This window comes from Vreelandella zhaodongensis (assembly GCF_013415115.1).
Taxonomy (GTDB): domain Bacteria; phylum Pseudomonadota; class Gammaproteobacteria; order Pseudomonadales; family Halomonadaceae; genus Vreelandella; species Vreelandella zhaodongensis.
Genome location: NZ_JACCDD010000006.1, coordinates 230,687 through 318,138, shown reverse-complemented (window position 1 = coordinate 318,138; position 87,452 = coordinate 230,687). Strand labels below are relative to the sequence as shown.

Genomic DNA, 87,452 nt, shown 5'->3' with positions numbered 1-87,452 from the left:
AAGGTTCAAACGAATTCATTTCAATTTACATTGTCATGACCGCTTGCCTTGATATTTGGTGATTTATCACCCTCATCGGCAAGCGCCCACATGAATTACCTGATCAAATTGTTAAAGAGCTATCGATTGGCGTTGCCGTTCGATGTGGGGCGTATTTTACGCATTTAAATCAGTGCGTCAATAACTTTTTTCTCTTCTTCATCCAGGGGCCGTGGACGGAGAGATGAATGTGAAACCACTCCAACTTGACCTGGCGCAATCATCAGTAAATCTAAATTTTTTAGACTGGTTTTAGCAGCAGACCGTCAATACCAATAATTTAAAAATCAGTGATTCCAAAATACTGACCAGTCCAGTCATTCGGGAGAGGGCTCAATGAAAACAGCACGTAATACTCTATATGTAGCAGGAGCTTCACTACTACTGGCAACAAGCCCAGCAATGGCTGACGATGAGCTAGCAAGTTACCGTGATCGTTTTGAGCCGTTGCCACATTTACCACCTCTGCCTGCTGAAAATCCGCAGACAGATGAGAAGGTACACTTGGGCAACATGCTGTTTTTTGAACCAAGAATATCGGCAAGCGGTGTTATCAGTTGCGCAACTTGCCACAACCCTGCCCTGGGGTGGTCTGATCGTATTCCTCGGGCAGTTGGCCATAACGGCCAAGTGGGTGAGCGCAATACCCCTACTGTTCTCAACAGCGGTTTCTTGGAGTCTCAATTCTGGGATGGTCGAGAACCTGACCTAGAAGGCCAAGCACTAGGTCCCATTGAAGCGGATGTCGAGATGGCAATGCAGTTGGAACATGCCCTTGAACGCTTAGCTGAGTTTGAGCTTTATCAAGAAAAATTCTCTGACGCTTATCCTGGAGAAAGTGACCCAATAAGTGCCAAAAATCTCGCACAGGCACTGGCTGCATTTCAGCGAACACTGAATACGCCGGACTCACCTTTTGATCGCTACTTGCAAGGAGATCAAAATGCTATTAGCGATCAAGCAAAAGAAGGCATGGTCGCCTTCGTCGATAATGGGTGCATAGCTTGCCACCGGGGAGCAAACCTAACAGATAGCCAATTCCATGCTATTCAGGTTCCTGGCTCCACTGACTTAGGACGCTATGTAGTCACGGGTGAAGAAGCAGACAAATATCGCTTCCGTACCCCAACTCTGCGCAATGTCGGTGTTACCTACCCCTATATGAATAATGGCGCTACAGAGACACTGGAAGAAGCTGTCGCCATCATGGGGCAAGAAATGCTCGGCCGTGAGTTTGATGACAGCACAATTAATGATATCACTGCTTTTTTACACACGCTGACAGGAAAAATGCCTGACTTTGAAGTACCAGCACTACCATAAATAAAGGTAGCCACCTTGAGCCTACCAGCGTGATACTGGTGGGCTCAAGGTAGTCATTATGCCTTCTCGAGACGCTGTATAAGCTCTTTACGCCGCTCGTCACTTGTAAATGCTTCCTCAATAGCATTGAGGTTTAGTAAACGAAAGACATCTGCCCCCCAACCGAATGCTTCTGCACATGCAATGTGGTTAGTTAGCAACCCGCCGCCAAAGTAGGCTGGATCATCAGAGCTAATCGTCACCTTAAGCCCCTCCTCAAGCAACTTGGGGAGCGGGTGAAAACGCAGCTGATCAACGACTTTCAAACTTACATTTGAGAGAGGGCATACCGTTAATACGATTTGTTCATCACGTAGGCGCTGTACCACACGTTCACTTTCAAGACAGCGAACACCATGATCAATACGCTGCACATCAAGTACGTCAAGCGCTTGAACTATGTAGTCGGCGGGTCCCTCTTCTCCAGCATGAGCGACGCGGACTAAGCCAATCTCTTTTGCTCGCGCAAATACTGCCTGGAACTTAATAGGAGGATTATTATGCTCTGCGCTATCAAGTCCAATCGCATCTAGAGACTTCCAGTACGGTGCCGCCTGCTCAAGCACTTGAAGCGCTTCTTCTGCGGGACGATCACGCAAGAAGGCCATAATCATACCAACCGACAAATCAAGCGACGTCTCAGCATCATGCTTAGCGCTCAGCAACCCCGACATCACTACGTCTAGGGAAACGCCACGCTGAATATGGGCTTGCGGATCGAAGTGCATATCAATATGCACCACCCCCTCTTCTCTTGCGCGCTTGAAGTAGTCCATAGCCAAGTCATAAAAATCCTGCTCTGTACGCAGTACATTCATGCCTTGGTAGTAAAGGTTTAAAAACCCTTGTAAATCATCAAATTCATAGGCTGCTTTTGCTTCTTCTACCGTGGCATAAGGAAGCTCAATACAATTACGACTGGCAAGCTCAAACATTAGCTCCGGCTCAAGTGACCCTTCAATGTGTAAATGGAGCTCTACCTTGGGTAGCCGGCGAAGAAATTCAAGCATGGGAGACTCCTGACATTAAAGTTAGTTATTACCAATATAATCAAGAGTATCCGTAATTAATCCTCCCTCAGCAAGTCTCCAGCAGTATTCGACCTTCGGCAGCAGCGAGGCATCTTCCACTTGGTGGACAAAGTAAATAACGGTACGTCCGATCAGCCAGCTATCTAACGATCTAGCGATATGCTGAGCGGTAAATTGATCTACACCTGCAAAGGGCTCGTCTAACAGTACTACCGCGGGGTCACAAAGCATAAGGCGAGCCAAAGCGACTCGCCTAGCCTGCCCACCGGAAAGCTGCTGCCCTTTTTCACCAACTTGAGTAGTCAGCTTCCCAGGCTGGTGGCGCACCCAACGATCCAATCCCACTTGTGACAGCGCCTCCCAAAGCTGAGTATCGTTAGCATCAGGGTTAGCAACACGTAGGTTATCTGCCAATGTGCCATCAAAAAGGTCAACTTGCTGAGTGAGGTAGGCAAAATGTTCAGCACGATTTTCAGGCATCAGGTGACTTGGCGCGTTGCCTGCTATAGCGACACTGCCCTGGGTGGGTGAGATTCTACCCATTGTTAAACTTGCTAACGTTGACTTACCCGCTCCTGACACACCAGTGATTACCGCTCGCTCGCCAGCAGGCACGGTAAATGTAATGTCCGATAGAACTGAGTAAGCCGCGTCTGGGTAATGAAACGAAACGTGCTGAAACACTACTTGATGCCCGCACGAGGTATCAGGCAAATTCAGCATAACAACGTCTTTCGCCGCGGCTGATAAACCGTTAAGCCGCTGAGCGGCACCATAGCTAGCACCTGCTCTGAGGAAAGCAGCTGGTAATGTCGTAAACACTTCATTCATACCCAGTACCGCGATCACCGCCATCACCAAAATGGGACCCGCCACGTGTCCCGCTGCTAGCGTAAAGCTACCTAGCCATAAAACACCTACCACTAGCATTCCAGTAACGGCCGCTACAATTGCATTACCGATAGCTGACTTATGCGCCAGCTGACGCTGATTACTGAGCGCCCTCATTTCGTGCTGATCAACCCTTGCGCGATACCAGTCGTTGGTTTGGTAACTCATCAATTCAGCCGAGGCTTGTACTTGGTCAAGCACTAAACGACGCAGCTCATCTTGATCGTTAACCTGCTGATAACTGTTGGCAAAACCAAACCAGCCATAGCCTAATGTAACAACCAACCATAGAAGGCTAAGCACGAGCGCAGTGACAGCACCGATGACGGGCAACCAAATAGCGATAAACCCCGACACGACTAATATGCACAGCAGCCCGACAAACGGCGGAACCAGTAATCGTAGATAAAGATTATCAAGCGTATCGATGTCCGCCGTTAAGCGGCTCAGCCACTCACTGGCACGACGTCGCTTGAGTGCTGTTTCATCTAGTCGTGTCAAGTCACCAAACACGCGGTAGCGCAAATCAGCCAATAGCGTTAGCACGGTGTTATGGTTGTAAAGTCGCTCGGCATAGCGGGCGACCGTACGCAGTAGTGCGAAGAAGCGGATCCCACCGCCAGGGACATAGATATCCAGCATCGAAGGTAGCCCCGCCGCCAGCGCAATGCCAGCCAGGGCACAAGCAGCTATAAACCAACCCGATAGCCCCAGCAGCGACAAGCCTGCCAGAAGCGTTATCCAAACCAACAGCGCCCCTATGACAAAATGCTGACGTCGCCGCAGCAGTATCAGCAACCACGGCTTCATATCGTGATAAAGCTGCTTCATGAGACAACCTCAACGAGTTGACCTGAGTCACACATAAAATGGCGGTTAGCAACCGCTACCACAGCAGGGTGATGCGTCGCGATCACAAGCGTTCGTCCTTCTCTAGCCCACGCTAATAACGCTTGAATAACGGCCTGCTCAGTGGCGGCATCCAGGTTCGCCGTTGGTTCATCTAATAAGACCAGTGGAGCCTTGCTCAGATAGACCCGTGCTAGCGAAAGACGCTGCGACTGACCGCCGGAAAGGCCAACCCCACGCTCACCGACCTGCGTGTCTAATCCGGCAGGGAGTTGACGTAATAACTCACCAAGCCCCGCCCGCTGCAACGCGTTTATCATCGCATGCTCATCGGCGTACGGTGCCGCTAGGCGTAAGTTATCCGCCAAACTACCTTGAATGATGCAGGGGGTCTGATCAAGCCACGCAACCTGGGCGCCAGGTTGGTAGCAACACTTACCGCGACTGGGTGCCATAAAACCAGCCATGAGGGCTAAAAGAGATGATTTACCACTTCCAGACTCGCCCGTAATAACGACCACATCACCTGCGAAAATGGTGGCATCAACCGCCTCAATCACCGTCGCCCGCCCTACATATCCAATCGTAACGTCTCGCAGCTCAATCACGGCATTAGCCACTGTAGGCGCAGTAGCCACACGGGGCACCATGTCAGGCTCATTAAGAATCGCAACGATGTTCTCAGCAGCCCCTAGTGCGGCAGCACGGTCATGATAGTGCTGGGAAAGCGTGCGCAACGGGTGAAAAAACTCAGGAGCCAACAGCAGAACCGCCAATCCGGTAAATAGGGTTAAGGATGGAGATGGTCCGTAATCGATATAGCCCAACAAGCCAAAGCCCACATACATAGCAACAACGGCAATCGCGACTGACGCAAAGAACTCCAGTACTGCTGAGGATAGGAACGCTAGGCGCAGCGTACGCATACTCAGCCGTCGGTAATCATCGGTGGCATACCAGACATCTTGCTGTGCCACCTTGGTGTGACCAAAGAGCTGTAACGTTGCCATTCCTCTGACCCGATCCACAAAGTGGGCAGATAACCGAGAAACGGCTCTGAACTGATCTCGATTTAAGCGTTCAGCCCCCATGCCTACGAGTGCCATAAATAGTGGAATGAGCGGCGCAGACAGTAATAAAAATACGGCGACAAGGTAATCGAGCCACCCCACCACGCATAAGATCAGCAGCGGCAACGCGACCACAATACGCAGTTGGGGATGAAAGCGCGCGAAGTAGCCATCCAACGCGTCAATGTGCTCAACAGACTGTGTAGCTAAAGCACCACTTTGTTGGCGCGTTAACCAAACGGGTCCCAGGGCCGCCACTTTGTTGAGTAATTCCTCTCTTGCATATTGGCGAATACGCAGGCTTGCTTCCGCACCACTCGCTTCCTGCAGCGCTTGAAATAGCGAGCGAAGCGCCACGACGACCAAAAGTCCCAAAAAAATGGTGGTTAGCGACCCTGGTGGGCGACCCTGCACAACGAGCTGGTCAATCACCCACGCAAGCCCTACCACCAGTAATGCCGTATGCCCCCCTGCGAGCACTCCCCATACCACTGACAGCGAGAGCCTTTTTTTCTCCCGCTGAGCGAGCATTTGCAACCATGTGCGTGGGGTTAAAAGCATGTCCGAGTCTCGGTGAGAGGTGGTCATAAGATTAATGGTATCCCTCACCCACACGTACCTTGCCGCGAAAAACCCAATATGTCCAAGCGGTGTAGGTCAATATGATAGGAATGACGAACAGTACGCCAATTAATAAGAATAGTTGGGACTCAGGTGCTGACGCTGCATCCCACAGGGTAAAGTCAGGCGGCACAATGATGGGCCACTTACTCACAATAAGGCCCAGGTAAGTGAACACATAAATGCCAACAGTAGCGATAAAGGGAACCCCTTCGCCACGCCGCTTAACAGACCGATAAACGGTAAAGGCACACAGCAATGCTAACGCTGGAAAAATCCAGATAATCTGCAGGTGACCAAACCAACGCTCCCATACAAGCGGGTTCACAAACGGCGTCCACAGGCTAATAACAGCAAATACGCCCAGCACCAAAGCAAGCAGCAAAGGCGTGATTTTATAGGCCCACTCTTGAATGTACCCTTCTGACTTCATAATCAACCATGTGGCACCTAATAGCGCATACCCCGCCATCAACCCAAACCCCGTCACTATCGTGAACGGCGTAAGCCAGTCGAAAGCGCCACCGGCGAAGGCATAGCTCTCCACTCGAAAGCCCTGAATATAAGCACCAACCACCGCTCCTTGGGCGAAAGCAGCGATAGCCGACCCCCAACAAAAAGCACGATTCCACCAGCGTCGATTGCGTTTTGATTTAAAACGCAACTCAAAGGCAATGCCACGAAAGATCAGCCCTGCCAGCATCAGGAATACGCCGATATAAAGCGCTGGCAAAAAAACCGAATAGACCAGAGGGAAAGCGCCCAATAGACCAGCGCCCCCCAAAACAAGCCATGTTTCATTGCCATCCCACACGGGGGCCACCGAATTCATCATGACATCGCGGGCATCTTCATCTGGTGCAAACGGATACAGTATTCCTAACCCCAGATCAAAGCCGTCCATCAGCACGTACATCATGATGCCGAAGCCAATAATGCCAGCCCAAATCAATGTTAAATCAAACATTTCCATGTTCAGCTCCTTACTGGGTCAACATCATCATCAAATGGGGTATGCGCTGCGGAAAAAGGACGCATGGGACGCTTAAAATTCTCCCCAGTGGTTTCACGCTCCTCTTCAGGCAACATGCCGTTGCGAACCACCCGAGACAGATAGTAGATGCCAGCATAAAACACCACCGCATAGACCAGCACATAGCCAACTAAGGTGAACAGCGCCATGGGGCCGGTGAGAGAGGGAGTGATGCCTTCAGCATGGGTCATCATTCCGTACACCAGCCAGGGAGCACGGCCAGACTCTGTCACTATCCAACCGGCTAACACCGCCACAAACGGCATTGGAATCATCGCAACCAGCGCTTTCAGGTATCCAGGGTGTTGGTATACCTTGCCGTTGCGGCGCATGAGAAGGCCTACCAATGAAATAGCCATCATCAACAGTCCGATTCCAACCATCACGCGAAATGCCCAAAAAACGATTAATACTGGAGGCTGCTCTTCAAGGGCGGCCTCGCTGAGGCCAGGCACCTCGCCGCTGGGCGAGTGAGTGAGGATAATACTGGCCAAATTCGGAATACCGATTTCAAAGTGGTTGGTTTGCGCCTCTTGATCAGGAATGGCAAACAACAGCAGCGGCACATTTGTCGATGTCTCCCAGTTCCCCTCCATGGCGGCTACTTTTGTGGGCTGATACTCAAGCGTATTAAGGCCATGAAAATCACCGACAACCGCCTGAGCTGGAGCAAGGAATAACAACAGCCACAGGCACATGGAGAGTGCGCGGCGGTTAGCTTCTGGGTCACGGCCGCGTAACAGGAACCATGCGCTTACCCCCGCGACGACAAAACCGCCTGTCAAAAACGACGCCATTGCCATATGGGCAAAACGATATGGGAAGGATGGATTAAAAATAGCCTCCATCCATGAAGTCACATGGAAGCGGTTATCAATCAGCTCCACGCCTGCTGGTGTGTGCATCCAGCTGTTAGCTGACAATATCCAGAATGAGGAAATAAAGGTGCCTATTGCTACCATGACAGCGGCGAACAGATGAACACCTTGAGGTACTTTACCGCGACCAAAAAGCAATACCCCCAGGAAAGCCGCTTCCAAAAAGAAGGCCGTTACTACTTCGTAGCTCAGTATTGGGCCTAGGAAATTCGAGGCAGCCTGGGAAAAGTTGCTCCAGTTGGTTCCAAACTGGAACGACATAACAATGCCAGACACTACTCCCATGCCAAAGACAACAGCAAACACCTTTGTCCAGAACAATGCCAGACGATCCCACGCAGGATTGTTTGTCTTGAAGTAAAGGCCATGGAGTAACGCTATGTACGATGCTAGCCCAATGGTGAACACAGGGAAGATCGCATGAAATGATACTACAAATGCAAACTGCATCCGCGACAGTAGCAGGGGGTCGAGTTCCATCACACGCTCCTAAGACTTGGATAAGTATCCCGTCATGGGTCACACAAGCTTAGCTGAGCCTCTATGGCACTCTTTTTTTAGTTATAAGCACTAAGCTTATTTTTTACACGTGTTATATTTTAACGGTTCGACCACTGTTAGACAGCGATAGTTTAGCTCACAAGCTGTGTCTCATTGACGCACGTATCGCTGGCAAATCTTTATTTTTCTTAGTTAAATATCAAGCCAGCACCACCAAGCTCACCATATAGCCTGTGTAAGCGATAAACATTGAAAACAAAACACCGCCTTCAAGGCGATTTATGCGGCGAGGTCTGCCGCGCCATGAAAAAGCAAACAGCACCATCATCACTGTCATCCCGGTCATCACGCTCCAATCTCGCACTAACACTTCGCGCCCCACTTCAATCGGCGAGATAACGCCAGCAAGACCGACGACGGCAAGGCTATTGAATAAGTTAGAGCCAACGACATTCCCCAGCACCATATCATGCTCTTTCCGACGCAAAGCACTGATAGAAGACGCTAGCTCAGGCAGCGACGTTCCTATTGCCACAACCGTTAGTCCAATAATTAAATCACTCACACCGAAGCCGACGGCAATTTCCACAGCCCCCCATACCAGCAGCCGTGAACTGATGATCAAAAGCACCAACCCGACTAGCGTCCACATCAATGACTTCCCACGAGACATGGCTTTACTGTCGAGGCTCTCGGCTACCTCATCAACCAAGGGATCATCCTGTTGACCGCGAGAGCGCACAATGCTGACACCAATAAAGAGCGCCAATGCCACAAGCAAGAGAACGGATTCCCAACGGGACACCCAGCCGTCATGAAGCATCAACCCCGTCAATAACATAACACCGACTAATAGCGGCATCTCTTTGCGAATCACGCCTGAATGAACTGCCAAAGGGGCCATTAGCGCAACAAAACCCAGCACCAAACCGATATTGGCGATGTTAGAGCCATACGCGTTTCCCACCGCCAAACCAGGGTTTCCTTGCATGGCCGCTAACACCGACACCATCATTTCCGGTGCGGAGGTACCAAAGCCAATCACCAGCATACCGATAAGCAGTGGAGAGAGCCCCAACCAGCGAGAGGTAGCTGCAGCGCCGTCAATAAATTTTTCCGCACTCCAGATAAGCAGCGCTAACCCAGCTACCACAGCGAGAAAGGCAAGCAACATTTCAGTTCCTTAATATCGTAATGTTAGGCACTATCATTAGGCACTATGTCGGCTGCATCCTTGTCTAAGCTGCCGGTAAGGTCAAGCAATGTTTTAGAGACCAGCGTTTACCCCCAGGGTGGCTGTTATACCACCCAATTTGGTAATTTTACTTAACCAATCCATAGAGTGTTAGCTGTTGCCTCAATATAAATTTGTTAAGCGACCCTCTTTTAAGATGAACACGCCCCAGACTGATTGCTTTCCTCCCGAAAAGCGCAGTCAGCGCAGGCGTCTGCGCGCATGCCACGAATGTGATTGGGTATCTGCGCTACCTCCTCTTAGCTCTGGGGAAAAGGCAACTTGCCCACGATGCTCTCACGTACTAGTGAAGCGGCACCGCTACCCTGCTCAGCGCAGCATGGCACTAGCACTTGCCTCCTTAGTCGCTCTTGTTATCGCAATATCGTTTCCTTTTATCAGCTTTAGCGTCGGCGGTATTGGCAACCGAATTGAACTATCACAGACCGCCACCACACTCATTGCCTTTCACCAGCCTGTTGTGGCCATTGCTGTCATCATGACCATTGTGATCCTTCCTATGGTTTATTTGCTGGGTGTTATATGGCTGCAATATGGTCTTTTGCGGGGTCGCCCCATGGCATTTAGTCGTGATATTGCCCGTTCACTAGCACATTTAACCCCGTGGATGATGGCGGATGTATTCATCATTGGCGCGCTAGTCAGTCTGATAAAAATAGCGGGCATGGCGCAGATCGAACTCGGTATTTCATTTTGGGCGTTTTGTGTTTTTGCAGTGCTATTATTAATGACCACTCAATCCCTGGACGCCGACTGGATGTGGTTCTCGTTGGAGGGAGAACCACGCGCCCCTGAAGGCACACAAACAGGCACCACTGCTTCTAGTCAAGGCATTACAGGCTGCCCTACATGCGGATTAATCAATCGGCTTTCTCCACAAGGAGAAAGCCGATGTGTGCGCTGCAATGAAAAGCTGCACCAGCGCGTACCCTATAGTTTACAGCGCACATGGGCATTACTATTCGCTGCCACTGTTATGTACATCCCAGCTAATGTCTATCCCATTATGACAACGACCAGCCTTGGCCATACCACAACGTCCACCATTATTGGTGGCGTCGTTCAATTACTGCAAATGGGCTCTTGGCCTGTTGCGGTGGTAATCTTTGTTGCCAGCGTTATCGTGCCCGTAGGTAAACTGGTCGCCTTGGCATGGCTATGTTTGATGATACAACACACCAACGAGCTCAATGCTCAAAGCCGTACCCGACTTTATCGATTAACTGAATTTATCGGGCGCTGGTCGATGGTTGACGTTTTCGTCGTTGCCATTTTAGTTGCCTTAATCCGCGCCGGATCATTAATGTCGATTACGCCTGGGCCTGCAGCACTGGCCTTTGGATCAGTCGTGGTATTGACAATGCTGGCGGCGATGACTTTTGATCCACGTTTGATTTGGGACACACCACTGCCCCGCCCTACTCGCCGTAAAACGGCCACCAAGGAACCTGTTGATGGCTAATGATTTAACTCCCCAAGATCCACGCGCCTCTGACAACAACGATATTCATCGTGCAAAAACGTCACCGCAAACGCGGCTTTCACCGATTTGGATTGTGCCGATCGTTGCCGTCGTTATTGGTCTCTGGTTGGTTTACGACAACTATACTAGCCGTGGCACATTGATCACGTTGACCATGGAGAGCGCTGAAGGGATTGAAGCAGGCAGTACGCTAATACGCAGCCGCAATGTCGAAATCGGCCGAGTGCAGAGCGTTCGCTTATCCGACGACCTCTCTCACGCGGTGATGACTGCACGTATACAACCCGATGCGGAAGCCATGCTGCGTGAAGACAGTCGTTTCTGGGTAGTTAAACCTCGCATCGGTCGAGAAGGTATTAGCGGGCTAGGAACGGTATTATCAGGCGCCTATATACAGCTAGAGCCAGGCCAGTCGGAAACGTTGCAGCGAGAATTTGCCGTTAGTGATACACCACCGGTAGCTCACTCAGGACAGGCTGGCTTGCAAGTCAGCCTAGTGAGCCAGCTAGGCAACTCACTACGTGTTGGAGATCCTGTGTCCTATCAAGGCTATACCGTCGGCCGAGTTGAAGAAACACGCTTTGATCCAGACTCTCGCAATATGCATCACCAAGTATTTATAGAAGAGCCCTATGGCCAACTGGTGACCGACAGCACCCGCTTTTGGACATCAAGCGGTATTGACTTTCAGCTAGACGCCAATGGTGTAAGCGTCAAGGTAGAGTCTCTGGAAGCGCTACTAGGGGGAGGCGTCACCTTTGGTGCACCAGAAGACTTACCCATGGGACAACCTGTAGAGCCAAATGCACGCTTCAACCTCTATCCGGATGAAAATGCTGCACGAGAAGGAACCTTCAATCGCTATTTAGAATACGTATTATTGGTTGACGATACGGTACGCGGGCTATCTCGAGGCGCTGCCGTTGAGTTTCGTGGCGTTCGCATTGGTACGGTTGCTGCCGTCCCCTGGAATTTCACTGCACCACAGCCCGACTCGCGAGCACGCTTCGCTATTCCAGTGCTTATCCGCATAGAACCACAGCGATTGGGCATTGAAAACTCGGGTATTGATTTAGAGGAGTGGGATAATCGCTTTACGCGTTTATTTGACCTTGGCTTACGTGCCTCGCTAAAGAATGGCAGCTTATTAACGGGAGCACTCTTTGTGGACCTTAATTTCCAGCGTGAGCTGGCTGATGAGTATGTTGCCGAAACGTTCTCGGGCCGCACCGTTTTCCCAACCGTAGCAGGTGGATTTGCTCAAATCCAAGCCCAAGTAACTCAGCTGCTTGATAAATTAAATGCACTTGAAGTTGAGCCCCTGCTTGCTGGGATGGACCGCAACTTACAAGCATCTGAAGGTGTACTGCATGAGGTACGCGAGGTTAGCGCCTCTATCAACCAACTGCTTAACGACCCCAGCACCCAAGCAATTGGCGGTAACCTGAACGCTACGCTGGAAGAGCTACGCAGCACACTGCAAGGAGTTTCCCCCACTTCGCCTGCCTATCAAGAGCTCACTACAGCCATCGAACGCCTTGATCGCCTGATGCGCGACCTGCAGCCGCTTACCCGAACATTAAACGAGAACCCAAGAGCACTGCTGTTTGACAACTTGGACGCCCAGGACCCCGTTCCTAGAGCACCACATTGAGAGGGACCTTACGATGCGTTATGTGACTATCCAATACTTATCACTAGCGAGCTTGTGCTTGTTGCTTACTGCCTGCGCTAGCAGCGTAACCCCGCCTGAGCGGTACATGCTGCCTACTACACCTGCTGTGAGTGCGCCTAGCCAGCCACTGGGAACACTGCAGTTGCGCTCACCGCGTCTAGCGCACTATTTAGACGTTGACGGCATTATCATGCAGCTCGATGACATCACACTAAACGAAGCGCGGCAGCATCAATGGGCGGAAAGCATCGGCCGGCAGCTCGAACGCTCGCTACGCACTCAACTTGCGACTGCGATGCCTACCCTTCAAGTTGTCCGTGATGATGGCAGTGCTAAGCAAGCTCTCACGCTAATGATTGAAGTTGACCAATTCCAAGGACGATATGACGGATATGCTGTCACGAGTGGTCAATGGCAGTTAAGAAGCCCTGACAATGAATTGCTGGCACTCAATAGCTTCTCAGCTGAAACTGTACTTGATCAAGATGGTTATCCAGCGTTGGTGCGCGCATTAGGCGAGAGTTGGAGTAGCGTTGCGACACAAATTGCTAACGACATTCGCATTAACAGCTACTTTGAGTAAATAGTATGACGTAGACACTTAAGCAGGGAGCTAGTGACAGATGAATGACAACAACCTTACGGTAAATGAAGACAAGCTGCGCGGAAGCTTGTCCAGCGTAACGCAATCGCTTGATGAATTGATTGGAGGCAATGTCACACTCTCTGTGCTTGAGTCAGCACTCCAAGGACATGACGACTTGTTAGAGCAGCTGTCGTTGCTTAATGCTTCAGACTCATCTTTGGAAGCCCTATCACATATTGAACGCTTTATCATTGATCAAGCACTGGACATCTACTCCAGTGCTAATTCAGACTCGCAGAAAGATCAAATTATAGAACGCTTCGCTCACCATTTACTCGCCGTAGAAGGCATTGGGCCAGCCACTGCCAAGCACCTTTTTGAAGCGGGCATTGCTTATCCCGATGACTTATTTGATCTCACCACCACAGATATCGAGAACTTATCACTCCCTACGGCCAGTAAAGCACGGATTCTGGCGCTGCATGAGCATCACCACAGCCAGGGCGACTAGGGAAAAGCGCCGTCACACCGCAACCGTGGTATAATCACCGAATGTAATTACGTCATCTCTGTATTTACCCGTCACCACCGAATTCGGCCAACGCATTTTTAATGGCACTGTTCGGCTAAAAATGACCATCGCGGCATCGTGCTTTATCTGGCAAACTTCGCTGCCGCGACGGTGAACCACCCTCGCTTTTTGAACATTACGCTTAGTAACGACGATATCAAACGGAGTTGCTTACTAAGCGATTGCGGAGAACGCATGAGCTTTTCTGAACTTGGTCTGCACGACGATTTACTACGCGCGGTTACCGCGCAGGGCTACACACAGCCTACCCCTATTCAACAAAAGGCGATTCCCGTCGTCCTTGAAGGCCGCGACATGCTTGCGAGTGCACAAACCGGCACTGGCAAAACCGCGGGGTTTACACTACCAATGCTGCAGCGGTTAGCGGATGGCAAACGGCCCGGCAAACGCCAAGTGCGGGCGCTAGTTCTCACCCCTACCCGTGAACTTGCAGCCCAGGTAGGTGAAAGCGTTACCATTTACGGAAAACACCTATCTCTGCGCTCACATATTATTTTTGGCGGCGTTGGTCAACAGCCGCAAGTAGATGCTCTGAAAGCAGGCCTTGACGTGTTAGTAGCAACGCCCGGCAGGCTACTCGACTTGCATCAGCAAGGCCATGTAGACCTTTCTGCCGTCGAAATCCTGGTACTTGATGAAGCTGATCGCATGCTCGACATGGGGTTTATCCATGACATCAAGCGGTTACTGCGTCTCGTTCCTAAGCAGCGTCAGAACCTGTTATTTTCTGCAACGTTCTCTAACGAGATTCAGGTACTGGCTCAGCAGCTACTCAACAACCCAGCATTGATAGAAGTAGCGCCTCGCAACACCACTGCCGAAAAAATCGAACAAACTATTTACCGCGTTGATCGCGATAAGAAGCGTGAACTGCTGGCTCATTTGATTCAGCAACACGGCTGGTTTCAGGTGCTCGTTTTTACCCGTACTAAACATGGTGCCAACCGCCTGGCAGAACAGCTGTCCAAGCAAGACATACCTGCCATGGCGATTCACGGTAATAAAAGCCAAGGTGCCAGAACACGCGCATTAGGCGCTTTTAAAAGTGGTGACTTACAAGTCCTCGTTGCCACGGATATTGCTGCTCGCGGGCTAGATATTAACGAACTCCCCCATGTCGTTAACTTTGACTTGCCTAATGTCGCCGAAGACTACGTACACCGTATCGGGCGGACAGGACGTGCAGGTAGCAATGGAGAAGCGGTTTCTCTGGTTTGTGTCGATGAACATGGCTTATTAAGCGGCATAGAACGGTTGATCAAGCAAAATCTTCCTAAACGCATTGAACCTGGGTTTGAGCCTGACCCCAACGCCAAGCCCGAGCCTATTGAAAACGGTCGCCGCGGCCAACGACAACCACGCGCTAATCGCAAACCAGATGGGCAACCAGCAAACACTGGTGGAGAGCGACGTCGTCGCGCCCGCCGCTAGCGCCGCGCCAAGGAATATGCGAAGGTTAATGATACGTACATTCTGGCGTTAACAGCTGACTTTATTCATGGAGTGATTATGGCGTCATCTCAACTTATTAATGATTACCGCCAGTGGCTTACCTTTCAGCGACAAGAACAGCTTAGCCGCGAGCATCAAGGCATTTCACAACGTTTACACGATGCCAGGGCATCAGCTGGGCAAGTGCTCCAGGCATATCGCAGCATGGCAGAAAAAGCGTCTACCGAAGGTGCCTGTTATCGCACCCTATTTTTGCGTGAGCACAACCAAAACGAAGCGCTACCCTGCGAGGGATGGCTTTTCGTGCGTCGCGTACTCAGTGAAGAGAGCAGTGCACGTGTGCGCGTGACGCTGCTAGAAACATTTACCCTTGAAGATGGCACCATAACGCCAGGTGATAAGCCTCCACGAAAATTGACTCTCGAAATCTACGATAAGCTCGATATCAATAAAGGTATGCGTACCGAGGTACGTGTAGATTGCCTGGATACGCAGCAGGACTATCACTTTATTACGCTGCTTGATGTAGTACGCGGGGACCTTAGACCACACCTTAAGTAAGCCCAATCATGGCTTCTCGTCGCGCACTGACATTCATTGTTCTAATGTTCGTAGTAGGGCTTAACTTACGCCCTGCTATGTCGTCAGTGGCGCCGTTGCTCACACGATTACAAGAAATGGCTGGGTTAAGCCCCGCTGCGGCTGGCATTTTGACCACGCTGCCCGTTCTTTTTCTTGGTTTGTCTGCCCCGCTCGCCCCCCTTCTGGCTAAACAGATAGGTAGCGAGCGCGCTTTGAGCACTGCACTACTATTGCTAACTTGCGGGTTAATCATCAGAGGGCTACCGCTTCCCGGCGTGCTTTTTATTGGCTCAGCCATGGCTGGAAGCGCAATTGGCATCGGTGGCACACTCCTCCCTGCGTTGGTCAAAAGAGAGCTCCCAGAAAGTGCCGATGTGTTAACGGGACTATATACCATGGCGCTATGCTTCGGGGGCGCGCTGGGTGCAGGCCTTAGCGTACCGCTCATGCATTGGCTAGGCAGTTGGCAACTGAGCTTAATGAGCTGGTCGCTACTGGCACTTTTTGCGCTAGCGCTATGGCTCACCAATGCCCCTGGCACCCAAAGCACGCCACAACACCCGCCAATATCCTCGTCACTTTCACAGCTATTGCGAAAACCGCTCACTTGGCATGTCATGTTGTTTATGGGTATTCAGTCATCTATGGCATACATTGTCTTTGGGTGGCTTCCCACGTTACTGGTCTATCGAGGCTATGATGAGGCATCGGCAGGATGGACCATGGCGGTTTCAATCATGTGTCAATTGGGGTCGGCATTAAGCGCACCTTGGCTTGCACGATTAAGCAGTGATCAGCGTCCGGCATTATTATTAGCAATGCTGAGTACCGCACTGGGGCTCTGGATGCTTCTAACTGCCTCTCTCACGTGGAAATGGCCGGGAGCCGTCCTACTTGGCATTGGCCAGGGAGGCAGCTTTAGCCTCGCGTTGAGCTTGCTAGTATTAAGAACGGCTAACTCACGACTTGCGGGGCAGCTTTCAGGCTTAGTTCAAGGGGGTGGCTACACCCTAGCGGCTCTGGGGCCTTTTGGGGTTGGTTTAATGCTTCAAGCGGGTGCGGAAATTGTTCATATAACCTGGCTGCTTATCTTAATGATTGCATTCTGTTGCGGGTTTGCATTGTTAGCGGGTCGTAACCGATGGCTTGATGATCAAAGCGGAGAATTATTAGTACACCGCCTCTGACCACCCACGACCCATGCATACCTATTTAGACACGCTCAATTCAGGAAATAACTATGAGCTCGACTTCATCTCCCTTGGTAAACACCGCCCCCACCCAAGAACGCATTTTAGTGATCTATACGGGCGGCACCATCGGCATGCAACAGCACGTAGAAGGCCTGACACCTGGGGGGAATTTTAGCGAGCGCATGGCAACGGCATTAAGCCAACTGCCTTTGGCGCATCAACATGCCATCCCTGCCTATGATGTCGTTAGCTACACGTCGTTGATTGATTCCAGTGCTGCAACTCCGCTTACCTGGCAACAGTTAGCCAAGGATATTGCCAACCAGCTCACTCTCTACCGGGGGTTCATTGTCGTACATGGCACAGACACATTAAGCTGGACGGCTGCAAGCCTTGCATACCAGTTACAGGGGCTGGATCGCCCAGTCGTATTAACCGGGGCGATGCATCCGCTTGAGACTGCCAACGGTGATGCTCTCGATAACCTGTATGGCGCATTGCGGTTTGCTGCCAGTGCTGAACTACGAGAGGTGGCGATCTTTTTTGCAAATCGCCTGCTGCGTGGGTCACGGGCAATTAAACAGCACAGCGAAGCGCTTGATGCCTTTACCTCGCCAAGCTACCCGCTGATTGGCGAACGCGTGGGTGATGACTTTATCTATTACCCAAGCAGAGGTCTCGCTTATCAACAGCGAGGAGCACCGCGTTTCGAGCTCTCTGACTATCAGTGCGTCGCGAATGGGGAAATTATTAGAATCGTGCTGTGGCCAGGAATATCACTTTGGCAAGTCGCATCACTACTCAACGACTCTCGGGTAAAAGGTGCTCTTTTTCAGCTTTGGGGGTCAGGCAACATACCCAACACCCCAGGTTTGTTGGATATCATCGCTAACGCGAGTGGCGAAGGAAAGCTGCTGGCTGCTATCAGCCAGTGCCCTCAAGGAAGCATCCACTTAGGCGCTTATGCAGCTGGCCATGGCTTAGCTGAGGCGGGATTACTATCAGGAGAGAATATGACGCCTGAGGCTGCATTCACTAAATTGGTCCACCTGCTTGCTCAGCCTCTGTCCATCGACAAGCAACGCGAACGCTTTTTAACACCGTTGGTCGGTGAGCGTTAAGGATAGGTAATAGCCGCTGGCATAGTCGCTCATACACGCTATGTTTAAACATAAGTAAACTAACGCAAAGGAGCATGCCGCATGCAACAGCCTGTACACCATTTTAGTGAACTATTTGAACAGCTTGGTCTGCGTTCAGACGCCGAATCTATAGAACGCTTTATTCAGCGGAACTCTCCGTTACCGACAGAGATGCCGCTTGCAGACGCCCCCTGCTGGAATGAAGGACAAGCTGAATTTCTACGCGAGGCCGTAGAAGAGGATGCAGACTGGGCAGAAGTCGTTGACCACTTAGACGCCTCAATGCATAAAGACGCCTAATCACTCGCCCTCTATTACTGGCGCGCCGCCTCAACGCGGCGCCTATACCAACCACCCACTAACAATAAAATGGTCAACGCTACCAATGGCAAAATCACCTCAACTTGCAAGGCGTTTTCTTCCTCAATCGCTTCGAGTGCGCCGTAGATAGCGCTACTGTACACAGCCCACTTTATCGATAGCCCTATTGCCGCCGCCAATAAATAGCGTTTAAGAGAGATGCGCCCCAACCCTGCTGCAAAGTTAATTACCGAATGGGGGAAACCTGGTAATACACGAAGTGCACACTGCGTTAGAAGATCACTTCTCGCTTTCAGCATATCCATTACCTTCAGCGTTAACCCTTTTGGCTGCCAGCGCCCTCCAGCTCGGGCTGCTAACAGATAAGCACCCCACGCTCCTGCCACACTGCTCAGCGTCAACATTAACGTTGCAATTAAAGGGGGGTAAAAAGGCGCAATCAGCCATAAGCCGATACTGCCCGGCAAACCAATCGCCAGCGTAATGGCCATCGTCACCATCACACCGATTACAACAACGGGATGATGCGACATAGTTGCCGCCCAACGTTTTACGGCCATCAAGTCGGGTGAGTACCATAACCATACATAAGCTAGCATTGCCACTACCGCAAAACCTGCCGCCCAGCGCCAAGAGTGTTTCGAAAAATTATTCATTTAACCGCGCTTCTACCCGTTCAAGAATCTGTCTGCTAACTTTACCCACAAGCGGCCTTGCGGCTCTATTTACGGCTTTCTCCATTAACCGATTACGGATCTCATACTGGAGAGTAAGCGAAACTTCTGTCCCTTCTGGTACAGCTCGGAGCTGGTAACGTCCTTGATTCCTGACGCCATCCAGCGACTCCCACGCTAATACATAAGGGGGACTGATTTCTGTCACCTCAACATCAAACGACCAATCCATACCAACCGCACGCACATGCCAGCGATAACGATTATCACCCAACATATCAATCGACAGGATCAAGTCAGAGTAGTCAGCAAAATCTTCAACTCGATGCAATAGCTCAAACACTCGTTCCGGAGACGCGCTGACGATTACAGAATGTTCTATGGTGGCCATGAGTCAATCTCTAACGGCTGGATGCAATAGCTTAACATGCCAAACCACGCATACACACTGGATCAAACATCCTAGCAATCGTGGCAATCGCTGGTCAGAAAAGCTCACATTGCGTAAACTGCCGCCCTTCCGGACCGGACCCCGGAACCTAGCTTAGCACCATGCTAAAAGCAATTAACAAATTCTCCGACCAATGAGTACTTATCATGTCGCTATCCCTTTCCGATGACGCGAACGCGTCAACCATCGTTGTTATTTACTCCGGCGGTATGGACTCTTATACCGTCCTTCACCGTGCCATTAGAGAAGGGCACAACATTCACGCCCTCTCCTTTGATTATGGCCAGCGCCACTCACGCGAACTAGACGTCGCAACGGCGGTCTGTCAGAGGCTGGGCATTCCTCATCAGGTCGTCGATATTCGCGCCATTCACGGCCTTATCGACAACTCAGCGTTAACCAACCCAACCATAGCCATGCCTGAGGGTGACTACAGCGCCGACAACCTACATGCGACTGTCGTGCCCAATCGCAACATGATTCTGCTATCATTAGCGATTGCTAAAGCAGTAAACGTTGGGGCTGAACGAGTCGATTATGGTGCTCACGGCGGCGATCATATTCTCTACCCTGATTGTCGTCCGGAATTTGTTCAGGCAATGAACCATGTTGCAGGCATCGCCAACTTTGAGCCTGTGACACTTCATGCACCCTATTTACAAGCCAGCAAAGCCCAAATCCTACGTGACGGATTAGCCATGGGGCTAGACTATCGGCAAACATGGACTTGCTACGCAGGACGCGAGCTTGCCTGCGGGAAATGTGGCAGCTGCCGTGAGCGTCTAGCGGCGTTTGCCGCCAACAATACCGTTGACCCACTTGCCTATGAAACAGACTCCCAGCAGGTGGCTCGCTGATGTATCACGTCAAAGAAGCCTTTTACACCCTGCAAGGCGAAGGCGCTCAGGCAGGCCGAGCAAGCGTATTTTGCCGTTTTAGCGGCTGCAATCTCTGGTCGGGTCGTGAGGACGATCGTGCTAGTGCGCAATGCACCTTTTGTGACACTGACTTTATCGGTACAGACGGCATAAATGGCGGACGCTTTGCCACACCAAAAGCACTGGCAAATCATATTAATTCCCTTTGGCCTATCCATGCCGGACGGGCCACTCCCTATGTTGTGTTCACCGGTGGCGAGCCCTTGCTACAGCTAGACGCCTCCTTGATCGCGACGCTGCACAGTTATGGCTTTGAAGTTGCCGTTGAAACGAATGGCACCTTGGCACCGCCGCCAGGAATCGACTGGCTATGCGTCAGCCCCAAAGGTGCTAATCCATTAGCAGTGACTCAGGGTGATGAACTAAAGCTGGTTTTCCCCCAATCCACAGCACCGCCATCGAATTTCGCTGATTTAGACTTTAACCATTTCTTTTTACAGCCCATGGATCATGGTGTACCGAATCAAAATATTGAGACGACCCAGGCAACCACTGCCTATTGCATGGCTCACCCACAATGGCGTTTATCACTTCAAACGCACAAAATTGCAGGATTTGAGTAATGGCGTTATTTGTTAACCACCTAAGTCATATCGATGTGACATTATGGTGCCCTACCAACGGATTAGTAGGCTGCAGCTGGCAGGTAGATGCGGAGTTAGATGGCGAATTAGGCGAAGACGGTATGTTGTTCGATTTTGGGGAGGTTAAACCATGGATCAAGCGCACACTGGATAGCGGCCTTGACCACACACTGCTCATACCTATCAACGCCCCCGGCATTGACGTTAAAGAGTGCGACGAGGGGCTTTGCATCACCACAACAACCCCTTTCGCGATGGAAGTGCGCGGCCCAGCGCAAGCCTTTAGCCTATTTCCCTGGGATGCTATCACTCTGGAGCAAGTCACCGACTATCTTAGCTCTCAGTTAACCGAACAGCGGCCAGAGAACGTACACCGCGTGACCTTAACGCTCAGTGACGAACACATTGATGGTGCTGCTTATGGTTATACTCACGGGCTAAAACGGCACTTAGGCAATTGCCAGCGAATTGCCCACGGACATCGCTCGCGCCTGTATGTGTGGCAACATCAAGTACGTCAGCCTGCGCTTGAACAACGCTGGGCGGAATGGCTCAACAACCGATATCTGCTTGAGGCTGACGATATTCATAGCCAAACGGATGATCAGTTAATTTGTCGTTATCAGTCGGCACAGGGGACATTTTGTATGACGCTGCCGGCAGAGCGTTGCTGCGTACTGCCAAAGCCAACAACGGTAGAAAACATCGCTTTGTGGCTTGCTAAGAGCATTGCTGAGCATAGCGGCCATAACACGACGGTTCAGGCCTTTGAGGGAATTGATAAAGGCGCAACGGCGACAGCATCGCCATGAGTCGCCAAATAATTGCAAAAGATACCGCAGCCTGCCGAGCAGGCTGCGGTGCTTGCTGCATCGCCCCCTCAATTAGCTCTTACATACCTGGGATGCCCAATGGCAAACCAGCAGGGGTTCGGTGCGTGCAGCTAGACGATGGCAATTTATGCAGGCTTTTTGGTGACCCAAGCCGCCCTGCCGTTTGCGAACGCTTCAACTTCGACACAGAAATTTGTGGCGAGCATCGTGATCAGGCACTCGCCACACTTGGTTGGCTGGAGTCAACGACCGCCTAACCTCAGGTTTCGTTTTCCATGCTTACCATGTGAGGTAGGCGCCTATCAAGCAAACTAACCCAGCGTACCAGCACAGGGGCATCACTGTGACTCACCTCACTTAATAAGCAGCGAAACGCCTCTTTCGCATGCAAGTCATCTGGTGCGATACGGGTCAGCCATAACTCTAGCGCAGCAAGCTCTTGGTGACGGTTTCCATGCTCTCGGGCTTGGTTAATTGCCATTTCAGCCAATGCTCTTACTTCGTTCGCTGGGTGGCCAAGTAAGTCTCGTACTCTAGCCAGCTGCGTCGCCAACTCCGGCAAAAATAGTGTTGTACGTTCACGAGCAATAACGAGGCACTGGTCGAGATAATCTTCCGCCGCTTTCAGCTCACCAAGCTCAATGCACGCGTCCGAATACCATAACACCGGACGTTGATAGCGATCTCGTCCATTCAGTTCAGCCATTTGATCCAGGCTATCGCGCATTTGCACCAGACCACCATGATCACCTGCAAGCGCTCGCTGCCAGCCTAGAACCCCTTGAGCGGAAATTTGCCACAACTGCAAATCAGGCGTGCCGGTCATTGCCGCCGCCCGTTCAGCGTGTCTTGCCGCCAAATGCACATGCCCCAGCTGGCGGTATAGCGCCGTGGCAAACATCAACGCCATGGCAAGCGTCCCTGGATGGCCAATCTTTTCCGCTAACCGAATTGCTGAAGACACGTGCCGCTCTGCACGTTGGTAGTCGCCACGCAAACACAGTGCCCACCCTTGGAAACAGGCAGCCGTTACTTGCGGATGATCAGAGAACGGCAGCCACTCGATCATCATTGGCGCATTGAGAGGATCAATTTCATCTAAGTGATCATGCGCCTGCTGAATCCGTCCTGCCCAATACTCACAGTGAGCACGCGCGTAGTCAGCAAGCCGTTTGTAACGCGGATCGTCTAAGCGTCCGGCAATATCTGCAAGTGTTGAGGCTAATGCAAACGCATCTGCATGGGCATAGCGCTGGCTTCGCCCTACCCACAGCCCCCATTTAACCAAGAAGACTTGTTCCAAATCTTCAGGGTCATCAAGCGTATCGCAGCCAGATTGGCGCAGCAGCTCTCTGGCGCGCACAAAACTCTCATGGGCAGTGGGAGAGCCGTGTCCTTCGAGGGCAAATGCAGCCTGCCCTCTGACGGTTAGTAGACTGACTTCTCGTTCAACTTGATGGTCAACATGACGCAGGCTAGCAAGGCCAAAATCGGCCATTCGCAGTGCCGTGCGATTAGCACTGACCTTTAGTGCTTCACGGGCAGCCAGCTCAAAGTAACGGGCTCCCCTTGCGTAGTGGCCACTTCGACGCAAGTGGGTAGCGAAGTCGCCGGGATGTCGACTAATCCATACAGGGAAACGCTCTTCAATTAACGTAACCACCTGTTGATGCAGCTTAACTCGCACGTCCCTTGGGCATGAGAGGTAGGCCGCCTCTTGAAGCAATTGGTGGCTAAATTGATACTCTTGCTCACCGCCTTCTTTATCAATCGGCTCAATAATCTCTAACAGCCGCATATGCTCGATGGCCTGCGTAAGCCGCGGTTTTTCCCAACCACTGCTCTCCAGCAGGAAATCAAGGCGAAAACGTTTGCCTAGTACCGCCGCCACGTGGGCAATTTCACGATCCCCTTCAAGCTGGTCAATACGACTGGCCAGCAGCCCCAGCAACCCTTTCGGCAATTCATCAAACTGGACACTGCGACCTTCCCGGCGATCCATATCCAGGCGTCGGCAAATTTCTTGCATGTAGAGAGGAACACCGTCGCAACGCTCAATGATCTGGTTGCGAAGCCGCGGGCTGAGGTGAATGCGGTAACGGCGAGATAGCTGTGAGAGCAAACGCGAAGACTGCAACGCATCAAGCTTCCCTAGGCTAATTTGCTGATCCCAATGAAGTTTAACAGGCAGCGGCTCCCGACCATGATGACTCGCCACCAGCATAAAGGCTGTATTGATAGGCAAACGCGCTTGTAGCCCTCCCAGCACTTTAAAAGAAGGCTCGTCTAGCCACTGCAGATCATCAATCATCAGTACAAGCGTTTTAGCACTTGCTTGATGATCAATTAAGCGATGCAGCAAGCGCACCACTAGCTCCACAGCCTCACCATTCTGCGTTAGCTGAGCGACTTCTTGCACATCACGCACGCCTAATGCTTCTTCCAACAGTTGCTGACGCTCATCATCCAAAGGCTCAGATGAGAGCGTCTCTTGCAGCTGGCGAACTGTATCGCAGGTTGGCGTCGCCTCTAGGTACCACGCAAGCAATGTCCGCGCGACACCATACGGCTCTAAAACGGATAAACGGGTAGTGGGCTGCCAGCAAATGGCCGCGTCGCGACTCAGCTCTAACTGGCGAAACCCTACCATCAGCGCTGACTTACCCATACCCGACGCGCCGCGAACCAAGACACTTTGACGTAAACCGATACCAGCCCTGGCGAGGGCATCACGTAGGGTGCGCAATGAGGTTTCGCGACCTACCAGACTTGGCGGCAAGGCGTCCCGACCGCCTTCATTTAGCCCCAGCACAAGCGCCCTTAATCGAACACGCCCGTCGCTTGCTACCAAGCGGGACACTAGACGAGGCTGCAAATCAAGGGCAGGCGGCATATGCTGGCTGGCTTCTTGAGAAATCACCAGCTCACTACCCTCAGCCGCACTCATCAGTTCCAGCGATGTCTGTGTGACCTGGCCAAGCGGATCCGCTAACTGACGCTCAGGAAGATAAACCACTCTGCCACTATTAAGGCCCGCGGCGAGCTCGAACTTAGGCGGAGCCCCCTCTCCCGTCCAGTGCCGTTGTGACTCTTGAGGCAACGCTTGGCGACAGTGTTCATAAAGCGCAACCAACTCTGCCAATTGATGAGCAGGGCCATGGGTGCCAAAACAGGCCAACCCTAACCCCCCCGTTGCGCCAGGCAGCCAAAAACCACCTAAGTGATGACACTGTTGCTCCAGCCAGCGGAGAAGCTCTAGTTGAAGCGCCAAACAATTTCGTGTTGCAGCACGATCTTGCCAGTCACCTTGCAATCTCAGCCGAATCGCCATCACAGATAGTTGGCGTAACTCAATCTCATCTTCCCGCAGGGGTTTACTATCTGCCGCTAACACACGAGAAAATGCACCTTGCGGGCTCATCGCCCGTGGGTCGTGGTGACCATCTGACCAGTAATTAGCCAGTTGAAGAAAGCTTGGTTCCGGCTGCTGGCCAGAAAGGGCTAATAGCTGTAAATAGCTATTGTATTGCTCATGAGCCGCTGCCATTTGGTTCTGCTCGGCCAACTGACGAACCAACCGCTCATGAAACGGCCCATAGCCTGAGAAACGGCTGACAAGGCCTTCCAGTATAGTGTCGGGCACATCGGTGTGAGCATCCAGCACCTGTTCAGCAAAGCGAATAACGCGCTGACGCCACTCATTGCGCACCTGAACCAGCCAGCGTTGGAATTCGCTGCAATTCGCAAGCTGAAGCTCTTCGATTAAATCGCCCTGATAACAGGACATAATGGCTTCAAGGTTGGCTAAGTCGCGCGGCCCCTCTAATAACTGCTGCAACTCATGCAAATCTACCCGCCAGTTAGGCGGCAACTGAAAGGCGATTGTCTGACGGGATACGTTTAGTACCTGTTCCGCATTATCCCCCATGGACTGGCGAAGACAGTGCAGCGCATGACGCAAATTCGTCCTGCCCGATGACAGCCCCTGATCTGGCCACAGCAACTCTGCGAGTGAGGCTCGGTTTACCGGCTGGCGGTGCAAAAGCAAATACACCAGCAGGGCTTTCACTTTGTCGTAACTGAAGTGCGTCAGCACATCTTCCCCTTGTGTTAAGGAGAAATGGCCAAAAAGGGTCAGTTGGTCTGTCTCACGAGCATCGGGCATGATACACATCCTGCCTTGACTAACGGCGGCTTAAGCCGGCACGCCGCTATGAAAACGAAAAGCCGTATCTGGCGAAGTAATCAGCTCCGCTTCACGCGCCACAAAGAAGGCGATTCTGTCATCAATCGACTTCACTGTTTGCTGTCTTGCAAGCAGCAGATAGTCCTCAAAGTGACGACCTTCGGACTTCACTAAGGTACGGTAAAATTTGGCAAGCTCCTCATCTAGATAGGGTATTAATCGCGCAAATCGTTCACAGCTGCGTGCCTCTATGAGCGCACCGATAATCAATACATCGATTAATCGCTCAGGATCATTACTACGCATATGCTTGCGAAGCCCTTCGGCATAGCGCGAGGCAGTAAGATGCAGGTAGGACACGCCTCGTTTTTCCATCAACCCCACTACCTGTTCAAAGTGCAGCAGCTCTTCTCTTGCGAGCTGCGACATTTTGCTCAGTAATAGCGGCTGGTCAACGTAACGATAGAGCAAGCTCATCGCTGTGGATGCTGCCTTTTTTTCACACTGGGCGTGATCGATAAGAAGCGTCTCAGGATTCGCTAATGCCCATTGCAGCCATGCATCAGGCGTTGGGCAAGCAAGAAACTGATGAATACTTTCCGGAAGCAAATCATCTGCTTGCAGCGAATGACTTGCGTACTGCAAAACGTTTAATTGTATTAACATAACACCATGACCAAGCACTTATCTCACTATTGTACAACATATAAACGCCTTTGGCGCTTGTTCCCTATCATTGCCGCAAACCATATAAAGCCATACCTACCCTTTTGTATAGCACATTACTAATATAAAGATACGCTTATATTGAAGCTCCACACTTCAATACATACGCCTGCAAGCCTAGCTGCCGCACTAGCAAAAGATACGACTCTATCAGTGAACAGTATGGTAACGCGGCATCATCATAATCACACCTACACTCACTCGTTATTACACCTGTTTGGTAAAAATCTTCCAATTTTTGTGCCTATTAAGAAAAAAATGCGTTTTCGAGAAACTCTAAACCATGACCTCAACATAAAGTACAACGCCCACTGGGGCTTGTCGTCTTAACATTGTCGACAGTTTCCCGTAGAATCCAGCTCATCCACCAGACGCTGTTTGTCAAGCGTATGTCACGTGTACGGGCACATACTCAATACCGTGTGGGTATGCGTTCGCCACCATTAAGAAGATGAGAGGGCCCCAACGTGCTTGAAGCTTACCGCCAACATGTCGAGGAACGCGCTGCAGAGGGCGTACCGCCCAAACCCCTAAACGCCGAGCAAGTCGCTGCTGTGATCGAGCTGCTGAAAACCCCGCCGGCGGGTGAAGAGGAGTTTGTTCTTGACCTGATCACCAACCGAGTTCCCCCTGGCGTTGACGAAGCCGCTTATGTGAAGGCAGGTTTCTTGACTGCTATTGCTAAAGGGGAAGCCTCCTCTCCGCTGATTGATAAAATTCACGCTGTTAAGCTGCTCGGTACCATGCAAGGCGGTTACAACATCGTCTCTATGGTAGAGCTGCTGGATAACGAAGAACTTGCCCGCGAAGCAGGCGAGCAACTTAAACATACCCTGCTGATGTTCGACGCCTTCCATGATGTTGAAGAGCGCGCGAAAAAAGGCAATGCCGTCGCTAAAGACGTTATTCAATCCTGGGCAGACGCAGAGTGGTTCCTTTCCAAGCCTGCGCTAGAAGAAAAAATCACCCTGACGGTCTTCAAGGTTCCGGGTGAAACTAACACTGATGACCTTTCTCCTGCGCCTGACGCCTGGTCGCGCCCAGATATCCCGCTACATGCTAATGCCATGCTCAAAAATGAGCGCGAAGGGATTGAGCCAGAAGTACCCGGCACGACGGGCCCGCTGAAACAAATTGAAGACGTTAAAGCGAAAGGCTTCCCAGTTGCCTACGTGGGCGATGTAGTAGGTACCGGCTCTTCACGCAAGTCTGCCACGAACTCTGTACTGTGGTTCTTCGGCGATGACATGCCCTACGTACCCAACAAGCGTGCGGGCGGCTTCTGCTTTGGCAGCAAAATTGCTCCAATCTTCTTTAACACGATGGAAGATTCGGGCGCGCTGCCTATTGAAATGGACGTAGCCAACTTAGCAATGGGCGACGTGATCGACGTCTACCCGTATGAAGGCAAAGTATGTAAGCACGGTACCGATGAAGTGCTCTCCACCTTCGAGCTGAAAACCCAGCTGATTCTGGATGAGGTACGCGCAGGTGGCCGTATTCCGCTTATCATCGGCCGCGGCCTGACTGGCAAAGCGCGCGAGTCCTTGGGTCTTGAGCAGTCTGACGTTTTCCGCCTGCCTGATCAGCCTGCCGATACTGGCAAAGGCTTTACCCTGGCTCAGAAAATGGTCGGCAAAGCCTGTGGATTAGAAGGCGTTCGTCCTAGCATGTATTGTGAACCGAAGATGACGACTGTCGGTTCTCAGGACACGACTGGCCCGATGACTCGTGACGAGCTGAAAGACCTCGCTTGCCTGGGCTTCCAAGCAGACTTAGTTATGCAGTCTTTCTGCCACACAGCTGCTTACCCGAAGCCTGTTGATGTGGACACGCACCACACGTTGCCAGACTTTATTATGAACCGCGGCGGCGTCTCTCTGCGTCCTGGCGACGGCATCATCCACAGCTGGCTGAACCGTATGCTGCTGCCCGATACGGTCGGCACCGGTGGCGACTCCCACACCCGCTTCCCGCTCGGCATTTCCTTCCCAGCAGGCTCCGGCTTGGTAGCCTTTGCCGCAGCTACTGGCGTTATGCCGCTAGATATGCCGGAATCCGTGCTCGTTCGCTTCAAAGGCAAGCGCCAGCCGGGCGTGACCCTTCGCGACCTAGTCCACGCTATTCCGCTATACGCTATCAAGGAAGGCTTGTTAACCGTCGAGAAATCCGGTAAGAAAAATGCCTTCTCTGGCCGCGTACTAGAAATTGAAGGTCTGGAAGATTTGACCGTCGAGCAAGCCTTCGAGCTTTCCGATGCATCTGCCGAGCGCAGTGCAGCTGGCTGTACGATTACGCTTTCTGAAGAGAGCGTTGCTGAGTACTTGAAATCCAACATCACACTGCTGAAGTGGATGATTGCTAACGGTTACGGCGACGAGCGTACTATCAGCCGCCGTATCGAAGGCATGGAAGCATGGCTGGCAAACCCAAGCCTGATGCGTGCTGATAAAGACGCTGAATATGCCGAAGTCATTGAAATCGATCTCAGCGAAATCAAAGAGCCGGTTCTATGTGCTCCGAATGACCCTGATGACGCTCGTTTGCTGTCTGATGTTGCTGGCGAAAAGATCGATGAAGTGTTTATCGGTTCGTGCATGACCAACATCGGCCACTTCCGTGCGGCGGGTAAATTGCTGGAAAAACAGCCTGCGGGTAGCCTTAAAACACGCCTCTGGCTGGCTCCGCCGACCAAGATGGATCAGCACCAGCTCACACAAGAAGGCTACTACGGCATCTATGGTCGTGCAGGTGCCCGCATGGAAATGCCGGGATGTTCATTGTGTATGGGTAACCAGGCGCGCGTTGCGGCAAAAAGTACCGTTGTGTCTACGTCTACACGTAACTTCCCTAACCGCTTAGGCGATGGTGCTAATGTTTACCTCGCTTCAGCGGAACTTGCAGCCGTTGCTGCCGTGGAAGGTCGACTGCCAACGGTAGAAGAATACCAGCGCTACATGGGTGAGTTTGACGCCCTTGCTGGTGAGATCTATCGTTACATGAACTTCCACGAAATCGAGGAGTATCAGAAAATCGCCTCGAACGTGATTCCGGTTGCTCAAGAAGCTTAACGTTCTTGCAGCACCGACCCATCGCCGATGCTCGCACCATCACAGAGGGGGGTAAAAATCGCCCTCCTTTGAGTCGATGACCGAACGCCCCACCCTGCTTGCAGGCTGGGGCGTTTTTACAAGGTAACTAAGTTAACTAGCATCATATGGCTGCAATGATTTCATCAGGAGTATTTCAATGACAACCTCGCGACCTGTTGTTACCCCAGACTTATGTGACGCTAACCCTGGGGTGGCTGTTTTAGAGCCAATGTTTGCCAATTATGGTGGTGTCGATGACTTCCATGGCCCCATTCGCACGGTTAAGTGTTTCGAAGACAACTCGTTGGTGAAGCAAGCCGTAGCTGAAGACGGTAATGGCGCCGTGCTGGTCGTCGATGCTGGTGGATCATATCGCTGTGCAATGCTGGGAGATATGCTCGCCGAACAAGCCGTTAAAAACGGCTGGGCTGGTATTGTGATATATGGCTGCGTGCGAGACGTAGATATTCTCGCCACGCTACCACTAGGCGTTCAGGCGCTTGGCAGCCATCCAAGAAAAAGCGACAAACGCGGCGAAGGACAGCGTGACATTCCAGTCACCATCGCTGGCACCACGCTAGAGGTTGGTCAATGGCTCTACGCGGATAACAACGGCATTATTATCGCCAATGAAGCGCTTGAGCTTCCTTAAAAGGCCTGTGCTTGCCAGGCGCGGCGGTTAGTGCGACCCTGGTAGGCACACCCTGACCTATGTTTGCCCATGCAGCCGTTGAATCAATTAGGTTACGCCCTACTTCGTACCCTTCGAGATCATCTTCGCCCTCTTGTTGCCTACCACCTGCTTTTCACATTGTTAGCGTCCGCACTGCTAGTGCCAATGATCGCCTGGGTGTCTCGGACATTGCTGGCACAGTTAAACCGTACGGTAGTCACCAATGACGCATTAATTGCGTTGCTGTTTAGCCCGCTAGGCTTAGGGGTGATGCTGGTGAGCCTTGGATTTACCTTCCTGCTCATCTATTGGCAACAGGCAGGCATGCTGCTGGTCGCCGTTAGACCCAAAGATAATCACTACCAGCTAGCCTTCGAAGCACTCTGGCTTAGCACACTTCGCCTGCCCGCACTCGCTTGGCTAGTGGTTCTTCAAGTTGGTTCTCACTTACTGCTCTTAGCACCATTTATGATGGGGCTGTCATGGCTATATGATGTATGGCTAAGCGGACTGGATCCTTACTATTTGCAGCGGGTCCGCCCTACCGCTCTTTGGTACTTCATCGCATGTGCGCTGCCGCTGGTGTTACTCTGGATAAGTTTGGCTGCATGGCTTTATTTACGCTGGCTATTAGCACTTCCGCTCGTTGCGCTCGATAACTGCAGCCCTTATCAAGCACTCAAACACAGCGTTCGTTTGACCAAGGGGTGGCACCGCTCCATTGGCGTAGCCGTCCTGGCACTACTGTTGGTTATCATTAGCCTACCTATCATGGCGACATGGCTCTTCGACAGCATTGTGACCCCCCTCTTATGGTGGCTGCCCGAACACAATGCTGTTTTGATTCCAGCGATGCTTGCCTATTTAACTGGCTACGTATTAGTGACACTCACCATTACGTTTTTGGGGATTGCTACCAACGCCCTACTCTCTGCTTGCCTATACCTGCAACTTGCTCACCGGGAAACACGCCCTCTACCTCGCTCAAACGATGCACACCCAGGCCGACTTGCATGGGCTATTGAGTTGAGCGTACTACTGCTTGCAGGGCTACAAGCCTGGTGGATACTCAACAGCTTTGAAATCCGCGAAAACGTAAAGGTTATTGCTCATCGAGGCAGTTCCATGGTCGCTCCAGAGAACACACTAGCCGCCACCAAGCAGGCAATAAGGGATGGCGCCGATGCCGTTGAGTTAGATGTTCGCCTTAGCGCTGATGGTCACGTAATGCTTTATCATGACCGCAGCTTGGCGCGCCTGACCGGTGACCGGCGTGAGTTTGGCGACTTAACTCGAGAGGAATTAAGCGAATTTGATGTGGGTAGTTGGTTTGGAGACGCGTTCCAAAACGAGAGAATTGCAGGCTTAGATGATGCCTTGAAAACAGTGCGTGGGCGCGCTTCCTTAATGATTGATATGAAACCATTGCCAGGAGAAGAGCAAACATTAGCTAATGCAGTGCTGGCTGTATTGGCTGCGGAAACAGATAGCCGTTATCGCTGTTGGGCAACTCAGAGCAATCCCTTACAAGCTAACGCACACTGCGGCTTTCCCAATACACTGCTGGAAATGCGCGTTGCTACGATGTCGCCTAGCATCGTCACACACCTAAAACAGCAAGCCCCCGAACTGCGCGTCACGTTACTGGCGCAACTGATTCTTCCTGGCACGTTAGATCGTCGCCAATTTGACGCACTGGGCCTTCGCCATAATCGCATTAACCGTCAGGAAATCACTTTAGCAGCGCTTTATGGCTACGAAATACATGCCTGGACCGTCAACGACCGCGCGCGCATGTCGACACTGATCGACCTCGGCGTTGACGCTATTATCACCGACTATCCAGACCGCCTTAGAGAATTAATCGAAGACCGCCGTACGCTGAGCGACGGCGGCCTAATGCTGGTGAAGTTGCGTAACTGGTTGCGCCAATAATCGCTTTCCTGGACGCGCAACCAGTCATTGTCAACTCAATCGCCCATTACGACGCCTTCACGGCGTGGGTCTGCGCCGCCAAACAGGCTACCGTCTTCCAGACGCATGATGGTCTGTAGACCACTGGTCAGCTCGCGTTCGCTGACCGTATGCCCACGCTCTCGGAGAGCCTCAATGATGTCGTCGGGGAAGCGCCCTTCTTCAACAAACACATCCCCCCCGAGGGTAATCGCATGCGGTAAGTTTAACGCCTCCTGAGCATCTAATCCCCAATCGCGCATCGCCTGTAGCGTGCGGGCAGTGTAGTGAATAATGGCTGCGCCACCGGGAGAGCCTAGGCTAGCTACTAACTCACCACTCTCCTGATCAAATACCAAGGTGGGACTCATACTTGAACGAGGGCGCTTGCCAGGCTCAACTCGGTTGGCCACCAATTCGCCGTCAATTTCGGGAACAAACGAGAAATCCGTTAACTCGTTATTTAGCAAATAGCCGCCAGCCAATCCTGTTCCACCATCGGCTAACATGCGCGAGCCAAAGGCTTGCTCAATGGTCGTGGTCATTGCAATCGCATTGCCATCCGCATCCACAATACTGATGTGGCTTGTGCCGTACTCGGGCTGCTCGGGTTGACTCGCAAAACTAACAGAGAGCTCACCAGGATTCCCCGGCTTTGCGCCGCTCCCCATGCTTTCTTCGCCAATTAATGCACTGCGACTCGCTAAGTAGTCAGGGGCCAGCATTAGTTGCCAATCCCCGCCGGGGGCCTCAACAAAGTCCGGGTCACCGATATAGCGACCTCGGTCGGCGAAGGCAAGACGAGAGGCTTCCAAAAATTGATGTAACCAACCGCTACTGGTCACACCGTTATCCAAGGGAGCCTCAAGTAATGGTTGCTGATCCAGGATTCCTAAAATTTGCATCACGGTTAGGTGACCAGATGACGGCGGTGGAAAGCCGCAAACTTCCCACTGCTGCCAAGGCGTACACAATGGTTCACGCTCAAGCGCTTCGTAATCACTCAAGTCATTAAGCGATAATTCACCTGGGCGCACTGGGTGAGACTGCACACGGTCGACAAAATTTTGCGCGATGTCACCCTCATATAACGCGATACTCCCCTCATCGGCAATGCGTTGTAGTATTGCCGCTAATGCTGGGTTTTTGAGCGTTGCCCCTACTTCCAGCGGCTCCCCTTCGGCGTCGTAGTAAAAAACGCTGGCAAGCTCGTCTTCACGCAGCGCTGTCTCGCTGGCTAAGCTAGTATGGAGACGCTGACTCACTGAAAACCCTTGTTCAGCGAGCGTAATGGCAGGCGTAAACAGGTCTTTCCAAGGAAGCTGGCCATGCTCTGCGTGAACCATTTCCAGCATACGCAATGTACCCGGCACACCGACCGATAACCCACTCGCTACGGCATCCATAAAGGCGAGTGGTTCTCCATTTTCTATAAACAACTCACCTGACGCCGCCTGCGGCGCTGTTTCACGTCCATCATAGGCTTGTACATCAGTACCATCGTAGTGCATTAAGAAAGCACCGCCGCCAATACCACTCGATTGCGGTTCGACTAATGTCAGCACCATCTGCACGGCAACCGCAGCATCAATGGCATTTCCGCCTGCTTTTAGTACCTGATACCCTGCGTCAGTCGCCAACGGATTAGCGGCCGCTACTGCAAACGAGGAAGCTGCCCAGCCGGGCTTCTCTTCGAAACCAGACCCCACTTCAGGGGTAACAGAGGGTGCCTCATAGCTAAACCCCCAACTATACAGAGGCACTAGCATCAGACCTGTGAGCGATAAAAACCGTTTTGGCAGCATACTCTTCTCTCCTACGACAGTGACCAGCGCGCATGACCCTCATGGCGCCTCAGTCTTCAATAACGCCATCCAAGAGTAGCCTATAAAATGCACACGCCCGGCACAATGGCCGGGCGAGAATGTAAAACGTACTCAGTTGTGAACGACTAAGCGGTGTTATTCGATGGTTTCACCTGCCAACATGAACCAAGTTTCCAGCACCGCATCTGGGTTCAATGAGACAGAGTCTATTCCCTGCTCCATTAACCACTTGGCAAGATCCGGATGATCGGAAGGGCCTTGGCCGCAGATACCGACATACTTGCCTTGGTCTTTGCATGCTTTGATAGCCATCGCCAACAATTTTTTCACTGCCGGATTTCGCTCATCAAACAGATGCGCAACGATACCCGAGTCACGATCCAGCCCAAGCGTTAGCTGCGTCAGATCGTTGGAGCCAATAGAGAAGCCATCAAAGTACTCTAAAAACTCATCGGCTAGCAGTGCGTTGGCCGGTAGCTCACACATCATGATGACTTTTAAACCGTCTGGATTCGACGCGCCACCGCGTTGCAAACCGTTAGCAGCCAGCAACTCTACTACCTCACGCGCCTCATCGGTTGTGCGAACGAAGGGCACCATGATCTCAACGTTATCAAAGCCCATTTCTTCACGAACCCGCTTAAGCGCGCGACACTCCAACTCAAAACAGGGCCGGAAGGCGTCTGAAATGTAGCGTGAGGCACCACGGAACCCTAGCATGGGGTTCTCCTCACCGGGCTCATAAAGCTTGCCGCCAATAAGGTTCTCATACTCATTCGATTTGAAATCAGAGAGTCTTACGATCACCCGCTGAGGGTGAAAAGCAGCGGCTAGGGTTGAGATGCCTTCGACCAGCTTATCAACATAGAAACTGACAGGATCATCATAACCGGCGGTGCGTAAATCAATGACCTGCTGAAGATCGGCAGGCAGCGTGTCGTAATCCAACAGCGCTTTGGGGTGCACGCCAATCATACGGTTAATGATGAATTCCAACCTGGCAAGACCGACCCCAGCATGGGGTAAGCCAGCAAAGCCGAAAGCACGGTCAGGGTTACCCACATTCATCATAATTTTGAAGGGAATCTCTGGCATCGCATCGACACTTGAAACCTTGCAATCGAATGCCAGGAGACCTTCATATACGTGGCCGGTGTCACCTTCGGCACAGGAAACGGTGACATCAATGCCCTCTTTAAGCTGAGTGGTTGCATCCCCGCAACCTACGACTGCCGGAATACCCAGCTCTCGGGCAATAATGGCCGCATGGCAGGTTCGTCCACCACGGTTAGTCACAATCGCTGATGCACGCTTCATGATCGGCTCCCAGTCTGGGTCGGTCATGTCAGTCACCAGGATGTCACCCTCTTGAACCTTATCCATTTCGTCAGGACTCAGAACAGTCTTGACCGTTCCCCGCCCAATACGCTGGCCAATCGCCCGACCAGTAATCAGAGTGCGCCCCTTCTCACGCAAGTGGAAGCGCTCTAACTTGCCGCCTTCTTGCTGTGAAACAACGGTTTCAGGACGCGCTTGAACGATGTAAAGCTTACCGTCATCACCATCCAGCGCCCATTCGATATCCATTGGCCGCTGGTAGTGGTTTTCAATGGTCATGGCTTGCCGTGCAAGATCCATAATCTGCTCGTCGTTAATACAGAACCGACCACGATCTTTAAGAGGTACATCAACGGTTTCAACCGACTTACCAGCGCTGGCATCTTGCCCGTAGATCATTTTGATCAACTTAGAGCCCAGCGTCCGGCGCAGCACCGCCGGGCGACCTGCCGCCAGCGTGGGCTTATGCACATAAAACTCGTCGGGATTGACAGCCCCTTGAACAACGGTCTCGCCAAGCCCCCAAGAAGCGGTAACGAATACCGCGTCACGGTAACCAGACTCAGTATCCAGAGTAAACATAACCCCAGAAGCACCTGTCTCAGAACGAACCATCTTTTGCACACCCGCCGACAGCGCCACATTTTCATGGGCATAGCCACGGTGTACACGGTAAGAGATCGCGCGGTCGTTAAATAGCGAAGCGAACACTTCATGCACCGCCTGCTTAATATTGTCAAAACCTTCAATATTAAGGAACGTTTCCTGCTGCCCAGCGAACGATGCATCAGGTAGGTCTTCTGCCGTTGCAGAACTACGCACAGCAACCTTCAAACTCGGGTGCTTAACCTGAAGCTGTCCATAGGCATCGCGCAAAGCATCTTCAAAAGCAGGAGGAAGCGGTGTATCAATAATCCACTGCCGAATGGCTTTACCCGCCTCTGCCAGCGCTTTAACATCATCGACATCTAAACGCGCAAGGGTGGCGTTAATACGATCATTTAGCCCTTCGTGAGAAAGAAATTCACGATAAGCATGAGCTGTCGTGGCAAACCCGCCTGGTACCGTGACACCCACACCTGACAAATTCGAGATCATTTCACCAAGCGAAGCGTTTTTACCACCCACGCGTTCGACGTCTGCCATGCCTAGCTGATCGAACCACAGAATGTACTCTTCCACGCAACCCCCTCGCTTTTAGACATCTTTGCGGCCTAATGGGCCGACACTCATTGATCGTGTCACCCTAGCATCGCCGCAGCGTATTCGCCATTGGTCTAACAGCGAACGGAGTGGAGGTTTTTTACAACAAAGTGCCATAAATGGCTTTTTATGTAGTGGGCGTGAAACACACGAAGAATTCATCACCAAATATTGTGCTAATCCACTACCCAACCCACAATAGACACTCTCTTTATTGGCGGATTTGGTTATGAAGCGAACAGCTTTTTTTATTTCTGATGGCACCGGTATTACAGCGGAAAGTCTTGGTCGCAGCCTTTTGGCGCAATTTAGTGACGTTGAGATCGACATGCTGACCAAGCCATACATCGATACGCTAGAAAAGGCTCGGGCACTAGCAGAAATAATTGAATCTACTGCCAACCGAGACGGCCAGCGCCCCATCATTATTGATACGATCGTCGACCAGCAAATTCGCGATGTTATACGGCAAGCATCAGGCTTTAAAGTAGATATCTTTTCCACGTTTTTAGAGCCCCTAGAGCAGGAGCTAGAAACTCACTCTTCTTACAGCGTGGGTAGAACGCACTCCATCGGCAGCGATGACGTCTATATGGATAGGATTCACTCTGTGCATTTCGCATTAGATAATGACGATGGTGCGCGGACCCACCAATACGACAAAGCAGATATTATTCTTGTCGGTGTATCACGCTGCGGTAAAACACCTACCTCACTTTATCTGGCACTTCAGTTTGGCATTCGGGCAGCCAATTACCCGCTGACCGAAGACGACCAGGATGAAGACGGCAGCTTAAAGCTGCCCAAAGTATTGGCGCCTCATCGGCATAAGTTATTTGGCCTTACCATTGATGCCCGAAGACTGGCGGCAATTCGCAACGAGCGACGCCCTAACAGCCGTTACAGCTCAATGGACCAGTGCTTACAAGAAGTCGAACAAGCCGAATCGCTGTATCGCTCGCTGCATATCCCGTATATCGATACAACGCGCTTCTCGGTAGAGGAAATATCCACCCGCATGATTGCGGAAACAGGCTTAACGAGGCGCTTCTCGCCCCGCTAAGTCCAGCAACTACATGCCTCTGGGTGCAAAAATACCAGGGGCATTACGCCAGTAACCTTTGTAGTCCATACCAAAACCAAATACATAGCGGTCTGCCACTTCAAGGCTACAGTAATCGGCCTTCAAACCAGGTACCGCCTTACGGTCGTGTTGCTTATCCACCAATACGGCCGTGGTAACACTTGCCGCCTGCGCCTCTTCACAGTAAGCAAGAATAGCTGCCAGCGTTGACCCTTCGTCCAGAATGTCATCTACGATGACCACATGACGCCCTGCCATAGGAATTTCTGGTGAAACACGCCAAAAAAGCTCGCCACCCCGCAACTCATTGCGGTAGCGCGTGGCGTGCAGATAGTCCACTTCAAGTGGAAATCCAAGCCGAGTTAGCAAGTGCCCCGTGGTAATCAATCCACCATTCATTACGCAGTAAAAGACCGGCAGTTTATCCCCTAAATCTTTAGTAATCGCCTCTGCCATGCGATCCAGTGCACGCTCAACCTGTTCTTGAGAAATTAAGCAGTCGGCGTTATCCATTAGCTCACGCATTGAGTCCAACGACTCAAGCGCTTCTTTATCCAATTTGGACATCGTGTTACTCCGGGAAGGGGTTAACCATTAGATTACTTCAGAAGGGACGTGTTTTAACTTAGCGCTTCTAGCTTGGCGTGGGCACGGCGCCAGCGGCCCAATGCAGTTAACGCATCCACGTCTGGACGAGCGCGTCCATAACGCAATTTAATCGGGCGTTTAGTTTGCAAACCTTGGCATGCCTCAACAATCTCTAATGCAGCAGAGCGGTCGTTACATACCAGCAGCATATCGCAACCTGCCGCCAGTGCAGCGCTCGCGCGTGCCTTTGGGTCACCCGCCTCGTGGGCGCCAGCCATGCTTAAATCGTCGGAAAAAATACAGCCTTTAAAGCCCAACGACTCTCTTAACATTCCCAGCCAATTGGGTGAAAAGCCAGCCGGGCGTGAGTCAAACGCACTGTAAATGACATGAGCGGGCATAACGCCATCAAGTTGGGTTGCGAGCTGGCTAAACGGAACAAGATCACGCTGTTTAATAAGTGCCAGAGGACGGTCATCCACGGGCAGCGCCACATGCGAGTCAGCCGCAACGCCACCATGACCGGGAAAGTGTTTCCCTACCGCTGCCATACCCGCTTCATGTAAACCGTTGATAAAGCTCTGACCCAACAAGGCAACGTGTGACGGGTCGGTGCTGAAGCTGCGGTCACCAATAACACTGGATATTCCACTCTCTACATCCAGCACGGGAGCGAAACTGATATCAAGACCACAGGCAGCCATTTCCATACCTAGCAACCAGCCTGCATCTTTGGCTAGCGCGAGACCTGACGCTGGGTCATCAACAAACTGCTCCCCGATATGCGCCATGGCTGGCATTCGGGTGACGCCTTCTTTAATCCGCTGAACGCGTCCACCTTCTTGATCAATGCCCAGCAACAGCTCGCTACGAACATGGCGAATATCGCTACACAGCTGACGTACTTGGTAAGCGTTTTCAACATTTCTGGCAAATAAGATGACCCCTCCCACGGCAGGGTCCATCAGTAGATGCTTTTCAGCGTTCGTTAATCGCGGACCTTCCAGGTCAAGCATGACCGGGCCTAAGGATTGAGTCATTGTCATGGATCCAGCAAAAGGGGCGTTAATTTTAGTTGATCGGTGTCGTGTGTCAAAAAACAATCGCCTTAGGTATACAACTACCCATTGTGAAGCCAAACAGGTGTACCAGGCTGCACATGATTAAAAAGATAAAGAAGATCCCAGTTGCGTAGCCGAATACAGCCGTGAGAGGCAGGGATGCCCATCGGTTCATCAGGAGGGGTTCCATGAAGATAAATATAGCGACGCTGGGTATCGACGTTACCGCCTCGATTTAATCCTGTTTCTAAACCACACAGCCATACAATGCGAGTGAGTATCCAATCACGATTTGGAAACGCTGCAGCAAGCTCAGGTGTAAACACTTCACCTGTCCAGCGTCGACCTCGAAAGACCGCATCTTCGGGCAAACCAGCACCAATCATGGCTCGGACATAGTGCCAACCCAGGGGGGTTTGACCGCTCCCCTCTTGCTGCCCGACGCCCGCAACACCAGTTGAGACGGAACATGAATACTGCCGCTCACGCCCCAGCCAACAACGCAGTTGCTGCTGGCTAATATCGATTTCAATCCAGCCCTGATCAACAGGTGGCAGCTCAGATAACGTGGGCGTTCGCATAACTTCCTTCATCAGCGGTAGCCGGTAACGGTGCATTCATGGCAGCCACAACGACTGGTCGCAAACGTCTCACTAAGTCTCTGACCGTTACTTGCTCATTGTAGTCTTTGGCAGCAATATCCCTCAGTGCATCTAAGCCAGATAAAGTAAAAATCACCGTACCCAGCATGAAATGAAGCCGCCAAAAGCGCTCTGCATCTGGCAGATGCGGTGTCGCCTGCCTTACCAACTCGGTGAAACGCGTAAATACATCACCATATTGCTGCTGAATATAACGTCGCAAATGTCCCTGCGCCTGGCTATAAGCCAAACCTAAAAGGCGCATGAACACCTTCAAGCTATTACGCTCGGCCGGAACCGTTAGCACCGTGCTAGCCATTGTTTCCAACAGCACTTCAAGTGGAATCACATCACCGTTGTACCGCGCCTCAAGCTCATCAAGTGCGGTATGAAAGCGCTGCGAGAAAGGATCCAGATAACGCGCGAACACCGCTTGAATCAGCGCTTTTTTGGAACCAAAGTGATAATTAACAGCGGCCAAATTGACCCGTGCTTTGCTCGTAATATTGCGCAGCGACGTTTCGGCAAAACCGCGCTCGGCAAATAGCACCTCTGCGGTATCAAGGATACGCGTTACCGTATCAGACTGCGCCATGGCACCCTCCAGAAAACAAGTGTTTAAAACATCATTAAATACTATGCCATAACCATTTATGGCTCAATCTCTTATCTTCGCACCTGCTAACACCCAACGCCCCCATGTACTGGACAGAGCAACATACTGTATACTTAACCACATACTGTTTAAGCCGACATGTTGCCACTGTCTTTTTTAATTTTTGGGAGTTTGTTATGTCGCGTCCACTCACTGCACGTCAGCAGCACGTTTTTGATTTTATCGTTAAAACCATGGGTGAATTTGGCTATCCGCCTACCCGCGCTGAAATTGCCAAAGCCCTTGGCTTTCGCTCCCCCAACGCTGCCGAAGAGCATCTACGTGCGCTTGAACGCAAAGGCGCTATCCGTATTATTCGCAATACGTCTCGAGGCATCAGGCTGCCTAACCAGGAGCCTCAGGAAGTCAGCGACATTCCTCCTGCCTCCCCTACTGGCAACATAGATCCCCTGCCCAACGGGCTACCGGTGATCGGGGAAGTGGCAGCGGGCAGCCCAATTTTAGCTGCCGAGCATATTGATCGTTACTGCCCTCTACCCGCTGAATACTTTACGCCCAAAGCAGACTACTTACTGCGAGTACGCGGTTTGTCAATGAAGGATGTTGGCATACTTGAAGGTGATCTGCTTGCCGTGCACCGTACCGATCGCGTTCGCGACGGCCAGATCGTGGTGGCCAGACTGGAAGACGAAGTCACCGTAAAGCGTTTTAAACGCCAGGGCCATACGGTAACGTTGATGGCTGAAAACACTGATTTCGCGCCAATCGAAATTGACCTACGTACGCAACAACTCGATATCGAAGGTGTTGGCGTTGGTGTTATTCGAGGTGGCAACGGCCAAGCACTAGGTTAAGCCACACCACTTCTTACGTGCTCATTGAGTGTCTATATAGCGGTGGTCATTAAACGTGGCCACCCAGCTCGGATGATACACCAACAAAATGCTCAGCAGCATTCCCGTAATAAATGCTTCTGAGGGCATCAACAAGGGTAAGAAACGCGCATACTCTTGCGCTAAATAGACAGCTTCTGGATCAGTCCCCGCAACTATTATCAGCAGCACCGCGGATAAACCGCCTGCTAATGTTGCTAACGCAGCGCCAAAAAAGCCGCACGCAAATAGAAACACCATCAGGTTATCCGGCAGTCGACGATCAACCAAGCGCCACACCACGCCAGCAATTATCGCGGGCACAATGCCTGTCACCAGCACATTCGCCCCTAGCAATACCCACTCATTACGGCCAACCGCCACCATGGCAATATTGATCATCACATTACTGATCAACGCAAGCGGTACTTTAAACACCAGCGTCATTAAAACGGTGAACACCAGATGCAGGGTTAACCAATCAACCGCTTGAGCACGCAGTTGCCACATCAGCACCACTGCAAGCGTTGCTGCTAGCCAGCGATGCTGAAGGGCAATATCATTCAAAAGCAACTGCCAGGGGCGCAGCGACATCGTCCACGCAACGACACCAAGTGATATCAACCAGGTGAGCACCAATGCCCAGGGAGCGAAAACACTTTGTGCGAATGACATGGAAGCCCCTGCGGGTAGTTAACTAAAAACGACCGTTTTGTTGCCGTGAATCAGAACGCGATCTTCCAGGTGCCAGCGTAGGCCACGTGCCAGTACCGCTTTTTCAACATCTCGACCAAAGCGCACTAGGTCGGTCGGTGTATGGCAATGGCTTACGCGATGGATATCCTGCTCAATGATCGGTCCCGCGTCTAACTCTTGGGTCACGTAATGGCAGGTTGCACCAATAAGCTTCACACCACGCTCGTACGCTTGATGGTAGGGTTTAGCGCCCGCAAAGGAAGGCAGGAAACTGTGGTGAATGTTTATTACTCGCCCTGCATAACGTTCACACAGTGAAGGCGGGAGAATTTGCATATAACGCGCTAACACAACGCAGTCTGCTCGACTGCTATCGATTTGTGCCTGAACCCGCTCAAAAGCAACCTGCTTATTATCAGGGTCTACGGGTATGTGATGATAAGGAATGCCGTACCATTCGGTCAGTGAGCGCATATCCTCATGATTTGAAATCACCCCCACAATATCGCAGTCCAGCTCACCAGCCTGCCACCGATAAAGTAAATCTACCAAGCAGTGAGATTCGCGGGAAACCATAAGCACAACACGACGGCGCTGTTGAGTATCAACGAGCGACCACTGCATATCGAACTCAGCCGCCACCGGCTCAAAGGCACTGCGTAGCGCCTCCGCTGACATACCCAGCGAATCCGCCAAAATTTCGTAGCGCATAAAAAAGCGGCCGGTTTCAAGGTCAGAATGCTGGCTCGCCTCGGTGATAGAGCCACCTTGTTGAGCAATAAAGCTTGATACACGCGCCACAATACCCACTTGGTCAGGGCAAGAAACCACTAAACGGTAATAATGAGACATAAGTTAACACTCTATACGTATTTTGACGGCACGTTCGACAAGCACCCGCCAGAGGCGGAAAAAAATCACAAATAGATGGCTTAGTGTACCGTAACCCCCCTAAGGAAGCACCGTGGCAAGCGCCTTGATGATTGTTACCCGCCCCTGCCTTCCCGTATAGTTAAGGTCTTACTTTTTAGGCTTTTCATTACTGATGCATCCACCACGCGTTCAACTTCGTCCCCGCCGTCGCCCTCCCCTGCGTCTTCTGCCGCTAGGTGGATGTGGTGAAATAGGAATGAACCTTACGCTGTATGGATACGACGATGAGTGGATTGCCGTCGACTGCGGCATGATGATTCGTCAGGATCTACCTAACTCACCTTTGCAGGTTCCGAATACCGATACATTGGCAGCGCTAAACATTGCCCCCAAAGCACTCTACATTACCCACGGCCATGAGGATCACATTGGCGCGGTGGCATGGCTTTGGCCTAAATGGAACTGCCCAATTTTTGCAACACCGCTAGCTGCAGGCTTGCTGCGTCACAAGTTTGCGGAGCATCAGCTCAGTAGCGCCGCCATTCAAGTCGTTGAGCCGGGCGATGCTATGGAAACAGGCCCTTTTACACTTCGCTATCTACCGGTAACTCACTCGATCCCCGAAAGCTGCGCCATCATAATGCAGGCTGGCGATTACCGTATCCTCCACACTGGCGACTGGAAATTAGATGCTAGCCCATTAATTGGCTCGCCGATTAATGCCGCCCAGTTTCGAGCACTCGCTCCTGTTGACCTGCTGGTAGGCGACTCTACCAATGCCCCTATGCCTGGCCATTCTGGTAGCGAGGGAGATGTTGCCAAAGCACTCGCGCGCACATTAAAACAGTGCACAGGGCGTGTGGTCGTATCATGCTTTGCCAGCAATCTCGCACGCGTGTTAGCGATCGGGCTAGCTGCCCAAGCCTGTGGCCGACGCGTAAGCCTGATGGGCCGTTCGATGGAGCGCATGGTGAGCGTCGCAAAAGGATTAGGCTACCTTGATGATTTTCCGGCGCTAGTACCTTCCCATGATTTGGGCTATTTACCTGCTAAGGAAGTGGTCATTATTGCCACTGGCAGCCAAGGAGAACCACGGGCCGCCCTGCAACGCTTAGCGCAGCGCAGACACCCGTTTGTGGATTTGGAACAAGGCGATAGCATTATCTTTTCAGCCAAAGCTATTCCTGGCAACGAGCGCCCCATTGAACAGCTCAAAACACGTCTAGGACAGCTGGGCGTGTCCATTTTCGATGAGATGAATCACCCCGAACTGCACGCCACTGGCCATCCTGCCGAAGATGAACTGAGGAAGCTTTATCAATGGGTTCGCCCGAAAACATTACTGCCGGTTCACGGGGAAGCGCGCCACCAGGCAGCACACCAGGAAATTGCCAGCCGCTTAGGCATTAGCGCTCCATTGGCACCGGTAAACGGCGATATGCTTGTCTTCGATAGCCAGGGGTTACGCTGTGAGGCTCGCCACCCTCAACCACCGTGCATTGTTAACCAAAACAGCGTTGTAGCTCACCCAGGGCTTGATGGCGGCTCCCACACGACGACGCAACGCGGTAGTTTATTCTTAGCACTTCCAGTCACCGCAACGGACACTGGCTGGTGTCGCATTGGTCGGTTAATGCTTGACGCCAGCGGCGCTAGCCCGCTGGATGAAGACAGTTTCAGCGAGTGGCTAGACGATCAGCTAGAAGAGATTGAAGCAGACACCCTCGCCGATTTACGTCAAGCGCTTCAACCAAGGTTAATTCACTGGTTAGCGAATCACCTGCAGCACATGCCCGAAGTACACCTACAGATCATGGCAACTGAAATGCCCTCTTCAGCACCACTGAGCAGCGATACTTAAGTCACTGAAATTTACCAGCGGGCGGCATCTTGATGATCAGCGTGTCGCTCTTGCACCCAGTAAGCACCATGACGAGAGTGCTCTTTTTTCCAAAATGGTGCCTGTGTTTTCAAATAATCCATAATAAAGTCGCAGGCTTGAAACGCTTCGCGGCGATGAGCACTTGCCACCAACACTCGCACAATTGGATCACCCGGCGCTAAGTCGCCAACGCGATGAACAATCCGCACCGCCTGGAGCTCCCAACGCTGGCACGCCTGCTCACCGATCTGAATGAGTGTACGTTCTGTCATTCCTGGATAGTGCTCAAGCGTAAGACCAGTAACGTCAGGCGTCTCATTGAAATCACGCACGAGCCCAGTAAACGTCACAATAGCACCGATATCGCTGCGCTGATGAAGGACACTTTCATACCCTTCATCCATAGCAAACGGCACTTGCTGAACCCTAACGCTAATATCCAGCTCAGTTGCTTCTATGTTTGTCATTTGTTTACCCGCCCGTCACTGGAGGGAAAAAAGCCACTTCATCCTCATCGGTGAGCCGTGCACTGTCATTTGCCATCACTTGATTAATGGCACACAGCGTACGCTGGTCAGACAGCACACCAAAACGTGCATCCTGGGCGTTTAATGCGGCTTTCAAGCCAGCCACATCTCGGCTGGGCAGCTGATCCAAGCCAATAGACATATCGCTTTCTTCGATTTGCTCGCGTAGCTCGGCGAGAAATTTTACCCGCACGCAAGGTGAGGCGCAGCGCTCACCAAGCCTGACCTCACCTACCGCACTACCGCCAGTCACAATAGGCTCGGGCAAGCCACGCTGATAGTCACCACGCACGCCTCCACGTTTACTATCCAGCTGAACCGCTTCAATATACATCTCTTTATCAACTGCCTTACACATATCGTACAGCGTAAGACACGCCACCGACACCGCCGTTAACGCCTCCATCTCTACCCCAGTGCGCCCGTCAAGACGGCAAAGTGCAGAGACATGAACGCAACCATTAGCGTGATCAACGTCAAAGTCGACAGCAACTTTTGAAAGTGCCAGCGCATGGCATAGTGGAATTAATTCGTGGGTGCGCTTAGCCGCCTGGATACCAGCAATACGGGCCGTTGCCAACACATCGCCTTTAGGCAGCGCATTATCGGTCAGCAGTTGCAACGTTTTGGGTTGCATAACGATACGACCAGAAGCCACCGCTTCGCGGCGTGTCTCCCGCTTATCTCCGACGTCAACCATATTGGCTTCGCCGCGTGTATTGAGATGGGTTAGCTGCATGTCGTTACCTTTTTATCAAGCCATGCTGTTATCAAGCCTGGGCACTCGGGTGGGTGTTCGTCCAGTTGATCACCCATTGGGTAATGGTATCAATGTTATTAAGGTCCAACTGCTCCACGGCCGGACTGAGCGGCACCGTCAGCGGGTCACTTATCGCCACCGCTTGCACCCAATGGCTAGACGTAATCGAGCTATCTCCAATACCCTCACGGTAAAGGACTAGCTTGGGGATTGGCCACGCCTTGAACCCTTCGACGATGACCAGATCAGGTGCATGGGCAACCATCAACGAGAGCAGGTGAGCCAAATCTGGCTCTTCTTGGCCTGGTGTTTCTTGCATCATGGCATAGCGCTGTCGTGACGCAATCAGCATCGGGGCAGCGCCAGCGCAGCGCAGCTTGTAGCTATCCTTTCCCGGCTGATCTACGTCGAAGCTGTGGTGGGCATGTTTGATAACCCCCACCTTTAGCCCTGCCTCACGCAAACGAGGCAATAGCTGTGCTAATAGGGTCGTTTTTCCCGTGCCGCTCCACGCGGCAATGCCTAGCACAGGAAACGGACTCCCCATTGTCTCTTTCATTAACGACTCCCAATATTCACCGAGACAAGCACTACTCACCCTCTTTTTCAGTAGGCAATATCCAGTTTAGCGCAATGCCTACCAGTGCCGCCAAACTGACACCCTGGAGGGTAAACTGACCACCGCCAAACTGCATTCCGCCTATCCCGAACACCAAAATCAATGAGACAACGACCAAATTACGGGCAGCCGTTAACGATTGTCCTGCTCGTACAAGCGTGTTCATACCAATGACCGCAATTGACCCGAACAGCAGTGTCATAATGCCGCCCATCACAGGGCCTGGAATGGTTTGCAACAGTGCTCCCAGTTTGCCAACAAAAGCCAGCACAATCGCAATAATGGCAGCCACTATCATATATTTGGGATTAAATGCTTTTGTCAGAGTCACTGCCCCGGTCACTTCGGAGTACGTCGTATTAGGTGGCCCACCAAACAGCGCTGCCACGGTAGTCGCCAAACCATCACCCAGCAGTGTGCGATGCAAACCTGGCTTTTCCAGGTAGTTTTTACGCGTTACTGAACCAATCGCCACCATATCGCCAATATGCTCAACGGCAGGCGCAATAGCGACCGGAATCATAAAGAGAATAGCGGCCCAGTGAAAACTTGGCGCAGTGAAGCTAGGGACTGACAGCCATGCAGCTTCGCGAACGGCAGTAAAGTCAACACCCCCCATGATTAGCGCTAGAATATACCCAGTCGCAATCCCGCCCATTATCGGCACTAAACGCAGAATTCCCCGCCCAAAGACAGCCAACACTAGCGTGACTAACAAGCTTGCCATTGAAAGAAAAATGGCTTGACCATAGCCGATATTATCGCTGGTTTCCCCGGTCGCCATACTGACGGCAACCGGCGCCAGTGCCAAACCAATCACCATAATCACCGGCCCAACCACCACAGGCGGTAATAGCCGATGCAACCACGCGGTGCCCTTTAAGCGTACCGCCTGGGAAATAACGACATAAACCAACCCCGCGGCCATCAAGCCACCTAACGTCGCCGACACACCAAAACTGGCAACCGACCCTTGGATAGGCGCGATAAACGCAAAAGATGACGCAAGAAATACGGGCACAGACTGTTTTGTCACTCCATGAAACACCAGCGTACCGATGCCGGCGGTAAATAGCGCAACACTGGGATCTAACCCAGTCAATAGTGGCACTAAGACCAAGGCACCAAAGGCGACAAACAGCATCTGCGCACCCGTTAGCACAACTTTCGGCCACGACTCCTGACTCGCTGAGTTACTCATCTAGACGCTTCCAATGAATTCGTTAGAGGTGATTAGTCAAAAAAATGCCCCCAACGCAAAGCGTAAGGGGCATTGGTATACAAAACGCTTAGCGCGTTCCGAAGATCTTATCACCGGCATCACCTAAGCCCGGTACGATGTAACCATGCTCATCAAGGCGGTCATCCACCGACGCGGTGTAAATCTCAATGTCGGGGTACGCCTCCTGAACCCGCTTAATGCCCTCCGGCGCGGCTACCAGCACAATCACCTTCATGTGCTCACAACCACGCTCTCGAAGCATATCCAGCGTGGCTACCATTGAACCACCCGTCGCCAGCATTGGGTCAATGACAAGCGCCATGCGCTCTTCGATATCGTTGGCAAACTTGGCAAAATAGGGCACTGGCTGAAGTGTTTCTTCATCGCGGTAGAGACCTACCACGCTGACGCGTGCGCTGGGTATCAGGTCGGTTACGCCTTCCAACATGCCTAAACCTGCTCGCAGAATTGGCACGACCGTTACTTTTTTGCCTTTCAGACGACGCGTTGCGATCGGCTCATTGTTCCAGCCTTGAATCTCATGATCCTCTAGCTCCAGACCTTTTGTGGCTTCATAGGTCAAAAGCTTAGCGACTTCACCTGCTAGCTCACGGAAGCTCTTTGTGCTTAAATCAGCTTCGCGCATTAGTCCCAGCTTATGTTGAACAAGCGGATGGTTAATGGCGTAAACACTCATGGGACTTCCTCACAGCAGGGGATTCAGGATCACGACCTAGGTCGCATCGACAAGCTTACAAAATTGCGCGCCATTCTACCCGCAACTGACCATTAGGTTAAGGGGTTTCCGGCAATTGCCACTCAATCGGTGAACGCCCATGCTCCGCTAAAAACTGATTTGCGCGAGAGAAGTGGTGGTTACCAAAAAAACCTCGATGTGCTGAAAGCGGAGATGGATGTGGCGACTCCAATACCAAGTGGCGCGATTGATCAACCAGCGCTTTCTTCTGACGCGCATGGCTGCCCCATAACAGAAAAACGCAAGGCTCAGCGCGCTGGCTAACCGTCTCAATGGCGCGATCAGTAAAGTGCTCCCACCCTTTACCACGATGAGAGGCAGCATTGCCCTGCTCCACGGTTAATGCCGTGTTAAGAAGCAACACCCCCTGCGTTGCCCAAGACTCCAAAAAACCATGGCGAACAGGTACAAAGCCCACATCATTGGCTAACTCTTTATAGATGTTAACCAAAGAGGGAGGCACTTGAATGCCCGGCTGCACTGAAAAGCACAACCCATGGGCTTGATTAGGCCCGTGGTAAGGGTCTTGACCTAGAATCACTACTTTGACAGAGGCCAACGGTGTCAGCTCAAAGGCACGAAACCAGTTCGAAGAGTGGGGGTAAATAATTTTTTTAGCCGATTTTTGTTGGGCCAGAAATGCTTTCAACGCTGACATGTAATCAGCCTGAAACTCTTGCCCGAGCCATTGGCTCCAGTCATCGGGTAGCGGGTTAGCCATATTACTTCTTCATTTGATCTGCTAGCGGCTCAACATACGCAATGCCCATATCCCAAGGGAACTGGATCCAGCACTGCTGAGCTACTTCGGTAAGGTATTGATCCACCAGAGGGCGCCCTTCTGGCTTGGCATAAATCGTCACAAAGTGCGCGTTGGGCAACATTTCACGCACCGCGCGCGCAGTTTTCCCTGTATCCACTAAGTCATCGACCAATAACCAGCCTTCGCCATCATGATCAACACCCTTCATGATGTCTAAACCACCCTGATCCATGTGGTCGTAGCTTTTAATACACACGGTATCGATTAAGCGGATATTCAATTCCCGAGCAATCAGCGCCGCTGGGATCAAGCCTCCGCGGGTAATCGCTACGATGCCTTTAAAATCCCGTTCAATCAATTGATGACACAGCTGGCGCACATCGCGGTGCAACTGATCCCAGGAAACGGTGAAGTGTTGATGGTAGCGTTCGCTGCTCATAGGAGGCGTTACTCGTCTTCTGTGAATGAACATACCGCGAATACGCTATACCCAGCATCGCGAATTTTCTGTGAACCGCCCAGCTCAGGCAAATCAATAATCGTGGCCGTTTCAACCACCTGGCCACCTGAGCGCTGAATTAGGTTTGCCGCTGCCAGCATGGTTCCACCGGTTGCGATGAGGTCATCCATTAGCAGGATACGATCATTTTCCTGAAAAGCATCCGAGTGGAGCTCGACCTCAGAATGGCCATACTCAAGCGTGTAGGTTTCACTGATCGTTTTGAATGGCAGCTTACCTTTCTTACGAACTGGGACAAAGCTACACCCAAGCTCGTAGGCCAATGGCGCACCGATGATAAAACCACGCGCATCAATGGCCGCGATGGCATCCAAGTTCATTTCCTGGTAGCGATGCACAAAGCTATCGATCAGCTTGCGGAAGGCAGCGCTATTTTGCAGCAACGGCGTAATATCACGAAAATTTACGCCCTGCTCTGGCCAGTCGGGAACCGTGCGAATGACGGACTTAATGTAGTCGCCGTAGATGCTCATCGCGTCTCTCATTGATTAATAGTAAAGCGGGTTATTTAACCCAGGAATAGAAATTTCGCCGCAAAAAGTAGTGCCAGGATAATAACAGCTGGATTAAGGTCACTAAAACGCCCTGCCAGTGCCTTGATCGCTACATAGCTGATGAAGCCAAGCGCGATACCTTCTGCAATCGAAAATGTCAGTGGCATCGCCAGCGCTGCAATTAGCACCGGAGCGGCATCGGTGGGGTCTTCCCAATTAGCATTTGCCAGACTACCCGCCATCAATACTGCTACGTATAGCAGCGCACCTGCTGTCGCGTAAGCAGGTATAGACCCAGCCAACGGCGCAAAGAAAAGACTGATCAAAAATAACACGCCCACGACGACGGCGGTTAAACCGGTGCGCCCGCCAGAAGCGATGCCTGCCGTTGATTCGATATAGCTAGTGGTTGTCGACGTACCCAGCGCAGCACCCGCCATAGAAGCAGTACTATCTGCCATCATGGCACGACCAATACGCGGCAGCTTGCCATTTTCATCCAACAGCTTGCCACGATGGGCAACGCCCACTAGCGTGCCTGACGTGTCGAACAGGTCAACAAACAGGAAGGCGAAGATAACGCTCAGCATTGCCACATCCAGCGCACCCATAAGATCCATCGCCATAAACGTGGGCGCAATAGAAGGCGGCATCGACATAATACCGCCATACTGATTATGACCCAGAACCATTGCCAGCACGGTGATACCCAAGATGCCAATCATTACAGCGCCGGTGACGCGCAAATAGGAAAGCGCCGTAATAACGAAAAAGCCTAATAGGGCATAAATCGCTGCAGGTTGAGAAAGATCACCCAACGCAACATAAGTAGCCGGATGAGCCACAACGATGCCGGCATTTTTAAGTGCAATCATTGCCAGGAACAAGCCAATACCCGCCGCGATCCCTAAGCGTAGTGAAAGCGGTATGGAATTAATGATCCATTCGCGCACTTTAAAAATACTCAGCAGGAAGAACGCAAAACCAGAGAAGAATACGGCCCCCAAAGCCGCCTCCCAGGTATACCCCATACCCAACACGACACCGTAGGTAAAGAAGGCGTTCAACCCCATGCCGGGTGCTTGAGCAATGGGGTAATTAGCCCAGAGGCCCATTATGAAACAGCCGATCGCAGCAGCAACGCAGGTAGCCACGAACACAGCTCCGTAATCCATTCCCGCTTCCGAAAGGATGCTCGGATTCACAAAAATAATGTAAGCCATGGTGAGAAACGTCGTGATACCAGCGATCACTTCCGTCTTCACATTGGTCTTCTGCTCGCTGAGCTTGAAGTAATTGTCCAGAAGTTTCATATCGTTTTTTGTCCTTCGCGCTAACGCTGTAGGCGTCCCTTGGTGCGAGAAAAGCCGCACATACTACCGAAAGCCTCTACGCGATGCGAGACTTCATGTGCAGCTGGCTTTAGCGGGCATACACCCGCCTATCTATTATCTTTAGCAAACTTTAGGCCATAAGCTAACCGATCGGTCAACGCAACGCCGAAATACGCCATCAAAGGCGGCTTGCCAGCACCCTTTCAACCGTCTCAACAATCACCTGGGTTTGTGGGTCGATCTCTATATTTACCTGATCCCCCAGCATCCGATCCCTCAGAACCGTGCGCGCCAGCGTTTCTGGAATCAGGTTAACGCTGAACTCAACGCCGTCACCGTCAGCTGCATGACGAACATCACCTACTGTCAAGCTAATGCCATCGACACCAATGTAGCCCTTTTCAAAAACAAACTTGGCCACTTTTTCCGGCAGCAAAAACCATAGCCGACGATTGTTGGGAGCCTCTTCTATCGCTACCACCTTTGCCATACAGATAATATGGCCAGACATAGAGTGGCCACCAATCTCATCGCCAAAGCGAGCCGCCCGCTCTATATTGACGCACTGACCTGGTGTAATTGCACCAAGATTGGTCAATCGTAACGTTTCACGCATTAAGTCGAAGCTGACGTTTTCACCATTAATGGCTGTTACCGTCAAACAAACGCCGTTATGTGCCACCGATGCGCCGATAGCAAGCCCATGGCGCATCTCCTCAGGTAATGCGACGACATGCGTGCGAAACTCTTCTAGCTCGTTCACTGCCACCACGGGTGCAACGCCTTGTACGATGCCTGTAAACATATCGCTTTCCCCTTTTATCGCGGATAAATGCTAAACAAGAGCTTAAAATCGTGTGCAAGCTTACTACTAATGCGCCAACCTTGTGCAGCCACAAAGCAGCTGCGGCATGCAGAACCACTTTTTTCTGTAAACTGCGTTAAAAAAACAGCACTTGCAGCATTAACCACTAAAAGAAATCATGTAAAAAGAAAATAAACCTATTAAAACACCTAAGAACATGAAATAGGACGGTTGCAATTGACAAGTCGCTGCCCACTCTTTAGACTTTTGCCGCAAATGTAATGACGCCGATTTGTACCCAGATTGCGGGCGTCCACCAAACTAATCGTTTGGTGAAGTGCAGCTAAAAGGGTGTGTCCAGCGTTGATGGCCACCCGCAAGGGTGGTCTTTTTTTTGTTTCCCGCCCTACGCTTGCCCCCTCGCACTCCGTCTTCGGCCTACTATTAAGGCAGACGCTATGATTGAACTTAGCAACGTTAGTAAAACCTATGGCACCGGCAGCAACGCCGTTCATGCCCTGAAAGACGTTAATTTAACAGTCCCCAAAGGCGCTATTCACGGCGTTATCGGTCTATCAGGCGCAGGCAAATCAACGTTGATTCGCTGCGTTAACCTGCTCGAACGGCCAAGCAGTGGCAGCGTTACGGTAGACGGCCAGGAAATGACGCATCTTAGCCGCCACGAATTAAACCGCGCCCGCCACCGTATTGGCATGATATTTCAGCACTTCAACCTGCTAACCACACGCACGGTATTTGATAATGTTGCGCTTCCTCTTGAATTAATGGGAGAAGACCGTAAGGCAATCAAAACGCGTGTCTTACCATTATTAGAGATGGTTGGTCTTTCGGACAAAGCCAAGCAGTACCCAGCTCAGCTTTCCGGTGGGCAAAAGCAGCGCGTCGCGATTGCCCGAGCGCTAGCCAGCAAGCCTAACGTTTTGCTGTGCGATGAAGCTACCTCGGCACTCGACCCACAAACCACCAGCTCTATTCTTGAGTTGTTAAGAGAGATTAATCAACAGCTTGGCATTACCATTTTGCTCATTACCCATGAGATGGAAGTAGTGAAATCTATTTGCCATCGGGTCAGCCTGATATCTGATGGAAAGCTAGTGGAAGATGCCGAGGTAGGCGACTTCTTCACTGCTCCCTGCACTCAGTTAGGCAGAGAATTTTTGAATGACTTTTTACAGCTAAGTCCGCCTAAAGAACTCATCGAGCGCCTAAGCGATACTCCGGGCGAGCATACCCACCCCGTCGTTAGGCTCACGTTCTCTGGCGATGCTGTATCTACGCCACTTATATCCCGACTGGCGCGGGAATGCAGCGTTGATGTCAGCATCCTTCAGGCAAAAGTCGAATCTATTCAAGACCGCACGCTAGGGCTGATGATTGCCGAACTGCTAGGCACACCCGCCCAAACCCAAGAAGCCATGTCTTATTTAGAAGCACATCACTTACAAGTCGAGGTACTTGGTCATGTCCAGCGCGATGTTTAATCTTATTTTACAGGCCACGCTGGATACCCTTTATATGGTCTCCATATCAGGTGTTATTGCCACGCTGGTCGGTTTGCCGCTTGGGGTAATGCTATATGTCACGCGTCCCCGCCAAGTTCTGGCAATGCCGGTGCTCAACCAAGTGCTTGGCATTATCACCAACATTGGCCGCTCAATTCCTTTTATCATTTTGATGGTCGCCATCATCCCATTCACCCGCATGCTGGTCGGCACCTCTATAGGCATTAATGCAGCATCAGTACCATTAACCATTGCCGCCATTCCATTTGTTGCACGCCTTATTGAAGGTGCACTCAATGAGATATCACCAGGGCTAATTGAATCAGCTCAGTCTATGGGCGCCACGCCTTGGCAAATCATTACCAAGGTGCTAATTCCAGAAGCGCGGGGCGGCATTATCACAGGCCTAACGATCACCCTGGTAACGCTTGTCAGTTACTCTGCTATGGCGGGAGCGGTAGGCGGTGGCGGTCTCGGCGATCTGGGGATTCGCTATGGTTATAACCGCTTCAACCCCACCATTATGTTGATTACTGTGGTTATTCTAGTAGTCATGGTTCAAGGCTTCCAAAGCTTAGGTGACTATTTGGTGCGCAAAAGTGATCGCAAGTGATGATAGCCTACGGCTTTTATCGGCATAGCCGAATATAACTAAAACGCATTAGAATTTATTTTCTTATTCCCATACAATTGTGCTGACGTTCCACTACGCTATCGGAGTAACACCATGCATAAATTAATTATCGGCAGCCTTACGGCCCTAGCACTTGCAGTTAACGTTGCCAACGCAGACACACGCACCATTAAAGTAGGCACTGTGGCAGGCCCTGAAACCGAGGTCATGGAAGTAGCTGTTCGCATAGCCAAAGCAGAGTACGACCTAAACGTCGAGATTATTGAGTTCACCGACTACGTCACGCCGAACGCAGCGCTTGCCGATGGCAGCTTGGATGCCAACGCTTACCAACACGAACCTTATCTACAGGCCATGGTCAACGATCGCGGCTACGATCTTGCAATTGCTGGCCGCACCTTTGTTTACCCGATCGGCGCATACTCCGAGAAATACGACAGCATCGAAGAACTGCCCGATGGCGCGCAAATTGCTCTGCCCAATGACCCTTCCAACGAAGGCCGTGCGCTAATTCTGATGCACAACAAGGGCCTGATCACACTCAATGATCCAAGCAATTTAGAAGCAACCCCCATCGACATCGCAGACAATCCTCGCAACTTCCGCTTCCGTGAAATTGAAGCAGCCCAACTGCCGCGCGTACTGCCCGATGTGGACATGGCGTTCATCAACAACACCTTTGCCCAGCCTGCTGGCCTCAGCCTTGATGATGCGCTAATCAAAGAAGGCCCTGAGTCTCCCTATGTCAACCTAATTGCGGTACGTGGCGGCGACGAAGAGCGTGAAGACATCCGCCAACTGGTTAGTGCCTACCAGCGAGATGAAGTCATCGAAAAAGCAGAAGAACTCTTCAAGGGTGGCGCAGTGCCAGGCTGGATTGAATAAACCGTCCTAAAAGCCCGTTAACCTTAGTCAGGCCAGCCTTAGGGCTGGCCTGATGTGCTTATACCTTTGAGGAATTCATATGCCTCGCGTTGACTATGCGCTACTAAATCGGCAGCTCGCCTCGCTACTAGATACCCGAGACTGGCTGACTAACTGTGCCCAGACATGTGCTTTTATTCAGCATGCACTAGATGAGTTGAATTGGGTGGGGTTCTATCTTCACCGTCAACCCAACCAACTGTGTCTTGGCCCTTTCCAGGGCAAACCCGCCTGTCATCCGATTCCTTTCAGCAAAGGCGTTTGCGGAGCCGCCGCTCGTCAGCAAGCCACTCAGCGTATTGATGACGTTCACACTATTGCTGACCATATCGCCTGCGATGCAGCTTCGCGCTCGGAACTCGTCGTCCCCATTATGGCTGACAGCCACCTCTGGGGAGTGCTCGACTTGGATAGCCCGCAGCATGGGCGCTTTAGCCAGGAAGATCAGGCGGGCATTGAGGCATTCGTGGCTACGTTTATTCGTCAAACGGATTTACCCCACTTAATCGAGTAATCATGCAGACTCCCAAAACAAAAAAGCCCCATGCTAAGCATGGGGCTTTTAAAATCTGGTAGGACCAGGCGGATTTGAACCGCCGACCTCCACGATGTCAACGTGGCGCTCTAACCAACTGAGCTATGGTCCTAAATAAAACGGGCTGCAAAATCTGGTAGGACCAGGCGGATTTGAACCGCCGACCTCCACGATGTCAACGTGGCGCTCTAACCAACTGAGCTATGGTCCTGCTGTGCAACGGATGCGTATTCTACGGCTTCATACCTGAATTGCAAGTAGTTTTTACACGCTAACCAGGGCATCACCGTTCCAGCAAGCCAGTCTCATTATTACTGCGGCACACCTCCCCTGGTAAGAACCGCAGGATCGAGTAAACGTTCAAGGGTCGCACGATCCAGTTCCGTTTCCTCTTCGGCAACGTCGATAATCGGCCGTCCTGCTTGATACGCTTTTTTAGCAATGGCGGCAGCCGCGTTATAGCCAATAGCACTGTTCAATGCAGTCACTAAGATAGGGTTACGCGCCAACGGCCCCTGCAAATTACCGTCGCGCACTTTAAATGTCGCGATAGCGCGCTCGCCCAACAATAGCGCCGTATTACTCATCAAGGTAATTGAAGTCAGTAAGTTCGACGCTATCAGCGGCAACATAACGTTTAGCTGAAAATTGCCACTTTGCCCTGCTACTGTAATAGCCGTATCCAAACCTATCACCTGCGCCGCTGCCTGTGCGGCCGATTCAGGAATCACCGGGTTCACTTTACCCGGCATAATCGAGCTACCCGGCTGCAGTGCCTCAAGCTCTATTTCACCCAATCCGGCCAGTGGCCCTGAATTCATCCAGCGCAGGTCATTAGCAATTTTCATGACAACACAAGCAAGACCTTTTAGCTGTCCCGAGAGCTCTACCGCAGCATCTTGTGATGCCAAGCTAGCAAACAAGCTATCGTTGGGTATAAAGGATAAGCCCGTTTGCTGACTTAAGTCCCGAGCCATCAATTCGGCAAACCCTTCAGGCGCATTAATTCCCGTCCCAACGGCGGTCCCCCCCTGCGCCAAACGACACAGCCTCTCCAGGGCGCTATCAATGCGTTCGATAGATTGGCCTACTTGGCTTGACCACGCCCCTAACTCTTGATCCATTCTCAGTGGCATGGCATCCATCAGATGAGTTCGGCCTGTTTTTACGACATGCTTCAACTCACCTGCGCGCCGATCAATCGTTGCCTGAAGGGCAACTAACGCAGGTCGAAGCGTCTGTGTGACCGCAACGGCTGCAGAAAGATGAATAGCCGTAGGAATAACGTCATTGCTTGATTGCCCCATATTGACATGGTCATTCGGCGTTACTTCAATGCCCTCGCGGCTTGCTAACGTAGCCAACACCTCGTTGACATTCATATTCGTTGAGGTCCCAGACCCCGTTTGAAAAACATCAATGGGAAACTGGTCATTGTGATGACCATCTATGACGGATGTCGCTGCCGTCTCGATAGCCCTAGCGCGCTGTTCATCCAACAAACCCAGTTGAAAATTACTACGCGCCGCCGCCAGCTTGATGCGTGCCACTGCGTGTACAAACGCCGTTGGCATTGCGGTGTGAGAAACGGGGAAATTATTGATCGCTCGCTGAGTTTGAGCCCCATAAAGTGCTTCTTCCGGCACTTCTAAGGTGCCCATACTATCCTGTTCAATGCGCATACAATTTAACTCTCCTTCTGCTGCAAGCCCTGAAGAACCTGCCTTACACTTCACACTAGACGTCACAACTCAGTAGGTAAATATATCGGTAGGTAACGAGCATCTTGGCTTCTTTGAGAATAGCCAACAGAGAAATGTTGCACCGCACAAAAACCCCTGTTATGCTGCAACGCAAGATGAATAGATATCAGCTGCGGTGATTACTCAATAAGACCGTCGCTGATCAACCAACACTAATGGCACTGTTAATCTCAACGGGTCAATTAGTGAGCAACGGCACAGGAGTTCTTACCATGCAAACATTTAATACTAACGAAATGACTCAGCAATTCGACAATCTTTTCATGGCGCCTGCACGCGCTTTCATGACATTGAGCATCGATTACTCTGAAAAAATGCTCAACGCACAGTTTGATGCTAACAAAGCCTACGTTGATAACGGCATTGCACAAATGCGTCAGCTGATGAGCGTAAAAGACGCTGAAGGCCTGCGTAGCTATATGGAAGGCCAGCAGAAAGTTGCTAAAGAACTGGCTGAGCGTGTAAAAGGCGACGCTGACAAAGTTGTTGCTCTACAGCAAGACTTCTTGCAAAAAGGTCAAAAACTAACAGAAGAGAATGTTAAGCAGGCTCAAGCAGCCGCTAGCAAAATGAGCAAGACTGCCTAAACTGCTATCGTTATAAAAGTAACAGTGCAATAGTTTAGCGCCGTCCTGATCAGCGCTCTGTTAATAAAACGCCTCCGTCAGTTTACTGACGGGGGCGTTTTACCATGTCAGGGCAGACTTGACGAAAGGAATCGTCAGCTTACGCTTTGCTGAAAGCGATGCCTGATCCAGTGTTTCAAGCGCTCGGCATAGCTCTCCAAGCTCGCGTGGGCCGCGGTGCAAAATGTAACGCCCGACATCGTCAGGCAGCTGCATTCCCCTTACCTTGGCACGCAGCTTCAACGCCGCCAGACGCTCATTATCATCCAATGGGTGTAGATGAAACGTCACCCCCCACGTCAGACGTGATGCCAAATCAGGCAGTACAACGTCCAACTGGCGCGGAGATGTATTGGCAGCGATCACCAACGCCTTACCCGCATCACGCAGCCGATTAAACGCATGAAACAGCGCCTCTTCCCAGCGCTTACGCCCTATCACATATTCAAGATCATCAATCGCTACAAGATCCAAACGCTCAATATCTTCGAGCATTAATGGGGGGAAATGACCGAGGTCAGCTAGTGGTAGATATAAGGCACGCTTATCAGCATCCGAGGCCGCATGACAAGCCGCCTGCAAAAGGTGGCTGCGACCACTCCCAGGCGCCCCCCATACATATAAAAAGGGTTCAGCATTACGTTCAAGCTGCCGGCTCAAATACTCGACTAGTGGGGTATTCGCGGTTGAAGCGTAATAGTTATTAAACGTCGCGTCATCTCGCAACCCCACTCCAAGTGGTAGCTGTGCCGGTACTCGGCTCATGGTGACTCCCTTTCGTCGTGACGTCCCAGCCTATTTTCAAGCTGCTGTACAGGTTGGCTTTGTTCAGCATCGTACAGAGTGCTGTTTTTATATCGCGCTTTTAGCTCTTTGAGGAGCACCATAATGACGGCAGCCGAAGGTAATGCCAAGAGTACCCCTGTCAGCCCAAAGAGGCTACCACCGGCTAACACAGCAAAAATGACAGCTACCGGGTGCAAGCCAATCTTATCGCCGAGTAGCTTTGGCTGAAGTACAACGCTTTCCGTGACTTGCCCAACGCTGAATACAGCCAACACACCTAACAACGCCCACAATGAGTCAAACTGAAACAGCGCTACAATCATGGCTACGCCTAGGCCCACAATAAAGCCCAAGAACGGCACAATGCTGAGCAACCCAGATACAACACCTATCAGCAATCCAAAACTCAGCCCCATTAATGTCAAACCAATCGCATAAATAACCCCCAAACAGAGCATCACGAGCAGCTGTCCTCGCAAGAAGGCTGATAATACGTCGTCACAGCGACCTGCTAAGCGAGAAATATCGCTCACCCACTGCCTAGGAGCCAAGTCGATAATACTGTTCAAAAGGCGGTTCCAGTCCAGCAATAAATAAAACGTCACGACAGGAATAAGCGCTACGTAGGTGACCCACGTGGCAAAGGCCATGCCAGAGCGCCCGATTTGGCCTAACGCTTGTGCGATATACCCCCCAGCATCTCTCCAGTTTTCTGCCAAGGTTGCTTGTACATTATCCAGTTCGTTGCGCAAATCATAACCTGTCCAATCCAAAACCTGAGGGGCTAAAACGTTCTCAACCCAATCAAATACGCCAGGCACCACCTCACCTAACTGCTTGGTTTGGTGAATAATAAGGGGGATTAAAATCAAAAGACTGACCGCTAAAATCAGCGACAGAACTAAAAAGACGCTAGATACTGCCAATGGGCGTCCCATGCCCCATTTTTGAAATTTATTAGCAAGCGGGTCTGCCAGATAAGCGAGTATCATGCCCGCAATAAACGGCATCAATACCGAATCCAACAAATAGACGATGCCCACCAAAACGACTAACAACGCAACGCCCCACCATGAATGTCGCATGATCTCGGTATCCCTCCTGGAAAGATGGTTAGTGCATTAGCCTACTAAAGAGTAACAAAAGTAGCATAGTGAGCCTTTGTTAACGCCGCACATCGATGCGACTTACGTCTCTCGGTGTTACAATCTGCCTTGTTATCGCCCCGGCACTGGCCAACGCGCCAGCACTACCCGTACTGCTATAGGCTTCACAGGACCCGTCATGACCGAGACCTCCACTTCTCCGGCTACTCCTTCACTCAGCTACAAAGACGCAGGTGTCGATATTGATGCCGGCAACGCGCTGGTTGACCGTATCAAACACGTTGCCAAACGCACCACTCGCCCTGAGGTAATGGGAGGCCTTGGCGGGTTTGGAGCACTGTGCGAGCTGCCCGCTGGCTATAAACAACCCGTACTGGTATCCGGCACTGATGGTGTCGGCACTAAGTTGCGCCTCGCCATGGATCTTGGCAAGCATGACACCATTGGCATCGACCTTGTCGCTATGTGCGTCAACGATTTGATCGTAGCGGGTGCTGAGCCGCTGCTGTTCCTTGACTACTATGCCACGGGAAAGCTTGATGTGGATATCGCAGCCGATGTAGTGACTGGCATTGGCGCTGGTTGCGAACTGGCGGGGTGTGCACTTGTCGGTGGTGAAACCGCTGAAATGCCTGGTATGTACGAAGGCAGTGATTACGACTTAGCAGGCTTTTGTGTTGGCGTCGTTGAAAAAGCCGATATCTTGGATGGCAGCAACGTTGCCGAAGGCGATGTTCTGCTTGGCTTGGCCTCTTCTGGCCCGCACTCCAATGGCTACTCGCTTATTCGCAAAATCTTAGAAGTAAGTAACGCGTCATTAACTGACACGGTTGACGGCCAGCCACTCGGCAATGCCTTGATGGCCCCCACCCGCATCTATGTGAAATCACTGTTGTCGATGATGCGTGGCACCGACATTCCAGTTCACGCGCTTTCCCACATTACGGGTGGCGGTTTACTGGAAAACATTCCTCGTGTTCTACCAGATACCCTCGCGGCTCACGTTGATCTTTCAACTTGGCAGCGCCCCGAAGTATTTAATTGGTTACAAGCCCAAGGCAACGTTAGTGAAACTGAAATGCACCGCGTTCTGAACTGCGGCATCGGCATGGTGGTTGTGGTGCCTCAGGCTCACGCTGAACAGGCCATGGCGCATCTGCAGGCTCAAGGAGAGACCGTTTACCAGATTGGGAAAATTATCCAGCGCCAGGAGGAAGCCGTCGTTTTGGAGAACCTTCGCGCATGAGCAGCACTGACCACAATAGCAGCACGTTTAACGACACCCTAAACGACATGACAGCAGAGCCAGCAACCGCTCGACGGATCGTTGTGTTGATTTCTGGCAGCGGCAGTAATTTACAGGCACTAATTGACGCACAGCGTCATGATCGGCTTGGCGGTGAGATCGTGGCCGTCATCTCTAATGAGCCAGATGCCTATGGTCTAAAGCGAGCGCTGGAAGCAAATATTGAAGCGGTGGCACTACCCCACCGGGAATATGACAGCCGCGACGCCTATGATGGTGCACTTATAAAAGTGATTGAGCGTCACGAACCCGACTTAATCGTCCTTGCGGGCTTTATGCGGATTCTAACGCCACGCTTTGTGCAACGCTTCCTAGGCAGAGTGCTCAATATTCACCCTTCTCTGCTACCTGCCTATCAAGGACTGAATACCCATGCTCGTGCACTAGCAGAGGGCGTAGCACTGCATGGCTGCAGCGTGCATTTTGTCACTGAAGAGCTCGATGGCGGCCCCGTTGTGTTGCAAGCAGAGCTGAGCGTCACCAGTGAAGATACCGTCGAAACACTGAAGGAAAAAGTACACGCCCGGGAGCACTTGATTTTCCCTATCGCCGTACAGTGGTTCTTAGAAGGCCGGCTAAAGTACACCGCCGAAAACGCCACCATGGACGGCCACCCACTCCCTCCTCATGGCATGCGTTTATCCCATGCTGATGCCGCTGAAGAGCTGGATGAAACTCTAGACGAAGACGCCTAACCCGCTATGTCGTCTTAAAAAAAACGCCTTACCGCTATGAGCGCGTAAGGCGTTTTGCATTAAAACGGCGACTTAATATTAGGTACGAGGCAACGTTACGCCACGCTGGCCCATATATTTACCACCGCGATCTTTGTAGGACGTCTCACATACCTCATCAGACTCAAGAAATAGCATCTGCGCTATTCCTTCATTGGCGTAAATTTTGGCCGGTAGGTTCGTCGTATTTGAAAACTCCAGTGTCACATGCCCTTCCCACTCTGGCTCCAGAGGCGTTACGTTCACAATAATACCGCAACGCGCGTAAGTGGATTTACCGAGACAAATGGTAAGCACGTTGCGAGGAATACGAAAATATTCAACCGTGCGCGCCAATGCAAAGGAGTTGGGTGGAATAATACACACATCGCCCTTTATATCGACAAAGCTCTTATCGTCAAATGCCTTGGGGTCGACAATGGCTGAATGGATATTAGTAAACACCTTAAATTCGTCAGCACAGCGCACATCATAGCCGTAGCTTGACGTGCCATAGGAAATGACTCGCTGATCATTAACATAGCGTACTTGCTCTGCCTCAAACGGCTCAATCATGGCATCGCTTTGCGCCATGCGACGAATCCACTTATCTGATTTAATACTCATGTGCTACTTCATCACTCGCTAAAAGAGATGGTGGGGCCGCCGCTTTGGCTGGCACTCACCGATTGCGCCACTTGTCTGGCAATATCTGCAAAGGTACGGCTAACGGAGCTATCGGGCTCGGAAACTACACTAGGCCGACCTGAGTCAGCCAGCTCACGAATAGACAGCGTTAATGGTAACCGCCCGAGCACCATCGTGTCGTACTCCTGAGCAATTTGATCTCCGCCGCCTGTACCAAAAATGGCTGCTTCATGGCCGCATTTTTCGCAGTGGTATAGGCTCATATTCTCCACGACACCCAGCACTGGCACATTGACTTTACGGAACATTTCAATGCCCTTACGCGCATCCAGTAACGCAATGTCCTGAGGCGTTGTCACAATAACCGCACCAGAAACAGGTACTTTTTGCGCCAGCGTCAGCTGGATATCGCCAGTGCCTGGCGGCATGTCAATCAGCAGAAAATCAAGATTATCCCACTTAGTTTGGGTCAACATTTGCTGAAACGCACCAACCACCATAGGCCCACGCCATACCATTGCCTCACGGGTGTTAACCATAAAGGCCATCGACATCGCCTGAAGGCCATGCGCTTCTAGCGGCAGGAATTTATTATCCTCCGCCGACTGAGGCCGCACCCCCTCTTTTACACCTAGCATCTGTGCCTGACTAGGCCCATAGATATCAGCGTCCAGCACCCCAACACGATACCCTTGGGCTGCAAGCGCTAGTGCCAAGTTAACGGTGATGGTCGATTTACCGACCCCTCCCTTACCCGATGCCACTGCAACAATATGTTTTACACCATCCATCAATGGCACTCCCGTCATTTGTGACCATAACTCGCGTGGTGTGAATGATACTCCTAGGCAACTCATTTCTAAACCAAGATGCAAAAAGCGGATGTAGGGGTTACCCACATCCGCTTCCGTGCACGCAGGCGATGAGCCGCGCTACACTGCCATGTCAGTTGCTACTTTGCTGCTCTTCTTCCGTTGCCTCGTCTTCCTCAGGCTCATCACCGCCGGAAGCATCGTCAGCGCTGTCATCTTGCCCAGCGAGCGCAGGCACTTCATCATTAGCAGCATCGTCAACGTGCAACCGGCTCTCTAGCGATGAAAGCTCTTCGCGCCAATCATTTAGCTGAGTCTCTAAACGAGCAAGCTGCCCCTCACGTGCTTCAATGTCGCTCTCTACCTGGGCAACCTCTTCACGGCCAATTTCCAGCGCCACCATCAGATCATCCATCTCGGTACGCACTTGGTTCAGGCTCTGCTCTTCTTCCTGGCGAAGTTCGGTCAACCCATCAACGTCACTTTGTAACGCATCACGCTCGCTGGTTAAGGAATCCCGCTCACTTTCCAGTTCATCCAAGGTACTTTGGGTGGCTGCAATTTCCTCTTCGATCCCAGCAAGCTGTTCGTTAGCTTCGTTTACCTGAGACTCCAAGCCCGCTAATTCTTCTTCAGCCGCCTTCAAGTCGTCAACTGCCTGCTGACGCTCCTCTTCTGCTTGCTGGCGTGCAGACTCCGCCTCTTGGCGAGCTTGTTCTGCACTTTGACGAGCTTCTTCGGCTTCCTGACGCGCTGATTCGGCCTCATCACGCGCCTCAACCACCTCATCACGCTCCTCTTTCAGCGCTTGCATGTCACTCTCGGCGCTTTCTATCTGCTCATTTAAAGCATCAACCTCTTGCTGGAGTGCATCGCGTTCAGCCTCTAGCTCTTCTAAACGAGACTCCACGGCACTTGCATCACGTTGAGCGGACTCAAGTTCACTTTCTGCCTGGGCTTTCTGCTCTTCCAACGAAGCCATTTCTTCACGCATTGCACTTAAGTCGGTCTCAGCTTGCTCAACTTCTGCAATACGCTGGCTGAGCTGGCTGTTATCTTGCTCAACGCTGGCTAGCTGGCCTTCTAATGTTTCGACACGATCCTGCCGAGCACCTGAGTTAGATTGCGCCATGATTGCCCAAATAACCGCAATGGCGGCAATACCAGCGATCCCTTTGACACGGTTGTCCTTGAAAAGCGTTTTCATGTCCGGCTTGCTTGCCGGCGCTGGATGATCCGAGTGGTTTGCTTCTGACATACTGCGTCCCTCTCTTCTAGGCTACCGAAACCAGCAGCGTTGATAGGCATTTAGCACATGACACTCTTTTACTAGCATACACATCTAGAAACATCTCGCCAGTGATCAAGGAACCTGAATTAAACGCGAAATTATTAACAATCCCTATCAGCTGGCAGATGCTTGCTCTCACCAAATCCTACGGCACATCCATCAGACGCTTCAAACCAAGAGAGCGAGGCATGAAGAGAGACCACGCTGCCAATAATAAGAAGTGTCGGCGGCTTGATATTCCCGTTCAGAAATGCAGCAGGTAACTGATCAAGTGAACCTATATGAGTGCGCTGCTGCTGCGTTGTTCCTTGTTCGATGAGCGCTAACGGTGTGCTTGGCACTATCCCATGCTTTATTAGTGCTTGGCAGATGTTTTGTAGGTTGCTCAGCCCCATGTAGAACACCAGTGTTTGCCCTGGTCGAGACAGTGCTTGCCAATCAAGCAGGGAATCGCCGCTTTGCAAGTGCCCTGTCACGAAGCGAACTGACTGAGCATGGTCACGATGCGTTAAGGGTATGCCGGCGTATGCAGCACACCCTGACGCCGCTGTAATGCCGGGAATAACTTCTACATTGACCTTAGCCGCCACCAGCGTCTCAAGCTCTTCCCCACCTCGGCCAAAAATAAACGGGTCACCACCTTTCAAACGGACAACGCGCTTACCCTGCTTCGCCCAATTGACCAACGTTTCATTAATACGATCTTGGGGCACACTGTGTGAGGACATCGCTTTACCGACATAATATTGAACAGCCTGCTCGCCAATTAACGCCAAGATTTCATCGCTGACAAGCCGGTCATGAAGCACCACCTCTGCCATTAGCAGCCGCTTATAGGCTTTAAGTGTGAGTAGCTCAGGATCACCTGGGCCCGCGCCCACCAAGCTCACGATACCGTCATCGCCAACCCTTTTAGTGCAGGCGTGCTCACCTAGCAGGACATCATCCACGCTTGCTGCATTCAAGAAAAACACTCCAGTAATAAAAAAACTATTTAATATTCAAAAAAGTAATATATTTTAGTGGATAGTGCCAATATCTCTACGTGGGATGCTTAAAACCCTTACTAATTCTATTTAAGAATAAGCTTATTCTAAATTATGTTAACAATTAGTAAAATTGTCAGCAATAGCTTACATATTCATTACGTTTTTAGGGCTAATCTTCACAATTAACTTTTATTTGGCATATGCTCTGGAGCTTCACGCATGCCCGTGAATGACATGATCCCTACACCACATAGTGCTGACAACCTAGTCCCCCATATCCCTGGGGTTATTTTCCAATTCTACCGATCACACTGCGGCCGTATGAACTTCCCCTATCTTGAAGGTGGTGGAGAAGCGTTAGCACTGATTGATCGACCCCAGCTAACAGAAGATGCCGGCAATCTGATCGAACAATTAACAGGCAGCGACCACCCGAAAATCATGTCGGCAATTGAACGATCAGCGCGCTGGATGCTGCCGCTTACCACCCGCTTCCGACTGCCTTTTCCCAAAGAAAAACCTCATTGGATAGCTGTCAGTGCAAATCCAGAGCCAACCGAGAATGGCGTGCGCTGGAACGGCATGATGATGGACATCACTGACCAAGTAGCCGAAGAGCAGCGCCTGCGAAAACTGTGCGATACAGACCCATTAACGGGACTACCAAACCGCCGCAAACTCATGGTTCATTTAACTCACTTAGCATCACTAAGTACTCGGCATGGTACTCCCTTGTCTATTATGATGCTGGATGTTGATCATTTTAAAAAACTCAATGACCGCTGGGGCCATCTCCAGGGAGATAACGTACTCCAACAACTCGCTATGCAAACCCAGTTGCTTCTGCGCTGTGAAGATATGGTGGCAAGGCTGGGCGGTGAAGAGTTTATGGTCGTGTTGCCGCTGACGCCGCTGCAGCAATGCCATAAGCTCGCAGACCGTCTGCGCCATGCCATCGCCTCTCATGATTTCGGAATAGGCGAAGGTGAAGTAACACTTAGCATTGGCGTTGCGGAGTATCGCTGCGGTGAGCCTTTACGCAATATGATAGAGCGTGCTGACCAAGCACTTTACAGTGCAAAAGAGGATGGTCGCGACTGTGTAAGCCTTCTACCCTGATAGAGGAGTCATCAATAGGAGGCACCCCATGACAACACTTGCAAAAACAGCCTGCGAGCCCTGCAGTGGTAATGCTACCCCCTTGGGTCATAGCGAATCCCAGCACCACCTTAGCGCACTTCCAGAGTGGCAGATTGTTGAGCACGATGGCATCATGAAGCTATCGAGACAATTTACGTTTCGAAACTTTGCCGATGCCCTGGCATTTACCCAGCGCGTAGGCAGTATCGCAGAGCAGGCCGGTCATCACCCAGTCATCGTTACTGAGTGGGGAAAAACTACTGTGACATGGTGGTCCCACGAAATTAAAGGCCTGCACCTAAATGACTTCATTCTTGCCGCCAGAACCGACGAGGTAGCCGAATAAAATGTTTGAGCAAATTGAGCGAGTCCCTGGAGATGCCATTCTCGGGCTGATCGAAGCTTTCAAAAAAGATACCAACCCGCAAAAAGTAGATTTAGGTGTTGGTGTATACCGCGATGCACAAGGCAACACGCCAGTCATGCGTGCTGTCAAGGAAGCAGAAGCTCGCCTGCTCAAGAATGAAACCACCAAAACGTATATTGGTTCTCATGGTGCCCCAGCTTACGGTGATGCCGTACTGCCAATGGTGCTAGGCGAAGACTCTGCCGTATTGGAAGCCAACCGCGCGAGCGCTACCCAGTCTCCCGGCGGAACAGGCGCGCTGCGCTTAGCCGCTGACTTTATTGCTCACCAACTCCCAGGAAAAGGGATTTGGGTCAGTGACCCTACCTGGCCCAACCACCACGGTATCTTCACCGCTGCGGGTATCGAGCTGCATAAATACCCCTACGTTGACGCCGATAACCGTCTTGATTTCGATGGCATGCTAGCGGCGCTCAAAAAGATTCCGGAAGGCGACGTGGTTGTGCTGCACGCCTGCTGCCACAACCCGACCGGCTTTGATCTTTCTAAAGATCAGTGGCAAGAGGTGATGGCAGTACTGAGCGAGCGCAAACTGCTGCCTTTGGTTGACTTTGCCTACCAGGGCTTTGGGGAAGGCTTAGACGAAGACGCCTACGGTGTTCGTTTGTTGGCCGAAAACCTTGATGAAGTCATCATCACCAGCTCTTGCTCGAAGAACTTTGGCATTTACTGCGAACGAACTGGTTGCTTGATCCTGATTGCAAAAGACGCCGAGCAGATGGAAAACGTGCGCTCTCAAGCAGCGATTGTAGCCCGTGAGAACTACTCTAACCCACCCGCCCACGGTGGCGCGATTGTTAGCGAAATTCTCCACGATGCTGAGCTTTCTGCGCTTTGGCGTGAAGAGTTAACCGAAATGCGCGACCGTATTAACACGCTGCGTCGTGACTTTGTCGAAGCCCTCAAGCCCTATGGTCTCGACCAAAAGTACGCATGTGTTGCTGAACAACGCGGCATGTTCTCTTACACCGGTTTAACACCGGAACAAGTAGACCGCCTGCGTGACGAGTTTGGCATTTACATGGTGCGCTCAGGCCGTGCCAATGTTGCAGGGTTCTCCCACGAGAATCTGCCTTACCTTGCTAAGGCCATCGCTGCCGTTAACGCATAGCGTCAGAATCAGTTGGTGACATAAGTCTCAACGGCTAAAACGCCCAGGCAAATTGCCTGGGCGTTTTTGTTGATGAGATGTTAAGCCGCTGAACAGACAAGTAATTGAAGTGTACAATTGCGCACTTGCCGCCAGAGCCTGGGGCGCCCGTGCGGCGTCCGCTACAATGCTATGCTTGACCGATTAGTCAAACCTTCGGCACACTCAGTATAGCCTTGTATACAACACACTATAACCAAGAGGCCTAACATGGCGGCTGCCGGCACTCACTACCCGTGGTACAAAAAAGAAGATACCGATGCGTTCTTCGCCCTGTTTCAGAACAATATTGCCAACTTTGTCATCATTGCGATCACAATGCTTGGTATGGGGTTCCCCGCCTCGATCGTTTATGGTCAGGTACTCCCAGGTGCTGCCGTCGCCGTCATGGCAGGCAATTTCTATTACGCATGGAGTGCCGCAAGACTTGCGCGAAAGGAAAACCGAAGTGATGTCACCGCACTCTCCTACGGTATTTCCACTCCGGTTATGTTCGTCTTTCTGTTTGGCGTTCTTCTGCCTGCCAAACAGTTAACCGGTGACGCAGAACTAGCCTGGAAAGTCGCTGTGGCTGCCTGCTTTATTAGCGGCGCAATAGAAGCCTTGATAAGCATTATAGGCCGCTGGGTGCAGTATCATTTACCACGAGCTGCCATGCTGGGGGCTGTTGCTGGCGTTGCACTCACCTTTATTGCTGGTGAGATGCTGTTTAAAACCTTGGAAATGCCTATCATCGGTCTTCTGGTGCTCGGCATTATCATTGTTGGCCTTGTGGCACGCGTCAGTATGCCGTTTAAACTCCCTACGTCGCTATTTGCCATCGTGGTCGGTACCGCAATGGCGTATCTGATTGGCGATGCGGGAAGCGAACGCTTCAGCGATGCGTTTACCCACCTAGGCTTTTACCCTTTGCTACCCAATCTAGCCTGGTTTGAAGGCCTCGGCCTGCTGCTGACAGGCATGCTGGCCATCTTGACTGTCGTGTTACCTATCACTCTCTACAACGCTATTGAAACCATGAATAACGTTGAAGCCATGGAAGCCGCTGGCGATAAATATGATGTGCGCGAGTGCCAGGCAGTCGATGGCGCAGGCACGATGATTGGCGCACTGTTTGGCGGCGTATTTCCAACGACTGTTTACATTGCAACAGTGGGCGCCAAGTGGATGGGCGCAGGACGGGGCTACAGCATCCTAAACGGTGCAGTTTACGCCCTGGCAACCATGTTTGGATTGATCGCTGCTTTAGCGGCCATCATTCCGGTTTCTGTCGTGGCGCCTATCTTGGTATTTGTAGGCATGTCGATGATTGCCACTGCCTTTCAGTCCAACGACACCCGCTACTATCCGGCAATTGCGCTGGCAATGTTGCCCTATTTTGCCAACTACGTGATGACGCGCTTCAACCGAGGCGCTGGTGACGTTGTCAGCGACATCTCGAGTGCTATTGTTGTTATGGGTCAAGGCGCGATGTTTATGGCCATCTTGTTAGGGGCAATGACAGTGTCGGTAATCGACCACCAGTTCCGACGCGCAGCCGCCTTTGCCGCCATTGCAGCTGGCTTCTCGTTTGTTGGGCTTATGCATGCCCCAAAACTCGCCTTTAACGCTGCGCCAGAGTTTGTAATGGGCTACTTGGGCATGGCGCTACTGTTTATGTACTTCTCATTTCAGGAAGCACCGAAAAAACACTAAACGCCATATCCCGCCTGCCGATGCGGGCGGGATAAAATCCTGCGTAGCACAGTCCACGCAGCGATCCCTGCCAATATATTGCCTACTGCTGCACCCGCGGCTAAGCCTATCCAGCCATAAACCTGCGCGCCTAACCACAAGCATGGTAAATAGCAGATAAACAGCCGCGCGCTAGAGAGCAGCATAGCCCGCAGCGGCCAGCCCAACGCATTACCCGCCGACACCACCAGCATGCATACGCCTAGCGCTGCGTAACTGGGCAGCAAAAAGCGGATCAGAAGCGCGAGCTCACTCTGCACCTCCTGGTTTCCGGCCAGCACCATCGCCACCCAGGGTGAAGCCAGTGCCAGCAATACCCCCAGGCTAAGCTGCCATATCAACGCGACCTTCACTACCAAGCGCATCAGTTGCTGAATCTGCCCCCAGTCGCCCGCTCCATAGCAACGCCCAAGCCATGGTGGCAGCGACATGGTCATCGCTAATATCACCATCAGCGAAACTGTTTCGAGGCGACTGGCAAGCCCCCATGCTGCTACTTGGGTATCCCCTAGGCCTGCAACAACGGAAATCGCTAGCATCGCCGCCAGTGGCGGCATCAACTGGCTCACCATAGCGGGAGCAGCAATGCCGGTGAAGGGTCGCCATGAGCGCCGCGCCTCTTGCCAGATTGCAAGATGCGTAGCCCATTGACGCTTATGCAGCTTTGCACCGGTAAATAATAGCCCCACCGAAAATGCGATGGCGGTTGCCCAAGCGGCGCCGGGCAACCCCCAGCCTTGCCAAGACCCAATGCCAAAAATAAATAACGGATCCAGCGCCAAATTAATCAGGCTGCTAAGCACCATCATTTTACCCGGCAGCCGCGTATCTCCATGAGCACGGAACACGCTATAGATAAAATACAGCAGTGCCCCAAGCCACGCAGAAAACAGCTGCGGCCCCCAATAGGCGCGAATATAAACAAGCGCACTCTCATCTGCCCCTAACAGTCGAAATATAGGCACCTGCAGAACCCATAACGCGACAACTAGCCAACCGATAACGACACCACCGGCAATCAATACGAGACTGCTGAGCCGTTTAGCCCGCGCTTTCTCACCGGCTCCCAGGGCACGGGAAATCAGTGCCGCAATCGCTATCCCCATCCCCACTTGAATGCCAATAATCAAAAAAGACAACGGGAAGGTAAACGATTGAGCCGCCAAAGGCGCTGTACCCAAACGTGCAATAAAAGCACTATCTACAAGCTGAAAACCCAATAACGCCAACACCCCAATCGCCATTGGCCACGTTTGACGCCATAGGGTTATCGCCAGCTCACGTTGTTGCATGACCGCTGCCAAATACACTCCCTCCTGACACAAAAACGCCATCACTCTACTTGAGTGATGGCGCATTATTAATGCATTGACTTACTGACGAATGCCTTCAAACGTCACATAAAGCTCTAGCTCGCGCATAGACTCAGGGAAGTCACTCATATCGATACCAAAGTCACTTAGCGTCAACATCGTGCTACCTTCGAAACCTGCGCGGTAGTTACCCCAGGGGTCATCGCCTTCACCCATCAGAGTTACCGGCATTTCAATTTCTTGAGTCTCTCCATGGAGTGTCAGATCACCGGTCACAATGCCTTCATTATCTCCGGTTGACTCAAAGCCAGTCGAGACAAAGGTGGCTGTTGGATATTCACTGGCATTCAAGAAGTCGCTGCTTAGGAAGTGGCGATCACGCTCAGCATGATTGCTATTCAGACTGTTCACCTGAACTTCCATTTCGACAGATGAAGCATCTAAGTCATCTGCATCATAGTAAAACTGACCATCAAACTCTTCGAAACTACCTAAGATGTAGGAGTAACCCAGGTGATTAATTTTAAACTGTACAAAGGCGTGTTGACCTTCGATGTCAATTTGGTAATCAGCCGCTTGTGCTTGACTGAGCGGTACCAACGCTGCAGCAGCGATTGCAGTAGCAAACATTGTCTTTTTCATCATACTAATTGTCTCCTTCCTTTCCTTAGTAGGCATCACATAGGCTCACTTCTCCTACGTGATGTGTAAAAAATTAATGACGTTTATGGCTATGCTTAGGATTCACCATGCGGCGCAACGTGTTGTGTCGATAGCGCCAATGGTGAATAAACGCGACGCCACCGTGCCCTGCCGCCAACACCATTAACACAATTGCGCTGTACCAATGCACATCTCCTGCCACACGGGCTTGGTTAGGTAACCCATGTAACAAAGCGGGCATTTCGAACCAACCAAAAACGCTGATTCCCCTGCCATTCGCTGTGGAAATCAAATAACCGCTAATTAATACTAATAACAGCAATGCATACAAAACGATATGACCAGCATGAGCAGCCAGACGTTCCAAGCGGTTGCCTTCAGCGTGAGGTGTCGGCTGTATTAAGCGCCACCCTAAGCGCGCAAAGGTCGCCAGCATCAACAATATACCGATTGAGCGATGCACCCATGGTGCCTGGTTATACCAGGCATCATAGTAGCCAAGATCCGTCATCCACCAGCCTAGAATAAACAACCCAACAATGGTTAATGCACTTAGCCAATGAAATAGAATACTCACAACACCCCAACCGCTTTGCGTATTACGCCACATCCTTGATTTCCCCGTTCACAACAACGCTAGGTAATATTTGCTGTTCGCACTCTGATATATTAGAAGCATACCTTCTTACTCGGCAAAACACTGCTGAAAAAAGCAGTACATATCATTCGTAAAAACCGTTGATAGCCGAGAATGTAATAAAAAGCCGGCCACTTGTGGCCGGCATATAGCGACGATAGTTGATGTATTCAACCAGCTGCCAGAGTATCCAAACCGCGAGCAAGGTCACGCTGAATATCTCCTTGGCTCTCCAAACCGACGGCCACACGAATTAGGCCTGGCGTAATACCCGCTACTTCTTTCTGAGCATCAGAAAGACGCCCATGCGTCGTAGTGGCTGGGTGAGTAATCGTCGTTTTAACGTCCCCTAGATTACCTGTGATAGACAGCATTCGCGTTGCGTCAATCACTTGCCAGGCCCCCGCCTGCCCACCTTTCACCTCAAAACCTAGCACTGCACCAAAGCCTTTCTGCTGACGCTTGGCAAGGGCATGCTGAGGATGTGCCTCTAGCCCGCTGTAATACACCTTGTTGACAGCCGGGTGCTCATCTAACCAGCGTGCCAATGTCAGTGCATTCTCACAATGAGCGCCCATGCGCAGCGAGAGGGTTTCTAACCCCTTGGTGAAAATCCATGCATTAAAAGGACTCAAGCAAGGCCCGCAGGTACGTACCACGCCAAATACTTCTTCCAGCACATCGTGTTTACCCACCACAGCGCCACCCACAGCACGCCCCTGACCATCCAAATACTTAGTGGCTGAATGGATAACAAGGTCAGCACCGAGCGCTATGGGCTGCTGTAGCGCTGGCGTTAAGAAGCAGTTATCGATTGCCAACCATGCGCCACTGCGCTTAGCAAGTTCAGCCAGTGCTGGAATATCGGCCACTTCAGACAGTGGGTTGGAAGGGGTTTCGGCAAACAGCAGCTTGGTATTCGGGCCGATGGCTTCTGTCCACGCGGCTATGTTAGACAGCTCAACATAGCGCGTCGTGATACCGAATTTACCCAGGTATTTGTCAAACAAGCTCACGGTAGAGCCAAACAACGAACGCGATGCAACGATTTCGTCGCCCGAAGACAGCAACGCAAGCGCTGTGGACAGGATAGCGGACATCCCAGAGCTTGTAGCCACGCAGCGCTCACCCCCTTCAAGTGCCGCTAAGCGACGCTCAAACGTATGCACGGTCGGGTTGGTAAAGCGAGAGTAAACATTGCCCGGCTCTTGACCACCAAACTTACGCGCTGCTTCCGCAGCGCTTTCATAAACAAAGCTTGAAGTCGGAAAAATAGGCTCTGCGTGTTCTTGCTCAAATGTACGGTGATGCCCCGCACGAATAGCAAGGGTCTCTAACGACCACTCATCCTGGTGACTGTCATCATGCATGGCTGAGCCTCTTGTTCAAAACGTCAATACGCATCTTCAATACGCGTCACTCATCATCAAGATCATCATCTTGATTATGCATATCTACCAACGCATGATCCCCTGCACTCTGGTCCTTAGCCGCATCGTTGCGACTTGCTTCAAGCACTGCCAGGTAAGCGTCATCTATATCGCCAGTGACGTAATTACCGTCGAATACGGAGCAGTCAAACTCCTCCATTTCAGGATTGACTTCACGACAAGCATCTTTTAAGTCTTCAAGATCTTGGTAAAAAATGCGATCTGCGCCAATCAGCTGGCCAACTTCATCTTCCGTACGACCGTGGGCAATCAGTTCGACTGCTGCAGGCATATCAATGCCGTAGACATTCGGGTAACGCACCGGCGGCGCTGCTGAAGCAAAATACACTTTACGAGCGCCAGCATCGCGAGCCATCTGAATGATCTGTTTACAGGTAGTTCCACGCACAATGGAGTCATCCACCAACAGCACATTCTTGCCTTTGAATTCGACATCAATGGCATTTAGTTTCTGGCGCACCGATTTCTTACGCTGAGTTTGTCCCGGCATAATAAAGGTACGGCCAATATAGCGGTTCTTCATAAAGCCTTCGCGATACGTCACACCTAGATGCTGCGCCATTTCTAGGGCAGATGTGCGAGATGTATCAGGAATAGGGATGACCACGTCGATGTCGTGATCTGGCCACTCATTAAGGATACGGTCGCCTAATTTACGTCCCATCTGCATCCGCGTGCCATAAACGTAGGCACCATCCAAAATTGAGTCAGGACGCGCCAGGTAAACGTGCTCGAAAATACATGAGCGCAGCACTGGTCGGTCAGCACACACCTGGGTGTGGATCTGCCCCTGCATATCAACAAAAATTGCTTCGCCTGGCGCCAGGTCACGCTCTAGCTCAAAGCCACCCACATCTAGCGCAACAGACTCAGAGGCAATCATCACCTCTTGACCGTCGGCACTCTCGCGGGTGCCAAATACCACTGGGCGAATACCATGAGGGTCGCGAAAAGCCACCATGCCAAAACCATTGATGATCGCGACCGCCGCGTAGCCGCCTTTGCAGCGCCGGTGCACTCTACGAATTGCATCAAAAATATCTTCGGATTCTAAATGAAGGCCCTGTTTACCCAGCTCGTGGGCAAAAACATTAAGCAATACTTCAGAATCAGAGCTGGTATTAATGTGACGCAGATCCGTCGAGAAAAGCTCCTGTTTTAACTGCTCGGAGTTAGTCAGGTTACCGTTATGCGCCAGCGCAATCCCGTAGGGAGAGTTAACATAAAACGGCTGTGATTCCGCTTCGCTGGAGGAGCCTGCGGTTGGATAGCGTACATGGCCAATACCCAGATTGCCTTTAAGGCGAGCCATGTGACGAGTGTGAAATACATCACGAACCAAGCCGTTACTCTTGCGCAGTAGGAAGCGTCCCTCGCTCCAAGTCATCATGCCGGCAGCGTCCTGGCCCCGATGCTGAAGTACGGTCAGGGCATCGTAGATTCCCTGATTAACCGCCTGCTTGGCCAGAAGGCCCACTATACCGCACATTCAAGTTACCTCGCTTTAGTGCCATGGCTTACCGTAGCAAACCCGTACATTCATCAAACGGATGTAAGCCACTGTTACCTCCAGCGAACTGGCATTGATAAACAGTGGCTCACTGTGCATTGCGAACTAAAAAATCAAACACTTCTCATGAGTGGGTCACTAGCTGGTTCGTACTAGCCACCATTTTCAGACGTAGGCGAAAAGGGCTGCGGAGACAGCGCTTCTTGCGAACGTATATCCGGTAACGAAATATCGCGAATTGACCCAGGGGCTTGCGGCAACTCACGCTCCCATTGGTCTAGCTGACTTACCGCCCAGTCGCGTAATTCAATAAACGTGGGGCGTAATGAAGCCTCCTGCCATGCCTGCAATTCAGACAATGGCGTCAGCGTAATCAGCACAGTGGCCACCAGCAAAATAACAGCACCTCGTGCCAGGCCAAAAGCGGCCCCTGCCACCCGGTTGAGCAACCCCATACCAACCCACTCAACCGCAGCATGAACCAAGCGAATGACGATGCCGCAAAGCAAGATGACGGCAAAAATTACCAGAATAAATGCCAGCACCAATCGCGCATCAAAACTTTCAATAAAGCCGCTCATTAGATCTGCAACGGGTTCCGCTAGCACCCGCGCCACCATCAAAGCAACGACCCAAGCCGCTAAACCAAGGGCTTCTCTGACAAAGCCACGCAAGAAACCTGCTAGCATTGATAGCGCCAGCACTGCGAGGAAAAGCGCGTCTATCCAGGTAAGCGCCATAGGTTAGTCCCTTACTCGTACAAGCAGACCTTGAACATTGGCACGCTGCTTAATAATAGACATAGCAGACTCACCATCGTCAGAAGTGGCATAAGGGCCAACGTAAACCGTCGTCAAGTTATTGTCACGCTCACGCGTGTAAGTGTTAAAACCAGCTTGAGAGAGCTGATCGCTTAAACGCTGGGCATTGGCGGCTTCACCAAAGCTACCGACCTGTACCGCCCACTCACCTTGCGAGGTAGATGCTGGCGCCGAGCTAGTAGATGAGTTTTGATTGCTACTGTCATTACTATCATCCACAGACTCTTGTGAAGCTGAGGCAACGTCTTCAGTAGATACATTTTCGCTGGAAACAGAAGACGCTGGCACATTCACCGTTGATGGCATCTCTGGTGCCGGCACATCTTGCCGCGTCACCTGAACAGGCTGCTCAATCACAAATGAGGGTTGAGGACGCTCCTCTCTTGGAGCAGGATCACTCATTAGCCACGGCACAAAAATCGCCAATAACGCTAAAAGAATTACAATACCACTGATGCGTTCCGTTTTACCGTATTTCATATCCCTCTCCATCAGGCTTAGCGAGCACAACGGTTAGGCCGATTAAGCTTGCGGTAGTGTCTCTTCTAATAACGCTGCCACTGTAAAAAACGAGCCAGTGACCAGCACCCGATCAGCTGGTGACAGCTGCTTAGCAATCATTTGCATGCCTTTTTCAGGTGAGTTAGCGCAACCATGCACATGCCCACCCAGTGATGTGATCCGCGCCGCCAGCTCTGTGGCTGAATGACCACGTTCGCCATCAAGCGAGACACATACCCAATCAGTTATACGGGGCAGTAAAGCACGAATCACGCCTTCGACATCCTTGTCGTTAAGCATACCAATTAATGCCCACTGCCTCCCCCCATCCGGCACCTGAGAAAGGCGCTCAGCGACATAATTAGCCGCATGGGGGTTATGCCCAACATCCAAACACCACTGCCCGATCCACTGCATGCGCCCCGGCAATTGCACCGTGTGAAACGCGTGGCGACACGCGTCTTCGTCGAGCGCTAATCCGGTAAGGGATAACGCCTGGAGCGCCGTCGCTGCATTGTCAATTGGCAACCCTGGATCAGGAAGTGACGTTAATGACACCTCACCTCCCTCTCGGGTTAACCCTCTCCAACACCACTGATTCAGGCGAGCCCCTGGCTGAGCCTCGGTTGCCTGGGGCTCGTCAGAGTGGCTAAAGGCACCACCTAGGCAATAAACAGGCGCTGAGATGGCTTCTGCGGCGGCGGCTACACTGCTGGGTAACAACAGACTGCCTAGCACCGCAGGACGCAAAGGACGGAAAATGCCTGCCTTTTCTCGACCAATCTGCGCAATATCATTGCCTAAGAAGTTGGCATGATCTTGTGCAATTGTCGTGACAATCCCAATGTCCGCATCAATGATATTGATGGCATCCAATCGCCCACCCAAACCAACTTCGAGCAGCGCTATATCCAAGGCTTCATTCGCTAGGCACCAAAGGGCGCACAGCGTTCCCGCCTCAAAATAGGTCAAGCTGATTTCGGGCGACTGCAGTCTGGCAGCTTCTACATGCGAAAAACCAGCGACGAGTTGCTGGTCGTCAGCTTGTTGCCCGTTGATTGTGACGCGTTCGTTATAGCGCAACAAATGAGGCGACGTATATGTTCCCACCTGCAGTCCGTGAGCACGCGCGACAGCATCCATCATGGCAAGCGTTGACCCCTTGCCGTTGGTGCCTGCCACCGTAATTACCTGTTTTGCCACCGGACGGCTTAATAATCCCATCCGCTTGGCAACCGCTGATACCCGCTCAAGCCCCATATCAATCCCGACCGGGTGCAAGGTCTCGAGATAGTGCAGCCATTCGGATAAAGACCTAGGGGCTATAGAGTCAGAGGCTAAAGACTTAGACATTGCGGGTAGAATCGTCGCTCTTTTCAGTACTGGTGGCATCATCGGTTTCAGTAGCAACGGATTCTGCTGCGTCGGCCAACGGCGCTTCATCAACGACAGGCGCTTCAACGGCCGCGTCATCAAGCGCAATATCCTCGACAGGGATTGCCGTCTGATGTGTCAACTTACGCAGTACACTACCGACACGGGCGCGCATGTCATGGCGGTGCACAATCATATCTACCGTGCCATGCTCCAGCAGGAACTCACTGCGCTGAAAACCTTCCGGCAGCGTTTCACGTACTGTTTGCTCAATTACCCGCGGGCCGGCAAAACCAATCAGAGCATTGGGCTCAGCAATATTAAGGTCGCCCAGCATCGCAAGCGATGCTGATACGCCACCAAATACTGGGTCGGTCAGCACGGAAATATAGGGAATTCCTGCTTGCTTGAGCTTTTCAAGCGCTGCCGAGGTTTTAGCCATTTGCATCAGTGAGAACAGCGCTTCCTGCATCCGTGCGCCGCCAGAAGCTGCGAAACAGATCAGCGGAATACCCTCTTCCCGTGCAATCGTGGCAGCGCGAACAAATTTCTCGCCAACCACCGCTCCCATCGAACCGCCCATAAAGGTAAATTCAAAGGCCACAGCAACAACGGGCAGCCCATCTAGCTCACCACGCATGGCGACCAGCGCATCTTTCTCGCCGGTATCTTTTTGGGCAGCCGTCAAACGATCTTTATACTTTTTGGAGTCGCGGAATTTCAAGCGGTCATTAGGCTCAATCTCAGCCGCAATCTCTTCCCGCCCCTGCTTATCCAGGAACCAATCCAGGCGCTTACGTGCTGTCAACCGTAAATGGTGATCGCACTTAGGACATACGCTGTGGTGTTTCTCAAGCTCAGGGAGATAGAGCACAGCTTCGCACTTGGGACATTTACGCCAGAGGCCATCGGGCACGCTGGCGCGACGGTCTTTACGCTGGATACGCCCCATGGAGGGCACAATCTTGTCTAACCAGCTCATATCAAAAGGCTTCCGTATACGTCAACGCCTGGCAACGCCAAGCTTGATGAGTGTCGTCAGTTAAAATTTAGTGTGACGATGAAGGAGCACGCTTAAGCATCCATTGCGGTGCGCATTTCTGCCAGCACGCTCTTGAGCTGACCAGCAATGGTTTCGGGTGCTTCAACGCTTTCTGCAATGCGGTTTACCAGCGCACTGCCTACAATCACGCCATCCGCCACTTTTGCGACTTCAGCAGCCGTCACGCCATCGCGGATACCAAAGCCAACACATAGCGGCAAGTTGGTCATTTCACGCAGCGGCGCAAGGTGTTCAGCCACATCGTCAGCGTTAAGTGTAGCAGCCCCAGTAACGCCCTTAAGCGAAACATAATAGAGGTAGCCTTCACCGTGGGCGCATATTGTAGCGGCACGAGCATGTGAAGTGGTAGGCGCAACCAAGAAAATCGCTGCTAAATCGCGAGCTTTTAACAGCGGGCCGAACTCATCAGCCTCTTCGGGCGGCATGTCCACCACCAGCACGCCATCAACGCCAACACTTGCCGCTTTGTCGGCAAACGTTTCGTAACCAATCCGCTCGATTGGGTTGAGATACCCCATCAAGACGATAGGCGTTTCAGTATCCACCTGGCGAAACTCAGCGACCATATCCAGTAGGTCAACCAAGCGCGTACCCTGCTTGAGTGCGCGCTCACAAGCTTTTTGAATCACTGGGCCATCGGCCATAGGGTCTGAAAATGGCACACCAAGTTCAATGATGTCAGCGCCCGCTTCGACCAGGGCATGCATAAAGCCCACGGTGTACTGAGGTGCAGGATCACCGGCGGTAATGTAGGGAATCAGGGCCTTACGACCCTGCTCTTTTAATTCGGAAAAACGCTGGTCAATACGATTCATGGTCGCCCTTAAAACTCAATGCCGTCGATGTTCGCTACGGTCATGATATCTTTGTCACCACGACCAGAGAGGTTGACCACAATGTGCTGGTCGGGACGCATGGTCGGTGCCAGCACCTTCGCATGAGCAAGCGCATGGGCAGACTCCAACGCTGGCATAATGCCTTCCATGTGTGTCAGCTCGCGGAACGCTTCCAGCACTTCTTTATCGTTCGCCGCGACATAGTTGACTCGGCCAACATCTTTCCATAGCGCATGCTCTGGCCCAACACCTGGGTAATCAAGCCCAGCGGAAATTGAGTGTGTGTCCGATACTTGTCCCCCTTCATCGGACATCAAGTAAGTGCGATTGCCGTGCAGAACACCACGCGGCGCATTCGATGAAAGCGGCGCTGCATGACGACCTGTTTCCACGCCATCGCCACCGGCTTCGACACCGTACATAGCGACCGCATCGTCTTCGACAAACGGATAAAACAGACCCAACGCGTTAGAGCCACCACCTACACAAGCCACTAGCGCGTCAGGAAGACGGCCAATTTGTTCAAGTGACTGGCGACGTGCTTCACGACCCACCACCGCGTTGAAGTCACGCACCAGCTGCGGATAAGGATGCGGGCCAGCCACTGTGCCAATAATATAGAACGTGTTATCAACGTTGGTGACCCAATCACGCAGCGCCTCGTTCATGGCATCTTTCAGGGTACGTGTGCCCGACTCGACAGGAATGACCCGTGCACCCAGCAAGCGCATACGGTAAACGTTGAGCTTCTGGCGCTGCACGTCGGTAGCGCCCATATAGACATCACACTCAAGACCTAAACGCGCTGCTACTGTCGCCGTGGCAACCCCATGCTGGCCCGCTCCCGTTTCGGCAATCACCCTTGGCTTACCGGTTTTTTTTGCTAACAGCGCTTGACCGATGGTGTTATTAACCTTGTGGGCGCCAGTGTGATTTAAGTCTTCACGCTTTAGCCAAATCTGCGCGCCTCCCAAAGACTGAGACCATCGTTCGGCATGATAAAGCGGCGATGGACGGCCCACATAATGGGCAAGGTCACGGTCAAACTCAGCCTGGAAGTCGGGGTCATCACGCAGACTCAGGTAGGTCTGCTCCAATTCTTCCAGGGCAAAGCTCAACGTTTCCGACACAAACCGGCCGCCGTAGGGGCCAAAATGACCACGGGCATCCGGCATTCGGGTCAGGTCGCTGAACTTGGTTTCAGTCACTGGGACAGTCACAGGCATACCTCACAAGATCGCCAGAACAGGCAAACAATAAATGAACTAACAACAGTCGCAACACCCATGGTGCATAACAACTGAGAAGGCTTAACAGCTACCGGCTAACGCCACTCGTTTAACAAAGGACGCCATTAACTCAGCGTCTTTCACACCAGGCGACGCCTCAATACCACCAGAAACATCAACCGCATAGGGCGTTACCTGGCTAACAGCGGCGGCAATATTATCAGCCGTTAACCCGCCAGCCAGGATAACAGGTTTTTCTAGGGTTGCGGGTATTCTGGACCAATCAAAGGTCTCCCCCGTTCCCCCTGGGATGCCAGGACGATAGGCATCTAACAGCAGCGCTTGAGCGTTTGAATACTGCGCAGCAGCGTGGTGCAAATCGATATCGTCACGCATACGCAGCGCCTTAATCCAGGGCCGCCCAAACTGATGGCAGAACGACGCCGACTCATCACCATGAAACTGGATCAAATCCAAGTAAGGCAAGCACTGCTCAATCAGTTCAGCAGGCTGATTAACAAATAGCCCCACCCGTGTCACAAACGCAGGCACACGAACTGCTAACGCCTCCAGGGTCTCCGGTGTAATGCTGCGAGTGCTTTTAGGCCACATCACAAAACCCACGGCATCCACCCCCAGTGATGCCGCCATCGCCACATCCTCATGACGCGTTAAACCACAAAACTTGATCCGCGTACGTGGGTTCATGATGAGGTCTCCTGGTGCTCTGAAGCGTCCTGCTTTTTAAACGTCAACTTACGCCTTGCTGCAATACGCGGGTTATCAGGCAACGCACGCTCCCCCGTCCACTCGCCGGTAAATGCAAGCAGGTTAGGGCCTAATGGCTCTTTTGGCAGGTCAAAACGCTCATCGTAAATAGAGTCAACGAAGTGCAGTCCACAGGCAGGCGCGGTCACATCGCCTTTGCGACGGTTTTTAATCGCCAGCAGACGTTCGATATGCCCTTCATCCTGAGCCCCACGACCCACGCTGACCAATGCCCCGGCAATATTGCGAATCATATGGTGCAAAAAAGCATTGCCCTGAATATCAATGACCACTATTGGGCCGTAGCGTTTTACGTCTACAAAGTGCATCTGCCGCCAAGGCGTTTTGGACTGACAGCCCGCCGCTCGGAAACTGCTAAAATCATGTTCGCCCACCAAGGCTTGCGCCGCGCGATGCATAGCATCCGCGTCTAGCGGGTCTCGACACCAGGTCACGTTATGGCGCTCTAGCACCGGACGGCTGATTTGGTTGAGCAGGATGTAGCGATAACGTCGACCCAGCGCGCCCAGCCGTGAATGGAAGTCATCAGACACTGGCTTTACCCAGCGCACGGCAACGTCCCTGGGAAGGTTGGTATTACTACCAAAAATCCAAGCTTTTTCAGTGCGCTGAACAGGCGGGTCAAAATGAATCACCTGACGCGTGGCATGCACACCAGAGTCGGTTCGGCCACTGGCATGAATACGCACCGGCGCACTGGCTACTTTTTCCAGGGCATCCTCGACTGCTTGCTGAACAGAAGCCGCGTGTTTTAAACGCTGAAAGCCGCAAAAGCGCGTACCATCGTACTCAATGCCCATTGCCAGGCGCCCCGCCAGGGGCTGTGTTTCGTCAAAGTGGTAAAACAGCGTCATTAAGCCACGTCACATAGAAGATGTTTAAGGAGTGCCATTATCCCGACGTCGCGGCTCGAATGCCACCTCTTCAATCTCCCACTGCTCTTCAGCTCGAGTGCACGGCGGCTCCCCACTTAGCGCTGCATCAGGCATTCGCCCTGGCTCCACTGCCAACTCTGGCTCGTTGCTAACCGGCACTTTTTCTGCCGCTGTTTCTGCCGTAATGTCATCGACAGGTGGCGGTGTCACGGGCGCTACTGGCGCGGTATGCAAGACGGCAGTGGTGGACACATTTTCCCACTGCCGCTCGCGCCGCTTGCGTAACCCTACTAATGCCGCTAATAGAAGCCCTAGCGCAATGCTAGCAAGCGGCCATTGGTACGCGGCTATACGATCAACAATACTCGGAGAGCTGCTGAGCATCGCCGCGTTTTCGTCATGAGAGACCGCTATCTCAGCGGAAGGCTGAACACCACGCTGTGCGTCGTTAAACGCCTGGGTCAGCGTAGCCATCTCTTGGCTTTGCGTAGCAATCTCTTGGCTTAGCGCGGCTAACTCTTGCTGTATATCTCGATATGACTGCTCGCGCTCTTCTGCTACCTGCTGCATTTTCGCCTGGCCATCCAGCAGCTGTTCCGCCAGATCACTAAACGCATCGCTCGCCAGCTCACGGTTATGGTCGGCTGACGCTGGGCTAGCTTCAGAGCTTGATGCTGCGGAGGGTGCAGCGGGCTCATTAGGCAGCAAAGAAGCTTGCCTCACTGCCGGTTGACGCACCGTTTGAAGAGCTTGGGTGGCTTCGTTCGGCGTCCGCGATACGGCTTGATAGCGTGGAGGCACGTTGAGCGTCTGCCCAGCTCGAATGTCATCAGCACTACCCGAAGGAAAGGCATCAGGATTGGCATCCAACAGCGCCAGCATCATTTGCTGAGTGGAGACACCCTCTGGCTTCACCCGTGTTGCAACGCCCCAAAGCGTATCGCCACGTGCCACCAAAACCGTGTCGCTTGCACTAGGCTGGGCAATGGCTGAATAATCTGGTGGGTCAAATAGCAGTGTCAGCGCGTGGGTTTGCTGCCCTTCAGGCGAAGCGACCTTCAGCAATAGGTCCAACCACGGCTCAACCACCGCCTGGGCAGAGCTCAGTAGCAATCGGTGCCCGTCCAGCTGCTCTTGGATTTGAACACTCACCTTTGCCGCCAAGGGCGTCCATTCCAGCCCTAACGACTTAAACGTCGACTCATCAGCCACCTCTACATGCAGATCACTCAGTGCGAAACGCTCACTTTCCTGAAGTGGCACGGTTGCTTCAAGTGGCGCACCCAAGGGCGACGTTACCGTTGCCTGGCCCAGTCCAAGAGCCACTACCAGCGGGCTAATAGCGCTCAGCGATAGCCCTAACATCCCTGTTAGCTGTTTTTTCATAAAGGCCTCTGCCGCCTTTTATTTAGAGGTGGCCAAGCAACACTTTCTTACATTTACTTAGCCATAGAGCAATATTCGTCCTTTTTATCACATCGTGAGAATAAAAAAACGGGAAGCTGTTAACAGCTTCCCGTTTGTTTTAACGCCAATGCGTTTATGTTGTGATGCTTACTGCTCGCGTAGGATTTTCAGCATACGCTTCAGCGGCTCGGCAGCACCCCATAACAGCTGGTCACCAACGCTGAATGCAGACAGGTACTCACCGCCCATATTTAGCTTGCGTAAGCGACCGACCGGCACTTGCAACGTACCCGTAGCTGCGGCAGGTGTAAGACCGGCAACCGTGGCATCTTTGTCGTTCGGGATCAGCTTGACCCACTCATTGTGCTTGGCAATACGCTCTTCAATCTCGTCAAGCGGCACATCCTGCTTCAACTTGATGGTAAACGCTTGGCTGTGAGAACGCATGGCACCAATGCGCACGCAAAGACCATCGATGGGGATCGGGTTGTTTTCGAGACCTAAAATCTTGTTGGTCTCAACACTACCCTTCCACTCTTCGCGGCTTTGGCCGTTATCAAGCTTGGTATCGATCCAGGGCAGTAGGCTACCCGCTAGCGGTGCACCGAAATTATCTGTGGGGAAATCACCACTGCGCATAGCGGCAGTCACTTTACGGTCAATATCCAGAATCGCGCTAGAGGTGTCTTTAAGCTCTTCGCCTACGCTGTCACGCAGATGGCCCATTTGGTTCAGCAGCTCGCGCATGTGCTTGGCGCCTGAGCCAGAAGCGGCCTGGTAGGTCATGGAGGTCATCCACTCGACCATGTCGGCTTCAAACAGACCGCCCAAGCCCATCAGCATCAAGCTGACAGTACAGTTACCACCTACAAAGGTTTTCGCACCTTTCGCTAGCTGTGCGTCAATGACGTTGCGATTAACCGGATCAAGAATAATGGTCGCTTCGTCTTCCATGCGCAGGGTACTGGCCGCATCAATCCAGTAGCCTTTCCAGCCCGCCTCGCGCAAATCTTTATAAACAGGCTTGGTGTAATCGCCACCTTGACAGGTAACCACTACGTCCAGTGCTTTCAACGCATCAATATCAAACGCATCTTTCAGCGGAGGTACGTCCACGCCGATATCGGGGCCTGGCTGACCAACTTGGGAGGTGGTGAAGAACACCGGCTCAATGCCGTTAAAATCACCATCTTCCTGCATGCGCTGCATCAGCACCGAGCCAACCATGCCACGCCATCCCACGAAACCGACTTTCAACATGTGAAGTCCTCCAACTAAGAATGAGAGCGATATTATACACAAATATTAACGACAAATATCAGACACAACGTCGGCCACCCAAGGGTGGCCGACCTTTAATACCTTTAAGCGTCAATTAGTTAGCACGCTTTATACATAATTTAATTTTTTGCGAACGCCGCTAATACCGCATCACCCATCTCAACCGTCGACACACGGCGCGTGCCTTCAGAAGCGATATCTGCTGTCCGCAGACCATCATCCAATACACTGCCCACGGCAGCTTCAATGCGCTCAGCCATCGCGGTTTCATTCAATGAATAGCGCAGCATCATCGCAACAGACAGCATCATGGCCAATGGATTAGCGACATTCTGCCCGGCGATATCCGGCGCGCTACCGTGGCAAGGCTCGTACATGCCCTGGCCACTTTCGTTTAGGGATGCAGACGGCAACATACCAATGGAGCCGGTCAGCATAGCCGCCGCAT

Annotated in this window: 82 protein-coding genes and 2 tRNA genes (1 of these 84 cut by a window edge); 31 read left to right on the top strand and 53 right to left on the bottom strand. The window is 51.8% G+C overall.

Features of this window, described 5'->3' with window-relative positions:
• Positions 1–375: 375 nt before the first annotated feature.
• Positions 376–1,362 (top strand): cytochrome-c peroxidase, encoded by a 987-nt coding sequence (locus HZS79_RS12645; RefSeq protein WP_162219575.1) that lies wholly within the window; start codon positions 376–378, stop codon positions 1,360–1,362.
• A gap of 56 nt (positions 1,363–1,418) precedes the next feature.
• On the opposite strand, the gene HZS79_RS12640 is transcribed toward HZS79_RS12645, so the two are convergent.
• The 6 genes from HZS79_RS12640 to HZS79_RS12615 form a co-directional block, all read right to left on the bottom strand.
• Complete coding sequence (locus HZS79_RS12640; protein ID WP_162219576.1) at positions 1,419–2,411, bottom strand: adenosine deaminase; 993 nt, start codon at positions 2,409–2,411, stop codon at positions 1,419–1,421.
• Between the two features lie 21 nt (positions 2,412–2,432).
• The gene (gene cydC, locus HZS79_RS12635) at positions 2,433–4,154 is read right to left on the bottom strand and encodes a thiol reductant ABC exporter subunit CydC (protein ID WP_179928059.1); all 1,722 of its coding nucleotides are present in this window, start codon (positions 4,152–4,154) and stop codon (positions 2,433–2,435) included.
• Complete coding sequence (gene cydD, locus HZS79_RS12630) at positions 4,151–5,803, bottom strand: thiol reductant ABC exporter subunit CydD (protein ID WP_246311466.1); 1,653 nt, start codon at positions 5,801–5,803, stop codon at positions 4,151–4,153. The genes cydC and cydD overlap by 4 nt, the downstream gene beginning before the upstream one ends.
• Positions 5,804–5,834: 31 nt before the next feature.
• The gene (locus HZS79_RS12625; RefSeq protein WP_162219579.1) at positions 5,835–6,836 is read right to left on the bottom strand and encodes a cytochrome d ubiquinol oxidase subunit II; all 1,002 of its coding nucleotides are present in this window, start codon (positions 6,834–6,836) and stop codon (positions 5,835–5,837) included.
• Positions 6,837–6,838: 2 nt separating this feature from the next.
• The gene (locus tag HZS79_RS12620; protein WP_179928057.1) at positions 6,839–8,254 is read right to left on the bottom strand and encodes a cytochrome ubiquinol oxidase subunit I; all 1,416 of its coding nucleotides are present in this window, start codon (positions 8,252–8,254) and stop codon (positions 6,839–6,841) included.
• Positions 8,255–8,474: 220 nt separating this feature from the next.
• Positions 8,475–9,449, bottom strand: a complete 975-nt coding sequence (locus tag HZS79_RS12615) for a calcium/sodium antiporter (RefSeq protein ID WP_162219581.1) — start codon at positions 9,447–9,449, stop codon at positions 8,475–8,477.
• Between the two features lie 217 nt (positions 9,450–9,666).
• Here HZS79_RS12615 and HZS79_RS12610 point away from each other — a divergent pair, with 217 nt between their 5' ends.
• The 9 genes from HZS79_RS12610 to HZS79_RS12570 all read left to right on the top strand — a co-directional run bounded on the left by HZS79_RS12610 (position 9,667) and on the right by HZS79_RS12570 (position 18,535).
• Positions 9,667–10,992 (top strand): paraquat-inducible protein A, encoded by a 1,326-nt coding sequence (locus tag HZS79_RS12610; RefSeq protein ID WP_162219582.1) that lies wholly within the window; start codon positions 9,667–9,669, stop codon positions 10,990–10,992.
• On the top strand, positions 10,985–12,667 hold the full coding sequence (gene pqiB / locus HZS79_RS12605) for an intermembrane transport protein PqiB (RefSeq protein ID WP_162219583.1): 1,683 nt from the start codon (positions 10,985–10,987) through the stop codon (positions 12,665–12,667). The genes HZS79_RS12610 and pqiB overlap by 8 nt, the downstream gene beginning before the upstream one ends.
• Positions 12,668–12,773: 106 nt before the next feature.
• Entirely contained in the window at positions 12,774–13,271 is a 498-nt protein-coding gene (locus tag HZS79_RS12600) for a PqiC family protein (RefSeq protein WP_338017244.1), read from the top strand.
• A gap of 40 nt (positions 13,272–13,311) precedes the next feature.
• On the top strand, positions 13,312–13,785 hold the full coding sequence (locus tag HZS79_RS12595; protein ID WP_179928056.1) for a helix-hairpin-helix domain-containing protein: 474 nt from the start codon (positions 13,312–13,314) through the stop codon (positions 13,783–13,785).
• Positions 13,786–14,040: 255 nt separating this feature from the next.
• Positions 14,041–15,297 (top strand): DEAD/DEAH box helicase, encoded by a 1,257-nt coding sequence (locus HZS79_RS12590; RefSeq protein WP_162219586.1) that lies wholly within the window; start codon positions 14,041–14,043, stop codon positions 15,295–15,297.
• 78 nt (positions 15,298–15,375) lie between these two features.
• On the top strand, positions 15,376–15,879 hold the full coding sequence (locus tag HZS79_RS12585) for a hypothetical protein (protein ID WP_162219587.1): 504 nt from the start codon (positions 15,376–15,378) through the stop codon (positions 15,877–15,879).
• Positions 15,880–15,887: 8 nt separating this feature from the next.
• Positions 15,888–17,087 (top strand): MFS transporter, encoded by a 1,200-nt coding sequence (locus HZS79_RS12580; RefSeq protein WP_162219588.1) that lies wholly within the window; start codon positions 15,888–15,890, stop codon positions 17,085–17,087.
• Positions 17,088–17,140: 53 nt separating this feature from the next.
• On the top strand, positions 17,141–18,214 hold the full coding sequence (locus tag HZS79_RS12575; RefSeq protein ID WP_179928055.1) for an asparaginase: 1,074 nt from the start codon (positions 17,141–17,143) through the stop codon (positions 18,212–18,214).
• Between the two features lie 81 nt (positions 18,215–18,295).
• Positions 18,296–18,535: a DUF2789 domain-containing protein gene (locus HZS79_RS12570; RefSeq protein WP_162219590.1), complete on the top strand. Its 240-nt coding sequence runs from the start codon at positions 18,296–18,298 to the stop codon at positions 18,533–18,535.
• A 14-nt stretch (positions 18,536–18,549) separates the two neighbouring features.
• On the opposite strand, the gene HZS79_RS12565 is transcribed toward HZS79_RS12570, so the two are convergent.
• Both HZS79_RS12565 and HZS79_RS12560 read right to left on the bottom strand, forming a co-directional pair.
• Positions 18,550–19,212, bottom strand: coding sequence for a TVP38/TMEM64 family protein (locus tag HZS79_RS12565; RefSeq protein ID WP_162219591.1), 663 nt, complete (start codon positions 19,210–19,212; stop codon positions 18,550–18,552).
• Positions 19,205–19,621, bottom strand: coding sequence for an SRPBCC family protein (locus HZS79_RS12560; protein ID WP_179928054.1), 417 nt, complete (start codon positions 19,619–19,621; stop codon positions 19,205–19,207). Before HZS79_RS12560 ends, HZS79_RS12565 begins: the two co-directional genes overlap by 8 nt.
• Before the next feature lie 206 nt (positions 19,622–19,827).
• Here HZS79_RS12560 and queC point away from each other — a divergent pair, with 206 nt between their 5' ends.
• The 4 genes from queC to HZS79_RS12540 are packed head-to-tail and all read left to right on the top strand — an operon-like array spanning position 19,828 to position 22,293.
• Entirely contained in the window at positions 19,828–20,538 is a 711-nt protein-coding gene (queC, locus tag HZS79_RS12555) for a 7-cyano-7-deazaguanine synthase QueC (RefSeq protein ID WP_179928053.1), read from the top strand.
• A complete protein-coding gene (gene queE, locus HZS79_RS12550) occupies positions 20,538–21,182 on the top strand; it encodes a 7-carboxy-7-deazaguanine synthase (RefSeq protein WP_179928052.1) in 645 nt (214 codons plus the stop codon). The genes queC and queE overlap by 1 nt, the downstream gene beginning before the upstream one ends.
• Positions 21,182–22,015 (top strand): 6-pyruvoyl trahydropterin synthase family protein, encoded by an 834-nt coding sequence (locus HZS79_RS12545; RefSeq protein WP_179928051.1) that lies wholly within the window; start codon positions 21,182–21,184, stop codon positions 22,013–22,015. Before queE ends, HZS79_RS12545 begins: the two co-directional genes overlap by 1 nt.
• Positions 22,012–22,293 (top strand): YkgJ family cysteine cluster protein, encoded by a 282-nt coding sequence (locus HZS79_RS12540; protein WP_179928050.1) that lies wholly within the window; start codon positions 22,012–22,014, stop codon positions 22,291–22,293. The genes HZS79_RS12545 and HZS79_RS12540 overlap by 4 nt, the downstream gene beginning before the upstream one ends.
• Before the next feature lie 2 nt (positions 22,294–22,295).
• Here HZS79_RS12540 and HZS79_RS12535 read toward each other — a convergent pair whose 3' ends face one another.
• Positions 22,296–26,201: an ATP-binding protein gene (locus tag HZS79_RS12535; protein WP_179928049.1), complete on the bottom strand. Its 3,906-nt coding sequence runs from the start codon at positions 26,199–26,201 to the stop codon at positions 22,296–22,298.
• A 30-nt stretch (positions 26,202–26,231) separates the two neighbouring features.
• Positions 26,232–26,888 carry a MiaE family protein gene (locus HZS79_RS12530; protein WP_179928048.1) on the bottom strand — a complete coding sequence of 219 codons (657 nt, stop codon included), beginning with the start codon at positions 26,886–26,888 and terminating at the stop codon, positions 26,232–26,234.
• A 527-nt stretch (positions 26,889–27,415) separates the two neighbouring features.
• Between HZS79_RS12530 and acnB the strand changes: the two genes are divergently transcribed.
• From acnB to HZS79_RS12515, 3 genes are all read left to right on the top strand, one after another.
• Entirely contained in the window at positions 27,416–30,019 is a 2,604-nt protein-coding gene (gene acnB / locus HZS79_RS12525; protein WP_179928047.1) for a bifunctional aconitate hydratase 2/2-methylisocitrate dehydratase, read from the top strand.
• Between the two features lie 178 nt (positions 30,020–30,197).
• Positions 30,198–30,692 (top strand): ribonuclease E activity regulator RraA, encoded by a 495-nt coding sequence (gene rraA, locus HZS79_RS12520; protein ID WP_162219600.1) that lies wholly within the window; start codon positions 30,198–30,200, stop codon positions 30,690–30,692.
• A 69-nt stretch (positions 30,693–30,761) separates the two neighbouring features.
• Entirely contained in the window at positions 30,762–32,648 is a 1,887-nt protein-coding gene (locus HZS79_RS12515; RefSeq protein ID WP_179928046.1) for a glycerophosphodiester phosphodiesterase family protein, read from the top strand.
• Positions 32,649–32,683: 35 nt separating this feature from the next.
• Here the strand turns inward: HZS79_RS12515 and ggt are convergent, their stop codons facing one another.
• Positions 32,684–34,471 (bottom strand): gamma-glutamyltransferase, encoded by a 1,788-nt coding sequence (gene ggt / locus HZS79_RS12510; RefSeq protein WP_179928045.1) that lies wholly within the window; start codon positions 34,469–34,471, stop codon positions 32,684–32,686.
• A gap of 156 nt (positions 34,472–34,627) precedes the next feature.
• Complete coding sequence (gene ppsA, locus HZS79_RS12505) at positions 34,628–37,012, bottom strand: phosphoenolpyruvate synthase (RefSeq protein WP_179928044.1); 2,385 nt, start codon at positions 37,010–37,012, stop codon at positions 34,628–34,630.
• A gap of 250 nt (positions 37,013–37,262) precedes the next feature.
• On the opposite strand from ppsA, the gene ppsR reads away from it, so the two are divergent.
• Positions 37,263–38,096: a posphoenolpyruvate synthetase regulatory kinase/phosphorylase PpsR gene (ppsR, locus tag HZS79_RS12500; protein WP_162219604.1), complete on the top strand. Its 834-nt coding sequence runs from the start codon at positions 37,263–37,265 to the stop codon at positions 38,094–38,096.
• Positions 38,097–38,105: 9 nt separating this feature from the next.
• Here ppsR and HZS79_RS12495 read toward each other — a convergent pair whose 3' ends face one another.
• From HZS79_RS12495 to HZS79_RS12480, 4 genes are all read right to left on the bottom strand, one after another.
• Entirely contained in the window at positions 38,106–38,684 is a 579-nt protein-coding gene (locus HZS79_RS12495; protein WP_162219605.1) for a hypoxanthine-guanine phosphoribosyltransferase, read from the bottom strand.
• A 53-nt stretch (positions 38,685–38,737) separates the two neighbouring features.
• Positions 38,738–39,745, bottom strand: coding sequence for a beta-N-acetylhexosaminidase (nagZ, locus tag HZS79_RS12490; RefSeq protein ID WP_179928043.1), 1,008 nt, complete (start codon positions 39,743–39,745; stop codon positions 38,738–38,740).
• A gap of 80 nt (positions 39,746–39,825) precedes the next feature.
• Positions 39,826–40,347: a L,D-transpeptidase gene (locus tag HZS79_RS12485; RefSeq protein WP_179928042.1), complete on the bottom strand. Its 522-nt coding sequence runs from the start codon at positions 40,345–40,347 to the stop codon at positions 39,826–39,828.
• Positions 40,325–41,002 carry a TetR/AcrR family transcriptional regulator gene (locus HZS79_RS12480; RefSeq protein ID WP_162219608.1) on the bottom strand — a complete coding sequence of 226 codons (678 nt, stop codon included), beginning with the start codon at positions 41,000–41,002 and terminating at the stop codon, positions 40,325–40,327. Before HZS79_RS12480 ends, HZS79_RS12485 begins: the two co-directional genes overlap by 23 nt.
• 197 nt (positions 41,003–41,199) lie before the next feature.
• Here HZS79_RS12480 and lexA point away from each other — a divergent pair, with 197 nt between their 5' ends.
• A complete protein-coding gene (lexA, locus tag HZS79_RS12475) occupies positions 41,200–41,877 on the top strand; it encodes a transcriptional repressor LexA (protein ID WP_162219609.1) in 678 nt (225 codons plus the stop codon).
• 21 nt (positions 41,878–41,898) lie between these two features.
• Here the strand turns inward: lexA and HZS79_RS12470 are convergent, their stop codons facing one another.
• Together HZS79_RS12470 and purU are read right to left on the bottom strand one after the other, a co-directional pair.
• Positions 41,899–42,570 carry an energy-coupling factor ABC transporter permease gene (locus tag HZS79_RS12470; RefSeq protein WP_179928041.1) on the bottom strand — a complete coding sequence of 224 codons (672 nt, stop codon included), beginning with the start codon at positions 42,568–42,570 and terminating at the stop codon, positions 41,899–41,901.
• A gap of 18 nt (positions 42,571–42,588) precedes the next feature.
• Positions 42,589–43,443, bottom strand: coding sequence for a formyltetrahydrofolate deformylase (gene purU, locus HZS79_RS12465; protein WP_162219611.1), 855 nt, complete (start codon positions 43,441–43,443; stop codon positions 42,589–42,591).
• A gap of 277 nt (positions 43,444–43,720) precedes the next feature.
• On the opposite strand from purU, the gene HZS79_RS12460 reads away from it, so the two are divergent.
• The gene (locus HZS79_RS12460) at positions 43,721–45,325 is read left to right on the top strand and encodes a ribonuclease J (protein WP_179928040.1); all 1,605 of its coding nucleotides are present in this window, start codon (positions 43,721–43,723) and stop codon (positions 45,323–45,325) included.
• An 11-nt stretch (positions 45,326–45,336) separates the two neighbouring features.
• Here the strand turns inward: HZS79_RS12460 and moaE are convergent, their stop codons facing one another.
• From moaE to HZS79_RS12410, 10 genes are all read right to left on the bottom strand, one after another.
• The gene (moaE, locus tag HZS79_RS12455; RefSeq protein WP_162219613.1) at positions 45,337–45,813 is read right to left on the bottom strand and encodes a molybdopterin synthase catalytic subunit MoaE; all 477 of its coding nucleotides are present in this window, start codon (positions 45,811–45,813) and stop codon (positions 45,337–45,339) included.
• Between the two features lie 4 nt (positions 45,814–45,817).
• Positions 45,818–46,612: a cyclic pyranopterin monophosphate synthase MoaC gene (gene moaC / locus HZS79_RS12450; RefSeq protein ID WP_179928039.1), complete on the bottom strand. Its 795-nt coding sequence runs from the start codon at positions 46,610–46,612 to the stop codon at positions 45,818–45,820.
• Positions 46,613–46,643: 31 nt separating this feature from the next.
• Complete coding sequence (gene mobB, locus HZS79_RS12445; RefSeq protein WP_162219615.1) at positions 46,644–47,192, bottom strand: molybdopterin-guanine dinucleotide biosynthesis protein B; 549 nt, start codon at positions 47,190–47,192, stop codon at positions 46,644–46,646.
• A 31-nt stretch (positions 47,193–47,223) separates the two neighbouring features.
• Positions 47,224–48,453 carry a uracil-xanthine permease family protein gene (locus HZS79_RS12440; RefSeq protein ID WP_179928038.1) on the bottom strand — a complete coding sequence of 410 codons (1,230 nt, stop codon included), beginning with the start codon at positions 48,451–48,453 and terminating at the stop codon, positions 47,224–47,226.
• Positions 48,454–48,541: 88 nt separating this feature from the next.
• Positions 48,542–49,171 (bottom strand): uracil phosphoribosyltransferase, encoded by a 630-nt coding sequence (upp, locus tag HZS79_RS12435; RefSeq protein WP_162219617.1) that lies wholly within the window; start codon positions 49,169–49,171, stop codon positions 48,542–48,544.
• Between the two features lie 97 nt (positions 49,172–49,268).
• Positions 49,269–49,952, bottom strand: a complete 684-nt coding sequence (gene ung / locus HZS79_RS12430; protein ID WP_179928037.1) for a uracil-DNA glycosylase — start codon at positions 49,950–49,952, stop codon at positions 49,269–49,271.
• 1 nt (position 49,953) lies between these two features.
• Positions 49,954–50,433: a xanthine phosphoribosyltransferase gene (gene gpt, locus HZS79_RS12425; RefSeq protein ID WP_162219619.1), complete on the bottom strand. Its 480-nt coding sequence runs from the start codon at positions 50,431–50,433 to the stop codon at positions 49,954–49,956.
• Positions 50,434–50,441: 8 nt separating this feature from the next.
• A complete protein-coding gene (locus HZS79_RS12420; RefSeq protein ID WP_162219620.1) occupies positions 50,442–50,987 on the bottom strand; it encodes an adenine phosphoribosyltransferase in 546 nt (181 codons plus the stop codon).
• Positions 50,988–51,022: 35 nt separating this feature from the next.
• Positions 51,023–52,321, bottom strand: coding sequence for an NCS2 family permease (locus HZS79_RS12415; RefSeq protein WP_162219621.1), 1,299 nt, complete (start codon positions 52,319–52,321; stop codon positions 51,023–51,025).
• Between the two features lie 199 nt (positions 52,322–52,520).
• A complete protein-coding gene (locus HZS79_RS12410; RefSeq protein WP_162219622.1) occupies positions 52,521–53,147 on the bottom strand; it encodes a riboflavin synthase subunit alpha in 627 nt (208 codons plus the stop codon).
• A 458-nt stretch (positions 53,148–53,605) separates the two neighbouring features.
• Here HZS79_RS12410 and HZS79_RS12405 point away from each other — a divergent pair, with 458 nt between their 5' ends.
• The 4 genes from HZS79_RS12405 to msrC all read left to right on the top strand — a co-directional run bounded on the left by HZS79_RS12405 (position 53,606) and on the right by msrC (position 56,742).
• Complete coding sequence (locus HZS79_RS12405; RefSeq protein WP_162219623.1) at positions 53,606–54,649, top strand: methionine ABC transporter ATP-binding protein; 1,044 nt, start codon at positions 53,606–53,608, stop codon at positions 54,647–54,649.
• Positions 54,630–55,283, top strand: a complete 654-nt coding sequence (locus HZS79_RS12400) for a methionine ABC transporter permease (RefSeq protein WP_162219624.1) — start codon at positions 54,630–54,632, stop codon at positions 55,281–55,283. Before HZS79_RS12405 ends, HZS79_RS12400 begins: the two co-directional genes overlap by 20 nt.
• Positions 55,284–55,397: 114 nt before the next feature.
• Positions 55,398–56,189, top strand: coding sequence for a MetQ/NlpA family ABC transporter substrate-binding protein (locus tag HZS79_RS12395; RefSeq protein ID WP_179928036.1), 792 nt, complete (start codon positions 55,398–55,400; stop codon positions 56,187–56,189).
• A gap of 79 nt (positions 56,190–56,268) precedes the next feature.
• On the top strand, positions 56,269–56,742 hold the full coding sequence (msrC, locus tag HZS79_RS12390) for a free L-methionine (R)-S-oxide reductase MsrC (protein WP_162219626.1): 474 nt from the start codon (positions 56,269–56,271) through the stop codon (positions 56,740–56,742).
• A gap of 56 nt (positions 56,743–56,798) precedes the next feature.
• On the opposite strand, the gene HZS79_RS12385 is transcribed toward msrC, so the two are convergent.
• The 3 genes from HZS79_RS12385 to HZS79_RS12375 form a co-directional block, all read right to left on the bottom strand.
• Positions 56,799–56,875, bottom strand: a tRNA-Val gene (locus HZS79_RS12385).
• A gap of 22 nt (positions 56,876–56,897) precedes the next feature.
• Positions 56,898–56,974: transfer RNA gene (locus HZS79_RS12380), tRNA-Val, on the bottom strand.
• Positions 56,975–57,074: 100 nt separating this feature from the next.
• Positions 57,075–58,445 carry a class II fumarate hydratase gene (locus tag HZS79_RS12375; protein WP_179928035.1) on the bottom strand — a complete coding sequence of 457 codons (1,371 nt, stop codon included), beginning with the start codon at positions 58,443–58,445 and terminating at the stop codon, positions 57,075–57,077.
• 293 nt (positions 58,446–58,738) lie between these two features.
• Here HZS79_RS12375 and HZS79_RS12370 point away from each other — a divergent pair, with 293 nt between their 5' ends.
• Positions 58,739–59,113, top strand: a complete 375-nt coding sequence (locus HZS79_RS12370; RefSeq protein WP_162219628.1) for a phasin family protein — start codon at positions 58,739–58,741, stop codon at positions 59,111–59,113.
• Between the two features lie 99 nt (positions 59,114–59,212).
• Here HZS79_RS12370 and hda read toward each other — a convergent pair whose 3' ends face one another.
• On the bottom strand, positions 59,213–59,917 hold the full coding sequence (gene hda / locus HZS79_RS12365) for a DnaA regulatory inactivator Hda (RefSeq protein WP_162219629.1): 705 nt from the start codon (positions 59,915–59,917) through the stop codon (positions 59,213–59,215).
• Entirely contained in the window at positions 59,914–61,023 is a 1,110-nt protein-coding gene (locus tag HZS79_RS12360; RefSeq protein ID WP_162219630.1) for an AI-2E family transporter, read from the bottom strand. Before HZS79_RS12360 ends, hda begins: the two co-directional genes overlap by 4 nt.
• A gap of 199 nt (positions 61,024–61,222) precedes the next feature.
• Here HZS79_RS12360 and purM point away from each other — a divergent pair, with 199 nt between their 5' ends.
• Together purM and purN are read left to right on the top strand one after the other, a co-directional pair.
• Entirely contained in the window at positions 61,223–62,290 is a 1,068-nt protein-coding gene (gene purM, locus HZS79_RS12355; protein ID WP_162219631.1) for a phosphoribosylformylglycinamidine cyclo-ligase, read from the top strand.
• Positions 62,287–63,045, top strand: coding sequence for a phosphoribosylglycinamide formyltransferase (purN, locus tag HZS79_RS12350; protein WP_162219632.1), 759 nt, complete (start codon positions 62,287–62,289; stop codon positions 63,043–63,045). The genes purM and purN overlap by 4 nt, the downstream gene beginning before the upstream one ends.
• A 78-nt stretch (positions 63,046–63,123) precedes the next feature.
• On the opposite strand, the gene dcd is transcribed toward purN, so the two are convergent.
• The 4 genes from dcd to cobA all read right to left on the bottom strand — a co-directional run bounded on the left by dcd (position 63,124) and on the right by cobA (position 66,707).
• The gene (gene dcd, locus HZS79_RS12345; RefSeq protein ID WP_162219633.1) at positions 63,124–63,690 is read right to left on the bottom strand and encodes a dCTP deaminase; all 567 of its coding nucleotides are present in this window, start codon (positions 63,688–63,690) and stop codon (positions 63,124–63,126) included.
• 11 nt (positions 63,691–63,701) lie between these two features.
• Complete coding sequence (apbC, locus tag HZS79_RS12340; protein WP_162219634.1) at positions 63,702–64,502, bottom strand: iron-sulfur cluster carrier protein ApbC; 801 nt, start codon at positions 64,500–64,502, stop codon at positions 63,702–63,704.
• 154 nt (positions 64,503–64,656) lie between these two features.
• On the bottom strand, positions 64,657–65,781 hold the full coding sequence (locus tag HZS79_RS12335; RefSeq protein ID WP_179928034.1) for a coiled-coil domain-containing protein: 1,125 nt from the start codon (positions 65,779–65,781) through the stop codon (positions 64,657–64,659).
• Positions 65,782–65,915: 134 nt separating this feature from the next.
• A complete protein-coding gene (gene cobA, locus HZS79_RS12330) occupies positions 65,916–66,707 on the bottom strand; it encodes a uroporphyrinogen-III C-methyltransferase (protein ID WP_340159024.1) in 792 nt (263 codons plus the stop codon).
• 315 nt (positions 66,708–67,022) lie between these two features.
• Between cobA and HZS79_RS12325 the strand changes: the two genes are divergently transcribed.
• From HZS79_RS12325 to HZS79_RS12310, 4 genes are all read left to right on the top strand, one after another.
• A complete protein-coding gene (locus HZS79_RS12325) occupies positions 67,023–67,922 on the top strand; it encodes a GGDEF domain-containing protein (protein WP_179928033.1) in 900 nt (299 codons plus the stop codon).
• 28 nt (positions 67,923–67,950) lie between these two features.
• A complete protein-coding gene (locus HZS79_RS12320; protein WP_179928032.1) occupies positions 67,951–68,289 on the top strand; it encodes a 4a-hydroxytetrahydrobiopterin dehydratase in 339 nt (112 codons plus the stop codon).
• A gap of 1 nt (position 68,290) precedes the next feature.
• Entirely contained in the window at positions 68,291–69,481 is a 1,191-nt protein-coding gene (locus HZS79_RS12315) for an amino acid aminotransferase (RefSeq protein WP_162219838.1), read from the top strand.
• Between the two features lie 249 nt (positions 69,482–69,730).
• Positions 69,731–71,215, top strand: coding sequence for an NCS2 family permease (locus HZS79_RS12310; protein WP_179928031.1), 1,485 nt, complete (start codon positions 69,731–69,733; stop codon positions 71,213–71,215).
• On the opposite strand, the gene HZS79_RS12305 is transcribed toward HZS79_RS12310, so the two are convergent.
• From HZS79_RS12305 to leuB, 16 genes are all read right to left on the bottom strand, one after another.
• A complete protein-coding gene (locus HZS79_RS12305) occupies positions 71,212–72,546 on the bottom strand; it encodes an MATE family efflux transporter (RefSeq protein WP_179928030.1) in 1,335 nt (444 codons plus the stop codon). The genes HZS79_RS12310 and HZS79_RS12305 overlap by 4 nt on opposite strands.
• Before the next feature lie 81 nt (positions 72,547–72,627).
• Positions 72,628–73,212, bottom strand: coding sequence for a YceI family protein (locus HZS79_RS12300; RefSeq protein WP_162219841.1), 585 nt, complete (start codon positions 73,210–73,212; stop codon positions 72,628–72,630).
• A 70-nt stretch (positions 73,213–73,282) separates the two neighbouring features.
• A complete protein-coding gene (locus HZS79_RS12295; RefSeq protein WP_179928029.1) occupies positions 73,283–73,840 on the bottom strand; it encodes a cytochrome b in 558 nt (185 codons plus the stop codon).
• Positions 73,841–74,037: 197 nt separating this feature from the next.
• On the bottom strand, positions 74,038–75,237 hold the full coding sequence (locus tag HZS79_RS12290) for an O-succinylhomoserine sulfhydrylase (protein WP_162219843.1): 1,200 nt from the start codon (positions 75,235–75,237) through the stop codon (positions 74,038–74,040).
• A 46-nt stretch (positions 75,238–75,283) separates the two neighbouring features.
• The gene (purF, locus tag HZS79_RS12285) at positions 75,284–76,807 is read right to left on the bottom strand and encodes an amidophosphoribosyltransferase (protein WP_162219844.1); all 1,524 of its coding nucleotides are present in this window, start codon (positions 76,805–76,807) and stop codon (positions 75,284–75,286) included.
• Positions 76,808–76,980: 173 nt separating this feature from the next.
• Positions 76,981–77,568 carry a CvpA family protein gene (locus HZS79_RS12280; protein ID WP_162219845.1) on the bottom strand — a complete coding sequence of 196 codons (588 nt, stop codon included), beginning with the start codon at positions 77,566–77,568 and terminating at the stop codon, positions 76,981–76,983.
• 3 nt (positions 77,569–77,571) lie between these two features.
• Positions 77,572–78,129: an SPOR domain-containing protein gene (locus HZS79_RS12275; RefSeq protein ID WP_162219846.1), complete on the bottom strand. Its 558-nt coding sequence runs from the start codon at positions 78,127–78,129 to the stop codon at positions 77,572–77,574.
• 42 nt (positions 78,130–78,171) lie between these two features.
• Positions 78,172–79,503, bottom strand: coding sequence for a bifunctional tetrahydrofolate synthase/dihydrofolate synthase (folC, locus tag HZS79_RS12270; protein ID WP_162219847.1), 1,332 nt, complete (start codon positions 79,501–79,503; stop codon positions 78,172–78,174).
• On the bottom strand, positions 79,496–80,506 hold the full coding sequence (gene accD / locus HZS79_RS12265; protein WP_162219848.1) for an acetyl-CoA carboxylase, carboxyltransferase subunit beta: 1,011 nt from the start codon (positions 80,504–80,506) through the stop codon (positions 79,496–79,498). The genes folC and accD overlap by 8 nt, the downstream gene beginning before the upstream one ends.
• A gap of 92 nt (positions 80,507–80,598) precedes the next feature.
• Entirely contained in the window at positions 80,599–81,402 is an 804-nt protein-coding gene (gene trpA, locus HZS79_RS12260) for a tryptophan synthase subunit alpha (protein ID WP_162219849.1), read from the bottom strand.
• An 8-nt stretch (positions 81,403–81,410) separates the two neighbouring features.
• Entirely contained in the window at positions 81,411–82,649 is a 1,239-nt protein-coding gene (gene trpB, locus HZS79_RS12255) for a tryptophan synthase subunit beta (protein WP_162219850.1), read from the bottom strand.
• An 84-nt stretch (positions 82,650–82,733) separates the two neighbouring features.
• Positions 82,734–83,360 carry a phosphoribosylanthranilate isomerase gene (locus tag HZS79_RS12250; RefSeq protein WP_179928028.1) on the bottom strand — a complete coding sequence of 209 codons (627 nt, stop codon included), beginning with the start codon at positions 83,358–83,360 and terminating at the stop codon, positions 82,734–82,736.
• Entirely contained in the window at positions 83,357–84,295 is a 939-nt protein-coding gene (truA, locus tag HZS79_RS12245) for a tRNA pseudouridine(38-40) synthase TruA (RefSeq protein ID WP_162219852.1), read from the bottom strand. Before truA ends, HZS79_RS12250 begins: the two co-directional genes overlap by 4 nt.
• A gap of 24 nt (positions 84,296–84,319) precedes the next feature.
• Positions 84,320–85,702, bottom strand: a complete 1,383-nt coding sequence (locus HZS79_RS12240) for a type IV pilus assembly protein FimV (RefSeq protein ID WP_179928027.1) — start codon at positions 85,700–85,702, stop codon at positions 84,320–84,322.
• Between the two features lie 168 nt (positions 85,703–85,870).
• The gene (asd, locus tag HZS79_RS12235; protein WP_179928026.1) at positions 85,871–86,983 is read right to left on the bottom strand and encodes an aspartate-semialdehyde dehydrogenase; all 1,113 of its coding nucleotides are present in this window, start codon (positions 86,981–86,983) and stop codon (positions 85,871–85,873) included.
• Between the two features lie 140 nt (positions 86,984–87,123).
• On the bottom strand, positions 87,124–87,452 hold the 3' portion of the coding sequence (gene leuB / locus HZS79_RS12230; RefSeq protein WP_179928025.1) for a 3-isopropylmalate dehydrogenase. 751 nt of this gene lie beyond the right edge of the window; only the last 329 of its 1,080 coding nucleotides appear in the window; its start codon lies beyond the right edge, outside the window; its stop codon occupies positions 87,124–87,126.

Bases quoted from the DNA above. Each gene is read 5' to 3' on its own strand.
- HZS79_RS12645 (WP_162219575.1), top strand. From the start codon at position 376: ATGAAAACAGCACGTAATACTCTATATGTAGCAGGAGCTTCACTACTA.
- HZS79_RS12640 (WP_162219576.1), bottom strand. From the start codon at position 2,411: ATGCTTGAATTTCTTCGCCGGCTACCCAAGGTAGAGCTCCATTTACAC.
- cydC (WP_179928059.1), bottom strand. From the start codon at position 4,154: ATGAAGCAGCTTTATCACGATATGAAGCCGTGGTTGCTGATACTGCTG.
- cydD (WP_246311466.1), bottom strand. From the start codon at position 5,803: ATGCTTTTAACCCCACGCACATGGTTGCAAATGCTCGCTCAGCGGGAG.
- HZS79_RS12625 (WP_162219579.1), bottom strand. From the start codon at position 6,836: ATGGAAATGTTTGATTTAACATTGATTTGGGCTGGCATTATTGGCTTC.
- HZS79_RS12620 (WP_179928057.1), bottom strand. From the start codon at position 8,254: ATGGAACTCGACCCCCTGCTACTGTCGCGGATGCAGTTTGCATTTGTA.
- HZS79_RS12615 (WP_162219581.1), bottom strand. From the start codon at position 9,449: ATGTTGCTTGCCTTTCTCGCTGTGGTAGCTGGGTTAGCGCTGCTTATC.
- HZS79_RS12610 (WP_162219582.1), top strand. From the start codon at position 9,667: ATGAACACGCCCCAGACTGATTGCTTTCCTCCCGAAAAGCGCAGTCAG.
- pqiB (WP_162219583.1), top strand. From the start codon at position 10,985: ATGGCTAATGATTTAACTCCCCAAGATCCACGCGCCTCTGACAACAAC.
- HZS79_RS12600 (WP_338017244.1), top strand. From the start codon at position 12,774: ATGCTGCCTACTACACCTGCTGTGAGTGCGCCTAGCCAGCCACTGGGA.
- HZS79_RS12595 (WP_179928056.1), top strand. From the start codon at position 13,312: ATGAATGACAACAACCTTACGGTAAATGAAGACAAGCTGCGCGGAAGC.
- HZS79_RS12590 (WP_162219586.1), top strand. From the start codon at position 14,041: ATGAGCTTTTCTGAACTTGGTCTGCACGACGATTTACTACGCGCGGTT.
- HZS79_RS12585 (WP_162219587.1), top strand. From the start codon at position 15,376: ATGGCGTCATCTCAACTTATTAATGATTACCGCCAGTGGCTTACCTTT.
- HZS79_RS12580 (WP_162219588.1), top strand. From the start codon at position 15,888: ATGGCTTCTCGTCGCGCACTGACATTCATTGTTCTAATGTTCGTAGTA.
- HZS79_RS12575 (WP_179928055.1), top strand. From the start codon at position 17,141: ATGAGCTCGACTTCATCTCCCTTGGTAAACACCGCCCCCACCCAAGAA.
- HZS79_RS12570 (WP_162219590.1), top strand. From the start codon at position 18,296: ATGCAACAGCCTGTACACCATTTTAGTGAACTATTTGAACAGCTTGGT.
- HZS79_RS12565 (WP_162219591.1), bottom strand. From the start codon at position 19,212: ATGAATAATTTTTCGAAACACTCTTGGCGCTGGGCGGCAGGTTTTGCG.
- HZS79_RS12560 (WP_179928054.1), bottom strand. From the start codon at position 19,621: ATGGCCACCATAGAACATTCTGTAATCGTCAGCGCGTCTCCGGAACGA.
- queC (WP_179928053.1), top strand. From the start codon at position 19,828: ATGTCGCTATCCCTTTCCGATGACGCGAACGCGTCAACCATCGTTGTT.
- queE (WP_179928052.1), top strand. From the start codon at position 20,538: ATGTATCACGTCAAAGAAGCCTTTTACACCCTGCAAGGCGAAGGCGCT.
- HZS79_RS12545 (WP_179928051.1), top strand. From the start codon at position 21,182: ATGGCGTTATTTGTTAACCACCTAAGTCATATCGATGTGACATTATGG.
- HZS79_RS12540 (WP_179928050.1), top strand. From the start codon at position 22,012: ATGAGTCGCCAAATAATTGCAAAAGATACCGCAGCCTGCCGAGCAGGC.
- HZS79_RS12535 (WP_179928049.1), bottom strand. From the start codon at position 26,201: ATGCCCGATGCTCGTGAGACAGACCAACTGACCCTTTTTGGCCATTTC.
- HZS79_RS12530 (WP_179928048.1), bottom strand. From the start codon at position 26,888: ATGTTAATACAATTAAACGTTTTGCAGTACGCAAGTCATTCGCTGCAA.
- rraA (WP_162219600.1), top strand. From the start codon at position 30,198: ATGACAACCTCGCGACCTGTTGTTACCCCAGACTTATGTGACGCTAAC.
- HZS79_RS12515 (WP_179928046.1), top strand. From the start codon at position 30,762: ATGCAGCCGTTGAATCAATTAGGTTACGCCCTACTTCGTACCCTTCGA.
- ggt (WP_179928045.1), bottom strand. From the start codon at position 34,471: ATGCTGCCAAAACGGTTTTTATCGCTCACAGGTCTGATGCTAGTGCCT.
- ppsR (WP_162219604.1), top strand. From the start codon at position 37,263: ATGAAGCGAACAGCTTTTTTTATTTCTGATGGCACCGGTATTACAGCG.
- HZS79_RS12495 (WP_162219605.1), bottom strand. From the start codon at position 38,684: ATGTCCAAATTGGATAAAGAAGCGCTTGAGTCGTTGGACTCAATGCGT.
- nagZ (WP_179928043.1), bottom strand. From the start codon at position 39,745: ATGACTCAATCCTTAGGCCCGGTCATGCTTGACCTGGAAGGTCCGCGA.
- HZS79_RS12485 (WP_179928042.1), bottom strand. From the start codon at position 40,347: ATGCGAACGCCCACGTTATCTGAGCTGCCACCTGTTGATCAGGGCTGG.
- HZS79_RS12480 (WP_162219608.1), bottom strand. From the start codon at position 41,002: ATGGCGCAGTCTGATACGGTAACGCGTATCCTTGATACCGCAGAGGTG.
- lexA (WP_162219609.1), top strand. From the start codon at position 41,200: ATGTCGCGTCCACTCACTGCACGTCAGCAGCACGTTTTTGATTTTATC.
- HZS79_RS12470 (WP_179928041.1), bottom strand. From the start codon at position 42,570: ATGTCATTCGCACAAAGTGTTTTCGCTCCCTGGGCATTGGTGCTCACC.
- purU (WP_162219611.1), bottom strand. From the start codon at position 43,443: ATGTCTCATTATTACCGTTTAGTGGTTTCTTGCCCTGACCAAGTGGGT.
- HZS79_RS12460 (WP_179928040.1), top strand. From the start codon at position 43,721: ATGAACCTTACGCTGTATGGATACGACGATGAGTGGATTGCCGTCGAC.
- moaE (WP_162219613.1), bottom strand. From the start codon at position 45,813: ATGACAAACATAGAAGCAACTGAGCTGGATATTAGCGTTAGGGTTCAG.
- moaC (WP_179928039.1), bottom strand. From the start codon at position 46,612: ATGCAGCTAACCCATCTCAATACACGCGGCGAAGCCAATATGGTTGAC.
- mobB (WP_162219615.1), bottom strand. From the start codon at position 47,192: ATGAAAGAGACAATGGGGAGTCCGTTTCCTGTGCTAGGCATTGCCGCG.
- HZS79_RS12440 (WP_179928038.1), bottom strand. From the start codon at position 48,453: ATGAGTAACTCAGCGAGTCAGGAGTCGTGGCCGAAAGTTGTGCTAACG.
- upp (WP_162219617.1), bottom strand. From the start codon at position 49,171: ATGAGTGTTTACGCCATTAACCATCCGCTTGTTCAACATAAGCTGGGA.
- ung (WP_179928037.1), bottom strand. From the start codon at position 49,952: ATGGCTAACCCGCTACCCGATGACTGGAGCCAATGGCTCGGGCAAGAG.
- gpt (WP_162219619.1), bottom strand. From the start codon at position 50,433: ATGAGCAGCGAACGCTACCATCAACACTTCACCGTTTCCTGGGATCAG.
- HZS79_RS12420 (WP_162219620.1), bottom strand. From the start codon at position 50,987: ATGAGCATCTACGGCGACTACATTAAGTCCGTCATTCGCACGGTTCCC.
- HZS79_RS12415 (WP_162219621.1), bottom strand. From the start codon at position 52,321: ATGAAACTTCTGGACAATTACTTCAAGCTCAGCGAGCAGAAGACCAAT.
- HZS79_RS12410 (WP_162219622.1), bottom strand. From the start codon at position 53,147: ATGTTTACAGGCATCGTACAAGGCGTTGCACCCGTGGTGGCAGTGAAC.
- HZS79_RS12405 (WP_162219623.1), top strand. From the start codon at position 53,606: ATGATTGAACTTAGCAACGTTAGTAAAACCTATGGCACCGGCAGCAAC.
- HZS79_RS12400 (WP_162219624.1), top strand. From the start codon at position 54,630: ATGTCCAGCGCGATGTTTAATCTTATTTTACAGGCCACGCTGGATACC.
- HZS79_RS12395 (WP_179928036.1), top strand. From the start codon at position 55,398: ATGCATAAATTAATTATCGGCAGCCTTACGGCCCTAGCACTTGCAGTT.
- msrC (WP_162219626.1), top strand. From the start codon at position 56,269: ATGCCTCGCGTTGACTATGCGCTACTAAATCGGCAGCTCGCCTCGCTA.
- HZS79_RS12375 (WP_179928035.1), bottom strand. From the start codon at position 58,445: ATGCGCATTGAACAGGATAGTATGGGCACCTTAGAAGTGCCGGAAGAA.
- HZS79_RS12370 (WP_162219628.1), top strand. From the start codon at position 58,739: ATGCAAACATTTAATACTAACGAAATGACTCAGCAATTCGACAATCTT.
- hda (WP_162219629.1), bottom strand. From the start codon at position 59,917: ATGAGCCGAGTACCGGCACAGCTACCACTTGGAGTGGGGTTGCGAGAT.
- HZS79_RS12360 (WP_162219630.1), bottom strand. From the start codon at position 61,023: ATGCGACATTCATGGTGGGGCGTTGCGTTGTTAGTCGTTTTGGTGGGC.
- purM (WP_162219631.1), top strand. From the start codon at position 61,223: ATGACCGAGACCTCCACTTCTCCGGCTACTCCTTCACTCAGCTACAAA.
- purN (WP_162219632.1), top strand. From the start codon at position 62,287: ATGAGCAGCACTGACCACAATAGCAGCACGTTTAACGACACCCTAAAC.
- dcd (WP_162219633.1), bottom strand. From the start codon at position 63,690: ATGAGTATTAAATCAGATAAGTGGATTCGTCGCATGGCGCAAAGCGAT.
- apbC (WP_162219634.1), bottom strand. From the start codon at position 64,502: ATGGATGGTGTAAAACATATTGTTGCAGTGGCATCGGGTAAGGGAGGG.
- HZS79_RS12335 (WP_179928034.1), bottom strand. From the start codon at position 65,781: ATGTCAGAAGCAAACCACTCGGATCATCCAGCGCCGGCAAGCAAGCCG.
- HZS79_RS12325 (WP_179928033.1), top strand. From the start codon at position 67,023: ATGCCCGTGAATGACATGATCCCTACACCACATAGTGCTGACAACCTA.
- HZS79_RS12320 (WP_179928032.1), top strand. From the start codon at position 67,951: ATGACAACACTTGCAAAAACAGCCTGCGAGCCCTGCAGTGGTAATGCT.
- HZS79_RS12315 (WP_162219838.1), top strand. From the start codon at position 68,291: ATGTTTGAGCAAATTGAGCGAGTCCCTGGAGATGCCATTCTCGGGCTG.
- HZS79_RS12310 (WP_179928031.1), top strand. From the start codon at position 69,731: ATGGCGGCTGCCGGCACTCACTACCCGTGGTACAAAAAAGAAGATACC.
- HZS79_RS12305 (WP_179928030.1), bottom strand. From the start codon at position 72,546: ATGCAACAACGTGAGCTGGCGATAACCCTATGGCGTCAAACGTGGCCA.
- HZS79_RS12300 (WP_162219841.1), bottom strand. From the start codon at position 73,212: ATGATGAAAAAGACAATGTTTGCTACTGCAATCGCTGCTGCAGCGTTG.
- HZS79_RS12295 (WP_179928029.1), bottom strand. From the start codon at position 73,840: ATGTGGCGTAATACGCAAAGCGGTTGGGGTGTTGTGAGTATTCTATTT.
- HZS79_RS12290 (WP_162219843.1), bottom strand. From the start codon at position 75,237: ATGCATGATGACAGTCACCAGGATGAGTGGTCGTTAGAGACCCTTGCT.
- purF (WP_162219844.1), bottom strand. From the start codon at position 76,807: ATGTGCGGTATAGTGGGCCTTCTGGCCAAGCAGGCGGTTAATCAGGGA.
- HZS79_RS12280 (WP_162219845.1), bottom strand. From the start codon at position 77,568: ATGGCGCTTACCTGGATAGACGCGCTTTTCCTCGCAGTGCTGGCGCTA.
- HZS79_RS12275 (WP_162219846.1), bottom strand. From the start codon at position 78,129: ATGAAATACGGTAAAACGGAACGCATCAGTGGTATTGTAATTCTTTTA.
- folC (WP_162219847.1), bottom strand. From the start codon at position 79,503: ATGTCTAAGTCTTTAGCCTCTGACTCTATAGCCCCTAGGTCTTTATCC.
- accD (WP_162219848.1), bottom strand. From the start codon at position 80,506: ATGAGCTGGTTAGACAAGATTGTGCCCTCCATGGGGCGTATCCAGCGT.
- trpA (WP_162219849.1), bottom strand. From the start codon at position 81,402: ATGAATCGTATTGACCAGCGTTTTTCCGAATTAAAAGAGCAGGGTCGT.
- trpB (WP_162219850.1), bottom strand. From the start codon at position 82,649: ATGCCTGTGACTGTCCCAGTGACTGAAACCAAGTTCAGCGACCTGACC.
- HZS79_RS12250 (WP_179928028.1), bottom strand. From the start codon at position 83,360: ATGAACCCACGTACGCGGATCAAGTTTTGTGGTTTAACGCGTCATGAG.
- truA (WP_162219852.1), bottom strand. From the start codon at position 84,295: ATGACGCTGTTTTACCACTTTGACGAAACACAGCCCCTGGCGGGGCGC.
- HZS79_RS12240 (WP_179928027.1), bottom strand. From the start codon at position 85,702: ATGAAAAAACAGCTAACAGGGATGTTAGGGCTATCGCTGAGCGCTATT.
- asd (WP_179928026.1), bottom strand. From the start codon at position 86,983: ATGTTGAAAGTCGGTTTCGTGGGATGGCGTGGCATGGTTGGCTCGGTG.